This is a genomic window from Sphingobacterium paludis, from assembly GCF_004364125.1.
Classification (GTDB): domain Bacteria; phylum Bacteroidota; class Bacteroidia; order Sphingobacteriales; family Sphingobacteriaceae; genus Sphingobacterium; species Sphingobacterium paludis.
Window position 1 is genome coordinate 115,344 of the sequence record NZ_SNZV01000003.1, and the last position, 115,343, is coordinate 230,686.

General features: G+C 45.0%; 95 protein-coding genes and 3 tRNA genes. 52 read left to right on the plus strand and 46 right to left on the minus strand.

Features of this window, described 5'->3' with window-relative positions; translation table 11 throughout:
* Positions 1–147: 147 nt before the first annotated feature.
* Positions 148–1,689, plus strand: a complete 1,542-nt coding sequence (locus tag B0I21_RS06540) for an NAD(P)/FAD-dependent oxidoreductase (RefSeq protein WP_133639675.1) — start codon at positions 148–150, stop codon at positions 1,687–1,689.
* Positions 1,690–1,816: 127 nt separating this feature from the next.
* A tRNA-Gly gene (locus tag B0I21_RS06545) sits at positions 1,817–1,889 on the plus strand.
* Positions 1,890–2,051: 162 nt separating this feature from the next.
* Here the strand turns inward: B0I21_RS06545 and sufD are convergent.
* The 3 genes from sufD to sufB all read right to left on the minus strand — a co-directional run bounded on the left by sufD (position 2,052) and on the right by sufB (position 5,689).
* Positions 2,052–3,368 carry a Fe-S cluster assembly protein SufD gene (sufD, locus tag B0I21_RS06550; protein WP_243835967.1) on the minus strand — a complete coding sequence of 439 codons (1,317 nt, stop codon included), beginning with the start codon at positions 3,366–3,368 and terminating at the stop codon, positions 2,052–2,054.
* 48 nt (positions 3,369–3,416) lie between these two features.
* Positions 3,417–4,175, minus strand: a complete 759-nt coding sequence (sufC, locus tag B0I21_RS06555; protein WP_133639677.1) for a Fe-S cluster assembly ATPase SufC — start codon at positions 4,173–4,175, stop codon at positions 3,417–3,419.
* A 62-nt stretch (positions 4,176–4,237) separates the two neighbouring features.
* Positions 4,238–5,689 carry a Fe-S cluster assembly protein SufB gene (gene sufB / locus B0I21_RS06560; RefSeq protein ID WP_133639678.1) on the minus strand — a complete coding sequence of 484 codons (1,452 nt, stop codon included), beginning with the start codon at positions 5,687–5,689 and terminating at the stop codon, positions 4,238–4,240.
* Positions 5,690–6,021: 332 nt separating this feature from the next.
* Here sufB and B0I21_RS06565 point away from each other — a divergent pair, with 332 nt between their 5' ends.
* Positions 6,022–6,492, plus strand: a complete 471-nt coding sequence (locus B0I21_RS06565) for an Lrp/AsnC family transcriptional regulator (protein ID WP_037497143.1) — start codon at positions 6,022–6,024, stop codon at positions 6,490–6,492.
* Positions 6,493–6,503: 11 nt separating this feature from the next.
* Positions 6,504–7,583: a DUF6695 family protein gene (locus tag B0I21_RS06570; RefSeq protein ID WP_133639679.1), complete on the plus strand. Its 1,080-nt coding sequence runs from the start codon at positions 6,504–6,506 to the stop codon at positions 7,581–7,583.
* On the opposite strand, the gene ung is transcribed toward B0I21_RS06570, so the two are convergent.
* Positions 7,580–8,251, minus strand: coding sequence for a uracil-DNA glycosylase (gene ung / locus B0I21_RS06575; protein WP_133639680.1), 672 nt, complete (start codon positions 8,249–8,251; stop codon positions 7,580–7,582). The two genes, B0I21_RS06570 and ung, sit on opposite strands and share 4 nt — an antisense overlap.
* Before the next feature lie 103 nt (positions 8,252–8,354).
* Between ung and B0I21_RS06580 the strand changes: the two genes are divergently transcribed.
* Positions 8,355–8,894, plus strand: coding sequence for a tetratricopeptide repeat protein (locus B0I21_RS06580; protein ID WP_133639681.1), 540 nt, complete (start codon positions 8,355–8,357; stop codon positions 8,892–8,894).
* A gap of 55 nt (positions 8,895–8,949) precedes the next feature.
* On the opposite strand, the gene B0I21_RS06585 is transcribed toward B0I21_RS06580, so the two are convergent.
* Both B0I21_RS06585 and B0I21_RS06590 read right to left on the minus strand, forming a co-directional pair.
* On the minus strand, positions 8,950–9,402 hold the full coding sequence (locus B0I21_RS06585; RefSeq protein ID WP_133639682.1) for a hypothetical protein: 453 nt from the start codon (positions 9,400–9,402) through the stop codon (positions 8,950–8,952).
* 4 nt (positions 9,403–9,406) lie between these two features.
* Positions 9,407–9,880 carry a DUF4293 domain-containing protein gene (locus B0I21_RS06590; protein ID WP_133639683.1) on the minus strand — a complete coding sequence of 158 codons (474 nt, stop codon included), beginning with the start codon at positions 9,878–9,880 and terminating at the stop codon, positions 9,407–9,409.
* Between the two features lie 191 nt (positions 9,881–10,071).
* Between B0I21_RS06590 and truA the strand changes: the two genes are divergently transcribed.
* Together truA and B0I21_RS06600 are read left to right on the plus strand one after the other, a co-directional pair.
* Positions 10,072–10,818, plus strand: a complete 747-nt coding sequence (gene truA, locus B0I21_RS06595; RefSeq protein WP_208292278.1) for a tRNA pseudouridine(38-40) synthase TruA — start codon at positions 10,072–10,074, stop codon at positions 10,816–10,818.
* Between the two features lie 58 nt (positions 10,819–10,876).
* The gene (locus B0I21_RS06600; protein ID WP_208292279.1) at positions 10,877–12,586 is read left to right on the plus strand and encodes an ABC transporter ATP-binding protein; all 1,710 of its coding nucleotides are present in this window, start codon (positions 10,877–10,879) and stop codon (positions 12,584–12,586) included.
* A gap of 119 nt (positions 12,587–12,705) precedes the next feature.
* Here B0I21_RS06600 and B0I21_RS06605 read toward each other — a convergent pair whose 3' ends face one another.
* Both B0I21_RS06605 and B0I21_RS06610 read right to left on the minus strand, forming a co-directional pair.
* A complete protein-coding gene (locus tag B0I21_RS06605; protein ID WP_133639686.1) occupies positions 12,706–13,029 on the minus strand; it encodes a hypothetical protein in 324 nt (107 codons plus the stop codon).
* Between the two features lie 287 nt (positions 13,030–13,316).
* Positions 13,317–15,434 carry a M3 family metallopeptidase gene (locus B0I21_RS06610; RefSeq protein WP_133639687.1) on the minus strand — a complete coding sequence of 706 codons (2,118 nt, stop codon included), beginning with the start codon at positions 15,432–15,434 and terminating at the stop codon, positions 13,317–13,319.
* Between the two features lie 182 nt (positions 15,435–15,616).
* Between B0I21_RS06610 and B0I21_RS06615 the strand changes: the two genes are divergently transcribed.
* The gene (locus B0I21_RS06615; protein ID WP_133639688.1) at positions 15,617–16,369 is read left to right on the plus strand and encodes an aspartate/glutamate racemase family protein; all 753 of its coding nucleotides are present in this window, start codon (positions 15,617–15,619) and stop codon (positions 16,367–16,369) included.
* 34 nt (positions 16,370–16,403) lie between these two features.
* Here B0I21_RS06615 and B0I21_RS06620 read toward each other — a convergent pair whose 3' ends face one another.
* From B0I21_RS06620 to B0I21_RS06640, 5 genes are all read right to left on the minus strand, one after another.
* Entirely contained in the window at positions 16,404–16,736 is a 333-nt protein-coding gene (locus B0I21_RS06620) for a Rieske (2Fe-2S) protein (protein WP_133639689.1), read from the minus strand.
* A gap of 118 nt (positions 16,737–16,854) precedes the next feature.
* A complete protein-coding gene (gene typA, locus B0I21_RS06625) occupies positions 16,855–18,660 on the minus strand; it encodes a translational GTPase TypA (protein WP_133639690.1) in 1,806 nt (601 codons plus the stop codon).
* 77 nt (positions 18,661–18,737) lie between these two features.
* Positions 18,738–19,928: a glycine C-acetyltransferase gene (gene kbl / locus B0I21_RS06630; protein WP_133639691.1), complete on the minus strand. Its 1,191-nt coding sequence runs from the start codon at positions 19,926–19,928 to the stop codon at positions 18,738–18,740.
* Positions 19,929–20,232: 304 nt separating this feature from the next.
* Positions 20,233–21,480, minus strand: coding sequence for an ABC transporter permease (locus tag B0I21_RS06635; protein WP_133639692.1), 1,248 nt, complete (start codon positions 21,478–21,480; stop codon positions 20,233–20,235).
* Between the two features lie 97 nt (positions 21,481–21,577).
* Entirely contained in the window at positions 21,578–21,991 is a 414-nt protein-coding gene (locus B0I21_RS06640) for a DUF2147 domain-containing protein (protein WP_133639693.1), read from the minus strand.
* Positions 21,992–22,342: 351 nt separating this feature from the next.
* Here B0I21_RS06640 and B0I21_RS06645 point away from each other — a divergent pair, with 351 nt between their 5' ends.
* Entirely contained in the window at positions 22,343–22,690 is a 348-nt protein-coding gene (locus tag B0I21_RS06645) for a phage holin family protein (protein ID WP_133639694.1), read from the plus strand.
* A 241-nt stretch (positions 22,691–22,931) separates the two neighbouring features.
* Here B0I21_RS06645 and B0I21_RS06650 read toward each other — a convergent pair whose 3' ends face one another.
* Together B0I21_RS06650 and B0I21_RS06655 are read right to left on the minus strand one after the other, a co-directional pair.
* The gene (locus B0I21_RS06650; RefSeq protein WP_133639695.1) at positions 22,932–24,344 is read right to left on the minus strand and encodes a hypothetical protein; all 1,413 of its coding nucleotides are present in this window, start codon (positions 24,342–24,344) and stop codon (positions 22,932–22,934) included.
* 1 nt (position 24,345) lies between these two features.
* On the minus strand, positions 24,346–26,802 hold the full coding sequence (locus B0I21_RS06655; RefSeq protein ID WP_133639696.1) for a TonB-dependent receptor: 2,457 nt from the start codon (positions 26,800–26,802) through the stop codon (positions 24,346–24,348).
* Positions 26,803–26,889: 87 nt separating this feature from the next.
* On the opposite strand from B0I21_RS06655, the gene B0I21_RS06660 reads away from it, so the two are divergent.
* Positions 26,890–27,822, plus strand: a complete 933-nt coding sequence (locus tag B0I21_RS06660; protein ID WP_133639697.1) for a helix-turn-helix transcriptional regulator — start codon at positions 26,890–26,892, stop codon at positions 27,820–27,822.
* Positions 27,823–27,942: 120 nt separating this feature from the next.
* Here the strand turns inward: B0I21_RS06660 and nagB are convergent, their stop codons facing one another.
* Complete coding sequence (gene nagB / locus B0I21_RS06665; protein ID WP_133639698.1) at positions 27,943–29,865, minus strand: glucosamine-6-phosphate deaminase; 1,923 nt, start codon at positions 29,863–29,865, stop codon at positions 27,943–27,945.
* A 121-nt stretch (positions 29,866–29,986) separates the two neighbouring features.
* A complete protein-coding gene (locus B0I21_RS06670) occupies positions 29,987–31,153 on the minus strand; it encodes a methionine aminotransferase (RefSeq protein ID WP_133639699.1) in 1,167 nt (388 codons plus the stop codon).
* 77 nt (positions 31,154–31,230) lie between these two features.
* On the opposite strand from B0I21_RS06670, the gene B0I21_RS06675 reads away from it, so the two are divergent.
* On the plus strand, positions 31,231–31,899 hold the full coding sequence (locus B0I21_RS06675) for a peroxiredoxin family protein (protein ID WP_133639700.1): 669 nt from the start codon (positions 31,231–31,233) through the stop codon (positions 31,897–31,899).
* A gap of 52 nt (positions 31,900–31,951) precedes the next feature.
* On the opposite strand, the gene B0I21_RS06680 is transcribed toward B0I21_RS06675, so the two are convergent.
* Complete coding sequence (locus B0I21_RS06680) at positions 31,952–32,566, minus strand: hypothetical protein (RefSeq protein WP_133639701.1); 615 nt, start codon at positions 32,564–32,566, stop codon at positions 31,952–31,954.
* The gene (locus tag B0I21_RS06685) at positions 32,566–33,072 is read right to left on the minus strand and encodes an RNA polymerase sigma factor (protein WP_133639702.1); all 507 of its coding nucleotides are present in this window, start codon (positions 33,070–33,072) and stop codon (positions 32,566–32,568) included. Before B0I21_RS06685 ends, B0I21_RS06680 begins: the two co-directional genes overlap by 1 nt.
* Before the next feature lie 93 nt (positions 33,073–33,165).
* Between B0I21_RS06685 and radA the strand changes: the two genes are divergently transcribed.
* Complete coding sequence (gene radA, locus B0I21_RS06690; RefSeq protein WP_133639703.1) at positions 33,166–34,551, plus strand: DNA repair protein RadA; 1,386 nt, start codon at positions 33,166–33,168, stop codon at positions 34,549–34,551.
* A gap of 12 nt (positions 34,552–34,563) precedes the next feature.
* On the opposite strand, the gene B0I21_RS06695 is transcribed toward radA, so the two are convergent.
* Both B0I21_RS06695 and B0I21_RS06700 read right to left on the minus strand, forming a co-directional pair.
* The gene (locus B0I21_RS06695; RefSeq protein ID WP_133639704.1) at positions 34,564–35,721 is read right to left on the minus strand and encodes a dipeptidase; all 1,158 of its coding nucleotides are present in this window, start codon (positions 35,719–35,721) and stop codon (positions 34,564–34,566) included.
* Between the two features lie 82 nt (positions 35,722–35,803).
* Positions 35,804–37,540, minus strand: a complete 1,737-nt coding sequence (locus tag B0I21_RS06700; RefSeq protein ID WP_133639705.1) for a serine hydrolase domain-containing protein — start codon at positions 37,538–37,540, stop codon at positions 35,804–35,806.
* Between the two features lie 194 nt (positions 37,541–37,734).
* Here B0I21_RS06700 and xseA point away from each other — a divergent pair, with 194 nt between their 5' ends.
* The 5 genes from xseA to B0I21_RS06725 all read left to right on the plus strand — a co-directional run bounded on the left by xseA (position 37,735) and on the right by B0I21_RS06725 (position 44,369).
* The gene (gene xseA, locus B0I21_RS06705) at positions 37,735–38,985 is read left to right on the plus strand and encodes an exodeoxyribonuclease VII large subunit (RefSeq protein ID WP_133639706.1); all 1,251 of its coding nucleotides are present in this window, start codon (positions 37,735–37,737) and stop codon (positions 38,983–38,985) included.
* Positions 38,986–39,000: 15 nt separating this feature from the next.
* Complete coding sequence (xseB, locus tag B0I21_RS06710) at positions 39,001–39,237, plus strand: exodeoxyribonuclease VII small subunit (protein WP_133639707.1); 237 nt, start codon at positions 39,001–39,003, stop codon at positions 39,235–39,237.
* A 155-nt stretch (positions 39,238–39,392) separates the two neighbouring features.
* Complete coding sequence (gene uvrA / locus B0I21_RS06715; RefSeq protein WP_133639708.1) at positions 39,393–42,191, plus strand: excinuclease ABC subunit UvrA; 2,799 nt, start codon at positions 39,393–39,395, stop codon at positions 42,189–42,191.
* Positions 42,192–42,214: 23 nt separating this feature from the next.
* Positions 42,215–43,855: an alkaline phosphatase PafA gene (gene pafA / locus B0I21_RS06720; RefSeq protein ID WP_243835968.1), complete on the plus strand. Its 1,641-nt coding sequence runs from the start codon at positions 42,215–42,217 to the stop codon at positions 43,853–43,855.
* Between the two features lie 64 nt (positions 43,856–43,919).
* The gene (locus B0I21_RS06725) at positions 43,920–44,369 is read left to right on the plus strand and encodes an RrF2 family transcriptional regulator (RefSeq protein WP_133639710.1); all 450 of its coding nucleotides are present in this window, start codon (positions 43,920–43,922) and stop codon (positions 44,367–44,369) included.
* Between the two features lie 172 nt (positions 44,370–44,541).
* Here B0I21_RS06725 and B0I21_RS06730 read toward each other — a convergent pair whose 3' ends face one another.
* From B0I21_RS06730 to B0I21_RS06755, 6 genes are all read right to left on the minus strand, one after another.
* Positions 44,542–45,843, minus strand: coding sequence for a UDP-N-acetylmuramoyl-tripeptide--D-alanyl-D-alanine ligase (locus B0I21_RS06730; RefSeq protein ID WP_133639711.1), 1,302 nt, complete (start codon positions 45,841–45,843; stop codon positions 44,542–44,544).
* A 168-nt stretch (positions 45,844–46,011) separates the two neighbouring features.
* Positions 46,012–46,830: an NHL repeat-containing protein gene (locus B0I21_RS06735; protein WP_133639712.1), complete on the minus strand. Its 819-nt coding sequence runs from the start codon at positions 46,828–46,830 to the stop codon at positions 46,012–46,014.
* Positions 46,831–47,044: 214 nt separating this feature from the next.
* Positions 47,045–47,632 (minus strand): LOG family protein, encoded by a 588-nt coding sequence (locus B0I21_RS06740; protein ID WP_133639713.1) that lies wholly within the window; start codon positions 47,630–47,632, stop codon positions 47,045–47,047.
* Between the two features lie 603 nt (positions 47,633–48,235).
* On the minus strand, positions 48,236–50,665 hold the full coding sequence (locus B0I21_RS06745; protein WP_133639714.1) for an outer membrane beta-barrel family protein: 2,430 nt from the start codon (positions 50,663–50,665) through the stop codon (positions 48,236–48,238).
* Positions 50,666–50,760: 95 nt separating this feature from the next.
* On the minus strand, positions 50,761–52,497 hold the full coding sequence (locus B0I21_RS06750; protein WP_133639715.1) for a PspC domain-containing protein: 1,737 nt from the start codon (positions 52,495–52,497) through the stop codon (positions 50,761–50,763).
* A gap of 33 nt (positions 52,498–52,530) precedes the next feature.
* A complete protein-coding gene (locus B0I21_RS06755; RefSeq protein WP_133639716.1) occupies positions 52,531–52,863 on the minus strand; it encodes a PadR family transcriptional regulator in 333 nt (110 codons plus the stop codon).
* A 168-nt stretch (positions 52,864–53,031) separates the two neighbouring features.
* Between B0I21_RS06755 and B0I21_RS06760 the strand changes: the two genes are divergently transcribed.
* Positions 53,032–53,436: a VanZ family protein gene (locus tag B0I21_RS06760; RefSeq protein WP_243835969.1), complete on the plus strand. Its 405-nt coding sequence runs from the start codon at positions 53,032–53,034 to the stop codon at positions 53,434–53,436.
* Positions 53,437–53,537: 101 nt separating this feature from the next.
* Here B0I21_RS06760 and B0I21_RS06765 read toward each other — a convergent pair whose 3' ends face one another.
* The 8 genes from B0I21_RS06765 to B0I21_RS06800 form a co-directional block, all read right to left on the minus strand.
* Complete coding sequence (locus B0I21_RS06765) at positions 53,538–54,227, minus strand: ComF family protein (RefSeq protein WP_133639717.1); 690 nt, start codon at positions 54,225–54,227, stop codon at positions 53,538–53,540.
* 35 nt (positions 54,228–54,262) lie between these two features.
* Positions 54,263–55,333 (minus strand): 23S rRNA (adenine(2503)-C(2))-methyltransferase RlmN, encoded by a 1,071-nt coding sequence (rlmN, locus tag B0I21_RS06770; protein WP_133639718.1) that lies wholly within the window; start codon positions 55,331–55,333, stop codon positions 54,263–54,265.
* Positions 55,334–55,437: 104 nt separating this feature from the next.
* Complete coding sequence (locus B0I21_RS06775; RefSeq protein WP_133639719.1) at positions 55,438–56,307, minus strand: DUF4349 domain-containing protein; 870 nt, start codon at positions 56,305–56,307, stop codon at positions 55,438–55,440.
* A 63-nt stretch (positions 56,308–56,370) separates the two neighbouring features.
* Positions 56,371–57,414 carry an LLM class flavin-dependent oxidoreductase gene (locus B0I21_RS06780; protein ID WP_317130176.1) on the minus strand — a complete coding sequence of 348 codons (1,044 nt, stop codon included), beginning with the start codon at positions 57,412–57,414 and terminating at the stop codon, positions 56,371–56,373.
* Between the two features lie 71 nt (positions 57,415–57,485).
* The gene (gene miaE / locus B0I21_RS06785; protein WP_133639720.1) at positions 57,486–58,067 is read right to left on the minus strand and encodes a tRNA-(ms[2]io[6]A)-hydroxylase; all 582 of its coding nucleotides are present in this window, start codon (positions 58,065–58,067) and stop codon (positions 57,486–57,488) included.
* An 80-nt stretch (positions 58,068–58,147) separates the two neighbouring features.
* A complete protein-coding gene (locus B0I21_RS06790; protein ID WP_133639721.1) occupies positions 58,148–58,783 on the minus strand; it encodes a gluconate 2-dehydrogenase subunit 3 family protein in 636 nt (211 codons plus the stop codon).
* 10 nt (positions 58,784–58,793) lie between these two features.
* Positions 58,794–60,530, minus strand: coding sequence for a GMC family oxidoreductase (locus B0I21_RS06795; protein ID WP_133639722.1), 1,737 nt, complete (start codon positions 60,528–60,530; stop codon positions 58,794–58,796).
* Positions 60,531–60,748: 218 nt separating this feature from the next.
* A complete protein-coding gene (locus tag B0I21_RS06800) occupies positions 60,749–61,972 on the minus strand; it encodes a glycosyltransferase (protein ID WP_133639723.1) in 1,224 nt (407 codons plus the stop codon).
* Positions 61,973–62,099: 127 nt separating this feature from the next.
* Here B0I21_RS06800 and B0I21_RS06805 point away from each other — a divergent pair, with 127 nt between their 5' ends.
* Positions 62,100–62,705, plus strand: coding sequence for a hypothetical protein (locus tag B0I21_RS06805; protein WP_133639724.1), 606 nt, complete (start codon positions 62,100–62,102; stop codon positions 62,703–62,705).
* Positions 62,706–62,854: 149 nt separating this feature from the next.
* Here B0I21_RS06805 and B0I21_RS06810 read toward each other — a convergent pair whose 3' ends face one another.
* Positions 62,855–63,277: a hypothetical protein gene (locus B0I21_RS06810; RefSeq protein ID WP_133639725.1), complete on the minus strand. Its 423-nt coding sequence runs from the start codon at positions 63,275–63,277 to the stop codon at positions 62,855–62,857.
* A 163-nt stretch (positions 63,278–63,440) separates the two neighbouring features.
* On the opposite strand from B0I21_RS06810, the gene B0I21_RS06815 reads away from it, so the two are divergent.
* Positions 63,441–64,364: a GLPGLI family protein gene (locus B0I21_RS06815; RefSeq protein WP_133639726.1), complete on the plus strand. Its 924-nt coding sequence runs from the start codon at positions 63,441–63,443 to the stop codon at positions 64,362–64,364.
* A 2-nt stretch (positions 64,365–64,366) separates the two neighbouring features.
* A complete protein-coding gene (locus B0I21_RS06820; protein ID WP_133639727.1) occupies positions 64,367–67,030 on the plus strand; it encodes a carboxypeptidase-like regulatory domain-containing protein in 2,664 nt (887 codons plus the stop codon).
* A gap of 135 nt (positions 67,031–67,165) precedes the next feature.
* Here B0I21_RS06820 and B0I21_RS06825 read toward each other — a convergent pair whose 3' ends face one another.
* Positions 67,166–67,732 (minus strand): DUF4256 domain-containing protein, encoded by a 567-nt coding sequence (locus B0I21_RS06825; RefSeq protein ID WP_133639728.1) that lies wholly within the window; start codon positions 67,730–67,732, stop codon positions 67,166–67,168.
* Positions 67,733–68,008: 276 nt separating this feature from the next.
* On the opposite strand from B0I21_RS06825, the gene B0I21_RS06830 reads away from it, so the two are divergent.
* Positions 68,009–68,833, plus strand: a complete 825-nt coding sequence (locus B0I21_RS06830) for a hypothetical protein (protein ID WP_133639729.1) — start codon at positions 68,009–68,011, stop codon at positions 68,831–68,833.
* A gap of 80 nt (positions 68,834–68,913) precedes the next feature.
* Here B0I21_RS06830 and B0I21_RS06835 read toward each other — a convergent pair whose 3' ends face one another.
* Entirely contained in the window at positions 68,914–70,248 is a 1,335-nt protein-coding gene (locus tag B0I21_RS06835; protein ID WP_133639730.1) for a GH1 family beta-glucosidase, read from the minus strand.
* 649 nt (positions 70,249–70,897) lie between these two features.
* Here B0I21_RS06835 and B0I21_RS06840 point away from each other — a divergent pair.
* The 5 genes from B0I21_RS06840 to B0I21_RS06860 all read left to right on the plus strand — a co-directional run bounded on the left by B0I21_RS06840 (position 70,898) and on the right by B0I21_RS06860 (position 80,773).
* On the plus strand, positions 70,898–71,479 hold the full coding sequence (locus tag B0I21_RS06840; RefSeq protein WP_133639731.1) for an RNA polymerase sigma factor: 582 nt from the start codon (positions 70,898–70,900) through the stop codon (positions 71,477–71,479).
* Between the two features lie 797 nt (positions 71,480–72,276).
* Positions 72,277–73,386, plus strand: coding sequence for a FecR family protein (locus B0I21_RS06845; protein ID WP_133639732.1), 1,110 nt, complete (start codon positions 72,277–72,279; stop codon positions 73,384–73,386).
* A gap of 115 nt (positions 73,387–73,501) precedes the next feature.
* Entirely contained in the window at positions 73,502–76,927 is a 3,426-nt protein-coding gene (locus tag B0I21_RS06850) for a TonB-dependent receptor (RefSeq protein WP_243835970.1), read from the plus strand.
* An 11-nt stretch (positions 76,928–76,938) separates the two neighbouring features.
* Positions 76,939–78,372 (plus strand): RagB/SusD family nutrient uptake outer membrane protein, encoded by a 1,434-nt coding sequence (locus B0I21_RS06855; RefSeq protein ID WP_133639733.1) that lies wholly within the window; start codon positions 76,939–76,941, stop codon positions 78,370–78,372.
* Position 78,373: 1 nt separating this feature from the next.
* On the plus strand, positions 78,374–80,773 hold the full coding sequence (locus B0I21_RS06860; protein WP_133639734.1) for a PDZ domain-containing protein: 2,400 nt from the start codon (positions 78,374–78,376) through the stop codon (positions 80,771–80,773).
* Between the two features lie 93 nt (positions 80,774–80,866).
* On the opposite strand, the gene B0I21_RS06865 is transcribed toward B0I21_RS06860, so the two are convergent.
* From B0I21_RS06865 to B0I21_RS20260, 7 genes are all read right to left on the minus strand, one after another.
* Entirely contained in the window at positions 80,867–81,082 is a 216-nt protein-coding gene (locus B0I21_RS06865) for a DoxX-like family protein (RefSeq protein WP_133639735.1), read from the minus strand.
* 151 nt (positions 81,083–81,233) lie between these two features.
* Entirely contained in the window at positions 81,234–83,054 is a 1,821-nt protein-coding gene (locus B0I21_RS06870; protein ID WP_133639736.1) for a glycoside hydrolase family 2 protein, read from the minus strand.
* A 528-nt stretch (positions 83,055–83,582) separates the two neighbouring features.
* Positions 83,583–84,314, minus strand: coding sequence for a hypothetical protein (locus tag B0I21_RS06875; RefSeq protein WP_133639737.1), 732 nt, complete (start codon positions 84,312–84,314; stop codon positions 83,583–83,585).
* A gap of 180 nt (positions 84,315–84,494) precedes the next feature.
* On the minus strand, positions 84,495–86,303 hold the full coding sequence (locus B0I21_RS06880; protein WP_133639738.1) for a S41 family peptidase: 1,809 nt from the start codon (positions 86,301–86,303) through the stop codon (positions 84,495–84,497).
* A gap of 28 nt (positions 86,304–86,331) precedes the next feature.
* A complete protein-coding gene (locus B0I21_RS06885) occupies positions 86,332–87,078 on the minus strand; it encodes a helix-turn-helix domain-containing protein (protein WP_166637788.1) in 747 nt (248 codons plus the stop codon).
* A 104-nt stretch (positions 87,079–87,182) separates the two neighbouring features.
* Positions 87,183–88,253 (minus strand): S41 family peptidase, encoded by a 1,071-nt coding sequence (locus B0I21_RS06890; protein WP_133639740.1) that lies wholly within the window; start codon positions 88,251–88,253, stop codon positions 87,183–87,185.
* A 121-nt stretch (positions 88,254–88,374) separates the two neighbouring features.
* Entirely contained in the window at positions 88,375–89,535 is a 1,161-nt protein-coding gene (locus B0I21_RS20260; protein WP_208292280.1) for a S41 family peptidase, read from the minus strand.
* A 520-nt stretch (positions 89,536–90,055) separates the two neighbouring features.
* Here B0I21_RS20260 and B0I21_RS06900 point away from each other — a divergent pair.
* From B0I21_RS06900 to B0I21_RS06940, 8 genes are all read left to right on the plus strand, one after another.
* Complete coding sequence (locus tag B0I21_RS06900) at positions 90,056–90,490, plus strand: nuclear transport factor 2 family protein (protein WP_133639741.1); 435 nt, start codon at positions 90,056–90,058, stop codon at positions 90,488–90,490.
* A gap of 263 nt (positions 90,491–90,753) precedes the next feature.
* Entirely contained in the window at positions 90,754–91,164 is a 411-nt protein-coding gene (locus B0I21_RS06905; RefSeq protein ID WP_133639742.1) for a hypothetical protein, read from the plus strand.
* Positions 91,165–91,360: 196 nt separating this feature from the next.
* The gene (locus B0I21_RS06910; protein ID WP_133639743.1) at positions 91,361–91,681 is read left to right on the plus strand and encodes a hypothetical protein; all 321 of its coding nucleotides are present in this window, start codon (positions 91,361–91,363) and stop codon (positions 91,679–91,681) included.
* Positions 91,682–91,807: 126 nt separating this feature from the next.
* Positions 91,808–95,509, plus strand: coding sequence for an ATP-binding protein (locus B0I21_RS06915; RefSeq protein WP_133639744.1), 3,702 nt, complete (start codon positions 91,808–91,810; stop codon positions 95,507–95,509).
* A 100-nt stretch (positions 95,510–95,609) separates the two neighbouring features.
* Entirely contained in the window at positions 95,610–96,095 is a 486-nt protein-coding gene (locus tag B0I21_RS06920; protein WP_133639745.1) for a DUF4385 domain-containing protein, read from the plus strand.
* Positions 96,082–96,225, plus strand: coding sequence for a DUF2256 domain-containing protein (locus B0I21_RS06925; RefSeq protein ID WP_133639746.1), 144 nt, complete (start codon positions 96,082–96,084; stop codon positions 96,223–96,225). Before B0I21_RS06920 ends, B0I21_RS06925 begins: the two co-directional genes overlap by 14 nt.
* Entirely contained in the window at positions 96,201–96,944 is a 744-nt protein-coding gene (locus tag B0I21_RS20360) for a DUF3253 domain-containing protein (RefSeq protein ID WP_243835971.1), read from the plus strand. Before B0I21_RS06925 ends, B0I21_RS20360 begins: the two co-directional genes overlap by 25 nt.
* Before the next feature lie 534 nt (positions 96,945–97,478).
* Positions 97,479–97,904, plus strand: coding sequence for a nuclear transport factor 2 family protein (locus tag B0I21_RS06940; protein WP_133639747.1), 426 nt, complete (start codon positions 97,479–97,481; stop codon positions 97,902–97,904).
* Between the two features lie 391 nt (positions 97,905–98,295).
* On the opposite strand, the gene B0I21_RS06945 is transcribed toward B0I21_RS06940, so the two are convergent.
* Positions 98,296–99,258 (minus strand): TolB-like translocation protein, encoded by a 963-nt coding sequence (locus B0I21_RS06945; protein ID WP_166637789.1) that lies wholly within the window; start codon positions 99,256–99,258, stop codon positions 98,296–98,298.
* Positions 99,259–99,568: 310 nt separating this feature from the next.
* On the opposite strand from B0I21_RS06945, the gene B0I21_RS06950 reads away from it, so the two are divergent.
* The 17 genes from B0I21_RS06950 (at position 99,569) to B0I21_RS20045 (ending at position 115,226) form a co-directional block, all read left to right on the plus strand.
* Positions 99,569–102,745 carry a SusC/RagA family TonB-linked outer membrane protein gene (locus B0I21_RS06950; protein ID WP_208292281.1) on the plus strand — a complete coding sequence of 1,059 codons (3,177 nt, stop codon included), beginning with the start codon at positions 99,569–99,571 and terminating at the stop codon, positions 102,743–102,745.
* A 27-nt stretch (positions 102,746–102,772) separates the two neighbouring features.
* Positions 102,773–104,314 carry a RagB/SusD family nutrient uptake outer membrane protein gene (locus B0I21_RS06955; protein WP_133639749.1) on the plus strand — a complete coding sequence of 514 codons (1,542 nt, stop codon included), beginning with the start codon at positions 102,773–102,775 and terminating at the stop codon, positions 104,312–104,314.
* Positions 104,315–104,336: 22 nt separating this feature from the next.
* Positions 104,337–105,098 (plus strand): hypothetical protein, encoded by a 762-nt coding sequence (locus B0I21_RS06960; protein ID WP_166637790.1) that lies wholly within the window; start codon positions 104,337–104,339, stop codon positions 105,096–105,098.
* A 10-nt stretch (positions 105,099–105,108) separates the two neighbouring features.
* A complete protein-coding gene (locus B0I21_RS06965) occupies positions 105,109–106,173 on the plus strand; it encodes a glycoside hydrolase family 43 protein (RefSeq protein WP_133639751.1) in 1,065 nt (354 codons plus the stop codon).
* A gap of 423 nt (positions 106,174–106,596) precedes the next feature.
* Entirely contained in the window at positions 106,597–107,022 is a 426-nt protein-coding gene (locus B0I21_RS06970) for a nuclear transport factor 2 family protein (RefSeq protein WP_133639752.1), read from the plus strand.
* Positions 107,023–107,248: 226 nt separating this feature from the next.
* The gene (locus tag B0I21_RS06975) at positions 107,249–107,479 is read left to right on the plus strand and encodes a hypothetical protein (RefSeq protein ID WP_133639753.1); all 231 of its coding nucleotides are present in this window, start codon (positions 107,249–107,251) and stop codon (positions 107,477–107,479) included.
* Positions 107,480–107,548: 69 nt separating this feature from the next.
* Complete coding sequence (locus tag B0I21_RS06980) at positions 107,549–108,649, plus strand: hypothetical protein (RefSeq protein ID WP_133639754.1); 1,101 nt, start codon at positions 107,549–107,551, stop codon at positions 108,647–108,649.
* 98 nt (positions 108,650–108,747) lie between these two features.
* On the plus strand, positions 108,748–109,080 hold the full coding sequence (locus B0I21_RS06985) for an ASCH domain-containing protein (protein ID WP_133639755.1): 333 nt from the start codon (positions 108,748–108,750) through the stop codon (positions 109,078–109,080).
* Between the two features lie 165 nt (positions 109,081–109,245).
* Positions 109,246–109,932: a phosphoadenosine phosphosulfate reductase domain-containing protein gene (locus tag B0I21_RS06990; protein WP_133639756.1), complete on the plus strand. Its 687-nt coding sequence runs from the start codon at positions 109,246–109,248 to the stop codon at positions 109,930–109,932.
* Positions 109,913–110,587: a ParB N-terminal domain-containing protein gene (locus B0I21_RS06995; protein WP_208292282.1), complete on the plus strand. Its 675-nt coding sequence runs from the start codon at positions 109,913–109,915 to the stop codon at positions 110,585–110,587. Before B0I21_RS06990 ends, B0I21_RS06995 begins: the two co-directional genes overlap by 20 nt.
* A 51-nt stretch (positions 110,588–110,638) precedes the next feature.
* Positions 110,639–110,845 carry a hypothetical protein gene (locus B0I21_RS07000; RefSeq protein ID WP_133639757.1) on the plus strand — a complete coding sequence of 69 codons (207 nt, stop codon included), beginning with the start codon at positions 110,639–110,641 and terminating at the stop codon, positions 110,843–110,845.
* A 38-nt stretch (positions 110,846–110,883) separates the two neighbouring features.
* Entirely contained in the window at positions 110,884–111,060 is a 177-nt protein-coding gene (locus B0I21_RS20035) for a hypothetical protein (RefSeq protein ID WP_166637792.1), read from the plus strand.
* Between the two features lies 1 nt (position 111,061).
* Positions 111,062–111,616, plus strand: a complete 555-nt coding sequence (locus B0I21_RS07005) for a hypothetical protein (RefSeq protein ID WP_133639758.1) — start codon at positions 111,062–111,064, stop codon at positions 111,614–111,616.
* A complete protein-coding gene (locus B0I21_RS07010; RefSeq protein WP_243835972.1) occupies positions 111,546–112,961 on the plus strand; it encodes a PBSX family phage terminase large subunit in 1,416 nt (471 codons plus the stop codon). Before B0I21_RS07005 ends, B0I21_RS07010 begins: the two co-directional genes overlap by 71 nt.
* Positions 112,958–114,451 (plus strand): phage portal protein, encoded by a 1,494-nt coding sequence (locus tag B0I21_RS07015; protein WP_133639759.1) that lies wholly within the window; start codon positions 112,958–112,960, stop codon positions 114,449–114,451. Before B0I21_RS07010 ends, B0I21_RS07015 begins: the two co-directional genes overlap by 4 nt.
* 332 nt (positions 114,452–114,783) lie before the next feature.
* Positions 114,784–114,855: transfer RNA gene (locus tag B0I21_RS20040), tRNA-Glu, on the plus strand.
* Positions 114,856–115,114: 259 nt separating this feature from the next.
* Positions 115,115–115,226: transfer RNA gene (locus B0I21_RS20045), tRNA-OTHER, on the plus strand.
* The last annotated feature ends 117 nt before the right edge of the window (positions 115,227–115,343 follow it).

Consider the following 115,343-nt stretch of genomic DNA (forward strand, 5'->3'; position numbering starts at 1 on the left):
AATTTTAATCTATTTTTTATAAAAATAATAAAAATGTTTAACAGTAGAAAGTATTAACAAAGCATATACCAAGCTGAGAAAACGAGGCATTTTGGCAGACAATGCTTAACTTTGCAAGGTTTTGGGATAAAAACCCAGCACGAGTATATGCAAAAAGAGATCGAAATCGCCTTAGCGCCCGAATACATACACGATACCGATTATTTACGGGATATCGGCAGCCAGAAATTAAACATCAACAAAGACCGCATTAAGGGGCAGCACATCGTGAAGCGCTCTATTGACGCTCGTGGGCGCCAAGTACGCTATCGATTACGCGTGTTGTTTTTTATTGATGAAACGCCTGCTCCGCATGTTTTTTCTCCGACAATGAGAAACGTGCACGATGCTCCTTCGGTTATCATCGTCGGCGCGGGGCCGGCGGGCATATTTGCTGCCTATCGCTGTTTGGAGAGAGGACTCAAACCCATTGTTCTGGAACGTGGAAAGTCTGTGAAAGATCGCCGTCGCGATCTCGCACTTATTAATCGAGAGGGGGTAGTAAACCCAGAATCTAACTATTGCTTCGGTGAGGGCGGTGCCGGAACCTATTCGGACGGGAAACTCTATACACGATCCAATAAACGCGGCGACGTGCAGAAAGTGTTACAGATCTTTGTAAATCACGGCGCTACGGAAGATATCCTAGTTGACGCGCGACCACATATTGGAACAAATAAACTCCCCCATATCATTGAGGATATGCGTCATAAGATCTTGGAGTATGGCGGAGAGATCCGATTTGACTGTCGCGTTGATGATATTTTAGAAGCATTTGGAAAAGTAAAAGGTGTACGAACCAATCAAGGGGAAACGATAGCCGCTGATCATGTAATCGTTGCAACCGGTCACTCCGCTCGGGATATGTTCTATCTATTCCAACGCAAGGGTTGGATGGTCGAAGCGAAGCCTTTTGCCTTAGGTGTACGTATAGAACATCCGCAAGATATTATTGATCGTGCGCAGTACCATTGCTCTACACGACATGAAAACCTGCCCCCAGCTTATTACAGCTTGGTGGAGCAGGTCAACAACCGTGGCGTATTTTCCTTTTGTATGTGCCCTGGCGGCATCATAGCGCCTTGCGCCACAGCACATGAAGAGATCGTCGTTAACGGGTGGTCACCTTCTAAGCGCAACAATCCACATGCTAATTCAGGCACTGTTATTCAAGTAAACTTGGAAGATGTCCCCGACGCCAGTAGCCATGCATTTGCTCTGCTGGATTTTCAACGCGATATAGAACGACTGGCGTTTCAAGCTGGCGGCGGAAAATTGGTAGCTCCGGCGCAGCGTATGGTTGATTTTGTACAAAATCGGCTGTCGAACGATCTGCCCGATAACTCGTACAAGCCCGGAACTCGAAGTGCCGATCTCAACGCGGTTTTACCCCCATTTGTGCATGAGGCTTTGCGCGGCGCCCTACCTCTATTTGGCAAGAAAATGAAAGGTTATTATACGAACGAAGCAATTCTTGTCGGTGTTGAATCCAGAACATCATCGCCGGTGCGCATACCGCGTGACAAGGACAGCTTTCAACATCCGGAAGTCGCTGGCTTGTATCCATGTGGTGAAGGCGCTGGATACGCGGGCGGCATCGTATCTGCTGCTATTGATGGCATTAATTGCGTGGATGCCATACGCGTGTAGTACGGCTCTCTGCCTAACGAAATACACCAGGGTGTGACTTGCCCTGCAGGCATCGCGAAGCTTCAAATTAATTTTCAAAAACATGTTGACAGCTATTTGTTAAATTGGTACCTTTGTACCACAATCAGCGAAAGTAGCTCAGTTGGTAGAGCACAACCTTGCCAAGGTTGGGGTCGCGAGTTCGAATCTCGTCTTTCGCTCTAAAGCTCTCTTAAACGGAGAGCTTTTTTTGTGCAATAAAAGCTGGTGTTAACGGCCGACACATCTCAGCATAAGTAAAGCATGTATACGAAAAAAGCGTTCGGTGGAACCAAACGCTTTCATTATCTTATAAAAAGCCTGTTGACAGGTAAATCACATTTTTAACTTGCCTTCCCTTCAAGACCTACAGCAACTAGATCTTCTACATAGTTTCTAACGACCTGGTTTGAAAAACGAGAGGTAACATCAAAAGCAAAAGCATGGACCAATAAAATACGTGCAGACTCCTCTCCAATCCCTCTGGCGCGCAAGTAGAATAGGGCTTCATCATCAAATTGGCCCATCGTACAACCATGCGAGCACTTTACGTCATCGGCAAAAATTTCCAACTGTGGCTTGGTATAAACCGTAGACTTATCGCCGATTAGCATATTATTATTTTGTTGGAAAGCATTTGTTTTTTGTGCATCTTCCCGTACAAAGATTTTACCATTGAACACTGCCGTAGACTCTTCCTGCGGAATATTCTTGTACCACTCATAAGATTCGCAGTGCGGCTTCATATGGTCTACAATGGTATGATTATCGACCAATTGCTTGCCCGAGGTCAAGTTGATACCGTACAGATGAGACTCTACGTTTTCTGCATCCAATCTCACATTGATATTATGTCGAACAAACGATGCTCCAGGTAAATTACAATTGTAATTATTGTACAAGCTATGCTGCTCTTGGCAGACTTCGGTGTGATGAATATAATTGCTGCTATCTTGCGATACTTGCAAATAATAATGCTGCATTTTGGCGTTTTTGTCCAAAACAATCTCGGTAACCTTTGTGTTTAGGTTTTTTGCGGCAGCAGCATGGGTTATGAACGATTCTACTACTTCGATTTCGGCATTTTCCTCCAACACAATAAGATTACGCGTTTGTGAGAAAAACTCGGTGTCTCCTGCGGCGACATGTATAATATGTACGGGCTTGGAGACAATTTTGTTTTTTGATACGGCAATATATAGTCCGGCATGTTGTAATGCTGTGTTTAGCTGTACGAAAACATTATCAGCTTTATCGGCATGCTGTGCATAGTGTTTCTGAAAATTTGCCTCCCCATGCGCGTCTGCTATGGTTTTAACAACAAGTCCCATTTCTTCATCCAGAGCGGATAATGCAGCGACATATCGCCCGTTCACCAACACGATGCGGTATGCGTCAAGCTCTGGAATAACAGCTTTGTCAAGGTCAATGTTATTAGGTAACGTAAGCTCGGTATCCAATACGTAAGGTGTACTGATCAGGCTATGTAGGTTTGTGTATTTCCACTCTTCGTTTTTAACAGTCGGGAAGCCTTCCTTTTGAAAGCGCTCAAAGGCTGCCTGTCGCAAAGAAAGCAGCTCTGCAGGCTCTTGGGCATTTCCAATTTCATGGAACGAAGAAACCAACTGTTGATATAATGAATCTGCAACTAATGTACTCATGTTATTTTTTATCAATCCGCTATTGAAATTATCCATCGATAAGTTTTGTTATGCGGTTTGCGTATCGTATTCTTTTAACCAATCGTATCCTTTTTCTTCCAATTCCAGCGCAAGTTCTTTAGGGCCAGTTTTTACAATGCGGCCATTGTAAAGTACATGCACAAAATCCGGAACAATGTAATCCAAAAGTCTTTGGTAGTGCGTAATCACGACAAAAGCATTGCCGGCTGATCGCAATTGATTCACCCCGTTTGCAACGATACGTAAGGCATCGATATCTAATCCCGAATCAGTCTCATCCAAGATAGACAGTTTAGGATTTAACATCGCCAACTGAAATATTTCATTACGCTTTTTCTCGCCGCCGGAAAAACCTTCGTTCAGTGAACGATTAGCTAGATTGGCCGAAAATTCAACGAGCTTCTGTTTATCCTTAACGGTTTGTAAAAACTCCTTTGCTTCCATAGGAGGCAAACCTTTATATTCACGTATATCGTTTACAGCCGTTTTTAAGAAGTTAATATTGGATACCCCCGGAATTTCTACCGGATATTGAAAGGCTAAAAATAGACCTTCCCGTGCACGATCTTCGGGCGATAAATCTAGAAGATCGACGCCATCCAACAATGCCGTACCATCCGTTACTTCGTAAGAATCTCGGCCGGCCAGTACATTTCCCAAGGTGCTTTTTCCCGCACCATTTGGACCCATGATAGCATGGACTTCGCCTGCTTTAACTTCTAAGTTTAATCCCTTTAATATTTGTTTGTCTTCTATAGACGCGTGCAAATTATTGATTGATAACATGTTATTCTGTATTGCTTACGAACAGCGTCGACAATCGACGTCCCATCGTTAATTTTTAAAATTTAACCTACTGAACCTTCTAGCGATATTGCTAGGAGCTTTTGCGCTTCTACGGCAAACTCCATGGGCAATTGGTTTAACACTTCTTTCGCGTAACCATTCACGATCAGCCCTACGGCCTTCTCGGAATCAATTCCCCGTTGGTTCAAGTAGAAAACCTGATCCTCCCCAATTTTTGACGTGGTGGCCTCGTGCTCGAGTTTTGCCGTGCGGTTTTTGTTTTCAATGTAAGGGAAGGTGTGTGCTCCACAGCGATCACCAATCAGCAACGAATCGCATTGGGTGAAGTTTCGTGCTCTATCGGCATTCGGCCCAATTTTTACCAAGCCGCGGTAGCTGTTGTGGCTTAAACCTGCGGAGATCCCTTTAGACACGATCTTGGAGCGTGTGTTTTTCCCTAAGTGTATCATTTTCGTTCCGGTATCTGCCACCTGTTTGTTTCGTGTCATCGCCACCGAATAAAACTCACCTACGGAATTATCCCCTTTCAAAATAACACCAGGATATTTCCATGTGATGGCTGAACCTGTTTCCACCTGTGTCCAGGATATTTTTGCGTTATCACCTTTGCATATACCACGCTTGGTGACAAAATTATAGATACCGCCTTTTCCGTCTTTATCGCCAGGATACCAGTTTTGCACAGTCGAGTACTTGATTTCCGCATCGCGCTCCGCGATTAATTCCACCACAGCAGCATGCAATTGATTTTCATCACGCATAGGCGCTGTACACCCTTCTAAATAGGATACGTAAGACCCTTCGTCGGCAACAATCAACGTGCGCTCAAATTGCCCTGTGTTTTGTGCGTTGATGCGGAAGTATGTCGAAAGCTCCATAGGACAACGCACGCCCTTTGGGATGTAGACAAACGAGCCATCAGAAAAAACAGCAGAATTCAATGCCGCGTAAATATTATCCGTTTGCGGAACAACAGTGCCTAAGTATTTTTTGATCAATTCCGGATACTCTTGAACAGCTTCACCAAAAGAACAGAAGATGACACCTTGCTCTTTCAGTTTTTCCCGAAATGTAGTTTTTACCGAGACGGAATCAAATACAGCATCCACAGCGACAACGCCGGCTAAGATCTTTTGCTCATCTAAAGGAATGCCTAGTTTTTCAAATGTCGCTATCAATTCGGGATCCACTTCGTCCATACTCTCCAATTGCTTCTTAGCTTTCGGAGCTGCGTAGTAAGAAAGTTCCTGAAAATCCACTTCTGGGTTTTTAAAGTTTTGCCAAGTAGGCATTTTCATCGTTAAAAAATGACGAAATGCTTTTAAGCGCCATTCCAACAGCCAAGAAGGCTCATTTTTCTTTTCGGAAATTAAACGTATTGTATCCTCATTAAGCCCCTTCGGAGCAATTTCCATCTCTATATCGGTTGTAAAACCGTATTTATATTCTTCGAGTTCTAACTCTTTTAGTAATTCGTCGTCTTTGGTACTCATTTCTCTTCCCCTTATTTTAATCGGCGATTCCTACCTTAATTTGGACTACAAAGATACGATTTAATATACAATTAACGGTATTACCGCTGGCCATAAATAAGCCATATCAGCAAAAAAAATGATATAAATCTCTTTCTGCTGCTTCGTGAACGATCTGAGAATCTGCTTTTTTACATTCACATGATTTCGAATAATCTAATATGATAACAATAGCCTGTTAACATAAATTTTATCTATGACCAACCTAAGCACGAAAAGACTTTTGATCAAAATAAAATTTCGTATATTTACTGATTGTAAAATTAAATATTCGATTTACGTATATACAAAAAATGCCTTACCAACCTGATAAAACAGATTTAAAGATCTTGAAGTTGTTGCAAGAGAACGGCCGAATAACGAATCTGCAGCTGGCGTCCAACATTGGTCTATCCCCTGCACCTACATTAGAAAGGGTTCGCAAGCTGGAAAATTCCGGTTTTATCAAAAGCTACCACGCCTTTGTTGATGAAGAAAAACTAGGCTTGGGCATTAAGTCGTTTATTCAAATATCGCTTGACTTCCATACCCAAAATGCTATACCTGAATTTGTTGAAGCGGTGAAATTGATCCCCGAAGTCACGGAATGCCATCACGTTACGGGCAACTGCGACTTCATTCTTAAGGTGTACGTGAAAGATATCAAGGCCTATGAGACCGTCATCATGGAAAAAATCTCAAAGATTCCTTTCGTAAAAACGTTTCAAACGATGATGATTATGTCGACGAGTAAAAAAGAACCTATTGTGCCGCTTGCCTATTAAATGGAGATTTGATGCAGTTTAACCAAATGGAATACAACGATTTGGCTTTGATTCTTACCTGGCCAGATGCGACGATACGGGGTGACGAAAAATGGATGATGTTTTTTAAAAAAATAGGCATTGTCAAAAACTTGAATTTCAAAGTCGGCCACACCGGTATTGTGATCCTGAAAAGAGATACAGGAGAGATGCTTTTTTACGATTTCGGACGCTACATAACGCCGCGTGGCTACGGTCGTGCCCGCTCAAAATTTTCGGACCCACGCTTGGAAATCAAGTTTAAAGCAACCTTCAAAGGTGAAGAAATAGACAATCTTGAACAGATCATTTTACAATTGGAGCAGCTAAAAAATGCGATGTATGGCGAAGGAATTTTGTATTTCTCTATTGCTAACGGCATTAATTTCGAATTGGCGAAAGCGTATGGTGATGATTGTGTACATCAGGGTACTTACCCCTATGGAGCTGTCGCGAAAAATAACAACAACTGTTCGCGTTTTATAACACGGATGTTAATGAAGGCCTCCCAGAAATACCGGTGGAACCATAGCATCAATTTCCCGGAAACCATCAAGGCCAGTCCTATCAGTAATGTTGTCAATGCGGTTTCTAACCGAATGATCTATTCTTTCACGATCGAGCAGGGTCTAAGACATTTCAAGATGAATCGCTGGCAATCTTTTGCCTTTTTATGGAAGAAGCTAGGGGATAACGTTAACCGGAAGAAGGCGTCGTGTCTACCCAATGACCTCATCATCGGTTATATGCATTTCCCGTCAAAACCCATCAGCGTTCCAAAGGATGCGCAGTATTTGGGCGGCGTAGGTGACGGCGCTTGGTTTTGCGTACAGGCAACGAGCGAAGACAGCGTGATTATTAAGCGGTTTACATCAAAGGGAGATCTGGAATACGTGGTGTTAGGAGAGCCTATGGAGCCGATCAACCTGAAAGAGCCCTTCGAAATCACCTATGACAGCCACCTATTGTTCACGCATATTAAGCAACAAGGCCGCAAAATTCGTATAACCCACATACAAAAGCTTGATATCGCTGACCATCAGTATAAAGGTCTAAAAGAGCGATATGCCTAGACCTGCCAATTTATCGGGGATTTAGCCGCCGCGGCAAGGTAATCATTGGCTTTCGAAAAATGCTTGCAGCCGAAGAATCCGCGGTATACGGAAAGTGGAGAGGGGTGTACCGATCTGAGAATCAAATGTCGTTTGTCGTCTATCAGCGCTGCTTTCTTTTGTGCATAACTTCCCCAAAGGATAAACACCACGTGATCTAACTTTTGGGATACCGTGTGAATGATTTGGTCGGTAAATTCTTCCCAACCCTTTTTTTGGTGCGATGCCGCCTGGTGGGCGCGCACCGTCAGTGTTGCATTTAAAAGCAACACGCCTTGCTTTGCCCAAGCAGTCAAATCTCCAGACTGGGGCATCACGAAGCCCGGAATATCGGTAGTCAGCTCGGCATAAATATTTCGCAATGATGGCGGCAGCATGATACCTGCTGGAACAGAAAATGAAAGTCCGTGGGCTTGCCCATCGTTATGGTAGGGATCCTGCCCCAGGATAACGACCTTAACATCTTCAAAAGCGGTCAGTTTAAAGGCGTTGAATACCAAGTTTTCAGGAGGAAACACGAGCGACGTTTTTCGTTCCTGCTGAACAAACATGGATAATTTTCGCATGAAATCTTGCTTCAGCAATGGCTTCAGTATAGGCTCCCAGCTTGGATGATAACGTTCTGACATACAACAAATGTACAATTTTACAATTTTATAAGCTAAACGAGTTGTATAAGCTCCAAAATAACCGGATATTTGTGGCTAAATTCATCTTTAAAGAAACATCAATATGTCGAATATAGTTCGAATAATCCTGAGTAGTCTGCTGCTTATCGGAACAGTAGTACTCTTTTGGTTTGGACATTGGGGCTTAGGTATCTTAGGTATTTTACTCACGATCCTGGCTTGGGTTACTGTATTTTTTAATGAAAACATGTTGCTCGCCCAGTGGTTCCTGCGTAAGGAAAATATGCCAAAGGCTGAAGCGTGGTTGAAGAGAATCACCAATTACGAGAAACAACTTATCTCTGCACAATATGGTTATTATCATATGCTGTTGGGCATTATCGAATCACAGCGTGCGCCCTTGCAATCGGAGAAGTTTTTCAAAAAAGCGCTGACGCTTGGTTTGCATATGGATCATAACGTGGCGTTGGCGAAACTTAGCCTTGCGGGTGTGGCAATGGCAAAGAGAAATAAGCGAGAAGCGGAAAAATTACTTGCCGAAGCGAAGAAAGCAGATAAAAACAAGTTGCTGGCCGATCAGATAAAAATGATGAAAGATCAAATGTCGATGATGGACAAACAGCAATTCCGCTATTCGCGGTAAACAAGCAAACATAGCGACTGCTCCGCAATAGCCCTATAAAACACAAGAGGTGGATCTACAGATCCACCTCTTGTGTTATAAATTTTCCGATTTCGGCACTATCTTCGAAGACCAGGAGTAGCTTTTTAGGTTTTTTTCCCGCCCAAGCGGCGTATTGAATAGTCAACGGAACCGGTACATTTTCTTCAAATAGATAATGCAGGTAGTTTTGCCGATCGGCGATATTAATCGTTACACGGCCCATCTTCATCGACGCATACAGATGCTGCTGCCCCTTCGTATCCACCACCTGGGTGGCGTAGGTATTCAACTTAAATTCGCGTTGATCCAGTTGGTAAGAGATCAGGAATAAGTCGATCGTTAACGTGTCCTTCTTCCCATTCATAGACACGCTTTTTATATCGATCTGCATGTTGTCGAGCATGTTCTTTCCCTCATTTTCTTGCGCACGCACGCTCAGTCCGAGCAGTAATACAAGGGGAACGATATACCACTTTAATCCATTCATAGCCTTATCGTAAACGATCTGCAGATTTGATCAACTTTTCATCGCGGCGGATACCTCCTATGGCCATCGACAGGAAGATGATGGCAATGGGCAATAAAAAGAAAGCAACACCTATGTTTCCGGCCTGAAGCCGTTGCGAAATTGTATCTAAAACGCTGCTTGCCGAAAAGAACATCCAAATACCTAATAGTACGATCAAGGCAATAGCGATTCCTACAAACAACAGCTGCTTCTTCCTATTTCGGAACAAAAAGATAGTAAGCAATGGGAATGCCGCGACTATGCCGGCGAAGATGGCTTGTAAGATGGAACTATTTTCGCGACTCATCTCATTATTCAATGAGGAATATGTTCCGGTAACAAATATTTGTTTTCCAAGGCCCACCAAGTCAATAAAGCTGACATACGGAAAGACAAACAATCCTAATAAAGTGATTGATGCGGCTAACAACCATAAGGTCTGTATACGTTGAATCATAATGTTATTTTAAACAGCACAACAAATATACTATAAACATCAAAAAATCCAATTTGATTGATGCGCTGTGCGTTTTTATTTATTTATGCAAGCTTGCTAGGCGCTAATTTCCGGTAATGGAATTGTTAGATTCTAATTTATGCGCAGCAGCGTAACCTACTTTTAGCTACCTTTGCACGGTGGAAAATAGCATGCAACGTTTTTTTCTAGAGCTATGTTATGATGGCACCCGTTATCACGGATGGCAGGTGCAGGATAATGCCGTATCTGTGCAGCAGCGGCTTAACGAAGCGTTACAAACGATATTACGTACGACGGTGGAAACTATAGGTGCTGGTCGCACCGATACAGGCGTACATGCCAAACAGCTTTTTGTACATTTTGATGTGGAAGAAAATCAGATTCGGGATCAGACACGTTTCTTACATGCACTAAATTCGCTATTGCCTGCGGACATCGCTGCGCAGCGTTTACTTGCTCTACATCCGGATGCACATGCGCGCTTTGACGCCACAGCGCGGTCTTATGAATACCGTATTCATTTCGGCAAAGATCCGTTTCTTTTAAACAAGTCGTGGCAGCTCCGCGAACAGCCTGATGTAACAAAAATGAATGATGCAGCCCGCTACTTGTTGGGAAAGCAGGATTTTGGATGCTTTTCAAAAAGCAACACTCAGGTGTTTACCAATATCTGCACCGTTACCCGAGCAGAGTGGATCGTCGAACAGGGGCAGTTGGTCTTTCACATTAGCGCTGACCGTTTTCTTCGCAACATGGTACGTGCCATTGTAGGCACGTTGCTTGATATTGGGCTGAAAAACAAACCTGCCGCATCCATTGTTGATGTTATCAACAGCCAAGATCGGTCAAAAGCAGGCACCTCTGTGCCCGCCCATGGCCTCTATTTAACAAGAGTTATTTATCCTTATATTGACTAACAGGTTGAGCGAACAAAAAATATCTGGCAAAACATACGACAGCAAGCTGTTAAAAAGAATGGCTTATTATATGCGTCCATATCAGGGCATCTTTTGGGCATCTGTTATTCTCACGGTGCTGTTAGCTGCCGTGGCTCCAGCGCTACCGCTGCTCATTGAGTATACGCTAGATCACTATATCTTAACATCAGATGCCTCTGGATTGACGACGATGTTAATCGCAATGATGGCCTTACTCATTGGACAAACAGTAATTCGCTACTACCATACACTGGCTACCAACGTTTTGGGCCAAAATGTGATCCGTGATATTCGGATCCAAGTGTTTAACCACATCACCAATCTACGGCTCAAATACTTTGATAACACGCCGCTGGGTAAGCTTATCACGCGTACGATCTCCGATCTAGAGACGATATCCAACATCTTTTCGCAGGGACTTATCCAGATCATTGGCGACTTGCTGCAGCTCGTCGTGATCTTAGGCGTCATGCTCTACACCGATTGGAGTCTTACATTAATTGTGCTCATTCCGATGCCACTTATGGTATGGGCAACCTATATCTTCAAAGAATCCATGAAGTCTGCTTTTGTAGACGTTCGAACTTGGGTTTCGAACCTAAACACATTTTTGCAGGAACATATAAGCGGCATGGCTATCATCCAATATTTTGCACGTGAAAAACAAGAAATGCGGAAGTTTAACGCCATCAACCAGAAACACCGTGATGCCCACATTCGTGCCAACTGGTATTTCTCGATCTTTTTTCCGGTGCTGGAGATCATCTTGGCCGTTGCCACGGGTCTTTTGGTGTGGTATGGCTCGAAGCAGATCTTGGCTAATGCGATATCGCCGGGCGTTGTGGTGGCATTTCTGATGTATATCAACATGATTTTCAGACCTATACGAGAGCTTATTGATAAGTTTAACACCTTACAAATGGGTATGGTATCTGCCGAGCGAATTTTTGAGGTATTAGACACGAATGCCTTCACCCCCAACACGGGTACGCACACGGCCGAACATGTTGCGGGAAGAATAGACTTCGAGCACGTATGGTTTGCATACAACGATGAAAAATGGGTTTTAAAGGATGTTAATTTCACGGTCAATCCGGGCGAAACACTTGCTTTAGTTGGTGCCACCGGTGCTGGAAAATCTTCGACAATTAATATCCTGAGCCGTTTTTACGAGATCCAAAAGGGCACCATCCGACTTGACGGGACAGATATCCGCGACTATGAGCTGAGTCATTTACGGAACCATATTGCCACCGTGCTCCAGGACGTTTTTCTTTTTGCGGATAGTATCTTCAACAACATCACCCTGCATAATCCGAACATCACACGGGAGGAAGTGGTCCAAGCGGCTAAGAAGGTGGGTGCTTATTCTTTTATTATGCGATTGCCTGGAGGCTTTGATTATCAAGTACAGGAACGCGGTGCCACATTGTCTTCCGGACAGGCCCAATTGATATCGTTTATTCGGGCGTTGGTACATAATCCGACCATACTTATTTTAGATGAGGCCACCTCTTCCATTGATACAGAAACGGAGCTTCTGATCCAGACCGCTATTGATAACATGATGCAGGGACGCACAGCTATTGTTATTGCACACCGACTTTCCACCATCCAAAAGGCAGATAAGATTATCGTATTTGATAAAGGAGAGATCAAAGAAATTGGGACGCATGGTGAACTTTTGGCCATCGATGGCTACTATAAAAAACTGTATGACCTGCAGTTTAATTCGCTAAGTATATAGCGAACAGCTCCATTATCTTTTTTGGCTGTTCAGCATAAAAGGGTAATGGAGCTGTTGCAAATTGTGCCTAGCTAACCTATTTTTTGAGAAACGACGACAGGCTACTAGGACTTAGTATCTTAATTGGGATGAATCATTTCATGGATTTGTCGCATGTAAAAACCTTCATTCATTGATTTTGTAAAGTCTATCCACTCCTCATGCGTGAAGGTGAATACAATTTCTCGCACGGGTGTATTTAAAACAATGCGTGCGATACCATCCGGAAATCGGAAAAATTCCTCAACACCCATCTTTTCTTTTATGACATTCCAAAAGCAGCCATACTGCTCTGTATCAAAGGTCAGTAGAAACGTTTGGTGCCAGATGTAACAATTGCCGCAGTGTTGACAGTAACTAACTGATGTTGTTCCGTTCGTACTTAATATGATGGATTGACACATATCTTATTTTTATTTAGAACAAATATAAATAATAATATCACAACTGCAAATGCTTTCGTTTTATTTTCACAGGTTAATTATCAGCCGGCTTCTTGCTGGCTAAATTCATGCGAGGAAGAACACACAGTGCATCGCTGAGCGAATCGACACATCACATACATAAGGAGGGGTTAAGTCTCGAATCAGCAGGCGGAGGAAAGTTACTCTATCCTATATATGTCAAAAGGTCGGAATTTCTCCCGACCTTTCGCTGTGAATGCTGCCCCTCGTGGGGTTTTTGTTGGTTATTAGTTTAATCCGCGCTTTTTCATTAGAAACTCCGGATTAGGATCCGTGCCTCTGAAGGTACGATACATCTCGGCCGGATTACCCGTTCCTCCACGTTCTAAAATGTTTCTTCTGAACGAGGCGGCTGTTCCTGCATCGTAAAGCGACTTTTCTTTAAATGCGGCGAATGCGTCGGAATCTAATACCTCAGACCATATATAGGCATAGTATCCGGATGAATAGCCTCCCGCAAATATATGTTGAAAATAGGTGCTTCTGTAGCGTGGAATAATGGCATCAATTAAGCCGATCTTTTTCATGGCTGCTGCTTCAAAAGCATTGACATCAGCCGGGATAGGTTTCGTTGCAGCATGGTAGTCCAAATCCAACAATGATGCCGCTAAGTATTCAACCGTCGCGAAGCCTTGGTCAAACGTACCTGCTTTTTCCATTTTTGCTATTAACGAATCTGGAATTGCCTCTTTTGTTTTATAATGTTTTGCGTAGGACTTTAATACTTCAGGGTCTGCTGCCCAGTTTTCCATAATCTGTGAAGGAAGCTCCACAAAATCACGTGGCACGGACGTGCCTGCTAAGCTTCTGTATTTCACATTCGATAATAGTCCGTGCAGGGCATGGCCAAATTCATGGAATAGTGTTGTTGCTTCATCAAAAGTAAGCAAGGCAGGGTCATCACCTACAGGTTTCGTAAAGTTACACACGATGGAGATAACAGGCGCCACACGCTTGCCATCTTTCCTGCCTTGCGGACGGTAGGATGTCATCCAAGCGCCGCCTCGTTTAGATGCTCTAGGAAAAAAGTCGGCATAGAGCAAGCCAAGATGTGAACCATCGTTATCTTTTACTTCAAAAACTTCCACATCACTGTGGTATGTTGGCACATTGTTCAACGCAATGAAAGTCAATCCATATAACTTGTTTGCTGTCGCAAAAGCTCCCTCCAGCACCGATGGTAAACTGAAATAGGGTTTTATCTGTGCTTCGTCTAATGCAAAGCGAGACATGCGAATTTTTTCTTGGTAATACCGCCAATCATATGGCGCTACCGTAAACGTATCTTTGGCGGCTGCAATTTCTTGCTGTATGTCGAATGCTTCAGCCTTAGACTTTTCCAATGCAGGTGCCCATATCTTGTTTAACAAGGCATACACATTGCTTGGATTTTCAGCCATTGACTCTTCCAATACATATGCTGCATGGGACGCATAGCCAAGCAATTTCGCCTTTTGCAGTCGTAAGTTAGCAATCTCGACCAACACCTTTTTATTATCATTCTTGTTGTCGTTATTACCTCTCTTCTGGTAAGCTTCCCAGATCTTTTTGCGCAGTTCGCGGTTGTCTGCATATTGCAAAAATGGCATCACGGATGGATTTTGCAGGGTAAATACCCATTTTCCTGCTTTGTCTTTCGCTTTAGCTTCATCGGCTGCGGCAGAAATCAAGCCTGCAGGAAGACCTGCCAGATCGGCCTCTTTATCAATCACTAACTCAAAAGCATTACTTTCCGTCAACAGGTTCTGTCCAAATTCAGTGGTTAAAACGGAGAGTTGCGCGTTGATCTTTTTAAGCTTCTCTTTGTTTTCTGTGGATAGGTTTGCGCCTGAGCGGATGAACCCTTTATAGGTCTCTTCAAGCAATTTCCCATCTTCAGCATCGAGATTAAGTGCTTCCCGATTGTCATACACCGTCTTCACCTTCGCAAAGAGCTTCTCATTGAGCGATATTTCATCCGAATGAGCAGATAGTACAGGCGCCAGATCTTTGTCTATAGCCTGTATAGAATCGTTGGTATTTGCACTGTTTAAGTTACCAAATACTGTGCGCACGTTGGCCAATAAGCTCCCTGCATTTTCCAGTGCTACGATCGTATTATTGAAGGTTGGCTCTTCCGAGCTGTTTACAATCGAGTCGATTTCTAAGTTGTGTTGCGCAATAGCTGCTTTGAATGCCGGACGAAAATGTTCATCCTTGATTTTATCAAATGGCGGAACCTGAAATGGCGTATCGTAGTTGAGTAGTAATGGATTATCAGTCTGTTGTGATGTGTTTTGATCTTGACAGCCTACTACAACTGCTGCCACGACCAAACAAAGGGGGAAAAATTTATTTTTACTCATTACTTCTATTTAAATTTCGGGACAAAGATAAGAATTCAAGGTCGGTAAATACAAAAATAGGCCACAATCTCTCCAGCCCCTTGCTTGGCTGCTTTCCACACAGCAACTTGGCTTCATTTTTGAATATTACAGAAACAGGATTGTTACCGAACAAGCCTATGTAACGTTAAAGAACGAAAGACATGATTGGAATAGTAGGAGGTGTCGGCCCACTTGCTGCGCTAGACATCGCAACAAAGGTTATTGAAGAAACACGCGTGGAGAAGGAGCAAGATCACCTTCCCATTTTACTCTATTCGCAGCCACAGCTGATTAGCGATAGGGCAGCATATTTGTTGGGAAAAGGGGATGAAAACCCTGCTTACGCTATTGCGAGCAACATTTTAGAGTTGGAAAAAGAAGGTGCTACTGTAGTGGCGATGCCTTGCCATGCGGCCCACGCCCCACGTATTTTTGAGGTGGTGCAAGAGGAACTCGATAAAGCGGGCAGCCGCATACGCCTGCTTCACCTTGTCGAGGAAACTGCACATTTTATTAAGCAAGAAGGTGACCTCATACAGGTGGGCGTGCTGGCAAGTACCGTTACAAAAAATACGGGATTGTACCGCAATAGCTTAGCGAAGCATGATCTGCAAGCCGTGGAAGCCGACGAACAACTTCAAGAGAAAATAGAGGCGGCGATCGCTGACCCGACTTACGGCATCAAAGCGGTTTCAGCACCGGTGAGCAACCGTGCGCGGCAGGAAATCATCAATGCCGTAACCGAATTAAAAAAAGCAGGAGCACAGTCCATCATCCTAGGAGGAACGGAATTTAACCTCGCTTTACACGAGAAAGAAAGTGATGGGTTACCGCTCTTTGATCCGAACAGGATACTGGCTCGGGCACTGATCCGTGAAGTTGCAGCACACAAGCTGCGCGATCTGACAAGGTAACGGGATATCTTCGTCACTATGCTGTGCTGCCGTTCTAGAACAACTTCCGCCACCAGCTTGTGGTAAAGCCGACGTACCAAACCCCCTCCACTGCTTTAAGGGGGTAGACCGGGACAAAATTGTTTTGCCCGGCATCGCCTTTTCCCGTGCTTAGATCAAAACGGTGCCGATGATATGGGCAGACCAGCTTACGTCCTTCGCACCAACCTGTAGATAGGTCGGCACCCGCATGTGGGCAACGCGCTGCTGTAGCGTAGACCTGTCCATCGGAGCGCAGTATGCAAATCGCTTTGCCTGCTATCCTTACTTTAATGATCTCTCCTTCTTTTTCCGGAGGAATTACCACATGCCATTCCAGCCTATCCATAATTAAAGATAGGAAACTAACGGCAAAAACAAGAGGAGCTCCAGTCAACTGAAGCTCCTCTTGCTTGTTTATTTATCGTAAAGCCTGTCTTCCTTGTTATTTAAACAGGCTCTTAGATTTACTGGAATTTTTTTGCGTTGATCTTACGATCGCCTTCAGAAAGATAAATCTTGCGCAAGCGCATCGATTGAGGCGTAACCTCAATGTACTCGTCTGCCTGAATATATTCCATACATTCTTCCAGTGAGAACTTGATTGCTGGCGCTATACGTGTATTATCATCTGAACCTGATGCACGCATATTCGTCAATTGCTTACCTTTTGTGATATTAATTGTTAAATCGTTATCACGGATATGTTCCCCTAAGATCTGGCCTTCATAAATATCCACACCTGGATCCACAAAGAAACGTCCACGATCCTGCAATTTATCTATTGAATACGCGGTAGTAGACCCTGTATCCAAGGAGATCAATACGCCCGCCAAACGACCTGGGATCGTACCCTTCCAAGGCTCGTAGCCTTTCAAACGATGCGCCATAACCGCTTCACCCGCCGTGGCTGTTAAGACGTTATTTCTTAATCCAATGATACCACGTGATGGGATAGAGAACTCTAAATGTTGCATTTCGCCTTTAGACTCCATAATTAATAACTCGCCTTTACGCTGTGTTACCAGTTCAATTACCTTACCGGAAACATCGCCCGGTACATCAACGACCAACTCTTCGATTGGCTCGCATTTGACGCCGTCAATTTCTTTAACGATTACTTGTGGTTGTCCTACTTGTAATTCGTAACCTTCTCTGCGCATGGTTTCGATCAATACCGACAAGTGAAGAATACCACGGCCATATACCAACCATGCATCTGGCGATTCTGTAGGAACCACGCGTAATGCTAGGTTTTTTTCCAATTCTTTTTGCAGACGGTCATAGATATGGCGGGAGGTAACGAATTTACCTTCTTTACCGAAGAACGGTGAGTTATTGATGGTAAACAACATATTCATCGTCGGCTCATCAATATGCATTACTTCCAATTGTTCTGGATTTTCAAAATCTGCGATCGTGTCACCGATCTCGAAACCTTCGATACCAACTACGGCACAGATATCACCTGCATGAACTTCTGAAACTTTAATACGGCCTAAACCTTCGAAAACTTGCAATTCTTTAACTCGAGATTTTACTACTTTTCCATCGCGTTTCACTAACGAAACGGGTTGGTTTTCCTTAATCACCCCGCGCGCAATACGACCTATGGCGATACGACCTACAAATGTTGAATAGTCTAATGAGGTAACCTGCATTTGTAAAGTACCTTCAGAAATCTTAGGCGCTGGGATATGCTCCAGAATAGCGTCTAATAAGTCCGTAAAGTCTGTCGTAGGTTTTTTCCAATCTGTTGACATCCACCCTTGTTTCGAGGAACCATACAATACCGGAAAATCCAATTGCTCTTCTGTGGCTCCCAAGTTGAAGAATAAGTCGAAAACATTCTCATAAACTTCCTCTGGACGACAGTTTTCTTTATCGACCTTGTTGACAACAACGATAGGCTTGATGCCTAAACCAAGAGCTTTACCAGTCACGAAACGAGTTTGTGGCATTGGACCTTCGAACGCATCCACTAAAAGCACAACACCGTCAGCCATTTTCAATACGCGCTCTACCTCACCGCCGAAATCGGCGTGACCAGGCGTGTCAATAATATTGATTTTGACATCCTTGTATTTTACCGATACGTTTTTGGAAACGATAGTGATTCCACGCTCACGCTCCAAATCGTTATTATCTAAAATAAGTTCACCAGCATTCTCGTTTTCACGGAATTGATTAGTGAAATATAAAATCTTATCAACGAGGGTTGTTTTACCGTGGTCAACGTGTGCGATGATCGCAATATTTCTGATGTTTTGCATTGAGCGATACTGTATTATAAAAAATTCGAGGTGCAAAGATAATTATTTTGCACCTCAAATTTTTATTTTTTATATTATTATTTTATTACGTTTAATTGTTTGCCCACTTTTGAAAAGGCAGCGATGGCTTTATCAAGATGCTCGATTTCATGTCCGGCAGAGATCTGTACCCGTATGCGGGCTTTTCCCTGAGGGACAACGGGATAATAAAATCCGATAACATAAATCCCTTCTTCCAACATCTTTGCGGCAAATTCTTGCGCGAGTTTGGCGTCGTATAGCATAACGGGCACAATCGGATGGAAACCTGGCTTAATATCAAACCCGGCTGCTGTCATCTTTTCTCTGAAATATTGCGTGTTGCGCTCCAGTTTGTCGCGCAAGGCAGTCGTTTCGCTCAACATATCCAACACTTCGATGGAAGCTCCAGCGATGGATGGTGCTAGGGTATTGGAAAACAAATATGGACGGGAGCGCTGGCGCAGCATATCGATAATCTCTTTACGACCGGATGTGAATCCGCCGGACGCACCGCCTAAAGCCTTACCGAGTGTTCCGGTAATGATGTCTACACGATCGATAACATTAAACAATTCATGGGTACCGCGGCCTGTTTTTCCGATAAATCCGGAGCAATGTGACTCATCGATCATCACGAGGGCCTCATATTGATCGGCCAAGTCGCATATCTTATCCAAAGGGGCGACCGAGCCATCCATGGAGAACGCGCCATCAGTCACGATAATCCGATGCCGCGCACCGGAAGCGGCCTTCAATTGTTGCTCTAAATCGTCCATATCACAGTTCTTGTACCGGAAGCGTTGTGCTTTACAGAGCCGCACGCCATCGATAATTGAAGCGTGATTTAGCTCGTCTGATATAATGGCATCTTCAGGCCCTAGTAAGGGCTCGAACACTCCGCCATTTGCGTCGAACGCGGCAGCATAAAGAATTGTATCCTCTGTGCCTAAAAACGCAGAAATTTTTTCCTCCAATGCTTTGTGCAGATCTTGTGTACCGCAGATAAAACGTACGGAAGACATACCATAGCCATGGCTATCAATCGCTCTTTTTGCCGCGTCAATAACTTTTGGATGTGATGAAAGGCCCAAGTAGTTATTGGCGCAAAAATTAATGACCTCTTCCCCTGTTGAAACCTTAATGTCGGCGCCCTGTGGGGTCGTGATGATGCGCTCCTCTTTGTATAATCCAGCCTCTTTAATAGCGGCAAGTTCTTTTTCTAATGCGGGTTTTAACGTTTTAAACATATGTTGCAAATTAAAAAGTCAAAATTAAAAAGTAAAAATCCAGAAGTTAAAAGTCAAAATTAAAAAGTCAAAATTCAGAAGTTAAAAAGTTAAAAGTCAAAATTAAAAAGTCAAAATTCAGTAGTAACAAGCTAAAATTTAAAAATCCGGAAGCAATGCGTCAAAATTAAAACTAAAAAAGTAAATGTAAGAATTCAAAAATAAGAGCCAATGATCTAGATACTATGATCTAAGTACGTGTATCTAATTGACTGCGAAGATAAAGCTATATTTCAAAAATACGGCATGAAATGAATCACTTAATTTATTCATAACGTAATGCTTCGACGGGATCTAGCTTGGAAGCTTTCGACGCGGGGTAATAGCCCGATAGTATGCCTACGATAATACAGACAGATATTCCCAGGCCCATCCATTGCCAGGGTATAATAAAATCAGCGCCCAGCGCTAAGGCCAATAAGTTGCCTATAGAAATTCCCAGTATAATACCCGCGATCCCGCCTAACACACAGATGACGATGGCTTCCATCAAGAACTGCTTACGGATAACATTGGGCGTTGCGCCTATTGCTTTTCGAACACCGATCTCTCGCGTGCGTTCGGTTACGGACACTAACATGATATTCATTAAGCCTATCGATGCGCCAACGAGCGTGATAAACGCGATAATGATAGCACCCATCGTAACGTAACTTAGGTTTTGCATCAGGATCTGTGCTACGGCATCTGATTTAATGATTTCAAAATCATTGGACTGCTTGGCGTTTAAGCCTCTGATTTTACGAAAAGTCGCTACGGCTTCGCCTTCTGCCGCATCCATTTTGAAAGGATCACTCGACATGACCGTAATAACAAATGACGGGTTTCCACGCGCCATCATGGCACGTCCTCGAGAGAGCGGAACGAAACAAGCTTTATCGGAACCGAAGCCTGCGCTGGATCCTTTGCTTTCCAGAACACCGATCACCGTAAACCTATCGCCGCCTAGGGCGATATACTCACCCAATGGATTTTTATTGTGTTTGAATAGCTTATCTTTCACTTCCTTTCCAATGATAACCACACCTGAAGCATTTTCGACATCTTGCGTGGTAAAATTGCGTCCGTCGGCGAGTTTATAACCGGAGGTCTGGAGGTAGTTTTCGTCGGCACCGAGAACACCAATATTGGGGTTGGTTTTCTCATTTCTATACTTCGCTGTTGCGCCCCAGGTGACGTTTGCATTGAGGGAAACTATCGCTCCGAAGTCAAAATTACGTTTAAAGTCCAGCGCGTCTTGATAGGTAATGGCGGGAAAAACTTTCGCTTGACTCCCCGAATCCCCAATACGCACGTTGACACCCCTATTCCGAATATTGAAGGAATTGGAACCCATGGATGAAAAGGAGTTGGTGAGGGAGCTTTGGATAGCATCAATGGAGGTAAGAACTCCGATTAAGGCCATAATACCGATGGCGATGATCAGTGCCGTAAGGAAGGTACGTAGCTTGTTGCTTACAATGGATTGCAAGGCTAACTTTACATTCTCCCGATAAGACATGTTAACTGACATGGCGCGTTATTTCTACCAAAATACGGGAAAAAGTTAAAAACAGAAAGCGAATCGAAAAAAGTTGAGACCGCAACAAGCGTGCTGCGGTCTTTTGCTGTTAGTCAATTCTTTTCCAAGTCTCTGTGCGGCCGAGTAAGGATACCCCCATGTACCCACGAATATCGAGCTTGTCTTTCCCCTTTAGCGTCATCTTGCAGCTATACGTCTTTCCCGATTTAGGATCATAGATCTGTCCACCGGAATAGGTATCGCCCTCTTTCGTGAAATTTGTCAAGATCTCTAGCCCTTGTATTTTTCTGGATCTTAATTTTTCATCGGGATTTTTCTCATCTTTTTTGTTGGCATCCTTAATCCAGTAAAGCTTACCGTAATATTTATCGCTCTTTTTATAAATTTCGATTTTGCCTTCGCCACTTGGATTTTGCCATTTCCCTACGATAGGATCATTCCCTTGTGCAAAGAGAAATACTGCAATAAATACAGTGAAAATTGTTAATACGATCTTTTTCATATGTATAAAATTTGATTTTGAATGGTTGCCCACTTATGAATCAGTTTCTATCCTAGGACGCCTGTACCTTTCAACTGCGGGCATGTCATCTGTTTCCTGTGTACTGTGCGAACGGGATGAGCATTATCTTTTCAGCCTGACCCTATTTTCTGTTTATAATCTCAGGTTAAATATACATATTTTTCATATGCATGCATAGCATTTGCTGTGTAAAAAAAATTTTTTTATCGGTCTCCGTGAAGCTACATCGTTGATCGTTATTTTTGATTTCCGCGTTTCCGACAAAAACTTGCCTTTTGGCATTTTTTTTGACCTTCACCACATATTATTTTATTGTAAAACACGAAAGTTATGAGATTTATTATCAGTCTATTGCTAACGGGCTTAGTGATTGCCATTGCATCTTTTATTGTACCGGGGGCGCACGTCGATGGTTTTGGATGGGCCATTATCACGGGCTTAGTGATTGGTTTAGTGAATGCTGTCGTTGGTGGCGTTTTACGCTTATTTACTTTTCCACTAAACTGGTTGACTTTCGGCTTGGTATCATTTATCATCACCGTGTTAATGATTATGCTCAGTGACAGCTTGATGGGTAGCAAGTTTGATGTCGACGGCTTTTGGACAGCAGCACTTTTTGCGATCGTCGTAGCTATTATAGAGATGATTCTAGGAAGGATCGGGGGAACTAAAGAGTAGTATCAATAGTTTTTTAAAGCCGCTAGTGAATATTAAGAACTGCATGATCCCGAAACGGTAGATTGCCTTTCTGCGAATTAACAGGTTTATGATATGGGGTTGAAATCTTACACAGGATCTATAGGTTAGACATGATGATCGATAAAATCATCCTTGCATGTTGACGAACAGTCTTATAAGAAGACAAAAGAGGCAAGGAGCGCGCTCCTTACCTCTTTTGTTTCTGTTGCAACGCATTTTGTTAGTATGCGCCTAAATAAAAACTACCTGACTGATTTTTCAATTTAGCACCTTTTGTAATTTGTTTGGTCTTCCAATTGATGAGGTAGAGGTTACCATCTACACCATTTGGTGTCATGGGTACATAGGCATAGTCGCCTGCGACACCAATGTTTTGATATTGACTTAACGTGCCTGTGATAGCTGATATACCCTGCGACGTGTTACCTGATCGCCCTGAAAAGCCGATATCCGTTTGATTTTCCGTTTGCAACTTCGTAGCTGTTCTTGCAGTAAGATCTACCAAAGCGATAAAACCACCATCGACAGTTGCCTCTGTGTACAGCACGACTGCAATACCATCTCTAATATATCGCCAAGCTCTTATGGAAAGGTTATTTGAAGCACCTAATGCTGTTTTCAAGTCGAAATTGTAGCTATTGTCATATTCGTTTGTGGAACCGCTGATGCGCAAGATTTGTGATCCGGATGTTGCTGTAGCTTGGTATACGTGACCATCGGTACCAAGGTACTGTGTCATGGTGCGGTAAGAGTGGTTGTTTGTCTTGCTTATCGCAGGATCAGCATAGATAAGTTTTGGGTTGGCCAAAGAAGGATAGTCAACAACTAAGGTCGCTGTACCTAACTCTCTTACACCGCTACTCCATGTTTGGTTCCCGCTGGTATTAACAGTCGATTTTTTGGTTACATCTGTGCGTGTTAAATTACAGCCAATAAAGACTTTGGTTTTTGCAGCATTTATAACGGGCACATCAATACGGCCAATTTGGTAGCCTGCTTTCGTCTGTTCGGCGGTGAATGGAATAACGAATTCTGTTTGACGCGTGATTTGTGGATTATCTAAATCTAGGATAGCAATTTTCGCAGTGCTTTTAACATCAATAAAGTCTGCATTTGCTCCCGCGGCCGAAGCTGTTATATCCGCTGAAGCGTAAACACCTATACCAACGCCTTCAGCAGCAACCACCCAACGGGGTGCTGTGCCCAAAATAGGTTCTGTATTGACCTCTTCTCCAGTATCGGCAAAATCTTTCCCGCCATTGACTCGGTATTTATTGAATATCCCGCCATCGTTGCCTGTATACTGGATATTGTAGAGGAAGTTTCCGTTGACGGAGCCTTGTACGCGTGCCGTTCGCTGCGAGCGCAATCCGTAACCACTACTGAAAACATTGAGTTCAAAATTAGGATCTTTAGCTTGGTCCAATGAAATGGAATAAGCCATCGTGCCACCATTACCGGCGGTATTTTCCGCATCCGGGAATGCTGCAGTAAGGGTTATTAGGCTTCTTTCCCAAGAGTCTGGGCCAGAAGGTTGGCCTCCAGCAGGCGCATTGTCTTTTTTACATCCCGCTAAGGTAGCAAGCGCTACAGCAGAGCCAAAAGTTAGTGTTTTAAACAAACTAGTTCTCATATTATGATTTATTAAAATTATTAATGGTGTAATTCAACTTTATATAAAAGGCGCGTCCCGGTTTTTGAACACCGAAATTGTCGTAAACCTCCGCATTGAACAGGTTCTTACCATCCAGACTGATAATGAGCTTGCGGTTAGGAAAACCATAACTCACACCGAAGTCGTGGGAAAATTGTGCCGGTGTTGTAAACCATTCCGATTCGATCCAAATCGTGCTAAAGGGTGCTACGTATCCGGTATTGTAATACATGTTTAAAATTGATTTCCGTTGCAAGACATTATCAAACCTGTATTGCAGGTTACCATTAACTGTAAAAAAGGGCTCGTTCGGAACCTGCAAATCATACAGACTATGGGGGTTACCACGCTCATCTGTTTCGACCTTAAACAGGGAATTGAATTTAGAGAAGTTGACTACGGCATTTAACCGATTATCAAATACATAATTAACTTCCGCTTCAAATCCGATAGACTGTGTACGGGGTAAATTCACGAATTGCGTAACCTGTATATCCTCTACCTGATTTTCTCGGCCTTCGATGACGGGGTCTGTCCGTGTTTGTTGAATGATTTTATCGTAACCGTTTCTCCAAAAGGCGTTCGCATATAGCGATACTCTATGGCGTTCATTGTTTGCTATTTGATATCGCGCTCCCAGGTTGTAATTGACCGAGACTTCCGTCTGGATATCTGGATTTGGCAATAAGTTGGCCTCTGGTTCGCCAAAGATCTGCCGATCCGTGGGCACAACAAAGGCTTTTTCAGCAGACAGCAATAAGAACCCATCGCGGATAAACTGATAGGAAAGTGCTCCGCCGAAACCTTGGTTGTCTCTCGTATTGGTGGTTCTAAGGTAGTTGATTACACCAGCAACTTCATTTTGCGGAGCCAACTGTATAGATTTTACCGATGAATACTTGCCAAATATATTGGACCTCAACTTTGCATCGAACCATTCTGACTCATAGTTAAGCGCAAAAATATTGGTGATGATTTGGTTATTCGTGATCCAGCGGCTTCGGTCAGGGTTTAGCAGATCTTGGTCATCACGTTTGGAATTTTCGAACACGTGGTTTAATGATACGCGATGGCGTTTCGTTATGTCGTAAGATAAGTTTGACCGGATGTTGGATATTGTTCGATCAATGTCGGTGATTACGGCATCGCCCTGCTGTCCGCGCCCCGGAACATGTGGAAACGGCTTGGAAATACCATCTTGATTTGGCGGTGCCATAATCACTGTACCATCCCAATTATAGGGCTGACTCACGGTATCTTGCAAATACGTGGAACGCATACTGTGTACCGCATTTACATTCAGCCCCACACCGGGTAGTAAAAAATCTTTTTTGATATAGTTCAAACTCAGTACATGTGCTTGATACTCATTAAATCGCCCGACGTAGGGTTTTGTCATTGTGATACCGTGTGGCACCTCTTTATACGTATCGGAGATATTATAACCGATAAAAAACTGATCGGCCCATTTCACATCGGTGAAACCAAATTCAAAGCGTCCGCCTATGGTTTCAAATTTATCGTTAGCTCGCTTTGTTCTGTAATAGCGTTGCACGCGTTGGGTCGGTAAGGTATATTTCGAGAACTTGCCCCACATTTCATAATCGTTGTCGGAATGACTAAAAAACCCAGATGCGCGGACTGTAAATCCATTGTTTTGATTTCGGTACAAGCCGCCTACATCCGCCCGGTATGTATTGAAAGATCCGTACGACACCGATGCCGTTATATTATTTGCCGAGGCATCTTTCTTCATAATAACGTTGATTGCACCACCGATGTAGTTACCGCTTAAATGTGCAGGAAGCACCCCTTTGTAAACCTCTATCCGTTCAATCATGGCGGGAGGTATGTTGTTTAAATTAAAAGAGGAACCGTATGTTGAGATTGCTATGCCGTCCAAAAAAATGCCGATCGTGCTTCCAGACATCCCATTGAGGTTATAGTCAATCGGCGACCCTTCACCGCCGTTTTGCCTTACACGAACACCTACCGTGCGATCCAATAACTCATTTGTTGTTAAATTTCGGAGAGAAGCTTCCTTCGTTTCAATAACGGCTACGGCAAAGCCACCGATCTCCATATCGCGCTTTTCGGTATTGCGGCTAACGGTAACTTCTTCTATTCCGACGACTCCCTTATCCTGCACAGCCATGTCAAAACGTTGATTTGCTTGGTTGACGGTGGTGGTAAATTGCTCTTTGTTCACTTCGACAGAAGTAACCTCAAACTTTTGCTTACCAAATGGCACTCCACGAAACTCATACTTACCCTCGGCATTGCTCATCGTCGCCATGCTACTCCCGATCAGCTTTATAGAAGCTTCGCTAACTGGCTTGCCTTCTTTTGTTGTGATATATCCGTATAGCAGCGAAACTTGAGAAAATGCGTCAAAAAATATTATTGTTAAAAGAAATGATAAAAATATTTTTTTCATTATTCGAGATTAATACAGTATATTGGCCGATCTTTAGAACAAGTCTAAATTAACCGTTGCAAAAATAGAATTAATCTAAATAGCAAAATGATAAGATTGGAAAATAAACATGTAGATTCCGAAAAATATGTCAATACACTTCCGCATCCCAGGTTTAGCAAGTTACAAACCCTGCTGCATTATGTTGTACTCGCTGAATGCGCGGAGTTAAGCATCGTTTTCCCTACCGCTGGTTTTCTTAATATCCTGTGTGGCGAACAGCATTCTTCCTTCTTTTACCACATTGATGCGGAACGCTTTCCACTGGGAAACGAGCAGAACGTGATTCAGCGCATTCAGGAAGCTCAACGTCTTATTATACAAAACCAATCGGGCGTGCAGCATATTGTTGTGGTCTTTATCCCGGAGCATTCGCTTCCTGATTGGGCTGCTCAAGCAGATGTGATGTCTTACATAGCAGATAATAGCCGGTTAAATCTACTTAAGGCTCGGGTTTTAGAGCTACACTTTAGCAACAACATTGCTAAAGACATACGAATCCAGAGTCTCTTGCTTGACGCGCTAGCGCTGCAATTGGAAAGTGTACAGCACAGCTGCACGTCTACCATACAAACGAGTCTTCTGGAAAAGATCATACAAGCGCAACAGCTTATCGACAAAGACCTAGCGAAAAGTTTTACGATTAGTGAATTGGCCAAAGCAGTGGGCACCAATGAGCAGTACTTGAAGAAGTATTTTAAACAGCATTTAGGTAAAACCATTATGCATTATACGTTGGAAACCAAAATGCTGTACGCTAAGAAATTGATTATGAGTGGTGACTATCGGATTTCGGATATCGCACGGATGACTGGCTACAAACATGCTACCCATTTCAGCATGAGTTTTAAGAAATTTTTCGGCATGCTTCCCACCGCCTTACGCTATGCCTTATTGGTGTGGCCAAGCAGTCTTATTGAATTTGTAGAGATAGAACTGCTTGTCTTTCTAGAATCAAGCAGCACACTCACCTTCTGCTAACTCCGTTTTCGATGCCAAATAGGGTATTGCCTATTTCTATTTGCGGGGGGCGACAAAAACGCCAGCACCTGGAAGCAAAAAAGCCCGCCGAGGCGAGCTTTTTCATTATCCGTATAGCTATTAATCAAATTTCCAACGCACGAAGGCTTCGATAGCTTCGTAGTCGGCTAAGCCTAATTTATGGTAAAGTTCGGCTGTTTCACTCGTCCGATCTTCCGCCCGCACCCAAAATTCACGTGGATCATCGCCCGGGAAAACCGGAACATCTTTCTGCGATTGGTGTTTAAAGATAGCTAAACGCTTACGCTTAACTTCCTGCGGCGAAAGTGGTACGGCCATCTCGATCTCGTGGATAGGATATTCGTGCCAAGCACCCCGATATAACCACAACCAACAATCTTTTGTCCATTCATCTGTCTTCGACAAACGCCTAAGCGCTTCAAATAAAATATCGAAACAAACTTTATGTGTACCATGTGGATCGGCAAAATCGCCGGCCGCAAATACCTGATGCGGCTTTACTTGGCGCAAAAGCTCCATCGTTTGTGCAATATCGTCTTCATTGGACACTTCTTTGGAAAATTTCCCACGATCGTAAAACGGCAAGTCTTGGAAATGAATATTTTCATCTGGCAGGCCTACAAAGCGAGCTCCGGCAATGGCTTCACCTTTTCGGATCAAGGCTTTGATTGTCCGGATGATTTCCGGATCAACTTGGTTCGGTTGCTTTGTCTTGAAAAACTCACGTGCTTCCTTATAAATTTTGGTGGTTACACCGTTGTCATCATCTACTGCAACGGCGAAATCCTGAACAAACTCCAGGTATCGTAGCACGTCATCATCCCACACGGCGGTGTTACCCGATGTTTGGTACGCCACATGTACATTGTGACCTTGGTCTGCTAAACGGATGAATGTACCCCCCATGGATATTACATCATCGTCGGGGTGTGGCGAAAACAGAATAACGTTTTTACGGGCTGGTTCAGCGCGTTCCGGTCTACTGGAATCGTCTACGCCGGGCTTTCCACCAGGCCAGCCGGTAATCGTGCGTTGCAGCTCGTTAAAAATCTTGATATTTATATTATAGGCCGGGCCTTGCTCTGTTACCAGCTGAGCCATACCGTTGTTATTGTAGTCTTCATCGGTAAGCTTCAAGATCGCTTTGTTCAACTTCAATGATAACCAAACTACGGCTTTTTTTATCACGGTATCAGTCCACACCACTTCGTGCGCCAACCAAGGCAGATAGAAGCGCGTCAATTGTGAAGCGGCATCTTTATCCAACACGAACTCTACTTTGTCTGACAATTGCAGGAAGGTAGCAGGAATGTCGGCGGAGATCTCACCTTCTACCGCTTTCTTCACGATATCGGCTTTCTTCTCGTTCCAGGCCATCAGGATAATCTCCTTTGCTTTGAAGATGGTTCCCACACCCATTGTTATCGCCTTTGTAGGCACATTCTCCTTACCCCCAAAGTCACGCGATGCATCTCGACGCGTCAGGTCATCCAGAATCACTAAGCGGGTTCCCGAGTTGGGCGCTGATCCGGGCTCGTTAAACCCGATGTGTCCTGTCCTGCCGATCCCCAAAATTTGGATATCTAAGCCGCCTAAATCTGATATTTTATGCTCATAAGCTTCGCAAAAAGCCTGAATTTCTTCCTGCGGCAAGGTACCATCCGGGATATTGATATTCTCCTTCGGAATATCGATGTGGTCAAACAGGTTTTTGTTCATGAAGGTCACATAACTTTGGTCAGCGTCCGGTTTCATGGGATAATATTCATCCAGATTGAACGTGACCACATTGCTAAAGCTAAGCCCCTCTTCTTTGTGTAAACGAACGAGCTCTTTGTATACCTGAACAGGAGTAGCTCCCGTCGCTAATCCCAATACTGCCTTCTCACCTTTCTTTTGTTTTTCCGTGATAATTGCGGCTATGCGATTCGCCACATCCACAGAGGCTTCGCTTTGCCCGGGGTATACTTTTACCGGTACGCGTTCAAAGCGTGTTTCCTCTAATAAATTTAATCTTGCCATTAATAAGGAGAATTATATTGTTAACAACCTGAATAACAAATTTAAAAAATAAAATCATTCAAAAACTAAAAATCACGCGAAATCCTGCAAAAAAATGCAGGAACCGCATCGCAATCGATTGTCACACTATCTTATGGAGCAAATCAATAGCTTTAGCAAGGGTTGTTTGGTCTTTGGCAAAGCAGATCCGAACCAGATTTTGCTCGCAGGAGGCACTGTAAAATGCGGACACGGGAATGGTCGCCACGGCATAATGTTCTGTCAAGTATTTTGCAAAATCGAATTCGGAAAGCTGGCTTACCGCACTGTAATCCACCAAAAGGAAGTACGTGGACTCGCTATTGATCACGCGCAACGGAGAGCCTTGCAAACCCTGTGTCAAAAAATCGCGCTTTTCTTGAAAAAAGCTAGGGAGAGAAAGATAGTTATCGCTGTTTTTCAGATAGTCCGCAATAGCTAACTGCATAGGTGTATTGGCGCTGAACACATTAAATTGATGCACTTTTCTGAATTCATTGGTCAGTACAGATGGCGCAATGACATAGCCGAGCTTCCAGCCCGTCGTATGCAAAAGCTTACCAAAGGAAGCCACCACATAGCTCCGCTCCCGAAGCGACGGATAAGCCAGTATGGTTTCGTGTGCACGGTTGTCAAATACGATGTGTTCATACACCTCATCACTGAGTAGAAATGCTTCGCTTTGCTTTAATAGAGACTCCAGCTGCATGAGATCATCCCTACGCAGCATTTTTGTGGATGGGTTGTTCGGGTTATTGATGATCAGCAATCGCGTTTTGTCGGTTACCGCAGCCCGCACAGATTCCCAGTCGATTTTAAAATCTGGCGCCAGCAGGCGGATCGGGACAACCTTCCCTCCAAACAGCTCTACGCTGGGACGATACGAATCATAAGCCGGCTCAAAAATGATCACCTCATCACCTGGTCGGATGAGCGTGGCGATGGCTGTAAAAATAGCCTGCGTAGCGCCCGCGGTAATGGTTATTTCGGTTTCGGGGTGAACATCCAGCCCATACATGACATCTATCTTTTGAGCAATGCGCTCCCGCAAAGCCATCATGCCGGCCATCGGCGCATACTGATTATAGCCTTTTTGCATATAGGTGTTTACCAAGGCTATCAATTCTGGCGACGCTGGATAATTGGGGAAGCCTTGCGAAAGATTTATGGCTTGATGCTTTTCTGCTAGGGCAGACATCTGCGTAAATATGCTGAGCATTGTATCGGGCAGTTTCGACTTTATAGCTGGGTATTGAAAGGATTTTGTCATTTTACCAAAGAGTTACTCCACTAAAGTAGTGGATTATTTATATTTGATCGTACAAACGAATAAAATAACGTCATTTCATGAAAAAAATAATTCTTATCGCTCTTTTTGCGCTGCCCTTCTTCTTATTCGCACAAACGAAAGAGGAACTGATCGCGCAGGTGAAAGCCAATCCTAAAAATATTGAGACCTTAAAAACGATACAGCGTGTAGGTGGATACTACCCGGAATATAAAGAACTTCGAGCCTTGTATAATGGTCTTGACAAGTCGGTAAAAAAATCGAAGGAGGGCAAGGCTTTCGACTATTACCTTAAGCGGTTGGAAAGCACATCTGTTGGTAAAAAAGCGCCCGGCATCACACAGCTGACACCGGAAGGCGAGCCTTTTTCGTTAACAGACTTGCGCGGTAAATATGTACTGATCGATTTTTGGGCCGCGTGGTGTCCTGATTGTAGAAAGGAAAACCCGAATCTGGTGAAGACCTACGCTGAATTTAAAGATAAAAACTTCGAAATCTTGGGCGTGTCTTTTGATCGCAAGTTGGAAGACTGGGTAAAAGCCATCAAGAATGATAACCTTACCTGGAAACATATTTCGGATTTACAGTCTTGGCAAAATGCGGCTGGCACGTTGTACGGCGTTCGATCAATTCCTCAAAATATCCTTGTTGATCCAGAAGGTATTATCGTGGCGCGTAATCTTCATGGTGAAGACCTCAACGTGAAACTTCGGGAGTTATTAAAGTAGCGAGCGCAATTGCTGCGAGCATTTCCTACACGGGCATGCTCGCAGCAACGTCTTACGATCCCTCTTCTATCCGAACCAATTCCTCGTAGTTTTTATCTAATTTACGCACCAGTCTTCTATACAGTATCTTGTAGTACACTTTGACAAGAAGAATAAACAGCCAGCAAAACAACGATATAAACACGACCATAAATATAATTTGAAAAATTATATTTCCGGCAGTTTTATCAATCAGATCCATAGCCATCATCTCGATAGTGACAAAGGCAAACGTAAAGATAATGGAGTATATATTAAACTGAATGTAGTGGTTGACATGCTTTCTCGTGTTTAGAATGGTTTCCAGCAAAATTTTGGTGTTCGTCGTGTTCTTTATATTGCGGTAGCTTGCAAAGAAATTATAGATAAAATAGCCGATAACCACATAGAAAACTACAGAAAACACAATGTAGACCACATTGTAAATGGAGGAATGCATTCGCTCGTCTGTTGGCAAGATAAATGCCCAGACAATGCCTAGTGCTAGTTCGATGACACTAATGATAAAAATCCACTTCACAATAGAGGAAGAACTTTTGTAAAGCATGCTTTTGATTTGCTCTTTATCTACTTTAGGAAAATTATTATCCTTATTCCAATGCTGTTTCAGTAAATCCAATCCATCCATTATATACCTCCTTGCTGATTTAACATACTTTTTAATTTCGTTTTTATCCGGTTCATTTTCACGCGTGCATTTACTTCGCTTATCCCGAGGGTCTCGGCTATTTCAGCGTAGTCTTTGTCCTCCAAATACATATAAACCAAGGCTTTTTCAATGTCATTTAGTTGCCTTACCGCAGCGTACAAAAACCGTAACTGCTCTTCTTGTTCATCATTATACTCCTCATAACGAATATTTTGCAGCGTATGGTCGAGCTCTACGGTGGCGATACGCCGCTTTTTCGTTCTGTATAAAGAGATTGCTGTGTTTAGAGAGACTCGATATGCCCAGGTCGAAAATTTAGATTCCCCTTTAAATTTTGGGTAAGAATGCCACAACTGGATGACCATTTCCTGAAACAAATCTTTGTGTGCCTCCAAATCTTCCGCATATAGCTTACAGATTTTATGGAGGATATTTTGGTATTCCTCCAGCAAGTCTACAAATTCCGTTTCCAGATTATTAATCATATAAGGCTATATGTCGAAGGTAAGAACAAGTTGTTACAATTAGCTATGATTATTTGGAAAAATAATCTGCGTTGATTTTCCTAATTTCGTGGAATGGCTAAAGCAAAATCGACATATTTCTGTCAGCAGTGCGGTTACGAATCGGCAAAATGGTTGGGTCAGTGTCCATCCTGTAAACAATGGAACTCTTTTGTGGAGGAAGTTGTGGAGAAAACGAGTTCGAAGGTTCCGGAATGGCGCAGCACAACAGCTCCGGCATCGACGCGTCGTACCAACAAAGCTGCTGTGATTAACGAAATTGTTTATCAGGACGAGCAGCGCCTGGCCACACCCGATCGGGAGTTTAACCGCGTGCTAGGCGGAGGCATTGTTCCAGGGTCGCTGGTTCTTATTGGAGGCGAGCCCGGCATTGGCAAGTCCACGCTGATGTTGCAATTGGCGTTGAGCATCCCGCAGGTAAAAACGCTCTATATATCTGGGGAGGAGAGCGAGCAGCAAATCAAGATGCGTGCTGAGCGTCTTGTGCAAAGCTCCACGGCAAATTGCTATATATTAACGGAAACCTCAACCCAGAATATCTTCAAACAGATAGAAGTTGTACAGCCAGATATTGTGGTGATAGACTCTATACAGACGTTACATTCTACGCAAATGGAGTCAGCGCCGGGTTCGGTCTCTCAGGTCCGCGAATGTACGGCTGAATTGTTGCGCTTTGCCAAGGAAACGAGCACGCCTGTGTTTATCGTGGGGCATATTACTAAGGACGGCTCCATTGCTGGCCCGAAGGTATTGGAACATATGGTAGATACGGTTTTGCAATTTGAAGGAGATCGCCATCATGTTTACCGGATTTTGCGATCGGTCAAAAATCGCTTTGGTTCTTCATCTGAGCTCGGTATCTATGAGATGCAGGGTTCGGGCTTGCGCGAGGTTTCCAATCCTTCTGAAATTATGCTGTCGCAGCGGGAAGAGCCTGTTGGTGGCGTGGCTATTGCCGCAATGTTGGAAGGCGTGCGCCCCATCATGATCGAGGTTCAAGCCTTGGTCAGCAACTCGGCCTTCGGTACGCCACAGCGTACGTCCACCGGCTTTGACACGAAGCGACTCAGTATGTTGCTTGCTGTTTTGGAAAAGCGATTCGGTTTTCGGTTAAGTGCACAAGACGTATTCTTGAATATCGCGGGCGGTCTTCGTGTTGAAGATCCCGCCATCGATCTGGCCGTTATTGCCGCTTTAATTTCTTCCCAGCAAGATATCCCTTTATCTTCCCAATTGACGTTCGCCGGTGAAGTTGGCTTATCCGGGGAAATCCGTGCCGTGAACCGAATCGAGCAACGGATTGCCGAGGCAGAAAAATTGGGCTTCGAAGGTATCTTTATCTCCAAATACAACACCAAAGGACTGGATGCGAAAAAGTACAATATCGCTATTCGGCCGATGGCGACATTGGAGAATCTTTTTAGCGCATTGTTTGGGTAAGGGAATCCATCGTTATTCGTTTTCTTTCAGAATCCGCAGGAAATTGAGGCCCATAATTTTGGCGACCTCCTCTTGTTTGTATCCGCGCTTTAGCAATGCTTCGGTAAGCACCGGAAACTTGGAGACATCATCCAGCCCTTGTGGCGCTGATTCGATGCCATCAAAATCGGAGCCTACGGCGACATGGTCTATACCCACTTTTTGCACAAGGTAATCGATATGATCCAATAGTAGGCTAAGTGGAGCATCTGCTTTGCGTTGTAACGTGCGCGGCAGTTTTTCATATTGGCGCGTTGCAGATAGGTTGTAGTTTCCCTTGTCTCCAACATGCTGCCTATATAACTTTTTGGCGCGTGCTGAAAAACCAGGATCCAAGAAACCTGAATAGAAATTTACGCCTACGACGCCACCGTTCTTCTTCAGCGCCTGCAGCTGCGCATCTTTAAGATTGCGGTAATGGGGCATCAGCGCATACGCATTGCTGTGGGATACCAGCACCGGCTTGGTACTGATCGCCAGCACGTCGTAAAACGTTTTCTCGCCCGCATGAGACAGATCGACCATCATGCCGAGTTCATTCATTCGTTTAACGATAGCTTTCCCTGCGTCAGATAAACCTTTTCCCTTATCACCTGTCGTCTTCGACTCTACTGCAGCAGCAGTCGCCCAGGGAAGGTTGTAATTCCAGGTCAATGTCAGATAGCGCGCCCCCCTGTTGTAGAGCGCTTCAAGGTTCTCTATACTTCCTTCTATCATATTGCCCCCTTCAATGCCAATCAAGGCGGCAATTTTTCCTGTTTTCAATATAGCCTTAATATCCGCGCTACTTTTCGCTATTGCAATCGCTGAGGGATTTGCCTTTACCGTTTTTTCTAAGGCATCTATCTGTGCATTGGCATGTTTAAAAGCCTGCCCTTTTCCAAATTTCTTATCATCCGACCATACCGCGAAAACCTGCACATCAACACCACCTTGCTGCAATCGGGGGATGTCCGTATGTCCTACGTTAAGTCGTTTGCCAATATCACGCCCTTTCAACAAGGATTCGTAAATCACATCGTTGTGCCCATCAACAACGATCAAGCTTTTGTGGAAAGCGGCATGATCTTGTGCGACCGCCGACAAGACAGTTGACACGATGATGGCCATGGTAGCAATCGTTTTCTGCATGTTACTAGATTTTTGTTATGAAAGATGATATGTCTGTCTGATTTTACGGTTTCCATCGGATACAGCGCAAATCTTTAGCTTCTTATTTGGCCTCGTTTATTGTTTCATAAATCGCATCTTGAATGCGGCTCCTGATGTTTAAGTTGAGCAGCTTATCGCTTACTTGTGGATGCACACGGTTGGACAAAAAGATGTACACCAATTGATTCTGGGGGTCTATCCAAATGCATGTCCCTGTGTATCCGGTATGGCCGAACACCGAAGAGTTCGCAAGTTTTGATGGATATCCTTTTTTCACATCGGGGTCATAGCGGTCAAATCCCAGACCACGACGACTGGTTAGCGACTGTTTAGACGTGAACAAATCAACGGTTTCTGGTTTAAAGAAGCGCACGCCACCATATTGTCCGCGATTAAGTAGCAATTGGCCATAAATGGCCAAATCATTGGCCGACGCAAACAGCCCGGCATGCCCCGCAACGCCTCCAGCCATCGCGGCACCTTGATCGTGTACATAACCCTGCAGGAGAACTTTGCGGAAAGCAGTATCGTGCTCTGTAGGAACAATACTGCTCTTCGAAAAACGCTGCCTTGGATTGTAGCCTGCTGTCTTCATGCCGATGGGTTTGTAAAGCAACTGCTGTACATACGCATCCATAGGCATGGCCGTTATGTGTTCGGCGACTTCTTTCATCACATACATGCTAATATCGCTGTATACATAACTTCCTATCGGTTTTACGGCAGATTGTAACATCTGGGGCCACATGATATCGCTGTAGTAGTTGTTTAGCAGATAGGCGCTATCAGCTACTTTGACCTGGTGTCGGGAATCTTCAGTGCGTTGTAAATCACCCTTCTTCAAATTTTTATAAAACGGAATAAATGGTGTAAAGCCAGCCTCGTGCAGCAACACAGATCGTAATGGGATATCTTTTTTATTGCTCGCTTTGGCCTGCCAAAGATAATAGCCCATCGTACTGTCCAAATTAATCAATCCGCGTTCTTGCAGATGCATGATTACGGGAGTGGTTCCTGCAATTTTACTGACGGAAGCCAAATCAAAAATATCGGTAACCTTCGTTTCTTGCTTCTTGTCGTAGGTATGGGTGCCATATGCCTTTTCGAAAATCACCTGTCCATTTTTAACGACCATCACGACCAAGCCCGGCGTGGCTCGTTGCTGTATCGCTTCCTTGGCTATCCCCTCAATCTTGCTTGCCATTCGCTTCACATTTAAGCCAGCGCCTTCGCCCTGCGTATATTGCAGCCGGGTTTGTTCCGTTTTGTTATCGCCGGCTGTAATGGCCATTCCACCGAAGATAGACATTGCGGCATATTGCTGAGCAGTCTGATTGAAAGTTGGGTAACGCAGCACTATCCCTTGGTTGGATGAACTTACTTGCGTCCACGGTGCGCGTCCAGAATCACGGCCAAAGCGCACAACAATGACCGTCTTCTTGTTCACCAGCGATTGTGTTGCCTTTAATAAGACGTCGTTACGAAGATCGTCATCCGTACCCGCGACAATGATGGTGTTGAAATACTTGGTTTGCTCGTCGTACTGATTAAAGTCAAAGCTGGCTACATCAGCATACCGGCTCAGTCCATCAATAAAGGCTTTATATTTATTTGGAAATGGCGTCACCACCGCAATTTTATGCTGATCGAGGTTTTTCAGCGGAATCAGGTTTTGTGCGTTATTGAGCAACATCGCTTCATTGCTTGTCGTCTGCTTGTACTGCGCTTGACTTGGCGCAATATGAAATAATCCGCTCGCAAAGGTAGCTAAAGCTATAGTGAAACATTTAATATTCATGTTAAAGGCTGATTTAAGTCGTTGTATTGCTACGTAAATTTAAAAATAAAACGCAGAAATAGGCATAGTTACTTGGAACATTTGTAATTATCGCCTGTTGATTCGCCCAACCCGGGCGTGCCGTGGTGTTTTCTGCTATCAAACTACAGTATCGCGATATTGTAATTGAGCCCAATTTTATCTATGTTTGGTTTATGCCGGAAATCGTAGATAGCAAGACCATATTTTCCTTATTGGAAGTATCGCGAAGTGTGCAAAAGACCATTGCCGATCGATACAAAAGCTTGTATTGGATCAAGGCAGAGATGAATAAACTAAATCATTATACACATTCCGGACACTGTTATCCAGAGTTGGTCGAGAAAAAGGAGGGAAAGATCGTTGCCGAAATGCGATCGACATTATGGAAAGCAGATTTCCAGCGAATCAACCAACTGTTTATCAAGCTGCTCGGAGAGCCTCTGCGCGAAGGTATCACCATTTTGTTTCAAGCGGCGATTGCCTATGATCCCTTATATGGCTTCAGCTTGAAAATTGTTGATATCGACCCGACTTTTGTTTTGGGCGAACTGGAGAAGGAGCGTCGCGAGAGCATTCGCCGGCTTCAGGAAGAAGAGCTTTTTGATGCCAATAAGCGATTAGCCTTTCCGCTGATCGCGAAGCGGCTAGCCATCATTTCGGTGGAAACGAGTAAAGGGCTATCCGATTTTTTCAAAATCATTAAGGGGAACCCTTGGGGTTATCGGTTCGAGTATAGTTTGTTTCCGGCTTTACTTCAGGGCGATAAGTCGATTGCTTCTATCATCCGACAACTGGCGATCATCGCCGAGCGCCTTGAGGATTTCGATGCGGTCGCGATCATCCGTGGGGGTGGCGGCGAGGTCGGCCTGTCCTCGTATAACAATTATCTACTCGCCAAAGCCATTGCGATGTTTCCCATTCCGGTGCTCACGGGTATTGGCCACTCTACGAATGAGACGGTCAGTGAGATGGTGGCGTATAAAAACGCCATAACGCCTAGTGAACTCGCCGACTTTCTGATCCAGAAATTTCATCAATTTGCGATCCCGGTTGATGAGTCGCTGCGTCGCATTATTGACGCTGTAAAAACTCGATTCATTTTGGAAGAGCAGCACTTGCATACATTTTCGCAGGCTATTTCGTGGAGCAGTAAGGCTGCTCTCAGTAAGCAGGGCAACGACCTCCGTAGTCTGCAACTACAACTGCAGCTGTTTGCAAAACAGTTGTTGAAAGATCGTGCAACGGAGATCAACAATGTCGATCGGCTATTGCGCTTAGCCGATCCGAAAGAGCTCCTAAAAAGGGGGTTTAGCATTACGCGCGTGCATGGTCGCGCTATTAGCAGTGAGGCTTCCGTTAGCGTTGGACAAGAATTGGAAACGATCCTCTATGCGGGGAAGATAATCAGTACTGTTGTAAAATAAAAAATACCAATCGTTATGGATACAGAATATACGTATGAAGACGCCTTCCAGGAATTGCAAGCTATCGTCTCGGATATCGAATCGGGACAGATCAATGTTGATGATCTTACGAGCAAGATCCAGCGCGCCGCATCGCTCATCGCCGTCTGCCGAGCGAAGCTAAGCTCGTCCGAGGCGGAGGTGGACAAGTTGTTGACGAAGCTGCATCTGGCAGAAGAAAATGAACCCAGCCTCGCAGACGAGGAGGAATAGCAGCCCACAAGAAAACACTACTAGATCGCGCGCATCAAGTTGCTGATTTCATTCGACTTACTATTATCACCTGAACGCAACAAAAAGCGCGATATGCTCGCTTGGGAAGATTGAGGAAGAACGAAAATCTTAGAAATTCGTTACCTTTGCAACGTATGTCAAATAAATCGGAACAAAACGCCAAATCATATATCCAAATTAAGGGAGCACGAGTAAATAATCTCAAAAATATCGATGTCGATATCCCGAAAAACAAGCTTATAGTTATCACCGGGATGTCCGGTTCGGGCAAGTCGTCACTGGCTTTTGACACGCTCTATGCAGAGGGTCAACGTCGGTATGTAGAAAGTTTATCATCGTATGCGCGGCAGTTTATGGGCCGGATGAACAAGCCCGAGGTGGATTACATCAAAGGAATTGCGCCTGCTATCGCTATCGAACAGCGCGTCATCACCTCCAACCCGCGTTCGACGGTCGGCACATCGACCGAAATTTACGACTATCTCAAATTGCTCTATGCTCGTATAGGTAAAACCATCTCGCCCGTGTCGGGCAAAGAAGTGACGAAAGATACTGTTTCGTCTATTATTGATGAGCTGATGGCTGTTCCTGAGGACACGACAATTACCATATTTGCCACACTTTATCCTGTCAATAAAAGGAAACTGAAGGAAGAGTTATCGCTTCTTCTTCAAAAAGGATTTGTACGCATTTTATTCGAGGATAAAATTCAGAAAATCGAGAATGTGATCGATGATGCATCGGTAAAGAATAGGGATTTTGAGCCCAATGAGTTGCAGATCGTTGTCGATCGCGTACGTTTGGATAAGCAGGACGATACCTATAGCCGTATTGCAGATTCGATACAGACGGCGTTTTTTGAGGGTAAGGGCGAGTGTTACATTGAAATCGACGGCACAAAGAAACACTATTCCGATCGTTTTGAGTTGGACGGCATTACTTTCGAGGAGCCCACGCCAAATTTTTTCAGCTTCAACAACCCGTATGGCGCCTGTAAACGGTGTGAGGGCTATGGGAAAGTGATAGGGATTGACGCGGACCTTGTTATTCCAGATAAAAGCAAATCCGTCTATGATGGAGCGATCGCGCCTTGGCGAGGGGAGAAAATGGGGGAGTGGCTGAACCGTATGGTGCGCAATGCACTGAAATTTGATTTCCCGATCCACCGATCGTACGCTGACCTCAGCAAAGCGCAGCAGGAACTGATTTGGACGGGCAACAAATATTTCTCCGGACTAAACCAGTTTTTCGAAGAACTCGAGTCACAAACGTATAAAATACAATACCGTGTAATGCTTTCTCGCTACCGGGGAAAGACAGATTGCCCGGATTGCAAGGGTTCTCGGTTACGGAAAGATGCCACCTACGTCAAGATTGCCGATAAATCTATTACAGACATTGTCCTATTGCCGTTGGACGAAGCGCTGAAATTTTTCACTGGGCTTTCCTTAACCAAGAATGAGCAGACTATTGCCAAGCGCCTTTTAGCCGAAATTATAAACCGACTTCAGTTTCTATGCGATGTTGGTTTAAGCTACCTGACTTTAAACCGGCTAAGCAACAGCCTTTCAGGAGGTGAATCGCAGCGGATCAATTTAGCGACGTCTTTGGGAAGTTCGCTTGTTGGATCTATCTACGTATTGGACGAGCCAAGCATTGGCCTTCATCCTCGCGATACACAACGGTTGATCGGTGTACTTAAATCCCTTCGTGATGTTGGGAATACGGTTATCGTGGTCGAGCACGAACAGGAAATGATGGAGGCTGCGGACTACTTGGTGGATATTGGCCCAGAGGCGGGCATCAACGGCGGAGAGCTTGTTTTTGCCGGCACCTATGCCGAGATTCTGAAAGACAAAAAAAGCTTGACGGGTCGTTATCTAAACGGCGAGCTTACGATCGTGACACCGAAGAAAAGACGGAAATGGACAGACAATATTGTTGTGAAAGGCGCGCGTGAAAACAATCTTCAGGGCATTGACGCGGCCTTCCCCCTGAATGTCTTTACCGTAGTTACGGGTGTTTCCGGATCGGGCAAAACATCGTTGGTGAAACGCATTCTTTACCCTGCTTTACAGAAAGCTATCGGCAACTACTCAGGCGAACAAACAGGTATCTTCGACGCGTTGGAGGGCGATATTGAACGCGTCGAGCAAATAGAGATGATCGACCAAAACCCTATCGGCCGTTCCTCGCGATCTAATCCTGTAACCTATGTGAAAGGCTGGGACGAGGTACGTGCGCTGTATGCTGCTTTACCAGCAGCAAAAGCAACAGGGCTTAAGCCAGCGGCCTTCTCCTTTAATGTTGAGGGCGGTCGTTGCGACGTGTGCCAAGGCGATGGTGAAGTAAAGATCGAGATGCAGTTTATGGCCGACATTGTGCTTCCTTGTGAGGCTTGTGGCGGGAAACGCTTTAAGCAACACGTACTGGATGTTTTGTACAAAGAGAAGTCGGTGTCGGATGTATTGGATTTGAGCGTAGACGAAGCTATTGAATTTTTCGGCGACCAACCCAAGATTCTAGCGAAAATCCAGCCGCTGCAAGATGTAGGGTTGGGCTATGTAAAACTTGGCCAAGCCTCCAGCACACTATCGGGCGGTGAGGCGCAGCGTATCAAGCTGGCATCGTTTCTTATCAAGGGGAACAATAGCAAAAAGACACTCTTTATTTTTGACGAACCGACCACTGGGCTTCATTTCCATGATATACAAAAATTGATTAAAGCCTTTGATGCGCTGATTGAACTGGGCAACAGCATACTTGTTATCGAGCACAATATGGAAATGATCAAAACGGCAGACTGGGTGATTGACATTGGACCGGAAGGAGGTAATAAGGGCGGTAAAGTTGTTTTTGAAGGCACACCAGAGGGCTTAGCAGCATGTAACGAATCTTATACAGGGATGTTTCTAAAAAATCACCTACTTTAGTCCTTCGTTCAAAAAACATGTGTATGTGGAAATCATTTTTTACAGGTCTATTGAGTGCGGCACTAGCCTTACCAACGTTTGCTCAACCTGCACGACCAAAATTAGTGGTCGGCCTTATGGTCGATCAAATGCGGTGGGACTATCTCTATCGTTTTGCGGATCGTTACGGCGATAAAGGCTTTAAGCGATTACTAAACGAAGGGTTTTCCTGTGAAAACACCATTATCAACTATATTCCGACCTATACCGCCATCGGGCATAGCTCTGTCTATACAGGATCGGTTCCTTCGATCCATGGTATCGCTGGCAACGACTGGATCATTCAGGCCACCGGGCAATCGATGTATTGCACGCAGGATGACAATGTACAAGGTGTGGGTACCACGGAACGAGAGGGGCAACAGTCACCTCGTAACTTGCTCGCATCCACGGTGACCGATCAACTGAAGCTGGCCACAAATTTCCAGTCGAAAGTGGTTGGCGTGGCGATTAAAGATCGCGGCGGCATTCTGCCTGCCGGTCACTTTGCCGATGCAGCTTATTGGTTTGAAAGCAAATCCGGAGATTGGATTAGCAGCACCTTTTATATGAAGCAGTTGCCTTCTTGGGTAACAACGTTCAATAAACAAAAGCTGGCAGAGAAATATCTCAAACAGGACTGGAATACGTTGTATCCTATCGAAACCTATGCTAAAAACAGCATCGCAGACAATAACCCCTATGAAGGTAAATGGGCTGGTGAAGAGACGCCTACATTTCCGCGGAAAACATCGTCGTTAATGAAAGATGCCGGCTATGAGCTGATCAAAACCACGCCGCAAGGGAATACATTCACGCTGGATTTCGCAAAAGCCGCTATCGAAAATGAACAGCTGGGCAACAACCCAACCAGCGCGACAGACTTTTTATGTGTAAGTCTTTCCGCAACAGATTACGTAGGTCATCGATATTCACTTTCGGCAGTAGAGATCGAAGACACCTACCTTCGCCTGGATCAAGATATCGCCGAATTTTTAGCCTATTTGGATAAACATGTCGGGAAAGATAATTACACGCTGTTCTTAACTGCTGATCATGCTGCCTCGTACAACCCGATGTATTTCACGGATCAAAAAGGAAATGGCGGGTATTTATTTGGTCGTCAAATACAAAGAAATCTTAACGAGAGCTTAGTGCGCGAGTTTGGTAGCGATAAATTGGTTCGCAGCTTAACAAACTATCAGGTGCATTTAAACTACCCACTTATTGATTCGCTAAAACTTGACGAAAAGCGGGTGAAGGCCAATATCATCAAAACGCTGAAAAAAGAAGAAGGTATTGCTTACGTAATTGATATGGAAGGCGGTGAAAATATGTTTGTCCCTGCGCCAATCCGGGAGAAGATTATTAACGGATACAACCGTAAAAATAGTGGCGCCATTCAAATTATTGCGGAACCGCAGTGGTATTCGGGCTCACCGAGAGGTACAGGCACTACGCATGGCGTCTGGACCGCCTATGATTCGCACATTCCTTTACTATTCATGGGCTGGGGCATCAAACCGGGCGTTAGTAATAAAGAGGTTCATATTGTGGATATCGCACCGACTATTTCGTCGTTGCTGCATATTATGGAACCAAATGGCAATATTGGAAAGCCCATTGTGGAGGTCTTAGGACAATAGTTTCAGGAGCAAACTTATTTCCGTACCTTTGTGGCTATACGGGTTATTGATTAAAGGTATACATATGCTTTCTAAGAAAACGAAATACGCCATCAAGGCGCTAATGGTTCTAGGACGAAATTATGGAAAAGAGCCGATGCAAATCATCAAAATTGCAGAGGAAGAACGTATTCCAAAAAAATTCCTGGAACAGATTTTACTGGAAATGCGTAACGCCGGTATTTTATATTCCAAGAAAGGTGCCGGAGGTGGGTATAGTTTGAACAAGGCGCCTGAGGACATCTTTTTATCGCAGGTCATGCGGTTAATTGATGGTCCTATCGCCTTACTTCCCTGTGTGAGCTTGAATTTTTACCGCTCTTGCGAAGAGTGCGTCGAGGAGCATGCCTGCGGTATTCGCGATACTTTTGTCGAAGTCCGGAACGCCATGCTCCAGATATTAAACGATACCAGCGTTGCTCAACTGATCAATAAAGAGAAACAGCTTTCATTCGATATGGATACGGAATCTTAAGGAAGATTATTAAAAAATAGTTTTCTGAAAGAAGACATAGCGTAGAATCCAGTCTCAAGGTAGGTAAAACACACTTTTCTTGAGGCTGGATTTTCTTTTATTATGCGCTTTGAGGGAATATTTGTCCCGCAAGGACAAAAATCTGCGGGAATGAATACACATCGAGGGCTTCCTAAAGCACCTCCATCAGACGTTCAAAAGCCATACCGCGGGATGCCTTAAGTAGAATCGTACTATGGGTGATTGGGCGAGCTTGCAACGCATGTTTTGCTTCCTCAGTCGTTTCATAAAATTCGGCACCGGCGTATTGATGTGCAAAGAAGGCTTGGCCGACGAAAATCTTCCTTGCGGCCGTGATAGCAACTGCCTTTTCCACTAACTTCTGGTGTTCTATGTAGCTTTCATCTCCCATTTCAAACATATCTCCCAGAAGGATTGCTTTTTGGTTCGCATCAATAAAGGCGATGTTATCTAATGCCGCCGCCATACTGCTAGCATTGGCATTGTAATAATCCGCAATAACGGTGTTGGTCGCTGTCTGTACGACCTGCGATCTATTATTTGTTGGGGTGTAGGCCTCTAGACCTTGGTTAATTTCAGACGCGGACAGTCCCAAAAAATTGCCTACTGCTGCTGCTGCTAAAATATTTTCTGCATTGTACGACCCTGTCAATTGCGTCGAGACGTTATTAACGACCTCTTCATGCTGCAGGCGCCAGTTTATCGTTAAAAAAGGATTGGCATGTACTAACTGTCCCACAATGTTGTTATCCGCCGAAAAGCCATAACGCACCACCTGATCGATCTGACGTGCTTTTTCCATTTCTTGCAAGTGCGGATTATCTCCTTGAATGAACAAGACGCCGTTGTGAAGCTTGAGGTAGTCATACAGCTCGCCTTTTGCTTTTTTGACGCCTTCAAAAGAGCCAAAGCCTTCGAGATGGGCTTTCCCTACATTGGTAATCAGCCCATGTGTGGGCGCGGCAATAGCACTAAGAAAAGCGATCTCTCGCTGATGGTTGGCTCCCATTTCGATGACCGCCACTTCGGTATGTCCATCAACGGCGAGCAAACTTAAAGGCACGCCAATATGGTTGTTTAAATTGCCTTTCGTGGCAAACGTTTTATAACGTTGCGAAAGAACGGCATGCAATAACTCCTTCGTCGTTGTTTTCCCATTGGTGCCGGTAACACCGATAATCGGGATATTCAACTGGGCCCGATGAAAACGCGCCAGATCCTGTAAAGCCAAGAGTACGTCGGAAACCAAAATACAGCGTTCGTCCTCCGCATATTGTGCTTCATCCACAACAACAAGGCGCGCCCCCCGTTCAAGCGCTTGTGCAGCAAAGGTGTTTGCATTAAATTTCTCGCCTTTCAAAGCGAAAAATATACAGCCCGGTGTGATATTGCGCGTATCGGTAGAGACCAACGGCAATTCTTTATATCGCCCATACAGCTCTTCTATAGTCATCGTTTTCATTTTATAACAAAGGTAATCAACGGCAAAATAAAAAAAAGACAAAATATTGCATTGCCTATAACCATTTGTCTATTCGTTGCTGTACCAGCGTTAAAACAAAAGCGCACCAGACCACAGAAGTTGGGGTATGGTGCGCGCCTTTATTCGTTACTTTTGTGTTTAATCTAATCGATATGCTTTTACGCTATTGTTATTGAAGGTAGGGATAAAAAGCGTATTCGTTTGCGGATGATACCCTAAATCGGCTGTATTCATCTTTCCGCGAACATCCAACAGCTTATCAAATGAGCCATCAGCCTTCACATGGTAGATCAGCCCGCCCCAGCAGGTCACGATAAACTCGTTATTGCCAATAGGCTCTAGGCCATCGCCGCCTAATTCAAACCCCTTGGCTACGATGCTATGCTTTTTGTTCGCATCAATTTTCCACAACTCTGGCCCTACAAGGGCATAAAGATGACCATTTAAATATTTAAGCCCGTTTACAGCAGGTGTATTTTCCAGATAAACCTGGGGTCTGTTGTTTTGCATTTGGTATATTTTTCCAGAGCGCGTGTCCGATACATAGACCACACCATTATCGTCGATGGTCACATCATTCAGCATGACGGCACCTGGAAATTCCACTTGGTTAACTACATTTCCGGTGACCACATCGATAATCCAAACGGATGTAATGTCTGCAACGTACAGCAAATCTTGGTAAAGTGCCAAGCCTTTTGGCGCATCCATTTCCGTAATCCAGTCTTTCTGTTTGATCGTTCCATCAAGGTTCAATATAGCCACGCCGCCCTTACCGTCTTTGCCCATGGCATCACCATCAATAAGAGAAACATATAACAAATCATTTTTCGCAGAGTAAAGAACAGATTCCGGTGTGGGCAGGTCTTTAGTTTCCCAAACTTCTGTAAGTTGATGTTGTCCAAATACCGTTGTTGATAGGCATGCTCCCAGAGCTAAAAAGAATAGTTTTTTCATGGTTATACGTTTGTTCTTTACGATGTTGAATTCACCTCATATTTCCGTTACATCCCGTAGTAAAAATCAGGAAGACATCTCACTCCGCGGCCCTGCATATGCCGGCCTATTACGGCGCTATCCGTCTACACGAGTTGTTTACTACAACCGATCTCATTCGGGTCGTAAACACAAAGTAAATCCACCTATATAAACAAGCCGCGGCGATAAATGTTTAAATTTCGTCTTTTTCAATCCACTTTGTTACAGCAGGCGGATCGTAGTTTGCCATTTTCTCTAACAAGTCTTCGATCGTTTCGCCGACCAATAGCATGGCTCTATTCTCGGATTTCAGTAGGCCTTCATCAACCATATGGTCAATAAATTTGATCAAATGTGTATAGAAACCATTTATATTTAACAGGCCCACCGGCTTTTTATGAAGCCCAAGTTGTGCCCATGTAATCATCTCAAAAAGTTCTTCCAGTGTGCCGAAGCCTCCTGGCAGGGCGATAACCCCGTCGGCATGCTCATTCATAATGCGCTTTCGATCATGCATGGTCTCCACCGTAATTAATTTTGTGATGCCTGTATGCTCTCTTTCTTTTGAGTTCAAGAAATGCGGGATAACGCCAACCACCTGCCCGCCGGCATCGAGCGCAGCATTTGCCACGGTACCCATCAGTCCCACTCTGCCGCCGCCATAAACGAGCTGAATACCCCGCTCTGCTAATAATTTACCGACGTAAGCTGCCTGCTCTTTATATACCGAGGTATTGCCAAAACTGGACGCACAAAAAATAACGATACTATTCAATTTCATAAATACAAGTATAAGGAAAAATGTAGGATGGCTGTGTAGTTTTCATCGGTTTGTCCAACGCATATCCCTTCCGCCGCATGCCGCAGCAAGGCAAATACTTTGTAGGGTAATTTAGTTTCTAAACGGATTGTCCAACGCATATCCCTTCCGCCGCATGCCGCGGCAAGGCAAATACTTTTGTAGGGAAAAGTATTCAAAACCCCGTCGCTTAGTTTTGTTGCATCCTTATTAGATAGTGCGAAGGCAAATGACTACAAACGCAACAAAACTTATGCGACATTTCGTTTAATAATGATCCCTGCAATCACTTATCTAGCAAAGCTTTCTACATACTAAGTACTACATACTATCATCTATAAAAAGGCGACATTTCGTTTAATAATGATCCCTGCAATCACTTATCTACCAAAGCTTTCTACATACTAAGTACTACATACTATCATCTATAAAAAGGCGACATTTCGTTTAATAATGGTGGGAGGCAATAGATTGACATTAAAATATTTCTATAGAAGGAGTACTATCTATCACGATCTTCATTCGCAATACGCACTACGCAATTCTGTATACTACATACTAAAATCTATATACGCAGTACTACCTCTACATCGCTCTACTCTTTTCTTCTGATTCTGCGTTGTTACGGCGAGTCTGCTGTTTTAGGTTTCCAAACTTATAGGTATACGTTAATCGAATAACCCGGTTGTCGTTATACTGCCTAAATTGCGAGTCGAAACGTCCGAAATTGGTCGATACATTGTTTTTCTGCGTACGGAATATATCGGTGCCGGCAAGTTTTAGCGAGCTTCGTTTGTCCTTGAAGGTGTAGTTAACGCCCAGATCGGTGCCCCAGCGCGCATGAATTTTATATACATTATAAAGGAAAGAACTGTTGTAATTAACAGATAGTTCAGCGGAGAAACCTTTGCCTATCGTAAAGTTGTTGGTGCTACGCCCTTGGAAGAATACTGAGCCTTGGTCGACCACGTCCCCCGCGATGGGCCCTTTGAAGTGCATATAGATTCCGGTTAGGTTGTTGTTCATAGACCAGATTTTACCGATCCGCGCGGGAGCATTGATATTGAGGTAAGATGTTACCGTCTGCGCTAGGTTCTCCTGCTTGATCCAAGATTCGCCGGTTTCCTCATCTTGCCCTAAGCTTTCTACCATGGCGTCGTTGGTAATGTCTGTGCCCAGCGTGAAATTGAACATCTTCATCCAGGTATAGTTCAGCGTAAACCCATCAGTGTATTGTGGCGTCAAGAATGGATTTCCCAACGTATAGGTAAACTTATCGATATAGTAGGGCATAGGGTTTAAGTACCTGTAGTTTGGCCTTGATATTTTACGCGCATAGCTTAACGATACAATATTGTTTTCATTGAAGGTATATGACGTGCTTACCGAGGGAAAGAAATCGAGGTAGCTCCGTTTGTTGATCGTATCGGTAGTTATGGAATGTGCATTTGACGTGGTATGCTCTGCGCGGACGCCGAGTTTCAGGCTTGCTTTTCCGAACTCTCTGCTATAATCCACATAGCCTGCCGCTATTTGTTCGGTGTATACGAAATGATTTTGTCTTCGCGGGAAGCGTTGCCATTGTTCGTCAACAAACTCTTCGAAGGTGAGGTCATTATCTGACTTCACTCGGCTATATTTAATACCCGATTCCAATTTACCTTTCGCTATATTTTTGACAAAATCTAGCTTTCCGACATAGATATCAATATCAACAGGCATTGCGGTACGCCAATATTCAGGAGCGTAAATAAGGCCGCCGTTAGGAAAAAATGTCTGGTAGTCGTAGTTGATATCCGATCGATTACGAAAGGCACTCCAATCAGCATCGAAGACGATCTTTCCACCCAGTGTATCCAGTTTAAATTCATTATTCAAATTCACAGAATAGCGATTAAATGGTGTTTTACTATTCGTAATGGTATTCAATACCGAATCGGCACTACCTTGGCGGGCTCCAATGTTGGTTACACTGCTGTTTAACGATTGTTCATCATCGTTATCGCCGGAAAATTGCACCAATAGCGTGTTTCTATCTGATGTTTTTTGTTCGATGCCAAATTTGTAGTTATGTGTTTTGTTGGTTTCGATAAGCGATGCCTCTTGATCAAAAACACGCGTTGTTTCATCGGAAGCAATGGTCCGCATCAGATCCAAATCAAACTGCCGCTTGTTCCGTGTGAAGCCATAGGTTCCAAAGACGCTCGTGTTGTTCTTTTTATAGCTCAATGTAAGCGATGAGTTGCCGCGGAAAAATTCCCCTTGTGCAGCACTTGCCAAGAGTGTACCGTTGAATCCTTCCAATCTGTTTTTCTTCAACACAATGTTGATGGTTCCTACCGACCCTTCGGCATCGTCACGCGCGCTGCGCACCGTACTCACTTCAATGCTTTTTATCTGGTCGCCATTCATTGCTTTCAGGAAGGTTGCCAACTGTTCACCCGTCATAAAAGTTTGGCGTCCGTCTATCGTTACGTTTACCCCGGCCTGCCCCATCAATTGCACATTTTCATCTTTGTCTACGCTTACTCCCGGCGCACGCTGCAACACCTCCAAGGCATTGTTTCCCGCAGCTAGTGTAGAATTCTCTACATTCAAAATTAGCTTTCCGTCCCGTTGCTGCACAAGCGGCACCCGGCCCTCCACTGTAACATTGCCAATGGATTGAGCTTGCACGAGGAGCGTGATGCTGTCCATCTGAACCGGGTTCCCATCAATTTTTATTGGTGTAGACTTAAAAACTTCGTGACCCACGGCGCTCGCTTGCAGAATAAACTCGCCATTCGGAACATTTTTTAGGTGGTAGTTTCCCTGATCATCCGTTACGCCAGTTTTGATAACGGCTTCCGATTTTGGCATTAATAGATAAATGGAGACATTGGGAAGGGGCTCGCTTGTTATGGCAGACACGGTTCCCCGCACTTCACCTTTCGGAAGTTGCTGGGCATTCAAAGCCGGGCTGATCACCAAAAGCAAAAAAAAATTTAAGGAGAGGTATAGGTATAGTTTATTCATAGATAGTTTGTAGATATTGGTGATGATACTACAACGGGCTGTTTTACCACCGCCCGTTGTAGAAAAAGTGCGTGCGCTTGATTAAAATAAAGGGCTTATTTTTTTGATTTTTTTTCCTGAATTTTTACGTTTTTATCTTTTACTTCGATCGTTACATTGGAACCGTCGATCGTGATGACAGAATCGCGCTGACTGGAGCTCTCCTCTTCTTCTTTACTCGATTTTTTAACCGTTACTTGTTCTTCCTCATCATCATCATCCTTTTCGGGTTCCGCTTGCGCGCATACTAATCCCGTCGAGGACATCGTCCATTCGGTATATTTTTGATGGTCATGATCCGCATAATTTTTCAAGCATTCCCAACACGGAACATCCCGCAGCTTACGTTCTATATTACGTTCTAAAACAACCTTCGCACCACGAGGTAGGTAAACCGTCACGCCGACATATTGATCACGATCGAGCGTATTTTTTTGCAACAAGAAGTGGCTTGGGAATAAGATTTTTTGTCCTTCTTGCACGGCTTCATAGCCAATCCCTTTTGCGCGCTCGGCCGCTAGCTGATATGTTTTGCCCTTTGCGGAATAATTGTATTGTATATAAGGCTGCGCCAAAGAATCCAAACTTTCAAACGTGATCCCGATACTGTTATGGAGGTAGTTTCGCAAATCTTGACCATCGATTTTGATGTTAAATTTCGATCGCAACGAATCCTTTTCGCTGGCATCCAGAATGCGCACATCTTTCTCACTGAAGTGGTAGACCTTTTGTGTAGTAATATTTTTCTGCACATTGATTGTACTTTTCTCACGAAAATCCTGCGAAGCATAGATGCAGTAATAGATAACAGCGACCACCGAAACAATCCAGGCGGCGAACATCGTTAACGACAAATAATTATTTACTTTATCCGTTTTGAACAGCACACGAATGAGCCACAGGAAAAGCGCTAAAAACGGAATGGTCATAGCCAAGAAACCAAAGGTAAGGGCAATGATGGCATCATCCAAGGCTAAGACTGCCAAAGGAGGGAACAATATCGGATTTTCCAGGCCGAAAAGGTTCATTAAATTGAACACATAAAAGATAAACAGCCCGAGGATATTCAACCCTGTGAAAATAAGCATCAGCCAAGCAATCATTTTTCCGATAGCTCCTAGGCATCCGCCCAGCGCGTTACCCGCTGTGCGTGCGCCTCTACCAATATGTTCGCCAGCACCGGCAAATTCGCTCGAAAAACTCCTTACTTCCTCATCGAATGATTTTTTAAAGTTTTGCAGATTGGGAACTTCACCGCGCATAGCCATCTTATCGGCGCGCGTTTCGGCAACAGGCATCACAATCCATAGGATGATATACACCAAAAAGCCTGAACCACCAATCAGCACAAAAAGCACAACCAAAACGCGGAGCCATTTCGGTTCCATACCGAAGTAATGCGCCAAACCACTACATACACCGCCTAGGATTTTATCATCTGGATCACGCATCAGCTTCCGTCCTAAATTATCTGGTTTTACCGTATTCGTGGCTTGCCCCTCATGGATGTCATCGCTCGCATCTTCACTTTGCTCAAAGTCGCTAACGCTCCCCATTCGCGCAATAACCTCTTGCACATCTTCCAGGTTGATGACTTCCTTACGCCCGCTTTGGATACGTTCGTTAAACATCTCTGCGATACGATTTTCAATGTCTTCTAGGATTTCTTTACTTTCTGCCGTATTTCCGAAATGCTTTTTGATGTCGATCATATACGACCGCAGCGTTTCGTATGCATCTTCCTCAATGTGGAAAACGATGCTGTTTATGTTTATGATGATTGTCTTATTCATGACCTTGTTTGTATAGTAGATTAGTGATTGTTTTTAATTTCTGCCTTCTAACGATGTTTGTACGGCAAACAAAAGCTCGCGCCACGTGATATCAAGCTTCGCTAACACATCCTGCCCTTCACGCGTGATTTCATAGTACTTCCGGGGAGGACCCGAGGTGGATTCCTGCCAATTGTAACTTAAAAGTCCATTGTTCTTTAATCGGGTTAGGAGCGGGTATAATGTGCCCTCCACAACTAATAGTTGTGCCTTTTTTAGCTCAGCAATAATATCTGATGCATATATCTCCCCTCGGGAAATTATAGAAAGAATACAGTATTCCAGTATTCCTTTCCTCATTTGGGTTTGTGTATTTTCAGCTATCATAACAATACAAAGATATATGTTTAATATTGTACTATGCAATACATAGTACCTTACATTTTTATAAAACGTTGATTATCAGCTTGAAATATTTTCAAGTGCGTGCAAATGTTGTTGTTTGTAGCGCAAAAAGGACTTTTTTAATCGGAAAATTTGAAAGTTGCATAAATAATGCGACTTTTATGGCTGATGTTGCGATTCTTATACAACTATTCTTTGGCCATCCTTTGGGGTATTATCATGTTACTCTTGATGGGTCTCCCTTCCAGCAATTTACCCAATACAAATTACTTCGAAGGTTTCGACAAACTTGCTCACTGCGGTTTTTTCTTTGTATTCACCACGCTGTTGTTACGCGGTGGCATTTTGCAGGGCAAAGGTCGAGGTTCGAAGATCAAGACATTTATCATAGTTTTACTGATCACTAGCGCACTGGCCTTTGGTACAGAAGCTATACAGTTATATTTTTCCTTTGGTCGAATGGCCGACTGGTGGGATATCTTTGCGGATTACATGGGGATCGGCATGGCACTGTTGAGCTACCTGCTGCTGCATCAGAAAAAGCAGGGCTATTAGGTCTTAGCGAATTCAGCGCGTTGCGCTATTTGTTTTGATTGGAGCAGCCTCGCTTAAGTAACGTGAATAGTGGTAGCTACTCTCCTCCTTTTTTCAGTAATCTAAGCGATGGCCAACGTGGCAACGGATACGCGGCACCCTGCACTGTTTAATACCTGTGCGGCAGAGCCAATGGTCGCGCCTGTAGTGAGCACATCATCCACCAGAAGCACATGCTTACCGTTAAATCGTACCGGGCTTAGGCAGCTAAAGACATTTTCTACATTATCATACCGCTCCATCCTGCTCTTGCTGGTTTGACTGGGGTTATTTATTCCCCGAACCAAATCAACCGTATTCACGGGTATTTTTAAAACCGATGCTATGCCCTCTGCCACACTATCACATTGATTGTATCCGCGGCTCTTTTTCTTTTTCGGATGTAGTGGAACAGGAACGACAACGTCTATATTTTTAAAGTGGGGCGATGTTACGAGCTGCTTGCCGAACTCATGCCCCAAATAGATGCCTATTTCAAGCTCGTTTTGATATTTCAGCTTATGCATTAGGGTTTGTACCAGTGATGATTCTGAAAATGATAGAAAAGCGGCTGCCGATTCTATCTTGGCCTTGAACTTTACACGGCGCATGGCCTCATTATCTGCAAAGAGGTAATGGTCATTAACCGGGAGATGAAACTGGCAATAGGAACAAAGAAATTCTTCCTGATTCAACAGCACATTTTCGCAGGATGCACATAAGGGGGGAAAAAGGATAGACAGGAAGCTATCCCAATGTCGTCTGATTTGCATAGGCCCAGCATTGGTATATGCAAATGTACCATTTTTTAATCAGCCACCAAATCAGCATCCTTTTCCTTGATCGCGAGTTGCCCGCAGGCTGCATCGATATCTTTGCCGCGGCTGCGTCTGACGTTGGTGATGACACCTTGACCGCGCAAATATTCAGCGAATTGGTCTATCTTATCGGCTTCGGCATTGACAAAATCAGCCAGCGCGATTGGGTTATACTCAATGATATTTACTTTGCACGGCACGTGTTTACAAAACTTCGCCAGCTCTTTGGCATCTTGAATCTCATCATTAAAATTATGGAAAACGATGTATTCAAAGGTGACCGCATTCTTGGTTTTAGCGTAGTAATATTTCAAAGCTTCTGCTAATGCTTGTAATGAGTTTTGCTCATTGATGGGCATGATCTCGTTCCGCTTTTTATCGTTGGCAGCGTGCAAGGAGAGCGCTAGGTTAAACCTGACCTCATCATCACCCAGCTTTTTGATCATTTTAGCGATACCAGCAGTAGATACCGTGATACGCTTGGCGGCCATGTTGAGGCCGTCAGGCGCTGTGATGCGCTCCACCGACTTCATCATACCACTGTAGTTCAACAGCGGCTCGCCCATGCCCATGTACACGATGTTGGTCAGTGGCTGTTGATATTTCTCTTCGGCCTGCTTAGCAATCAGCACGACTTGATCATATATTTCATCGGCCTGAAGATTGCGTTTTCGATCCATATAGCCGGTAGCGCAAAATTTGCAGGTCAAGCTGCAGCCTACCTGAGAGCTCACACAGGCAGTCATACGATCCGGCGTTGGAATCAACACCCCTTCAATCACATTCCCATCATAGAGCGTGAAGCTGCTCTTAATTGTTCTATCGGCACTGATCTGCGATTGCCTAACGTTTACGGCTCGAATTTCGAAGTTTGCTTTTAATGTTTCACGGAGTGGCTTGCTGAGGTTGCTCATTTGATCGAAGTCGGTGCATGATTTTACCCATAACCATTCATAGATTTGTTTGGCGCGAAAGCCCTGCTCACCCATCGTCGTGAGCTTTTCTTTAAGCTCCGACAAACTTAAACTTCTGATATCGATCAATTTACTCTGATTTTCCACGCAGCAAAGATACGCAAATTAAATAAGCCTCCCATCGCGGTTCGTCCTTCTTTTGTAAGAATATCTTGTCTAACCTAGCTTTCCTGCTTGATTACCGATGTGCATTATTTTCCATTTCTTGACTTTCGATACCTCCGCCAGCCAGCGAAAACAAGACCAAGCACGATAAGTATCGGCCATAAACTGATGACTGTCAAGAAAATTTCCGCGATCAAACTCCAACCATCGGCCACGGCTTGTTTCAATTGAATCCAAAAGCTTTTGCTGCCCATTGGGGAATTTGCTTGGTACTCGAAGAGCTGTATGGACAACGTACTGTAGTTGACTTGGTCTTTTAGACCGCGCACCAAACTCTCTTGGCTATCGATTTCTTCTTGTAGCTGCCGGATTTGTTCTTGAATATCGAGAAGATCTTTTACATTTTTGGCTTGTCCGACCATTTGTTGGTAACGTTCCAGATACGACCTTTTGCTTTTTAACCGTGATTCGGTATCAAAATAATGCAAGGATACGTCTTCGCTACGTAGCGACCGCTCGGTTAGTTTATCGTTGCCTTGTTCAATTGCCCTGAGGTATTGATCGAGGTGATTTGCCGGAATGCGAACAACCAACGAATAGCTGCTGTAGTTCCCGTTATTGGTAAGTGTTTCCTGTTCGTAGTAGCCCCCATGTTTATCACATAACGCATCCAGCGCGACCTTACTTTTGGTCATGTCTTTTGACTCAATTGCGAGATTTCCGCTGCGGATGATCTTCTTTGTCTGAGGGATAGAACGGAGCGGCGCTTCTGGATTCGCTTCGTTGGCCGGTGCCGCTTGACGCTGCTCCGGGCTAGCTTGTCCCACAACATCGGCTACAGCATTGCCGGTTAAACTTACCTCGGCTAGAGCTGTTTCATTGGTCACCTGTGGCGTACTATTGCAGGCCATCAACAGCGCCCCTAAAATAAATAGCGGAAAACATAGCTTCTTCATAACGTTCTATTTTAGTTATAAAGATGCAAGGCTTTCCGCTATTCCATAAAGGTGAAAAAATATTTATTCTGCTTTTTTCAACGCCTCCTTCACTTTTGGAATGATCTGCGTTCCATATAGCTCAATGGACTTCAACATATCTATATGATCTGGGCTTCCTACATCCATGTGTGCTGAAAATCGTGTTAAGCCAAACATGTCGATCGTATGCAAAATCTGTTCAACAGCTTGATTAACATCACCCACCACAAGATGGCCATGAATAGATCTTCCGAAATCGTATTGCGAGCGCTGATAAGGCGGCCAGCCGCGCGTTGCGCCGATGCGATTCATCTGTGCGGCATAAATAGGGTAGTATTGATCGGCAACAGTTTTACTGTTTTCTCCGAAAAATGCATGCATATGAACGCCCACCTGGAAATCTTTCATATCGTGCCCGTTATCGACCCAAGATTGCTGATACATCTCAAACAGCGGTTTGAAATTTTCTGGCGCACCTCCAATGATAGCGAACATAACCGGTAAGCCCAAGCGTGCGGCGCGAATTACGGAGGACGTTGTGCCGCCTACTGCTACCCAAATCGGCAAGCTGTTATTTACCGGGCGGGGGAAAATCTGTTGGTTGATAAGAGGCTTTCTAAACTTCCCCGACCAAGTGATAGTATCTTGCTTGTTTAAGCGGGTCAACAGTTCCAACTTTTCATCAAAAAGTTCAGCATAGTCTTTTAAATCGTAGCCGAATAATGGAAACGATTCGATAAAAGAACCTCGACCGGCCATCAGTTCCGCACGACCGTTTGACAAAAGATCTACTGTTGAGAAGTCTTGAAAAAGTTTGACCGGATCTGCGGAGCTCAATACCGACACCGCGCTTCCCAGTTTGATGTTCTTGGTTATTGTTGCCGCCGCGGCCAATATAATTTCAGGAGATGCTACGGCGTAATCTTCCCGGTGGTGCTCGCCTATGCCGAAGAAATCGACACCCACTTCATCCATAAGTTTTACTTCGGCAACGATTTGCTGCATGCGCTCTGCAGCTGGCTGTATTTTTCCTGTTGAGGGATCAATTTGCACATCCCCGAACATGCCTATTCCTAATTCAATCATATTTACTTTCCTTTCTTATACAAAAGTACGGGCATTACTATCCTTGAACATTGACCTACATCAAGAAGTTCTTATCCGTGGATATATTCTTTCGTGCCGTAGCTTTGAATAAGCTCGCCTTCAAAATCCAACCATTCTTGCCATCTTTTCTCGACATCCACATCGATGGTGTATTTCTTCGCAAAATTGAGAAAGGTGGTATAATGATTGGCTTCGGATACCATCAGGTCGTAGTAAAATTTTGCCAGATTCTCGTCTTTGATATTTTTGGAGAGCACGCGAAAGCGTTCACAGCTTCGAGCCTCTATCATAGCAGCAAACAACAAGCGGTCTATGAAGGCTTGGTTTCTCGAGCCATCTTTCTTGGCAAATTTGAGCAAGCGCCCAACGTAATCGTCTTTGCGCTCGCGTCCTAATGTGTAGCCGCGTTCCTTTATAATATCGATGACCATCTGGAAGTGTTGCATTTCCTCAATCGCAATGGCGGTTAATTCATGCACCAAATCTTCGTATTCGGGGTTCTGTGTGATGAGCATGATGGCGTTTGAGGCCGCCTTTTGCTCGCACCAAGCATGATCGCTTAGGATTTCATGGAGATTAGACTCGGCAATATTTGCCCACCGCGGGTCTGTCAATAGTTTTAAACCTAACATATCTTTGGATATCGTTTGTGTTCAAAGATACGAAAAAACAGTACGCGGTGGGCAAAGTGGGCGTTAAGGCCCTTTTTCCCTTAGCCAAAAAACGCTTCTGTATCGAAGCCATATGTTTTGAGCACATCTGCTGGGACACCATTCCACACGCCGGGTCTATTTCCCGCATAACCGATGTCTTTGACACCCATTTCGCTGGTAAAAAATCCAGACGCGGTGAAATTACGCATGAGCGCAAAAAAAGCAACGCCTTGCTGCATGGCTGGTTTCGCCGTTTCCGGGTAGGCTATGTCATCGATCAACGCGATCTGCTGCTCTGCTTTACATTTGATAAAAACATTGCCGTAGCGTTTCTGGCACTGCACATCCATCCATTTTAAACCACCCCGCATCGGGATTTTATTGTCCGGCAGATCTTTGACCATAAACTCGATGAAATCAGGCACGCCCGCTTCGGAGGCGCTACCCGAAGTCTCATCTTTTGGGATAATGATGTCGGCTAGCACGGTGATCGTGGCCATCTCATGATCGGTGAAAAATTTTTCTGCCTGTAGTTGCTTATTTCGTTGGTGCTCAAAGTCCTGCACACCGGGCAGTTTATCGGTATCGGCAACCGCGGCGGCATCTTTCGCTTTATCTTGCTTGCAAGCTGTAGCCAATACGCCTGAACCAGCAGCGATAAGACCTAATGCCTTTAACGAATCTCTTCTGTTCATCTTTATATTCTTAGCTATTCAATTTTTTCTTCTCTTCCAAAATATATTCCGCGGTGCGCATCGACAGTGCTAAAATAGTCCAAGTCAAGTTCTTGTCGCCTTGTTGTACGAACGGACCAGCATCCACGACATAGAGATTTTTACAGTCGTGCGCCTGTCCCCACTTGTTAAGCACCGATACTTTGGGATCATTGCCCATCCGAGTGGTGCCCCCCTCATGGATAATCTTGCCTGGCGCTTCTAAGCCATAGAGCGTATCTGCACCTGGAATTTCTGAGGTAATGACTGCCCCCATCTCATGCATAATCGATTGAAAGGTTTCTTGCATATGTTTAGCTTGCGCCACCTCGTCATTTGCCCACTTGTAGTTGAAACGGAGCACAGGAATACCAAATTTATCGACGCGCGTAGGGTCTATTTCACAATAGTTATCTTTTCTGGCCAAGGCTGTTCCGCGGCCTGCCATGCCTACATTGGCCCCATAAAACCGTCTGTAATCATCCTTCAGTCCTTTGCCATACCCGCCAGAAGCTTTTTTCTCGCCATTCTTTCCAGGCACCTTTCCGTTTACATTGGGAACCCAATTTGTAAATCCATAAGACGGCATATGTAAGCCTCCTCCGTATTCGATGTGGTAACCACGTGGAAACGTCAATTTAGCATTATCCTCCCACCAAGGCGAGTAGATGTGTACACTTCCTACGCCATCTTCATTATAGCGTTTACGGTCTAGAAGTTGCGGAAGAAACCCGGAAAGACTTGCTCCCGTAGAGTCGTGCAGGTAGCGACCTACCAAGCCACTGCTGTTGCCTACGCCGCCTGGATGTGCCGCCGATTTTGAGTTGAGCATGATACGTGCGCTTTCGCATGCGCTGGCTCCTAAAATAACGGTTTTTCCTTTTACAGCATATTCTTGCATATCCGTTGTGCTAACATAAGAAACACCAATGGCGATCCCCTCATCATTGGTCAGCACTTCGCGTACCATCGCGTTGTCTATCACTTTAAGGTTGCCTGTTTTCATGGCCGGCATCACCAAGCAAGATGATGAAGAAAAGTCGCCGTATACTTTACACGAGCGACCGCATTGTCCGCAGTAAAAGCATGTGCCGCGGCCTTTTATTTCTGGTGATGCCTCGGTCAGTACCGATCCACGACCTGGGATAACCGGTACGCCGGCTTTTTTCGCACCTTTAGCGATGAAAAGCTCATTTAGCCTAGGTTTTGGCGGTTTCATAAAGATGCCATCCGGCTCGTTGCGTATACCTTCTACGGTACCGTAGATACCTATCATACGGTCCACACGATCGTAAAATGGCTTTACCTCATCATAGGTTATCGGCCAAGCTTCGGTAACGCCGTCTGTGGGTTGAAAATCATCCGGGCCCATACGCAAGGAGATACGCCCCCAGTGGTTTGTTCTACCACCAAGCATGCGCGCACGAAACCATTCAAATTCAGTTCCAGCCACCGTTGTGTAGGGCTCGCCCTCCAATTGCCAACCGCCGAAAGCAGCGTCGAAATCACCGAAGGGGCGCGTTGTCGATGCACCTCTTCGAGGGGATTCCCATGGCCAGCGCAATTGCAATGCATCCTTTGCAGGATCAAAAAAAGGCCCTGCCTCGAGCATCAGCACTTTAAGTCCGGCATGAGCCAGTATATAGCCTGCCATACCACCGCCAGCACCAGATCCCACGACAATGGCATCATACATCTCTGCATTTTCTTTTATTTGATAATCGGTCATAATCTCTTCTCTGTGATAAACGATAAAGGTTTAAATGGCTAAGTATTTCACACTAATACCATTTAGCTAAAGATAAATATAGAAAAAAGGTTTTAATTGGCAAGCACGACAATACGTATTTTTTTTGATACGCTGACCGCAAAGCCTCCCTTAGCGCTGCGGGTCACGCCGCTTACCAATCGCTGCTAGCGACGCCGTGCTACTGGCTTCATGCGCCATTATAACTTATTTTTTGCCTCAATCCATAGCGCCATATATTTCAGGCTGTTTACTTGCTGGCTATGGAGGATCTCGCCGATAAAATGTTGCTGCCGGTGAGCCGGCAAGGCGCAGAGCAGTTGATTGATATGGTTTAGAAAAGCCGGTGTGATGTGCATTTTCCCATATGTATTGTTCAAAAGGTCGACGCCGGACCGCTGAGCCGCTTGCCAGGTCGCTTCATCCTCGTACAAATAAATGGCTTGGTTTACAAAGCTTGACAGATCATCTTCTACAAATCCGTTCCATGTGTCATCCATACGCATCGACTCAGCGCCCACCGATGTCGTGATGCTGGGTGTTCCGGTTTGCATGGCATCAATAAACTTTCCCTTCGCTCCAGCACCGTAAGCAATGGGAGCCAGTAGAACACGATAATTGCTCATCGTTTCCCGTGCATCTGCCGCCCGATCTTTAATCAGGAAACGTTCTTTTGGTTGGTGCAACTGATACACTTTTTCACTGGCATATGCTCCGAATATATGTAATTCCGCATGCGGCAGGCGCTGTCTCAGCAGCGGCCACACCTCATACTTGAGTCGCTGCACGGTATGCCAATTCGGCTCATGCAGGAAATTGCCGATAAATAAAAAGTTTGTGCGGGCGCTATACGGTTTCCAAGCGCGTACATCGGCTTCCAGAATTTCGTCTTCCAGAAAAGGCAAATAATACAACAAGGTATTGGGCACGGAAAAATGCTGCTGCAAGATCGCCATTTCCTGACGGCTAATGATGAGCGAGAGGTCACAGCGCAAGATAGAAGCAATTTCTCTTTTTGCTATCGCGTTGTGCAGGTTCAGCGGCTCGCTTTTCTTTGTGGCATCTTGTCGAGCCTGACGCAAGAAGTGCAGGTCTTCGGTGTCTAACATGCTGAGCGATTGTGGCGAAAATTGCCGAACGCGCCAGCCATATTGCTCTTCGATCATAAAACGATCGTAAATCACGACATCCGGCTGCAATGTGCTTATGAAATCGTCAAAGCGGCTGTCATTGAGTTGTATGTCCACTTCTTGCACGCCGATGCTGCTTAGTGGGTAGCTGTAAGGTGTTTTTCCTGCAGCCGATGCAAACAGCACTTTGGCCCGCTGCGCTAAAAATAGGTTTACCAGCTGGATAATACGCGTGCCAGCCGCCGAAGATTTCGGCTCGGGCCATACCAAGCCGATAAACAATACTGTTTGCATAGGCGCTAATATACATATTTGCTGCGCGGTGACAAAGCGGACGTATCTTGCTAGTAGCCCCCTTCACGCTCATACCACAACGCGAGATTAAACGTTATTCTTATATACATCCAAAAATCACATCCTTATGAATAATCATTTATTTGCATGGCAAAACGGGTTGCTCGAAAAAGTAGCCGAACAGAAGTTCGCTAGCCCCTTACCGAAAGGCCGTATATGCAAAAAACATTTACGCAAGGGCGTACTCGTAGTATGGATGTTCCTATGTCTCTTCTCGTTAACGACGGCCCAGCAACTCTCGTCCGGGTGGCGTATTTCCGAAAGGGAACAACCAAAAACATTTCTTCCAACGGACACCATTATCCTTACCGATGGCAGTTTTCAGGCAGACTCTGTTTTTGGATCGTTAGAAGGCACCTGGATTGGTCAAGGCTATCAACGTGATGCAGATAGCTTTTGGGATATGAAGCTGATCTGCAGAAACGGGCGTTACAGAATCAGCTATCCTTCGATAGGCTGTGGAGGTAAGTGGATTTTGGCCGAAAAGAAAAAGGACAAACTTCTTTTTCGCGAGCAGATAAAAACGGGCAAAGATGCTTGTTACAATAACGGCTTTATTCTTATCGAACCTGTCGTGGATGGCTTAATACGTTTCTCGATCTTCTATCCCAACTTAAATTCACTCAACGCTATTGGTTTCTTAGCCCGTGATGGCAAGCCCATTGCAATGTAGCCTAAAGTTAAGCTCAACGTAATTGATATTACGGGCGTCCCCGTGGATGACTAGTTTTGCCATGCAATACGCTTCGATAAAAGGCTAAACATAAATAGGGTGCACAGCTCACTGCACACCCTTCTCATGTATTTAAGTGTATGTATAAATTATCTTCTCCGAAAGACGATCGTTGTTGTTACGCCGGCCTCGTTATTCACCAATGTAAGCCGCGTCACCGTTTGAATAATACTTTCCTGAACTTCATAGGTTTTGCCGTCGAACACCATACGTTTGTTTGTTTCCAGTAGGTACGGATAAGAAACTGTCTGCCCTCCCGTAAAAACATAGGCGAAATTATCCGATTTAAATTCCAGTGTCTCCCCCTCTGCGACCAATACTGTGGTTTCCGGTGTTCCGCCCGACACAGTAGTCGTCTTGACTACATCAAACCATTTATTCGCACGAATGATATTCAACGCTGTGTCTCGCCCAATATTATCCACTGTATCCTCACTACATGATAACATGCTTAATGAAAATATCGCTGCTATCAACAGCGTCCACAATTTATTTTTTGATAGTACTTCCATCTCTTTCAACTTCTTTTACCCCATCAGTTTACCAAGTATAGTGCCAAAAGGCTCAACGAGCAGAACACGTCCAAAAAAGATAAGATTCAAATCAAAAATTACGAAAAAATTTTATGTTTACGATTTTTTCGTATATATTTGATTTCTTCATAATCCTAATGCCATGTATATAAAATCATTCATTCCTTATGCCTTGTTTAGCTTGCTAGCTGTTACAAGGCTTTCTGCGCAAGACTCAGAAAAGGCCTTGGCCAAAGTGCACTATACATTCACGCACGTGAACGATAGTACACAGCGAGAAAAATTTCTACGTGATGAGGTTGTTACCTATCTCGGCACAACGGGCAACTATTACACCAGTTACTCCAAAACACGCGCCCAAGAGGAAATCGATAAGCAGCTGAAAGATCCTGGTTTCGACGGAGTCTTAAACATTACGCGAAATACGACAGGAATCCCTCAATCCTACTTGTTTGACAAGCAAAAAATGAAAGAAATTGTCACTATTGGTGGAGACAATTTTGCTTTAGACGTGGACTATCCAATATTAGATTGGACGATAACTGACGAAACCAAAACCATTGGCGGCTACAGCTGTCAAAAAGCAACGGCTGCATTTAAAGGAAGGGAATACAGCGCTTGGTTTGCAAGCGAGCTTCCCTTTTCTGCTGGACCATGGAAGCTTCACGGTTTGCCCGGCTTGATCTTGGAGGCAGCTGACGCAAAAAAAGATGTGCAATGGCTGTATGCGGGGTTCGATAAGCTTGACAATAGCGCTATCGCCCTCGCCGCGCCAGAAAATGCGAAGCCATCCACCCAGAAAGAAGTACGTAAACTACAAGAAGCCTTTCAGGCTAACCCACAGGCTTACATGGAAGCGAAAGGTAGAATCCGTGTTGCTGCCGGTTCCACACCGACCGGGGGGGCAGGCCGTGCTACGATTACGGTTCGAAGCTCGGGTTCTGCTGCGGGAAGTAGTTCGAGCTCGACACTCGATGCAAGCCGAATCAAATCAGTCAACATAAAAAGTGCGGAAAACTATTCACCGTCGAAAAACACAAATAATCCCATCGAATTAATCCCTTAACCTTGCTGCGCTATTATATCATCGTATTCTGGACGTTTTGTTGTGCTTTTGCCCTGGCACAACAGAACGCCATCACAGGCCGGCTAATTGATGGCAAAAGCGGACGTGCTATTCCTTCTGCAAGCATCCGCATTCTATCATCAGACAGCAAGATTGTGGCATTTAAAAGCACCGATGCTGCAGGCCTGTTTTACATTCCTTTCGGCAAAGATCCGGCAGGCTACCGCTTGGAAGTAAACCATTTGGGTTACAAAAAATACCACATCGCTTTGCAAGAGGTGACAGAAAACTTTGTCATCTCGCTAGAGGAGCAAGCGATACTGCTGGAAGACGTGGAAGTCAAGAGCAAACCGATGATCCGTCGACTGGGCGACACACTGGCCTATGATGTTGGGCAGTTTGCCCAAGAAGAAGATCGAAGCATAGGTGATGTTATCAAGCGCATTCCCGGCATGGAAGTTAGCGAATCAGGACGTATAAAATACCAAGGGAAAGAGATTTCCAATTTTTATATCGATGGCGATGACCTGTTAGACGACCGCTATGCGCTAGGCACGCGAACGATCCCCCACAAGATGGTAAAAGACATACAGGTCTTGAACAACCATGAGCATCTTAAAGTACTTAAGAACAAACGCTTTACCGATCAGGTTGCGCTCAACTTAGTTATTAAAGAAGATGCGAAACTTAAGATGACAGCGGAAGCAAAAATCGGCGCTGGGCTTCCTCAACAATACGAAAGTGAGCTGAATAACATCTTGTTCAATAAGAAATACAAAATGCTAAACGTGTTAAACGGGAACAACACGGGGATTGACCTCAGCAATGAACTGATCGGCTACAGCCGAGAAAACACATTGGCTCGTCTTGGCACCATGCCCGTCAACAACCTGCTCTCTTTGGGCACGGTAGGCGCACCCCCACTGGCCAAGCAGCACTACTTTTTCAATAACAGCGGCGCTATCAACACCAATAACCTATTCAATTTAAAACGCAATTGGCAACTTAAATCGAATATTCAGGCCCTTTACAACCACAGCCATCAAAATTTTAGCGGCCAAACAGATTTCTTCACGCCGACAGAAACGGTATCTCTCTTCGAGACACAAAAAAGCGAATTGGAGGAGTTTCTTGCCGCCATCCGTTTGTCGGCAAATAAAAATGTAGAAAAGAAATTCATCAGCAATGCCCTATCCTTGGAATATGAAAAGGAAAGGGACTGGGCAGCGATACACAGCAACCGACAAGATATTGAAGCTAAACGACACCATCAGATACGTGGACTGTCTAACCAATTAGAGTACGTACCGGAGTTGGCAAATGGAAAGATTATACAGCTAAGCTGGTTTATCCATTACGGTTCAAAACCGCAGTCGCTGCACTTGCAACCGGGGATATTTCCCAACTTCCTAAACCAGGATCAACCATACGAAGAGACCATCCAACGATTGGATGTTCCAAACTTCTACACGCGATTTTCCTCCGGGTACCGTTTGCCCAAAGGAAAAATAAGCCAATACTACGGGTTCAACGTGAGTTTGGAAAACCAACGACTAAACTCCTCTATAGCGATCGAGCAAGGTGGTATTATCGGCGCGGCGCAGCTTGATTCGAGCAGTAACGCCATGGGATGGTTGCGCGGTCAATATATGGGACAGGCGGAGTATGGGTGGAAGAATAAGCGCCTGGAAACATCGCTCTCCCTGCCTTTTGGCTTTCAGCGCACCACCTATCACGATCCGACGTATGGTCTGGATGAGGCACAAAATCGATTTCTTTTTCTTCCTAACTTCAGCATGAAATACCGAGCTTGGAGCGAGGATGAATTGGACTTTAATTACAATTTTTCGAACAACTTCGGCAATATCCAAGATGTGTACCGCGGTGTTATCATCCGCAACTACAGGTCGCTATCGCAAAACACAGCTGAAATCAATGAAAGCAACACGCATGCATTTGTGTTCAATTATCGGTTAAACCGGACATTCGATATGTTCTATTCTAACGTTGGTTTAAAGTATAGCAGACAACGACGCGAAGCGATGTTGTCGCAGCTAATCAGCAACGATATATCGCAGACCGTCCTGCTTCCCCTTCCTAATGTCGTAAACACCTTTAACGCGCATTTGGGCGTAGACAAATATGTAATGCCGCTTTCCGGCACGGTGAAACTTGGGGCAAGCTGGTCGTACAGCAATTTTCAACAGCTGTTTAACGATGCACTGCTACCTTTTCACAATACCAGCTATACCCTTGATCCACAAATGACGATCAAAATATGGAAACGGATTGACTTTGCCTACCGAGGCAGCCTCCTGTGGTCCACCTCTCGACAACGTGATTTTCCAGGTTTAGCAAACAGCATCTTTTCGGCCGCACAGCACATCAGCATTCCATTTTATCCTGTTAAAGGCGCTGTTGTCCGCGTCACTGGAAGGCATCTTTACACACGTCAAGCTGTGCAGAGCGATTTCAACTATTTCTTTTTGGATGCTTTTGCGCGTTACCGCATAGCGAAATGGAAAACAGACCTAGAGCTCAACCTTAGCAATTTAGCCAACATCAAGACATTCCAAACCTACAGTATCTCGGCGAATCAGCAAGCGCAGAACAATTACGAGCTGCGCGGCCGTATGGCGATTTTAAAGGTTGTTTTTGCGCTTTAACGTGGTGCATAGCGAGTATCCTTCACCGCAGATAAATTCTGCAGAATGGATGCATTTAACTAGCACAACGTATACAGTATACCGCGCTCGCTAACAGACCTTTATGTTAATTGATCAAATATAACATATGTCTAATTAAATTTTCACCGCCCCTCGGAAGCCTCGAGCACCGTAGTAGGAATCAGCGCCGTTGTGGTAAGTAAACACGTGGCCATAACGCCGGTCGCAAAAGAGTGCTCCGCCGTGCTTCCTGATTTCTGCCGGTGTAGCCACCCAACTGGATGTTTTTAGATCAAACTCACCAAGCTGCTGCAGGTTTCGGTATTGCTCTTCGGTCAGGATATCGATGCCGATTTCGTTTGCCATATCCAACGCACAATTTTCCGGCTTATTCGCTTTTCGTGCATCCAATGCCTGCCGGTCATAGCAAATACTGCGGCGTCCCTTCGGGCTTTCGGGCGAGCAGTCGTAAAAGATATAGGCGCCGCTAGCTACTTCAAACCCGATCACATCAGGCTCGCCTTCCGTTCGTTCCATCGCCGCCAAAACAGCAAGCTTCTCAGGTTGTGTTTCCAAACGATTTTTAACCATCTCCCAGCTAAAATCAGCATGCCGCTGCATATTCTTATGAAAGCGGTCAGCCAAAATGTTTAAAAGTTCCGTTATCTCCTCCGCGCTAAGTTGCATGTTGCTATTTTTCATATGATACGTGTTTACTTTTGGCAGATAATCGGCAATTGGAGCATCTCCATCGATCATCAATAACAAAGATAATGAATAAACCATTATGCCTACCGTTGACTTTTTGTTAACCAACCAACGATTTTAGATCCGATAAACGAGGCCGAATCCATTCAAGTGAAGTTGGCGCAGCTTAGCAATAGAGAAGAGGAAGAAAAGGTTCGATAATTATCAAATTGTATATAAAATTGCTAATTTCATCGCTATTCATTCATTGCATCCAGGGAAATGAGTTTAATGGCATCAAACATCTTGATTATGGGGAACCAATCGCTTCTATGGATCGCGTTATTGCTATTGGCGTCATGCGGAGCGCCGGCACCTCAGGACGAAAACCTAAACGTAGATTCGATTCATGTTGAAGAACGTGGACAGGATAGCCTATTGTTCGGCGATAGCCAGCTACGCATTTTTAAAATTGACTCAGCGGCCTATTTTCAGGTTCGCAGGCTGCCACAACACGATACACTGCCGTATGTGGAAGATCTGGCAGAAACGAAAACGCTTTTGAAAGGACGGGTAATTTTCGGCGCATCGGTCTTTCAGGAGGGCAAAAGCAGCGTAGACAGTAGTGTTCACGGAGGGGCGCTTTATTCTGTGCGTTTCGCTAATGGTGATTCGCTTACATTTCGCGATAGGCCGGAGTTTATGGAAATTGGGTTCGTTCGCTACTACCCAAGTGAAGATATTCTTGTTTTCGAGGGCGGACATTCCTCAGATTATACGATCGATCTACGCAGGGGTTTGCTGGGACCAGAAGTTGTTGGTAATCCCAGTTATATAAATGAGTCGCCGGGAAGGCCGTTTCGATTGAACGGCTGGTTCCCCGGACAGGAATGTTCGAGTTATTTTTTACAGCAACGAAGCCGAAATGGCTACCAAAAGTACGCCGAACTTCCGCTTCATCTTCATACGAGCGACTTCGCCCTTTGCACGCTTGTCGATATTTTCTGGTCGTCCGACAGCACGCTCTATTTTAGGAACAGCTATTTTGATGGCTTTCAAGATCCACGATCTGGCTTTTTCAAATTAGTTATTCTTCAGCAGAGGGATCCTGATTAGCCTGGTATTGCGCAGCATCTTAGCGACAAGCTGGTCAGCAAGAGGCGATCAGTGCTGCTTACGAAGACTCATTTGGGGCTTTACGCTAGAAAATTTGCATACCATCGTCCTGACGATTTGATGGTGCGCTTTTGGGATTGGAAGTCGACGTGCACCAGTCCAAAACGCGGGAAATAACCCTCTGCCCACTCAAAATTATCCAGAAAAGTCCACACGAAATAGCCCTTCACCAGCACACCCTCTTGCTGTGCTTTATGCACCTGTTGTAGGGCGTCTTGCAGATAGCCTAATCGCTTAGGGTCATCCACTTCGCCGTCCAATACCTGATCGGGAAAGGCAGCACCATTCTCGGTAATGATCAACGGCGGAATGTTCTGGTAAGCACTGAATTTTTTCAGGACATGGTAAATAGATTCCGGATAAATTTCCCAGTTCATAGCCGTCATAGGAACTTTCCGATCTTTCGCGGAGACGATCTTGGCCTGCAAATATGGTACAAACATCGCATAGCGAATTACTTCGCGGGTGTAATTTTGAAGACCAATGAAATCCATATCGAAGCGCAGATCAGCCTCGTCATGCTGCTGCATATAGCGCTCTATCCTTTTGAGTGACTTAATCTCCATCGTGGGGTAACCTAAGCCAAGCAGGGGCTCGATAAATAACCGATTGAGCAAGACGTCAGCCTTTTTTGCAGCAACAATATCCTTATCGCGATTGCTAAAGGGTTCCACGTGTGAACACGAAAAGGTGGTCCCGACCCAGCTGTCCTGCTGCAAAGATTTTATAATTCTTCCGCCATATGCCTGGGCTAACGAAGCATGATGAGCCGCCGCCAAAAAACTGTCAAGACCTCTTTTTCCGGGTGCGTGTACGCCAAAAAAATACCCCGCCGCAGTAAACACTGTTGGCTCGTTAAGCACCATCCAATTTTTAACGCGATCGCCAAAATGTTTCACACATATACCCACGTAGTCGCCAAACCAGTCTTTCACTTCTCTGTTTATCCATCCGCCACGGAGTTCTAAAGCTTGTGGCAAATCCCAATGATACAACGTAACCCAGGGAACAATGCCTAATTCGAGGGAAAGGTCGATCAGCCGATTGTAAAAGTCGATTCCTTTTTGATTGACTTCACCTGTTCCATTCGGCAATATGCGGCTCCATGAAATCGAAAATCTGTAATTTTTAATGTGCATACGGTGCATCAAATGCAGATCTTCTATGTAGCGGTTGTAGAAGTCGCATGCGATATCGCCCTTATGGTTTTGAAAAATTTTATTCCTTTTCTGCACGAAAACATCCCAAATAGAGAGTCCCTTACCATCGTGCTGATGCGCGCCCTCTATTTGATAGGCCGCAGTGGAAACGCCCCAGGCAAAGTCATCGCCAAAGGCCTCCTTAGTTAAATGCATGCATGTATTGATTACTGTAAACCTCTATCTTAAACAAGAATCTGTTTCGAAAGTTTACCATCTGGTAGATTAGGCCGATTTAATCCTATGGGATCGAAGTGGCGAATAGAATGAAGAGAACTGATTTATGAACAAACGAAAAACAATTTTCTGTAGGAAGTATCTGAGCTTTTTCATGATCGGTATTCTTTTACTGAAAAACACAATGTACAACACGAAGTTACGAGAAACTTCATAAACACCACATAAAGAAAAGGTTAAGTTTGTGTAACATCGGATTTGTATTTACATTCGCTTCGCAACTATCGTCAGCCCGAGCATGACTGTGTGGAGGTACGCCTGTTAAAAAACACAACAACCTGAGAATTTTCCATAATAATCGAATGCTTTACAAACTAGTTACTAAAAGATCTGGATCTTATTTAGGACTTCTATCCAGCGACGACCTTTAAAATAGGAGCGGTTAGCCGCACCTCAATCTTTAAACAGTTTTAGGCCATAGATCGTAAAGCAAATTACATTATATTCGTAAAATATTAAATGTGTAACACAAGCTTTAATCCAGTCGAAAAGTCAATTACCTGATGATTGGTGTGCTATCTTGGTAAGCAGTTAAAGCCAACGAAAATTCACAGGTATACCAACGGAAATGGAAAAACATTTGTTATATGCCATAGCAAAGGGAGATGAGCGGGCTTTCGAAGCCCTTTACGACACGTATTTTCGACAAATTTATCATTTTGTTTTAGGGTACGTTAAATCGCCTAATCTTGCTGATGACATTGTTCAGGAAATTTTTGTCAAGGTCTGGGAAAAACGAGAAACACTGGCTTCTGTAGAACTGTTTAAACCCTACCTCTATGTTATGGCGAAAAACCAAACGCTTAACCAGCTCCGGTCCATAAGCCGCTCGAAGGCTTCCCAGCAGGAGCTACTCCAACATTATGTCTTCTCCGAACGCAGCACGGAAAATATGATCCAGAATAAAGAGTATCAAGCGTTTATCAATAACGCTTTTCAGCAATTATCGCCGGCAGCGCAAAAGGTATTTTCGCTGTGCAGGGAAGCCCAAATGAGTTATGAGGATGTCGCTAAAGAAATGGGATTCAGTCGGCACGCCGTCAAGAAATATATGATGCAAGCGATGAAAACTTTTCGGCAGCTACTTTCCGGCCCGATCGATGTAAACTATATTGTCGTGTTTTTTAGTCTTTTAGGGTTGTTGCAGTAGGTCTTGTTTTAGCAGAGGATGTACCTGTTTCTGGTTTTGTCCAACCCATATCCCGTCCGTCCTTAGCCAGGACAGGGCATTACTTTTGAAGGGCAAAAGTAATCAAAACCCCGTCGCTTGAAACCTTTGCAGGGAGAGCTTGTGCAATAGCAGATGTCTACATATTGCAAAGCTTTCGAGGCGACATGTCCGTTAAGTAAGGAAAGTGCAACCTATTGTTCCCTCATTTTATCGCAATACCCATTACGCACTACCCTTATCTACATACTAAGTACTAAAATCTAGATAAACACATCGCAATACGCATATCTCACTACGCACTACCACATCCCAACCAAAACCCCGTCGCTTGAAACCTTTGCAGGGAGGGCTTGTGCAATAGCAGATGTCTACATATTGCAAAGCTTTCGAGGCGACACTTTGCTTAATACTAGTTTGTGCAATTGAAATTATCTTCGATGAGCTCGCTACGCTCGGTTAAAAATAAAAAGTAAAAAAATTCCTACACAGTACCATTTCTACGTACTATCTACTAACATCTATAATATCTCACTACGCACTACTCCACACGCAAGATTGCCGCGCCCTCGTACCTCCGGCTCGCAATGACGCCGACTTTGGCACACATCATATCTCAATTCGCATTACCCACTACCCAATCTACCTACTCTGTACTATCTACTAACATCTAATATCCACAATGCTATAAAAAATAAAAAAACTGGTACCCTAAAATAGTTGGCCGGTGTGTATATATACTAAACAGCGAGAGCAATAAACCCTCTCGCGAGCTAATCATGAGTAAACAAACGCGATTATATAGGCAATTGGTTCGTCGGTACCGGAATGGGCAAGCTTCTGAGGAGGAGGTTGCGCTTTTTATGGATCTTATGCGCCAAGAGAAACACCGGGCTGCTGTCGAGCATGTCATGGATGAGGAACTTGGCGTTAGCACGGTACGCGCGCGACGTAAATCCATTCTTATATGGTTGCGATATGCTGCTGCGGTGAGTCTCCTCACGCTTGCCGGATGGGCTGCCTTCTATTTTTTGCAGACAGCGACGACGGAGCAGAAAATACAAGTCATGAAACAAGTTCCTCCGGCGAGCTCCAAGGCAACCCTGCGCTTGGCAAATGGCGATGAGCTGTCTTTGGATAGCACCAGCGGTCAGCTGCTTCTCGACAGCGAAGCGATCAGAAACGAAAAAGGCGAAATACTTCATCAGGATCAGCAAGCGACGGCCTTCTACGAAATGGTGGTTCCAATGGGCGGAACGTATCAATTATCATTGAGCGACGGCTCAAAAGTTTGGCTCAACTCGGGGAGTACGCTTCGCTTTCCACAGCAATTTGCTGCACAGCGCCGAGAGATTGAACTGAAAGGCGAAGCATTTTTCGAAATTAAAAAACAAACGGATGCTGCAGGCCACCGCATTCCGTTTATTGTGAACACTGCACGCCAACAAATTGAGGTATTAGGCACACAGTTCAACGTCAAGGCCTATACAGATGAAACATCCGAAACCGCAACACTCGTTGCAGGAAGCGTACGGGTAAGAAACAAAAGTGACAATGAAGAAAAGCTGCTCAACCCCGGCTTTCGTAGTGTTTTGCACCCAAATGGGACTATGAGCGTAAGCAAGGCTGACCTCGAAGAAGTGTCGGGATGGCGCGCTGACGCTTTTGTATTTAATGATGCTGCCATAGGCGATATCGTGAAACAGTTGGCGCGCTGGTACAATATTGACGTGGTATACACAGGAAGTAGCGATTCTTCTTTCCATGGTTATATGCCGCGCAACATCCCGCTAGGTGAAGCCTTGGAAACCTTAAAAAGCTCGGGGGAACTGGAATACAGCTACCAACATGGAAAAGTATACATCAAAACAAAGAAAAGGCCTATGTAAAAGAAAGAAAAAGGGAAGAACGGTGAAGTTCCAGCAACACCGTTCTTTAAATCAAATTAAGTTGATTAAAAGATAATTATCCGCTATCCATTAACAAACAAAATTTACTAAATGTATGAATTTCATGCTTACGTTCCTAACGCCTACTCGGCAGGAGGAAACCAACAAACCGCAAGAAAAAAATAGATTAGGTATGAGTCGCAAGAAACTATCCGTACGATTCAACCTCCTCTTTTTATTACTGAGCGTCGCGCTGTGCGACGTGTACGGCGAAGCGTACGCGCAGGACATCACATTATCGTATAAAAACGAAAAACTAGATGTCGTGCTGAAATCTATCAGTAAACAAAGCGGCTACCGATTATTCTATAACAGTAGCTTACTAAAGGAATCTCGACCCGTAACGATACAGGTCAATAAAAGCCCTCTAAAACAGGTTATGGATCAGGTGTTCGCGAACCAACCCTTGACGTATACACTGGAAGGCAAGTCTATGGTAATCCGCGCAGGTGCAGACAAGAAAAACGCGCCTAGTAAATTGGCTTCCGCACCAATACAAGAAACCATTACGGGAACGGTGTCCGACAGCCTGGGAAGCCCCCTAGCAGGCGTCAGTGTCAAACTGAAAGGAACAAATGTTGCCACATCCACTGATGCGCAGGGACGATTTGAACTTACCGGAGCCTCGGCGGGTACAGCGACCTTAGTTTTTTCGTTGATCGGCTACCGAAGCCGCGAGCTTGTATACAACGGCACTCCTGTGCAAATAAAGCTTGTAGAAGAACCGGCCGGCTTGGATGAAGTGGTGGTGGTCGGTTACGGTTCGGTCAGAAAAGCCGATCTGACGGGCGCTGTTGCCACGGTAAACGCCGAACAGATTCGCCAAGTAAATGGTATCTCCAATGTGGCACAGGCGCTACAGGGGCAAGCACCTGGCGTGCAGGTTAACCAAGCCTCGGGTCAACCCGGTGAGGGCATGAAGATCCAAATTCGCGGGCTCAACTCTATCGGAGCGAGTAATGCTCCGCTATACGTTGTTGATGGACTGCCTTTGGATAATCTATCTGCACAGCTGAACCCGGAAGATATCGAGAATATTTCCGTTTTAAAAGATGCCTCTTCTACGGCCATATACGGCTCAAGGGGCGCTAATGGAGTGATTATGATTACAACGAAGAAAGGCATAAGCGGAAAAACACGAGTTGGTTACAACGGCTATATCGGCACACAATGGTTACGAAAACGGATCGATCTGATTGATGCTACGCAATTTGCCAATCTACAGAACGAGGTTGCAGCCAACGACGGAAATCCGCTTCCCTGGTCTGCAGAACAAATTCAAGCACTCGGGCGAGGTACGGATTGGCAGGATTTAGTCTATCGAACCGCGATGATGCAAAACCACGATGTAAACATCAGTGGCGGTAATGAACGGACGAAGTATTTCACCTCATTTGGCTATTTTAATCAGGATGGTATTATTCGCAATTCAGGATTCGAGCGCCTCTCTTTTCGAACCAATATCGAACACCAGCTTTTAGACAAGCTAACCCTTGCCACAAACGTTTCCTTGCAAAACGCAAAATACAACCGCGCGCAATATGAAAGTGCCGATGGCGGCGGAGGCATTCCCTGGGCGACCATCGTGATGCCACCAACACTGGGCGTCTATGATGAGCAAGGTAATTACACGCGTTTTACCGGCGTGTCTTGGGGCGAGACCAATCCAGTAGGAATATCCGACAATTGGAACAGTGTCTCTAATAATTTGCGCGTTATCGGCAATACCAATCTCGCCTATGAGATTGTATCAGGACTGAAAATTCGGCTGAGTGCCGGAGTAGATCATGGCTATACAAAATCAGATCAATATTTCCCTGGTAATATTAGCTTGGGGCAACGCACCGACCCGGATGGTAATTCGATTTTTGGTGTGGCAAGCAAAAACTACGGAAGTTCTACCACATTCGTAAACGAGAACACGATAGAATACCAGAAAGCGTTTGATGCACATAAACTCGACCTTGTTGCCGGCTTTACCTACCAGACGAGCAAGGGGGATGGTTTAAATAGCGGTAATGGCGTGGGGTTCTTAAGTGACATTTACGAGACCAACAACATCGGTTCGGCAATCGTTAGAGCTTTGCCTTCTAGTACTTTTTCAGACAACAAACTCATATCCTACCTGGCTCGAGCAAACTATAACTATGACGATCGCTATCTCCTGACATTAACCGGCCGATACGACGGATCCTCGCGTTTCGGCGCGAATAATAAATTTGCGTTTTTTCCTTCTGCGGCGATTGCCTGGAATATCAACCAGGAAGAATTCCTAAGTGATAATGAAACTATATCGCTACTAAAAGTCCGCGGCTCTTTCGGGCGCTCTGGAAACCAAGCAATTACGAACTACAGGACATTAGCCAATGTCGCGAACACCGATGTGATTTTTGACAACCAGATTAATACCGGTTTTTTTCTCAGCGCATTGGAGAACCCCAACCTAAAGTGGGAGACGACCCAACAGCTCGATCTGGGGCTGGCATTGGGCCTTTTTGAGAACCGCATACAGTTTGAGGCCGACTATTACTACAAGCGCACAACGGATCTTTTGCTCAACGTGACTTTACCCGGATCTGGTGGCTTTCCATCCGTTTTGCAAAATGTCGGAGCCGTGCAAAACCGCGGGTTTGAGTTTCAGCTTGCGGTGCAGCCCAACCTCGGCGAAAAATTGCAGTGGACCAGCACATTGAATGTTTCTGCGAACAGAACAAAGGTGTTGGATCTTGGCAACGACGCCTATGGCAATCCCATAACCTTTCAAGAGATCAACACGGGGGGCAACTGGTTCCCAACCATTGTCGGGCAATCGATGATGCAGCTGTATGGATTTACTGTGGAAGGTATCTACCAAACCGATCAAGAGGCGATAGACAACGGCGAACCTTCGAAGCGAGCAGGTGACTACCGCTTCAAAAACTGGGATGGCGAGGGGATTGTCAATGACACGGAAGACCGTACCGTGCTCACCCGCTTGGAGCCCAAGTTCACTTTTGGTTTTAACAATAAATTTCAGTACAAAAATTTTGATCTCTCTATGTTAATTGTGGGCAGCTACGGCAACGATATTGTCAACGAATTTCGAAAGTACAATGTATCGCTAAATGGCCGCTGGACGCCTACGCGGGAGGCCTACGAAAACCGATGGACGGGCCCCGGAAGCCAGGGGAATTTTGATCGTCCCAGCGAAAATAGCGGCAGCCCGATTCGCGATTATGCGAACTCCCTTTGGGTGGAGAATGGCTCCTACCTCCGTCTTCGCGATATCACGGTTGGCTATACCTTACCAGAAGCATGGAGCAGCCAGCTAAAGATTTCCAGGCTACGGGTGTATTGCAGTGCGCAAAACCTCCTTACCTTGACGAGCTATAGTGGTTACGATCCTGAAGTATCTTGGGGAGCTGCCTCGGTGAACGGATGGGATCGCGGGAACTATCCTGCAGCCAAATCAGTAACAGCCGGTTTAAGAGTTGACTTTTAAGATTGATCCGTATGAACACAACCTATAAATTACTTACGATGATGCTCCTTGCCATTGGCATGCAGAGCTGCGAAAAAATGCTGCAGGAAGAGCCCAAAACCGTTTTGAGCCCGGAGCAATTCCTCCAAAACCCCGGAAGCTATGAAACATCCGTAAAGGGTATATACAGTGGCCTGCCCTTATACGTTTCTTTTACGCATGAGATGATAACGGACCTTTACGCGCCTCCCTCCGCTGCCGCAGAACAAGCGCTCCCGATCTACAATAACCAGCCAACGCCCTTCTATTTTAACGCTAGAAATGCCTGGAATGGCCCCTACTCGATGATCAAGAACGCTAATTTTATCTTGCACTATTTGCCCGCCGCGCCGCTGGATGAGACATTTAAAAACCAGCTTACTGCCGAAGCGCGTTTTTTACGAGGCTATGCCTTTTTCAATTTGGTGCAGCTATTTGGCGACGTGCCGATGCCTTTGCTTCTTGCGGAAAATTACGATAACCTACGGCTCCCTCGGACGCCGCAAACAGAAGTTTATGAGCAAATCGTACAAGATCTGCTTTTCGCGGAAGACAACCTGCCCGATCAAGCCCGACAGGTGGGCCGGGTGTATAAGTTAGCCGCGACAGCGCTCTTGGCCCGCGTGTATTTAACGATGGCGGGCAACCCGCTCAACCAAACAGAACGCTTCAGCGATGCGCTGGAAAAAGCGCGTTTGGTGATCAATTCGCAGCGATTTTCCTTAACAGAAGACTATGCCGCTGCTTTCCATAACATGGCCTACACGTCTGAATCCATTTGGGACAAACAATATGTTCCAGGACGTGGTGGTAACGGCTTGCATAGTGCCTCGGCCACAGCGGAAGGTTATGTTCCTACACTCATTCCCTCTAGCAATTTTATACAAAGCTTTCCAACGGGCGATCGGCGATTGGCATGGGGCATTATGCAAAACTATCCCGCGCCAAATGGGCCTTTACAGCGTCCGTTCTTCCATAAATTTGTCGATGCAGCCCTCATCGATCGTGGTGTGCTTCCTAGTGGAGCTCAAGTTTCCTTTAGCATCCCTTTGCTACGTTACGCCGAAATGTTTCTGATTGCCGCCGAGGCGGAAAATGCGCTGAACGGACCTGCACAGGCTTACGCCTACGTTAACGAAATCCGACGCCGGGCACGGGTGGATAAAGGTAATCCCACACATGTGCCAGATTTGAGCGATCTGACCCAAGAGCAACTTCAGCAAGCGATATGGAAGGAATGGGATTGGGAGATGCACCAAGAGGGATTGAGTTGGATGACGATGAAGCGGACAAATACCTTCAACCGTATTCAACAGCAACGCGGTGCTACGCTTGTTGTTCCGGTAGGACTGTACAACCAAACTTGGCCTATCCCGATTGAAGAAATTACCAATAACAATATTCCTCAAAATCCATTATACCAATAACATGATAACATTTATTTCCATTATTATCCGACAAGCCTACCCCTTACTCGTAAGCAGCTGTGTTGCCCTGTGCTTCACGCAGGCCGTGGCACAGTCTACCTCGGTACAGAAGATCTATGTTGCGCAAACCGGAAAGGACAGCAATACAGGAACCTCTTCCCGGCCCTTCGCTAGCCCCCATGCCGCGATGAAGCGTATTGTCGCATTGAAAAAAAGTGGTTCTTTAGCCCCTATCGAAATGGTTATCCGCCAGGGCACCTATCGTTTGGATAAACCACTCGTCGTTACGGCCGCCGAATCCGGCTCTGAAAACGCACCGTTAACAATCAAAGCGGAGGAAGGACAACAGGTAACACTGAGCGCTGCAGTTGCGCTACATCTAACCTGGGAAAAATACCAGGAAGGCATCTGGAAGGCGCAAGTTCCTAAAGCGCTCAGCTTTCAGCAGCTCTACGCCAATGGCCGACTGCTAAACAGGGCGCGGTATCCCAATTATGATCCAACCGTCCTTCCCTTTCAGGGATACGCAGCAGACGCGTTAAGTCCCGAGCGCGTGCAACGCTGGAAGGATCCGACCACGGCCTACGTACATGCTTTGCATATTGGCCGATGGGGTGGTTTCCATTACCGCGTGAGCGGTAAAGATCAGGAGGGCAAGCTCACCTTTACCGGTGGCGAACAGAACAACCGCCCAAGCCCTATGCACGAGACCTATCGCTACGTGGACAATGTATTCGAAGAGTTGGATGCGCCCCAGGAATGGTTTCTGAATGAAAAAACAAATACGCTTTATTACTATCCCGAGACCGGCATCGATCCGAATACGGAGAAATTTGAGGCTCCGCTATTGGAAAACATCCTGACGATACAAGGTAGCTTAGCGCATCCGGTGCGCGACGTCCGCGTGGAAGGCATTCGTTTTACACATACGGCACCCACCTTCATGAAGACTTCAGAACCTCTTTTACGAAGTGACTGGACGATCTACCGGCAAGGTGCCGTAAAAATAGAAGGTGCGGAACGTTGCCAAGTAACCGGTTCTGATTTTGTTGACCTGGGCGGAAACGCCGTCTTCGTAAGCAATTACAACCGGGATATCTTGATCGCCAATAATCTCATTGAACGCATAGGTGCCGGCGCCATCAACTTTGTGGGCAGTACGAACGCCGTGCGCTCACCTGCTTTCCGTTACGAGGAATTTGTACCGCTAGCGCAAATAGACAGCCTAGCAGGGCCAAAATCCGATGATTTTCCGAAGGACTGTGAAGCCAGCAACAACTTGATTCGCCACATCGGTCTTATTGAAAAGCAAGTCGCCGGCGTTCAGATTTCCATGGCCTCGGCTATCCGCGTTTTACATAACAGCATCTACATCGTGCCTCGCGCAGGCATCAACATTGGCGATGGAAACTGGGGCGGCCATGACATTGCCTACAACGACGTTTTTGAAACCGTATTGGAAACCAGCGACCACGGCGCCTTCAATTCTTGGGGGCGCGATCGGTTTTGGCATCCCGATCGGGAGGAAATGGATAAGCTAACGGCTATACACCCTGAATGGGTGCTTTTGGATGCGATGCAACCTACACAGATCCGGAACAATCGGTTTCAGTGCGACCACGGCTGGGACATTGATTTAGACGACGGATCCTCCAACTACCGCATCTACAATAACCTTTGCCTCAGCGGTGGACTAAAGCTTAGAGAAGGCTTTTATCGCACCGTGTATAACAATATCTTGATCAATAATGGCTTTCATCCGCATGTCTGGTTCAAGGATAGCCATGATGTTTTTCGAAACAATGTTGTTATGCAGAGCCATGCTGATATCCAGGTAAAATTTTGGGGTGATACGGTGAACTACAATTATTATTCATCGGCAGCAGATCTTAAAAAAGACCAAAGTAAAGGCGTTGAAGCCAGTGGTGAAGTCATTGATCTTCATTTTAAAAATGCCGCTCAAGGCGATTTTCAATTGTTGGGCAATGTTCCTCCAGGATTTCAAAATTTTGCTATGAATTCCTTTGGCGTGCAGGCGCCGCGGCTAAAAAAAATCGTCGATATGCCGGCGGTTCCGAAGCTAAGCTCACAACAAACGATGGCTAGCGCCACGGTTCTATCTTGGAAAGGTGCGCAGTTTAAATCGATCGAAACGCTTGGCGAGCAATCTGCTGCAGGGCTTCCTGCTATAGAGGGTGCACTGCTCGTCAAGTTGGAGGCGAACAGTCCGCTCCGTAATAGTGGTCTGCGTGAAAATGATGTTGTTGTAACTTGCCAACATGAACCGATCAAAACCAGCGCAGATCTGGAACGCATCGTCAAGCGCGATAGCTATATGAGTCAAATAACCGTAGTTATCTATAGAAATCAAAGCAAGCAAACCGTGTTGTTAACCTTGTAGTCGTCTACGTGTTGAACACGGCAATGAATTTCTATATCTTCAACCCAGATAAGCGTACGTGTATCCTTATCTGGGTTTAATCAAGCTTTATTGCTATACATAGAAACACGATGGAAACCAAACGGCCAATGCAACCTCGGAAAAGCCGATGGCAACTATAATCAACTTGGCATGTGGCGAACCCAAAATTTCAGCTACAATATGTTCATGACGGGGGACGGCTCCCAGTATTTTGCAATATAATCCGTTAACCACCCAAACGGATGCAATAACGATCGTAAGAATGCTGTTTACCGCTTTTTTTGTCATGTACGTTAGGTGCGCAAAAAATATTATTCCTTAAATATAGAAAAAACTATGTGTTGCGCTAAAACCATATTGCCTGGAGGCGTTATCAATGACATTGCAACAAACTTATTTTGACTCAGCATTGCTTCCCAAAAAAACACAACAGCGGCAATTACTTCGTCGCTGTTGCGCTTTTAGCCCCTGCTTTTATTACAGCTTGGTTCACGGCCCGTATACGATCCAATTGCATTTTTTCCACCTGCCGATCGTAGGTCAATAAGCCATTGACCTCGTGTTCCACATCGGTAGTTTGTGTGTAAATCGCAACGCTTAGGCCTTTATAGCGGACGAGCTGCTCCACAAAGTCCATTAAGAATACGTAACGATCCGTTAATGCTGCCGTCGTTGGTTCATACGCATAGGCATTATTTTCCACCGGCCACATATGCCCACGGACAAACAGCCCCACACCACCAAACTCCCCCAGCGAAGCTGCACGTTTGTCGTCCGGCTCTGATGCGCCTTTCGGCCCGACATAAATATGTGTATCTACAAAATCACCATTACCCGGATCACCGTAGGCCTTCTGGTAAGATGGATTATTGTTGAAGCCTGAGTTGCCATTCACCAGCCGCGAAGGATCATATTGTTTAGTCCACGAGGTAATATTTTTCACGTCAAAGGCACCCCAATTTTCATTGAAAGGCACCCATGCAATGATAGATGGCGAATTGTAGTGTTGGTCGATAAGCGCTTGGTATTCCTCCCGGAACGCTTTTCGATAAATTGTGGTATCTTCATCCGGATACCACAGGCAAGGCATATCCTGCCAAACCAACAACCCCATTTTATCTGCCCAGTAGTAGAAACGTTGGTGTTCTGTTTTCATATGCTTCCGAATGAGGTTGTAGCCGGCTTTCTTGGTATATTCCATATCAAATTTAAGCGCTTCTTCTGTTGGGGCGGTCAATATGCCGTCCGGCCAATAGCCTTGATCGAGAAGCCCCACCTGCATCACAAACTCGCCATTTAACAGCGGCCGTACAACGCCATTCACTTTTCCAAGATGAACATCACGCATACCAAAGTAGCTCTTCACTTCATCTACTAGGATTCCATCGTTGTTGTGAAGCGTCAACTTTAAATCGTAGAGAAAAGGATCGTCTGGCGACCATGCGTGCGGGTTTTCAATCGGGATGTAGAAGGTTTCATCGGCCTGTGCTTTTACAGCGGGCAAGGCTTTATTTCCATGGTAAGCTATGGCAGAAATGGTTGCTTTACTCGATGTTTTGACTGCAACTTGAAGCCGCTTGCCAGCCAAATCAGGCAATACTTTGATGGCTTCAATATGTGTTTTGCTAACGGGTTCCAGCCACACGGATTGCCAAATGCCGGAAGAAAAGGTATAGTCGCCGCGCGGGCCATTCTTACCGGATGGATATTTACCGTCGTTTCTGTCGTGCGCTGCCAACACAATAGTATTTGCACCGCTTTTGAGTAAAGATGTAATGTTTAGCTGAAAAGCATCATAGCCGCCAGCATGGCTCCCCGCTTTTTGTCCATTAATAAATACCGTGGCATCATGGTCTACCGCCTCAAAATGCAAGATCACGTCTTTCCCGTTCCAAGCAGCTGGCAAATCGAATTGCCGCTTATACCACATATTGATTTCTTGTTTACGCTCGATTCCTGATAGGTAGGATTCCGGGCAATAAGGCACCAGAATAGTTTCTGCGTCCGCTTGAAAGACAACTTCTTTGTCTGGATGCAGGGCATTTGGTGCATCTTTTCCTCCTATGTATGCCCATTTGCCATTTAGGCACTGCCAATCATTGCGCACCATTTGGGGTCTAGGGTATTCGGGCAAAGGTACTTCAGCACGCTTTGCGGCAGTCGTCCATCGGGTGGGAAGTTTGGCCTCCTGCGCGACCATCCGCTGGCTTAATGCAGACAGCAGGCACGCGACAAAGAAAAAGATGTTTATTCGCTTCATGGTTTAGTTGATTGCTATTGAACGAGTGAATATAAACAACTAAATTGTTTTACGATCATGGCAGGCGTTATTTAACACATCAATAATCTAGCTGTAAACAGATATTTAGTATTAGTCTGCTACGTTGCAAACCCTTAAGATGTAAAGACGTTTGGAAGCTAAACTATATGTAAACGGGTAGCTACTGGGCTCGAGCTCCGCCAATGGGGTAGAAAAGTGTTCGGCGCAGATAGCGGTGCAACACGTACGATGCTCAGGAGCAATGCATACCGATATCTGATATGTTAATTCTTTGTTAAATCGTTATAGCAGTAAGGGAGAATACGAAATTTAGTCTTACATTTGAGCATTCATAATTAGGTTTATAATTGGTTAGTTAGTTTGGAAACCCTAAAGCTCCCCGCTTTAGGGTTTTCTATGTATATGAAGTTTCGTTCTCTATCCGTTGTCAATCCACTATAAATGATTTCGTGTTTAATAATATGGAGAATGCTGCCACTTGCGATCGTATGGAACCGCCTTTACAAATTACATATCATCTGCTACCGCCTGAGCACGTTTTTCTCCAGCCACTTTTAGTCGGTGTTTTTTGTACTCATCTTCTGTTAGCACGTTTTTTAAGAATGTACTATCTATACCCCCACTATTTAGCGACGCGTAAACCTTATCTGTGTTGAGGTACAAAATCACCGGAAAATCATCGGGTTTCACATGGTTTTTAATATTGGTTATAATTTCCTTGTGCGCGTGCTTCACCTGCTTGTGAAGCAGTCTGGACCAAAAGAATACCACCACATCCTTCCCCTCTGGTATATCCAGCTCATTGATGCCAAGCTTCTCCGTTAGATCGTCAACGTTCCATTGTTCGTAGTCTACTGGCGCTGCTGTTTTGGGTATATAATTAGCAAATCGATCATCGATATTCCATTTTAATTTCCCTACGCCACCCGGCGCCAAGCAGTTTACATGAAAAGAGCGTAGCTTTTTGTCGGCATCAAAATAGAGCATTTGTATCGGCTGTAGAGCAAACTTACTCTCTAACGAATCAAACAGTGTGGAATAACGTATTAGACCGGTGTCTGCTATCAGAATATCTTGTTTAGGACCGGGGTATTTAGCCAGTAGCGCGGAGGCGTTTTGCCTGTAACGACTTTCATCAAAATGCGCCACATGCTGTACCCCCATAAACCGCATCAGAATTGATGTGCAGGAACTTAGGCTTATGCTTACTAAAGCAAGAAAGAAGCGTATGGTTTTCATGATTTTCGATTTAATCTTTTAATAGCCAGGGTTTGCGCAACACGAATATACAGAATAAATTACAAAAAATAATGCTAAGAGAAATTTGCATTTAAAATACTATTCGATAAAATTTTTCAAAAAAACTTCACAAACTATTAATTAATTCGAATAACCAAGCGAAAAAAAAACAAAGACAATCTATTGTCGCCTATCAGCCCTGTTAATAAGCCTTTGCACCTGTTCCAGAACCGGGTCCTTGCCCTGTAGATAATCTCCAATTGTTGGAATAATCTCGTAGTCTGGAATCAGGCCCCGGCCAAAGGGTACGCTTTTGTCCGGAGTATCCACAATAAACTTGATCAGAGGAATGCGACCGGATAGACCGGAGTTGGGCAAGGTGAAATTTAAAAAGTAACCGCTGCTATTGCCATAGTATCCACCTCCGGTTTCTTCGCCGAGGAACACGGCCGATGTGTGGTTTTTCGCAAGCGCCGCAAATTCTGAGCCTCCAGAAAACGTCAATCCTCCCGTCAATATAAATATCCGACCAGAAAAATGCCAAGGGCTCGGACTTAGGCCCTCATAAGTACCAGGGATATTTACAAATCGACCATCCACATCACGAAAAAATTCACGACCCATCTTTGCGCGGAGCACGCTGTCTTTGCCGCTATAATCTGTCATCGAGGTAAACGAAAAGCTATCCGCAGGAACTTCAACGTACCGATACTTCGTATACTTTTTATCAATGAGGTACGACATTAATATATCTTCCATCCCTTGAGCGCCACCCTCATTCTTTCGAAGATCGATCACGAGGTTGTTGATCCGCAGATCATGAATTTTTTGAAAAGCACTATCCATTTTACTTTTAAAGCCTGCCTTGCCTCCTGGATACCAGTTGGTGCCAAAATCATTGATCGTCAGTCGTGCGTAAGCGGACAGGCTATCCATTTCGATCTGCAACGGTTCTTTGAAATACAGCAGTGGATTTACGTTTTTAAACGATTTACGCATCTTACTATACGTTTTTGAAGACACAGCAGGAATTTGTATGGATACCGTTTTCGAGGTTGCTGGCTTTATGACGTGTAGCGCATACGTATCGCATAGGCCGTACAAACGAAGAAGGTAGCTGGAAAAGATGTCTTCTACCCATCGCATTTTACTGGTGATATTATAGCCGTCGGCCGGTTCAATAGCAAACATGCGTTGAAGAACATCTTCCGTCTTCAGGCCATTGATGGCCGTAATTTCAGCACCCTTTAGCGTAGCATCGCTACTCTCCAATACATACACCTTACCATCGATTATTTTCACCAATAGCGGAAGGTAGGTGCCATATTGCCTAAAATAATTATTTGTTTCGTCTGATAAGCGAATGGAGGCATGCCCCTCTCGGGTTTGCATAGTAAACGGTGCTACCAGGTTGTAAAAGTTCAACGCGGTCATTCCATCCACAATCAATGCACGCTGCTCCCTGTAAAGACTATCAAACTCCGCGAAAGTATGATACCAAAGGCCTAATCTAGTTTCCAAATAGGCGTTTCGTAACATCATGAAATCCGCCTCCAATGCGTGTTTTGTAAAACGTGTCAAGGTATCGGTTATGCTGGTGGTGCGCAAACGAAATGAGCCCTCTGCCGTATTTTCTTTGTAATCGAGCGGATGAATGGACAACGTGTAGTAGGCCGAAGAATCTGGCGAATACACCAGCTTTTCCAGGCCGAAGCGGCCATTTGGCGAATCTTTTTCGGCGAGTAATTTTCCTTTACTGTCCATCAGTGTGAGCGAAAGGTCTATACCATGCTGCTCAACCGCTATTTGGTATACACGATCTTTAAGGAGGTAATATCGTGCCCTATAGGGTTCATGCATCCGGATGGCTTGCTCTACTTCGTTATGATTTACGGCTAAAGTTTCTTTTTCCTGCGCTAACGAGAACGTCCAAAATAACAACGCACATCCCAACAGCAAAATACGAAACAACATGTCTTTTAGTTTCATCGTGCCAAAACTAACGCATTATCGGGATTTAAAATTGTACGATATTGAACGCGCTGTTGCGATAAACCCCGGGGGATACCCCCACTATCTTTTTAAATTCGCGCGTGAGATGGGGAACATCGTAAAATCCGGTTGACACGGCAACTTCCAACAAATCATCAGCATGCAAGAGCAGATCTTTCGCGGCCTCGATTCTTTTTTGGATAACATAGCGATTGGGCGTAAGTCCTGTTTCCTGCTTAAATAACCGCAGAAACTTAAATGAATCCATTCCGAATTTTTTTGCGGTATCCGCTAAAGAAAAACTTTGCTGCCGGTGCTCATCTAAAAATTCGTGAAACAAACGCAGGTCGCTGCTTTTAAACGTAGAAGGAACGGCATACTTCTGCACCAACACTGCTAGGCAGTTCAGCATCCGCCTTTCATATTGCGCAGCGGTGTCTGAAGGCTTGCGACTAAGTGAAAGAAATTCCAAAAACAACGCTTCGTCATAGATCACCTTTTCCTCAAAGAAAACATCTGCTTCGCCATTCATGCTTTTAAGCACATCCGGTGCGACGTAAAACGTAGTGAAAGTATTTCCCATAATTTGCTCGCAAGGCGTGGCGTGCACCTCCTGTGGATTCGTAATGCACAAGTTGCCTATTGGCGCGCGAAGTACTTTACCCGGCAGTTTCACGGAAAACGTTTGATTCAGGATCAGCGCAATATTAAACGTATCATGCGTATGGTCGGGAAAATCCAGCCGATGATGCTGAGCATATAAAATTTCCATGCCATCCAACATGTGCAATCTTTTAAAATCATTGCGACTCCTCATAGGCTAAACAGAATATGGTCTATCGTTCCGAAAACAAAAAACATGAACTGTGCTCCGCATTATTTCCCTGTCGAACCTTCTCGAAGAAAACCGAGCGCGGCATCAATATATTTCGCTTTCACGGCAGCATCCGTCTTTTTTAGTTTTTGCAAGTCGGCGTCCAGTACAACGAGCCTATCGGGCGCAATCCCTTCGCCAATGGCATAGCGCTTCCCGCTGCGATCTTTCAACACATCTGTTGTTAGATTGAGTAAATAACTTTTAGCAAGCGGATAGGCTGTATTTCCAGAGGTCAATCCATTCGTTTGTTGACCAATCACTGTAACATTTTTTTGCCCTTTAAAGGCGGCAACGAAAAATTCACCTGAGCTAGCCGTCTTTTGGCTAGTTAATAAAATGATAGGAATATCCGTATGGCTGAGCTTGACCGGGTGTAATGATACATCGTTTAATTTAAATAATTCAAACAACCTTTCTTCAAACTTCTCTCCGTTTGTTTGCCACATTATTCTGGTCTGTTTCTCTTCTTGGCCTCGGCTGTTCAGAAAGGAATGTATAGTATCTTGATCGATTAGCGCATACATTTGCCATAACATAGGTATAATAGATCCGCCATCATTTTCTGTCACATCAAAAATCCATGCTTCCGGATTCCTAGCATCCAGCTCCTGCAATTGGCTTCCTATCGTTTCAATGTATTTTCTATATTCTAACGCTACACCGGGAATATTGACATATGCAAATCGTCCTTCCAATAAGTCGCTTTTAAAATGAAGGGGCGGATAGCCCGCTTCTTCGTACGTTATGTGCGCAAACTTTTCCAAGAAATCCAGCTCATCTTCATCCTCTTCGTCAGCTTCTATATACGAAATAGAGGAGTGGTGATCCTTTAATTTCTTCAGGAAGCTCTTGAAATGAGGTTTCAGCGCACTGATTTCTGAGATATTCTTTGTTTCCTCTAACAGCGCCGTGCGTCCGGAATCTAAATCGATTGTATGCCGCATATAGGCATGATCTTGAATCAATTCGATAAATTCGGATACCAAAGCACGCGTATTGGGGGCTTGTCCATAAGCTGCTTGCCAAAGCAAAGTAATGCTTGAAAACGTAAGGATTACAAGGATCTTCATTATGTATATATCGGTTTTTGTAGTCGTTGCTGCAATAATACTTTTTTTAATCTATAATGTCGGAATATTTTGCATCTACTTTAGAAAACGCTCCAACACGCTTGAAAAATAGTTTTTTGGATCACTTACCGTCAAGTACCGATAAAACCTCCTCTATCCAATCGCTATCATATGGTAAATAGACGTCGGGTTCCACGCCAATGCCTTCATACGGTAAATAGTGCTTCCAGCCTTCTTTCATGTCTGTAAAAGCTATCTTAAAAAAGCCCGAGGGTGTCTTTAACTCTCTGCCGGTATTACGTCCATAGGTAAGCACCCCACCGGTGCGGTCACCAAAGACCTTCACATTTGGCAAAGCCTTCAAACGTATTACAAACTGCTCTGCATTACTCCACGTTCTACGATCTACAAGCACATGCAAACAACCACTGTATGTTGAAAGGATCTGATACAATTTGTTGGAATTCTTATTTCCGCCACCACTATTTCCGCGGACGTCTACGATCAAATGCTTAGCGAGATCGATATTGCGGAGTTTTTCATAAAACAAGATTGCCTCATTAAGCTTCGGTTCGGATGCGCTAAAAGATGGTATACAAACATAGTCCACATCCTGCGTCAATTTTCTAAAGCCATAGTCGACGCGTTGTGTCTCCATGGGAAATTTACCAAGCGAACGATTTTTTTTAGACCAGCCGGACGACAAGAGCAAACCTTCTTTAAAGTATTCCGGCACAGACAGCATCTGTTTATCTACATATGCCCCCATAAACATGCGAAACCCTTTATCGCCTCGAGGGATCAGCGAAAAAATCACTTCGCCCCGAGACCAAGCAGGAAGTTTCGACCGTAATACAATACCTTTGTAATGAGCCGCCTGTTTGTATAAAGCAATTTCTACTATATTTTTATAGTGATAGATGCCCGTTAGCTCCTTCGTATCTGTTTCGGAAAGGACTGTTTCCAAACTGTCTAAATTCATTTGAATGTTCGGAAAGATGTGCTTGTTGTCGGCATGCATCTTTGCCAGTGTAGACGAGTCTTTCAAATCTTCTAAGCTATACTTCGGAGAGTTTCCAATAATGCTATTATGAAAATCCAGTACCTCATCCATCAATTCATGATAGTCCATGTAGGCGTTAAATTTTGATACGCTATCATCGCTTGTCTTGAGCAGTCTCTGATAGCACTCGTCGACCTGCTTATGCCGATCAGCCTGCGTCTTATAAGAAGCAGACTGCTTCAGATGCGTGTAAATAAATGCTATGTCTTTTGCATACATCTGTTTAGACAACTGCTGGCCAAATGTTTGATTTGCACAAACAACAAAAATAAGGACACTACAGCACTTCATGGTTAGGTTATTCATCCTGTCTAAATTACGATAATATGGACAACGATAGTACATATCCGCCGTAAAAAGCAAACGATTCTTTTTCGGTATCGGATGATGGAAACGATCTGGAATTCCACCTATCTTGTACTTTTTGTTCAGTTGCGGACATCCCACTGTTCGCTGGCGTACACGCACTGTTCGCTCGATAAAATACAAGTCGCTAAAAAGCAGCTTCTTATCATTTCTGGCAGCGGCGTTGCATACATCCTAACATGAAACAGGTACGAAAGGCGTTCGCTTAGCGAACAAGACAGATCCATTCGCCGAAAATATGGATGGATTTACCGAGAAACCCGGGCCATTAATCTAATGGCTATTCGACCGGGCCACATAGCGCACTACCTTTGAGTCATCAAATAAGAAATAAAAAAATTAACAAGATAACAATCCGTAAAACAGCAACAGCATGAAAAAGATAGCAACAACCCTAGCAGCAGCAATTTTGATGATCACTTCTTTCAGCGCATTCGCGGCAGAAGAAAACAATCCATTAAAGGATGTCAAATCAGAGAAAATTATTTCTACGTATTTGGAAGCAACGACATTGGGAAGCATAGACCTGAACACGTTTCTTTTTGCCGAAGATTTTGAATACCGGAACAACAGCAATAAGGATGTTTTCTCAAAAACAGAGTACCTACAGTTCTTGAAAACGCAGAAAGGCCTAGTGTATGATTGCAAAACAAGCTATGAACTATTAGACCAAAGCGGGCAGACCTGTCTGGCAAAAGCGACCATGACATTTGAGAACTTTACCCGTGTAGACTATATCACGCTTAACCAAGGAAAAGACGGCTGGAAAGTAAGCGAAGTAATAACTACATACGCAAATCCTGAATAGATTTTTGTTTCAATATACGACATGTCGGGAGACATTTCATTGTTTAGTTTAGTTAAAAAAGTCTGCAGCTTGCAGGCTTTTTTTATTACAAGACAAGACTATAAAAAGTGTGTGAGGAAGACCCACTTCTCAGCAAAGAGGTAAATCAGTTCAACTTTTTACCGATGTGCTTGCTCGTTTGATGCGACAGCCCGCTGTGCAATAACGCATGTAGCAATCATCCTCCTGCCTTCGTTTATAACTGATGACCAACATAATCGAAGATGAAAACATTCAATATACTGTCTGTAATCGTTCTCATTTTAATGGCTTTTGGCTGTAACAAAACTGATGTTCCTGTCAATAGCAACGAGCTGACGGGCAAGTGGAAGTTGGTTGGCCAAGATTGGGGACTGCCTGATGGCTATGTAGAAGTGAAAAACGGTTACGAGTTAGTTTTTCATGTTGACGGAACGTTTCAAAAACAAAAGTACAATGATTGCCGAAATGGGAACTATCGATTGACAGACAGCTCTATTATTTTCGACTACGACTGTGCTACTAAAAGCACAATGCTGAGCGAGGGCGTTCAGGAAGAATATTACTCCCTCTCAAATGGTTTGCTACAGCTTACGCCCAGCTACCTTAATTGTGCCGAAGGCTGTAGCGACAGCTATAAAAAGATAGCAGATTAGAAAAGATGTGATTTTTGTGTCGAACCTCTTACGAGTACGCGCTGTTGTTCATCCCGCATAGCGATATACGCTAATCTATATTGATGGGTCTCTACAACATTTAACTTAGGTCGCACGGCTTATTTCAATGATTTTTGCATTACTCAACAGCGGTATGTATCTTCGTTATTCCAAATCATTAACCCTAAACAAGCAAATGAACAAGCTATTATTGACCTTCTTACTGACCACGATCTCTTTCCTGAGTTACGCTCAAAACCAATATGCGACGACCAGCAACGGACGCACCGTGCTACTGAAACCAAATGGCACGTGGGAATATGTACAGTCAGATGGCGGAACCACACAGCGCACGACAGCAAACGGGCGGGCGGGAGCCAGCAAATACAGCGTCTCTTCGCAGGCTACATCCAGTCGCGCGAAGCAACGGCAGTACATCCGTGGTCCGCGCGGAGGATGTTACTACATCAATGCCAACGGAAACAAAACGTATGTGGATCGTAGCCTGTGCAATTAGGCTGAATAAACGTTTGCCGTGTACAGGTTGGCACACCCACTAATCATATAACCGGAAAATGCGTGTCGAAACGAAATCTGCTGTTGTAATCAAAAAACAGTATTTTTACGGAAGTTGGAACACACTATGTCAAAACAAATCACCGAAAGTACGGAACAATTTTTATCCGGCGGCGGGGAAATGGGGAAACTCATCCGCACCATGGACTGGTCAAAAACCGCATTAGGACCCATTGAAGAGTGGCCGCAAAGTTTACGCACTTCGGTAAGTTTATGTCTTTCCTCGACCTTTCCCATCCTGATCGCTTGGGGGCCGGAAACCATCCAGATATACAACGATAGCTACCGCCCTATCTGCGGCGCAAAGCATCCGCAATCAATGGGAGAAAACTTCCGCATCTGCTGGGAAACGGCACTGCCTGTTGTGGGCGATAAGTTTACGCGCGGGCAGCATGGCGAAGGAACCTATATCACAGATCAACGTATGTTCTTGGACAGGTATGGCTACCTGGAAGAAACCTGGATGACGTTTTCTTTCGCTCCCATACGCGACGAATCGGGAGGTGTCGGCGGTATCTTTCACCCGATTACTGAAACGACTGAAAAAATGCTCAGTGCGCGGCGCACACAGGTGCTTAAAGACGTGGGGGCCGCCATCGGCAAAGCGAAAACGGTGCAAGAGATTGCAGCGCAAACCGATGCCTTGTATGAGGCTTTTCAGTTGGATCTTCCTTTCTTATTATTTTATGAATTGAAGGACAACGGCGCAAACCTATTGAGTGCAGCAGGCTTAGCCCCGGGGCATACCCTGGCGCCCTTGCAATTTGATGTGGACGATACCATCTGGCCCTTACAGCAACTTGTGGATAGCGGTGAGCTACTTGAAGTAAACGGACTGGAAGAGCTCCTTCTTGCCAGTCCTTGTGGGCCATATGATATCAACCCACACAGCGCGATTGTCCTGCCTATACGCATTACCGGGCAGGCTAGTCTTTTCGGCTTTATCATTGCCGGCGTCAGTGCCTGCCGAGCGCTAGATAATCCCTACCTGCATTTTTACGACCAACTGGCTAGCACATTTAACACAGCTGTCTCCAATGTATATGCCTATGCTATGGAACAGAAGCGCGCAGAAGCCTTAGCCGAAATTGACCGCTCGAAAACAGCGTTTTTCAGTAACGTAAGTCATGAATTTCGCACGCCCTTGACGTTAATGCTCGGCCCGTTGGAGGAGCTTTTGCAGCAGCAGGATCTCCAAGGGCAGCACCGTACACAGATAGAAGCGACGCACCGTAATGCGCTGCGTTTGCTGAAGCTGGTCAACAACCTTTTGGATTACAGCAGGGTAGAAGCGGGGCGTGCGCAAGCAATCTACCAAAAGCTTAACCTACAAGAGAGCACCATAGATTTGGCCAGTAGCTTTCGCTCGATTATAGAAAAAGCCGGTATGGCTTTGGTCGTCGACTGCCTGCCGCTTGAAAGCGACTTTTATATCGATAAGCAGATGTGGGAAAAGATAGTATTAAATCTTCTTTCCAATGCCTTCAAGTATACATTAGAAGGCACCATAACCGTAAGCCTTAGGCAGGTTGGTGATACAGCTACACTAGCGGTAACAGACACTGGTGTGGGCATTCCCGAAAAGGAGTTGCCCCATATGTTCGAACGGTTTCATCGCATAGAAAACACAGCCGGGCGCACGCATGAGGGCACCGGTATCGGCTTGTCGTTAGTCCATGAACTTGTGCAGCTGCACAGCGGAGAAATTGCTGTGACGAGTGTGGAGGGAAGTGGCAGTACGTTCACCGTAAAAATTCCGGCCGGACAAGAGCATTTGCCTCAAAATCAGGTTGTTTCTAACAGCGAAACTATCCTAACGAGCGAGGTCAGTGGCGCATTTATACGCGAAGCGTACAGTCTGCTCCCCGATGCGGTGCGCTTAGATGGGGATGCAGAAACCGAACTGCCAGATAACGCTTCGCTTGTCCAGGATAACACCGTGGACCGTCAAACCCGAATACTCATTGTTGACGATAATAATGATATGCGTGCCTACCTAAAGCGCCTACTTGATCCCTTTTACACGGTCGAAACGGCATCCAATGGACAGGAAGCGCTGAACCGTATCCAACAACAAGCACCTTCCTTAATCTTGAGTGATGTGATGATGCCCGTCATGGATGGCAAGGCGATGCTTCAACAACTGCGTAATGACGAGGAGCTCTTTCGCCTGCCGGTTATTTTCTTATCGGCGCGAGCAGGGGAAGAGGCGCGAATCGATGGTCTGGAGGCTGGCGCGGATGACTACCTTGTGAAGCCCTTTTCGGCGGCGGAACTCCTTACAAAAGTCCGTGCGCAGATCAATATCAATAAGGCCCGGGGGCATGCTACGGAACAACTGCGAACCTTACTTACCGAAGCACCCGTAGCCATGGCTATTTATCGCGGTCCTAAGCACGTGATCGAACTGGCGAACCAACGCATGCTGAACCTATGGGGAAAAACCAAAAGTGAAATCGATAAAAGGCCGTTGATGGAGATTCTTCCAGCGCTTCGCGAGCAGGGTTTCGGCGAGGTTATGGATCGCGTTTACCAAACCGGCAAGCACTTTGTGTCGACGGATGCAACAATTACGCTATCACGAAATGGGGGAACGCCAGACATCATCTACCTCAACATTACCATCGAAGCATTACGTGATGAAAACGGATCAATCAACGGACTGATAGCCGTAGCTGCCGACGTAACCGAGCAGGTATTGGCCCGTTATGAGCTCGAAAAGATGGCCGATACGCTATTGCTTGCGATGGACTCCTCCAATATGGGATTCTATAGAATTACCGTGGCTACAGATTTTATTGAAGTTTCACCGCGCGCTCGCGAGATCCACGCCATCGCTGCAGACACCCCATTAACCTATCATCAAGCATTGCAATTCATTATACCCGAAGATCGTGAACGATTTAGTGCCGCTATTGCCGAGGCTATTGATACAAAAGGGGGTTTTAGTTTGGATTACCAAATACAACCGTTGAATGAGGGCAAAAGAAAATGGATCAATTCTACGGGCAAGGCTGAGTTAGACAAGAACGGCCGCGTTATCTCTGTAGTGGGCACCATCTTTGACATTACGGAGTCTAAAGAAGATGATCTTCGCAAAAATGATTTTATTGGTATGGTTAGCCACGAGCTGAAGACGCCGCTTTCCTCGCTAAAAGGCTATGCCCAGATGGGGTTACGAAAAGCTCACAAGGCAAGCGATGGCTTTAGTGTATCGGTCTATGAAAAAATAGAACAGCAAGTGCAAAAGATGGCCGTACTCATCAACGGCTTTTTAAATGTCTCGCGATTGGATTCCGGTAAAATTCAGATTAACGTAACAGAGTTTTGCCTGCAAGAGACGATTCTTACTGCTGTAGCAGAAGTTAAGCTCTTGGCTCCCGACCAACCTTTTGAACTGCATGTTGAACGCATCAACGTGATTGCCGATCGGGAAAAGATTGCCACAGTTATCACGAACTTTCTAAGCAACGCTGTGAAATATGCGAAGAATAAAAAAGTAACAATTAGCTGCCGTCTTGATCGTGGCAACGTCATCGTAAGTGTCAAAGATGAAGGCCTCGGAATCAAATCGACTGAGTTGGAAAAATTATTTGACCGCTATTACCGCGTTGAGGGTAATAACCCGAACATCTCTGGCTTTGGTATTGGCCTGTATTTGAGTGCCGAGATTATCCATCGACACCAAGGAAAAATATGGGCGGAAAGTGATTATGGTGCAGGGGCGACATTCTCGTTTAGCATCCCGACCAAGCAGCTGCTGACGTAAGCAAACGGTTCATTAATGCGATTTTTGGCACGTTTCATGAATACGTATACGACCATTGTGCAAGCGATTTTTGGGCGATGTGACCAACTTCTTCATCGGTATGAAAAAACAGCAGCCTAGTTACCTTAACTTCGACAAGTCTCGATACGCGTGGAAGCCGGACATTGATTATCGTGCAGAGCCGGAGCGGTACTTCGTTGGTAAGGGCGAACAGGGGGTGTTGATCTGTGAACCCTACAAATCAGAAATCGGGCAGTATTGGCGCTTCAAAACGGAGGCTATCGCCGTAGAAAGCAGCAATGCGATATTTGCTTTATTTGCCGCATACTTGAAAGCAGATGACTTTGTCGGGGCCGACATGGCGCGGAAATATCTGCAAATGGGCTACACGCGTGCCCGGCGCTATGCCAATTACAAAGGAGGCAAGAAATACGATGAGCAAAACGATTACGCATTGCTGCAACGCGGCACCGGCGATATGGAGAAGGCGGCTGCGGCAAACGTATTTTATACCCGGTGGAAAGAAGCAGAAGCCAATGAAAAATATGCATCGATGAAAAAACAATGGAAGCATGAACGGGGTTAAGAAAGCAGATCTTCCCCAAAAAGTATGCGCTATATGCGGCAGACCGTTTACTTGGCGAAAAAAGTGGGAGAAGGTTTGGGAAGAGGTTAAATTTTGCTCAGAACGATGCAAACGACAGAAGATAAGATAATATTCATATTGACGCTGCGCCTCGACACGAAAAGTCAGGCTTTTTTTGATCGCCTACGTGCGAAATACTTCCCGCCCGAACGCAACTACCTGCGGGCACACCTGACGCTATTTCACAAACTTCCAGACCACCCCCGCACATTGGAGCTGCTACGCGGATTTCGATTTGAACCGTTTACGATGGCGGTTAGTGGCTTGATGCATCTGGGTGCCGGTGTTGCTTACCATATTGATTCCCCGGAACTACAGCGCCTTCATCAGCGCTTACGCACCGCTTTTGCGGCAGATATAGTCCCCCAGGATCAACAACGTTTTAAACCACATATTACCGTACAAAACAAGGTGACGCCAGAGGCCTCGAAAAAGCTGCTTGCGCAGCTCAGCGATAACTTTGCGCCCTTTAAGGTCCGCGCTAGCGGATTAGACCTTTGGGTTTATCGTGGTGGGCCTTGGGAGCACCATGAAGGGTTTGACTTTGTAGCGGATACCGCTATCTCCGAATCAATTTTGTCTACCACAGCTGCTCGTGGGCCGCAAAAGAGTGTGTGTCCGTCTGAAATTGCTCGGATGCTCTATCCGGAAGATTGGCGTGAGCACATGCAAGATATCGTTGATGTCGCCATCAGCCTGCATAAACTGGGCAAGGTTCAAATCACGCAGAAAGGATCTGCTATTGATGTAGATCATATAAAGGGTCCCATTCGCATCACATGTCGTTGATGCATGCATTGTCTACCGCTTTTCGAAGCTTTGCCAGATCACCCCAAAAGAGCAAAACCAAGTGTCTTAAATACAAATCCCAAAGACGAATTTTTCCACATAAATAGATATATACATCCGTTTTTTCATTAAAGAGAAGCCGCCCATTTGTATCCCGTCAACTCAGCGAAATGGTTGTTTCCGCATGTCTGCTGTTAGCGAGCAGCATACGCAATTGTCCATTGCCGGACAGCCGCCTGTTCAATACCGAACATGCGGCACCGAAAAAAAACAACACAACAATCTAGTAAACAATAGATTGAAACAATTGGCAAGACCATTGTCATACCTTTACCATATGCAAAATCAGTATAACAACAACATGGCAAGGTCAAACAGATATACATTTATTCACCGACAGAAGACCGGTTTTTACCGACAAACATCGGCTACCCATCTAATTGTCATTCGACAAAAGAGACCCAACAACTAACTTTGATTCATCAATAGAAAAAGAAAAAATTGAAAATATTTAAAACAGCAACCTTTATAAACATGAAAAAGATAGTAACAACCCTCGCCGCAGCATTCATCATGATCAGTTCATTTAGTTCGTTTGCCGCAGAAAAAACAAATCCTTTAAAAGATTTTACCTCCGCAAAGATTATCACCAGCTACCTCGAAGCAACTACGCTCGGCAGCATTGCGTTCAACAAGTTTCTCTTCGCGGACGACTTCCAATACCGGAACAGCGTTAACAAGGTCATCTATAACAAACGGGAATATTTGAACTTCCTCAAAACTCATAAAGGCATCACCTTCAATTGCAAGACCAGCTATGAAATGTTAGATCAGACGGGAAAAGCTTGCGTCGCTAAAGCAACCATGGAATTTAAGCACTTTACCCGCGTAGACTACATTACGCTTAACCAAGATCAAGATGGTTGGAAAGTAACCAAAGTCGTGACCACCTACCCATAAGTATAAAAATCAATGTTTCAATACCAGACATGTCGTGAGATATTTCGTTGTTTAGTTTAGTTAAAAGCGGTCTGCATGGGCAGACCACTTTTGTTTTGCTGACCCCAGATCATACCACACACCAGGGTGTTAATCTTTGTTAAAACGATGGGTAAATTTTTACAGTTCGGTCGGTAAGTGGTATATTTGATCATTCATAATTTAGGTTAATAATTGGTTAGTTAGTAAAAATCCTGAGGCTCCCCGCTTCAGGATTTTTTTGTTTGGATACATGCCTTTTATAGCCTTCCCTTATTCAGATTAGCCTGGAAAATCACATGCTGCATATCCTTTCTTTTAACGATGGATGTCAAGACAGCGTGCTGCAAATCGAGAATTATTTCACACCAATCTACCGCACCCACACCATTTGTCCTTTGGTTGGTTCGGCACTTTTTTCACCGGCGACCAAAACGGGCAATACCTCGGCATCGCTGTTTGGATCGTAGCTTCTGCCGTCAAGCGGTATCACTTTCATGTAGCGCTGACTGGAGGGCACACTGCCGGGAACTGGTATGGTTTGAAAATTTGTACCTACGAGCAGTTGGCTGCCATCTGGGGAGAATGCTGCGTTACTTTCGATCTTGTCTCCTTTGGTTGCTAAATAAAATTCTGATCCGTCTACATGCATCACAGCAATATGATTTTGGTAGTTAAATGCCAGCTTGTTCCCATCATGACTACTACTGAACGAGCCAAAATCTTCGGTATCAAACTCCCGAACAACGCTAATTACATCGAAAGGAAGCTTCCCTCTTACAATAAAATTCTTCCATTTAAACACGAGCGAATTGTCTGGCAACCACACGAAACTTTCATAACGAGAAACGCGCTCGCCATTTATAGCCGTTATTTCCCCTAAGAAGTCGCCTGTTTTTGCATCTAACAATACATAGCCTTCATCAAAAGAAGGGAATATACAGATCATACTTTTATCGGGGGAAAGATCCGCCGCTTGATAATTTGACCCACCATTCCTCGGGCGGTAAAAAAACTCATTACGAACGACGCCATCCGCCATAGATTTTATGCTAAACTTTATGTGATCGGGTCTTCCTCCAGCCCGGCCGTCTGTCATTTCCATCAGTGTGCTTCCGTCTGCTGTCAAATACCAATTGTAATGTGTGCCGGATGGCCTTATCACTGTTTTTTCGCCCGTGGGAAGATCAAGCATGGAGAAACCATCAAAATGCGCATAATAGATTTTTCCTGTCAGCGAGGAACCTCCGGGTGGCGTCGCATCCCCATTCTTCGAACAGCAACTCAATACCAGTATTGCAAATGATAGACATACGTGGATGATGTAATTTTTCATGACATTCCTATATTTAGGATCGCTCGACGCTATCAGAAAAATGCTGACAGTCATCTGGATTTCGTTTAACATAAAAGTAAAGGAAACCGCTGCGGCATTCCATACCTGAAAACCAGTATTTTAATCCGCGAATAGCAAAGCCTACGAAGCGAGATGCAAAAACGACAACCTTAGGTGTCGCTTCGTTGCCTTAATCCTATCTCAAATTAAGACAAGTTGATACAATATGTAGATATTTTGAATGGAAAAGGCAATCGGCACGAAAACCTTCCTGCTTATATTTGCTAGGTAAACCTAATTTGAAGTCAACATGATACATTTCGCAGTCCTTTTGGGCCTTTTGTCGTCTGTACCCCTCAGCCGGTCTGACGCAGCGCCAAAGGCTTCTTTGGTCAATACATCACGTTACAGCATGCTCCAGGAAATAAGCTCTTCGGACGTACAGCAAACGAAGATATTGACAGGAACGGTAACGGACCTAAACGGAAACCCTATCCAAGGCGTCTCTGTGACGGAAAAAGGAACCAACAGCGCGGCGATCACCGCTGCAAATGGGCGTTATTCCATCAGCGTGCAGCGCGATCCCGCCACCCTTATTTTCTCGTATGTGGGCTACAGGAACCTGGAGGTCCCAGCAGCGGGCAAGCAAACGCTAGATGTGGTTTTACAAGCCGATGCGGCAGACCTCGACGAGGTTGTGGTCATTGGTTACCAATCGATAAGAAAGAAAGATCTTACAGGTGCGGCATCGGTGGTATCGGTCAGAAACACCGAGGCGAAAGTCGCGCGTTCGTTGCCGGAAGCCCTACAAGGTCAATCTTCCGGCTTGGTTGTCAGAAATTCGGGCGGCCCCGGGCAGGGCGCGGTGGTCAACATCCGGGGGCTCAGCACGCTCTATGGCAATGCTAATCCGTTGTATGTGATTGACGGTATGCTCTCTGATCCGAACGTCACCATCAATACCAATGACATCGAGAGTATCCAGGTGTTGAAAGACGCGTCTGCTGCCGCCATCTATGGCGCGCGATCGGCTAATGGCGTTATCATAATCACCACAAAAAAGGGGAAAACGGGGCCGATGCAGGTTAATGCCTCTGCGCGATACAGCGTTACCAACCTGCCAAAGATGTATGACATGATGAACGGCCCGGAGTATGTCGCGATGAACAGGCAGGCCTATGAAAATGCTGGTTACACCCCTCAAGCATCGGTAGCTAACTACGACGGCACCGACGTGAACTGGGCAGATGAGCTTTTCCGCACCGGCGGTATTCAGGACTACAATGTATCCATAGCAGGCGGCGGGGAAACCTCGAAATACTACATGTCGGGTTCTTATTTTAAAGATGTGGGCACGATGATCGAGCGGAAATTTGATCGCGCTGCGTTCCGCATCAATACCGAAGGATCCCGTGGACGGGTGCGCGTAGGCGAAAACATATTGATCTCCTCGTCTTATGGTCAGTCTCCCTTTTCAGGTGGTGCATTTGGTGGAAACCCATTCTATGATGCTTTTAATATGTTGCCCATCATTCCTATCAAAGGTCAGGAATTTATCAGCGAAGCAAATCCCGGCGGCTGGGGCATCGGCTCCAACAACGCCAGGACGTATTCCCGCAATCAAGTGGCGCAGGCCTACATCACCAACTCATCCTATAACTATGTAAAGATCATGGGCAATCTATATGGTGAAGTCGATGTATTGGACTGGCTTACTTACCGCTTGAACGCAGGCTTAGAGACAAGTTTCGATAAAAACACTGCCTTACGCGGTAAAGGTATTTGGTATTGGAATCAGATCGACCCGCCAACACGGATCGATGAGGAACGGTCACAATTTTTAAGTTACCTGTTCGAGCACACCTTAAACTTCAATAAAACCATAGACAAGCACCAGCTCAACGGCGTTGTCGGCTACACCCAACAAACCATAGGAAGAACAGGCATTGGCGCAGGAAAAACCAATCTGCTGGCCTCTGCCGACGAATATTTTACGACGATCAATTCGGCAACGGGCGAAAGCATCGCTTCCGGTAGCCGGGGCAGAAATTTCATAGACTCTTGGTTGGGACGGTTAAACTATACCTATGACGATCGCTATTTAGCGACGTTTACCTTTCGATCGGATAAGGACTCTCGCTTCGGCAAAACATACCGCAACGGCTTCTTTCCATCTGGCGCGCTAGCTTGGCGATTAAGTAACGAAGACTTTTATAACGTAAGCTGGATGCCTGACTTCAAGCTACGAGGATCTTACGGCGTCTTAGGGGCGGTGAACCTATCCAACTACCAGTATGTAGGCTTTATCAACCAAGCGCCACGAGCCGTATTTGGTTCCGGTGCACAGGAAACGCAAGTAGGCGGTGCACAGGTAACCCTTGTCGATCCAAACCTGCGGTGGGAGGAAAAAGCCACCTTGAACCTGGGTTTTGATGCCGCACTTTTCAACTCACAATTTACGCTTTCCGTTGATGCATTTCGCGCCGTCACCTCCGATGTCTTGCTGTTTCTTCCTATTCCGGGATACTTAGGAAGTGTAGGCAGTCCCGGGCTGATGACGAATATCGGCTCTATTGAAAATAAAGGTTTGGAGTTTGAGCTCAGCTATCGCCCCACATCCACCCGCGAAGATGGATTTCGTTGGGATATCTCCGGTAACTTAAGTTTTATCCGCAATAAAGTGCTGTCACTGGGTAATTTGGGAATTGATCCTATTACTGGTTTGCCAAGAAATTATATTCAATCAGGCAATACCAGGACCCAAGTAGGCCGCTCCATCGGTGAATACTATGTGATATTAACGGATGGCCTGTTTCAAAATCAGGCTGAAATTGATGCACACCGCGCACAGGCTGGCATTGCGAAACCCGGTGATGTACGATATGTAAACCTGCTCGACAGAGGTACCGATAACGACATAACGCCAGACGATAGAACCTATGCCGGCTCACCATGGCCTGTTTTTACCTCTGGCATTATCTGGAATGCGTATTATAAAAACTTTACCTTCAACATGCAGCTGTATGGGGTTGTAGGCACCAAATTGTACAACGATTTGCGTCGCGATTTCGACGGCATGGGCTACTCGAACTACCGGCGAGGCATCGTTCCCTGGACGGCCGAAAACCCGACGGACTTTCCTCGTTTGGGCGTATCTTACACCAGTAATACACCTGGCGATCCGAGCGTCGACCAAGGAATTATCTCTAACGTTCGTGGCGATACCGATCGTTGGCTAGAGAATGGATCCTATCTTCGGTTAAGCAATGTGCAGCTGGGATACAACATGCCACAAAGCATTTTGAAACGCCTGCATATCCCCTCCCTGCAGGTGTATGTAAGTGGCCAAAACCTCTTCACCATTACCAACTACACGGGCTTGGATCCAGACGTGGTTGGCGCCAATGCAAATCTGGAGCCCGGTGTCGATGTGGGTGCTTGGCCGCCTAACCGAATATTTTCTTTTGGAATATCATTAGGCCTTTAATCAATCGAACAGAAAAAGAACGTTACCATGAAAAGATCAATCATATCCATATTTACAGCATTAGCCCTTTTTGGCGCCGGTTGTCAACGGAATTTTGACGAGCCCAATCCCGATATGCTGACGACGGAATCCTTTTGGCGAGACGAAAGTGATGCCGTTAAGGGAATAAATTCCGTATACAGCGCGCTCAACAGGGGGAGTTCCTATTACAACCGCGGAATGCACTTCCTGTACCTGCTGCGTTCAGATGAAGGCTTTGGCTCTGGTGGCGATATTGGCCTCAACAACAATATGTCCTTTGCGTTTACCAGCAATAATACCAGCAGCGACGCGTGGAATGCCATGTTCCATGCAAACTTCCGAGCAAATCAGGTCATCCTGAATGTGCCGCAGATCACTATGAACGAAACGGTTAAAAAACGAGTTATCGCCGAAGCGAAATTCCTTCGCGCCCTGAACTACTTTAACCTCGTCGTGTTTTGGGGGCGGCCACCGCTGGTGCTAACGCCTTTGACGGCGGCCGACTATCCGGCCAACGCAACACCCGACCAAGTCTACGCACAGATTGCACAAGACCTCACGGAGGCGGCGGTAGATTTACCGGTCTCCTACACGGGCGCAGATATAGGCCGTGCTACCAAGGGCGCAGCCCATGGCTTATTAGCCAAAGTATACCTACAACAAGGTAAGTTTAGCGAAGCGAAAACAGCGATGGACTGGCTGGTTACAGGCGAGGGCGCCGGCAGCTACGGCTTGATGGACGACTATGCCGACAATTTCAAACAGACGACGGAGAATAACCGAGAGTCTGTATACGAAATACAATACAAGGAAAACACGGCAGAAAATGGCGATGACGACACCAACCCGGGCATCAGCTTGAATACGGGCGCTTCGGTTCCTAAATTCTTAGCCCCGCCGAATCCCGGTCCGGGATACGCAGATGGTGGCGCCAGACGATGGATTGTCGATAGCTTCGAGGAAGAGCGGACGATCGATAACCGTAGAGACCCACGCGCCGCCGTAAGTTTCCTATACGACAATGCAGACGAGCGTGGCCCTGCTTTTACAATGGTATACGGCCAGGTGTGGCAAGCCATTTATGGCGGAAACGATAAGCGTGTATGGTTTCGCAAGCTCCTGAATGATGACTCTAAAAATGGCGAGAGCTTTAGCTCGCCCAACAATTACCGCATGATCCGGTATGCAGACATCTTATTGATGTATGCCGAATGCCTCAATGAGTTGGGACAAACAGCTACCGCTTACCCCTATGTTGATCGCGTTCGATCGCGCGTGAATATGCGAACGCTTACTGTGGCGAAACCCGGTTTGGATCAGTCGGCATTCCGCCAGCAAATCAAGAAGGAGCGGCAGTTGGAGCTCGCAGGCGAAGGCTGGCGTTATTTCGATATGGTGCGCTGGGGTGAGTTGGCAAACAATTTAAACACCTTGCGCCAACGCGATCCGGATTTCAACAACTTTGTGCAGGGCAAGCATGAGTGGTATCCAATCCCACAATCCGATATTGACAACAGTACGAACCTCACGCAAAACCCCGGCTATTAACCCATTGATTAAAAAGGAAATTATGAAAAATCTATTTTATATCATCGCGATCAGCTTCCTGTTTATCCTGAGCGGCTGTGAGCGCGAGGAAGAAATACCATCAAGCGCGCTTCCGCCAAGCATTACCTTATCGGCAGACAGCGTTGCGGTAGCCACAGGCAAGTTTGTGTTACGCGCAGAAGGACTAAGCGCTTACGGCGGAGCACAGCTCCAGCAAGTCGACTTCTATAAGGATGGCGAAAAGATTGGCGAGAAAACCGTCGCTCCGTACACCTTTGAGTACGATGTTCAAGAAAATGTCCCTGATCAACAGCTCGCTTTTCATGCGGTATTGATTGATCGCGCGGGCAATGCAATAAAAAGCAATGAAGTGCGCGCACGAATCAGGGTGCTCCCCATCCGTATCGAAGCGGAAAATGCAACACTGCGCGGATTAGCGCGTGTGGCAAACGACCAAGAGACTCGGCAAACATCCTCTAACCAAGCTAAGGTGGGCGCCATAGACAACGCCTCCAGCGGCATCGACGCCACCATACAAATTCTTACGGCCGGCGATTACCTGATCCGCATTGCGGCAGGCACCGGTTTTAACGGTACCTCCCACAAAGTCTATATCGATGATAAGGAGGCCACAGCGCAAGTATATGCTATTCCAAACAGAGGCTGGAATGTATGGCAAACCTTTGACTTGATATTTCCACTCGAAGCAGGCCCGCACAAAGTCAGTATTCGCCATCAATCGATGTATGGCGAGCTGGACTATTTCGAATATTCCAAACGTTAACACCATGACCATGAAACAGATTCTCTATATCGGCTTTATCCTATTTGCTCTTGCTTGCGATAAGCGTGGTGCCGGCCCCTATTTGCCGACACCAAAAGCTCCGGAAGCGACAGGCCCCGCAAAGTTCCAAAATCCCTTGCTCAATACCGCACCCGATCCATGGGTGGCGCAGCGCGGCGACTTCTATTACTACCTGCAAACCCTTGGTAACCGCATCGAGATACGCAAAACAGCAAAAATGAGCGAGCTTTCGTCCGCCGCCAGCAAAGTGGTGTTTACGGCACCAAGCGCCGGCCCAAACAGCCGAGATGTGTGGGCTCCGGAATTATTCTTTTTGCAAGGGAAATGGTATATCTATTACACCGCTAGCAATGGACAGGATGTTAATCATCGTATGTTTGTGCTGGAAAATGCGAATGAGGATCCAACCACAGGCAACTGGGTAGATAAAGGTCAGCTCATCACGCAGCCAACCGATCAGTGGGCCATAGATGGAAGCATCTTCGAACACGGAAACGAGTTGTATTTCATCTGGTCAGGGCGTCCCGGCGCACGCACGGGAGATCTAACCCAAAATATCTATATCTCGAAGATGTCGAACCCCTTTACGTTAAGCGGCGAGACCGTCATGATAGCGCAGCCCGAGCATGCCTGGGAGCGGCAAGGTTTCCGCGTGAATGAAGGCCCCGAGATCTTGAAAAACAACGCGGGCGACACGTTCTTGATCTACAGCGCCAGCTATTGCGGAACCGACGACTACGCGCTCGGCATGATGAAGCTGACGAATGGTGCAAACCCACTGTTGATGGCCTCCTGGACCAAGCACCCCACACCCGTATTTTCGCAAGCCCCCACAGCTTATGGCGCTGGGCACAATGGCTTTTTTAAATCGAAAGATGGCAGCGAAGACTGGATCATCTACCATGCCAATATGGAATCACACCCGAACAATGATGGCTGTGGCAATGTAAGAAGCACGCGCATGCAGAAGTTTAGCTGGAATGCTGACGGCACGCCAAATTTTGGGACTCCCGCTGCCGTAGGGGCCTTTCTAGAGGTGCCCGCGGGTGAGTGATAGTCGTAAAATAAAATGGCGGCTATCCAGTGGATGGGTACACGCCTGCTACGGCGAACATCGTATCCGGACACGGATGAAGAAAAGGATCATCGAAATCCTTATCATATATCATGATAACCGCTCATCATCCGCATACACGACAAGAGAGCCCACATCCGCACAATGACGTATAGACGAGCCAGCAGATAACTTCTGTTGGCTCGTTTTGCATATGGAATCTTTCGCTAATCAGCTTTGTCCGCATCAATCGCTTCTTTCTAGAGGTCGGCGAATTTCCTCAAAACATTTACCGAATAAAGCATCGCATTTACCGAGAAACATCCGCGCTCCGTCTAATTGCTATTCGGCTGGACGGCCTAACATCCTACCTTTGAGGTATCAAATAGGAAATAAGAAATTAAAATATTAAACAATACAACCATGAAAAAGATAATAACAACCATCGCCACAGCATTTATCATGATTAGTTCGTTTGCTTCCTTCGCAGCCGAAAAAGCAAATCCCTTGAAGAACGTCGAATCGACTGCCGTCATCAAAAGCTATTTGGAAGCCACCACACTTGGTAGCGTGGCGCTTAACAGATACCTTTTCGCCGAGGACTTTGAATACAGCAGCGGCGCCAATAAGGACAGCTTCGATAAAAAAGCCTACACGGATTTTTTGAAAGCGCATGAAGGTGTAACCTACAATTGCGAGACGAGTTACGAGATTTTAGATCAGAGTGGGAAAGTATGCATGGCTAAAGCCACGATGACTTTCGAAAACTTCACACGTGTAGATTATATTACCTTGAGTCAAGAGCAGGACGGCTGGAAAGTTAGCAAAGTGAGAACGACGTATCCATAATCGATTGGATCTGATATGTAGTAAGGATTGGAGAGGAATTGGAGAAAGGAGGAAGTGCTAGGGATAGCACTTTTTTGTTTTGTAGCCCCGAGCAGGCTATTAAACAGGGTTGATTGGATCTGTCGACCAGCAACTTATCAAAGTCAACTGAATTATACACACTGATCCGCACACACTTTTTTAAAGTTGTTGATTAATATAGTATCATTTGCATATATTTGTATCTATGGAGCTAAAAGAATTTTTAGAAGCTAATCCCATCTTAGTGCGGAAAGAGCTAGCCGTTAAAATGTACCCGAATCTATCGGCGGATGTTGCTCGGAACAAACTCACGAATAAAATAAAACAATATGTAATTGGAAGCGGCACCCAGCGTATTCTTCCCCATGATGTCGAAGCTGCAAAAAAGGTATTAACAGAACTACGTGATAATATAAATGAGTTCCTCGATGAATAAATCAATATAGTTTTATTTGGATATATAGTATAATAAAACTATATTTGTGTTATTAAAAGTAACACACACATGAATACATCATTTAAAAACTGCGATGATTTCGCAGACTACATCATCGACTCTGTATTGAATCACGGCGATATCGTGACACACGAGTTTAACAGGATGACCAACCTGGACATCCCCGTGGGCAGATCTTTAAATCAGTACGTCAAAGAAAAGGTAGCAGGTGGCAAGAATTTTAGTGAGTTCGGCACGGTAAAAGCGTTTCTTTATGATATCTACGAGCTGACGCTATCACCAATTTTTTCACTTTACGATAAAGCAAGACTGGCTCACACTTGGACTTCGATGAATCCAGATCGAGCTGCGCGAATGAACATCAACGAGCATATTGCTGAATTAAACGCTGATTTGAATCTATTACCCAAAGAAGACCACAATTGGTATACAGACAAATATATTAGGCTATATTCAGATTGGCTAAGCGCGAAAGGTCGTACAGCATCGTCTATGGTAACAGGGCCAGCTAATTTTCCAGTAGAACGAAACAGAAAAGCGCTAAACTCAGAACATAATAAATACCAGGCGTTTCAAGAATGGCGCGATAAAACACAAAATTCAATCCAAAAACGTATTGAGCGAAGCAAGCCCGAATCCCAAAAAAGGGATGAGAAGTTCGAGTTGTTGAAGAAGGATATTATACATTCTGCCGCCGTCATTGTGGATATAGATAACGGTACTGAGCCCTATAACCGTGCGCTATTTGTTTCTTCCATTACAGGTAAAATTGAACGTCTTGCAAAAAACGGTGAAAAAGAGTTGGTTGAAAAATGTCTATTACTTCTTGAAGAGCTAAATTCCTCTCAGAAAAAGCCTATCATCACTAGCCGTAACTCTGTGTGGAATCTTCGAGAAGTTGCTGTTGACATTGCAAAAGAAGCGGAACGCCCAAACGAAGAATATCAAATTGATGGCGGCATCGTCATTGTAAATTATACTGACGATAGGATCCAAGTAAAGCACGATGAGAAACCATCTAGACAAGTAATCGACAGTCTAAAGCGTAATTCTTTTAACTGGTCAAGATTCAATGGCGCTTGGCAGCGAAAAATCACGAATAATACAAAAAACGTTGTTAATAACATGTTCGCTTTAGCTATAAGATAAGCGTCGAAAATATTATGTAGCTTTATTATCAGGCGTTAAAATCTGTATATATATGGCTTTGGGGTAAATTTGTTACTTCAAAGCCTTACTAGCTTTTTATGAGTAAAACACAAAAAACACCTGTTCTGATCATTAAGGAAGTATTTTTTAATCAGATCCTGTCGGGGGAAAAGATCGAAGAATATCGAAGTTTAAGCGATCATTATTTCAAGATGTTCTTTGATAAGAACAAAGACGGCGAATACGAGTTCCGGAAACCTATCGACAAGATCATCTTAGCCGTAGGATATCACAAGAGCCGTAAGACCGCAGTAGTTGAATTGAAAGATATTTATATCGTCGAATTTCAGAACGTAATTCCAGAAGGATTCGAAAAAGGTGATGAATGTTTTGTCCTAGAGCTTGGTAAGGTATTGGAAAGGAATTTCTAGTACTTTATAACTTATGGCAGAAACAGCAGAGCAACGAAGAAGAAGTGCAAGGCCTAGATACAGGATCAGCACATCAAACAGTGGCGTAAGAACCGTTACCCCAGTTAACACGGCAGCACGTCGTGACATGCGTCAACCAACCGGAATTCGTAGAGTTACCCGATAATGACGCCGTTAGAAATATTGAATCAGATTAGGCACCAGACTAATCAAATTGTACTGTTCAGCTCACTGAACGGCAAAGATTCTATATTGCTAACAGATATGTGTTCCAAGGTCTTTGATCGAGTGGTAAGTGTTTACCTCTATACGGTCAAAGACCTTTCTCATATCAAAGCTTTCAAGAAGGTGCACCAGGCACGGTACCAGAACATCGAGTTCATCGAAAGGCCGCATTTCGCTCTGTATGGCTATCAAAAGAACAGCTATCTTGGATATCGCGGCCATGAGAAGTTAAAGCGCCGCACACTGGCACAGATCGCGCAGGATGTAAAAACCGAAATGGGGATCGAATGGGCTTGCTTCGGATTTAAGAGAACCGACGGACTACAGCGCCGCCTTATGATGATGGGATTGGATAAGGTGGGAACGCCGGGCTATAATGCGAAAACAAAAAACGTCTACCCGATTGAGGGATGGACGAACAAACATGTGCTTGCATACATCGATAAGATGCGACTGCCGCGTCCTACAGTGTATGACCCGAAGCATCAATCACAGGGCGTATCGCCTGCTGATATAAATTTCTTGCTTTGGTGCCGGAAGTATTCACCAGGCGATTACGTTAAAGTCCTAAAAGAGTTTCCCCAAGCTGAATCAATAATGTTTGAACATGATTACCAACAAGCATAAATCATCAGAATCAATAACGCTCAAGCGTTCGCAGATCGCGCTGGCTGACTATAATCCACGCAAGCTATCTGCTGATGCAAGAAAGAAGCTCAAAGCAAACATCAAACGTGTGGGCATTATGGGCGGCATCGTATGGAATGAGTTATCGGGAAACCTCGTAAGTGGGCACCAGCGCGTGTCAATCTTGGACGAGATCAACCACTACCCGAAAAGCGACTATGACATCACCGTGGAAAAAGTCACCTTAAACGACAAAGAGGAAAAAGAGCAAAACATCTTCCTTAACTCGAAATCGGTACAGGGTGAATTCGACGCGGATCTAATGGCCGACATCATCGGTGATATTGATCCAATCTTAGCCGGACTGGATGACATCGATCTAACGATGTTGCAGCTCGAGTCACCATCAGTGGACTTTACGGACATTATGGAAAAAGCATCGAAGCTGACCCCACCAGCTAGCAAAGAAGAAATCAAAGCGAAGAAAGAAAAGTACAGCAATGAAGTTGACGACCGTTGGGAAGGTGAGCCGGTCCTTCTCCTATCTTTCGACTCGTTCCAGAACAAAGCTGAATTTATGGAGGCCATGGGAAAGGATCTGTATGAGAAGATCGTTAAAGGCGAAGAGGTCGCAGAGAGGCTATTTAATTCTTAGTTGTCGGCACGGATATAACGGACGGTTATAACAATTATATGCAAAAGAAGGATGCATCAACATTTTACAGAGTACACTTTTGGCGATATCGTGTATTTAAAAACCGATTCCAATCAAGAGCAATGGATCATCACAGACATCACGTTAAAGCCTAATTTGGCCTTGTATCACATCGCCTGCGGATCATTACAGCACGATGCGTACGATTTTGAGATGTCAAGACAGCCGGATGCGAATAAAAAAATGGGTTTACAATAGTTTGAACCCGTAAAAGAGATAATTAAATACAAATAGATATGATAATAACCCTTTCATGGCATTTAGTCTTGATGATCGTATTGACGATTTTATTTATCATTTGGATAGTTCGACAGTTTGACGAATACGAAGATTGGGGAATACTTACGGCATTGCCTACATTGTTGTTGTTATTTGTGTTTTGGGCTGTCTACGGTGGTATAGTTTGGTGGTAATATGGCAGACAACAAATACGAATATGAAAGCGAAAGCTTTTCCGCAGCATGTGAGAACTACGCAAAGAAGGGCATGACCGACCGCGAAATAGCTATTGAATTGGATTTGAATGTTACCTATTTCTGTGAACTTAAATCTAAGTACGATAACATTTCCGAAGCCTTAGCGCGCGGGCGAGCCAAAATCAATTCAGCTGTTCGGCAAAAATATCTTGCGGTCGCCTTGGGAGGCTTAAAGCGCAAGACGACTACCCGAAAGATTCCTAGCCGTTTCGATGATGAATCGGATATCCATGCTGACGGAATGGTCGTATTGGAAACAACGGAAGAGCTTGCTCCAAATGCACAAGCTCTAAGCACCTGGCTATTCAATAATGACGAGGAATGGCGCAAAAAAGTTATTGATGGTAAAAAGCTCGATGTCACAACAAACGGCAAAGATCTCAACGGCAGCATAAACATTGCCACATGGTTGCAAGCCAACAATGAAGATGACGACACAGACGAAGACGATAGCGAAGAAGGTCTCGACGGCGAGCAAGAGGAAGATAACTAGGACGCGTCCTAAAATAAAGGTCGCTAAGCCTTACGTTCCCATTTATGAGAACACGGATAAGTTTATTATCCTGATCACTGGCGGCCGTGGCTCCGGAAAGTCGTTCAACGGCTCTTTGTTCCTTGAAAGATTGAGTTTTGAGAAAGGGCACAGCATTCTTTTCTCCCGTTACACGATGTCCTCAGCGGCCGATTCTGTTATTCCAGAATTTCAGGAGAAGATCGATTTGGAAGGTACCAGTGACTTTTTCGAGATCAAAAAGAATAACATCATCAATAAGTTCTCGAAAGTGCCGATCATGTTCCGCGGTATTAAGACAGGATCCGGGAATCAAACAGCTAAGCTAAAGTCAATCCAAGGTCTTACAACGTTTGTTGGCGATGAGATGGAGGAATGGACCGACTTTGATAGTTACGAAAAGTTGATGCTTTCCATTCGTCAAAAGGGAATACAGAACAGGATCATCCTGATAATGAACCCTACGGACGACTCCCACTTCGTTTACGAGCAGTACATCAAGGATACGCACAAGATTGTAACGATCGATGGCGTTGATGTTCAGATATCGACACACCCAAATGTGCTGCACATCCATACGAGCTATCTCGACAACGTAGAAAATCTGTCGGATAACTTCTTGGAGCGCATTGAGCAGATTAAGCAAGAGTCGATCGCGCAGGCAACGGATGCCAAGGGCGTTTTTGACCGCTCCAAGTTCCAAATGACGAAGTACGCAAACGTTGTCATCGGTCGGTGGGCAGACATCAAAGAAGGTGTTATTCTTCCCAAAACGATGGAAGGAGATTTTAACGAGTATCTCCCCTACTGTTACGGACAGGATTACGGATTCTCTGTCGATCCGGATACGCTCATACGTGTGGCTGTGGATCGTAAGAAGATGCTTATTCATGTCGACGAGGAGTATTACGATACGAAGCATCTAGGAACGAACGACATCATTGAACTGAACAAATCCCGTATCAAGCTGCCGAACGATTTGGTTGTGGGTGATAGCGCGGAGGATCGATTGATAGCGGACATCAAGAAGGGAAAAGTAAATATTGTGGAATGCTGGAAAGCTCCCGGCTCCGTAAATGCGTCGCTACTTAAGATGGCCGACTACACCATAGTTTACACGCCGCGAAGCCGAAACGTTCGCACGGAGCTCAAAAACTACATCTGGAATGATAAAAAAGCAGGTATTCCAATTGATAAGTGGAATCACTCAATTGACGCAATACGTTATGCGTTCGATTTCTTAACGAAAAACGATCCTCACGCCAAACAGAAAACTAAACGAGCGGCACAGGCCGTACGATCACCTAAAAGAAGGGTAAGACGATGACACTAGAACAATTACAACAATTATTAGGGGGTGAATACAAAGCCCTGTATGAAGTTATTAGCAAAGGCCAGCGAATTATAAAGCTTGGTTCCAAAACAATGACCGTGGAACAGGCCATGCGGCAGTATGATCCGTTTTTGCACGACGTTAACGATCCGGCCATCCGCGAGAACCGAAAACTTGAATTTGAGGGGGAAGAGTATGACGATGCTATTTCGAATGAACGTAGAAACTCCTCAGAATACGAAGAGGTCGAGGTAAACCGCCTGCAGCTCGCGCGGCAGCAGCAGATCGTTCAGTCGGCTGTATTCTTTGAGTGCGGCTCGGACATTTCCATTGACTTCAATGGAGAGGAAAACGAAGAGAACTTCTTTGCGCTCATTCAGAAGGTGTGGACAGACAATAAGCTTTCCTACAAGACAGAAGATATTGTCGAGCGTCGGATGATCGAGACACATTGCGCGGAGCTTTGGTATGACTTCATTGACAAGGATTACTGGAAGGGCACGCCGCTGGAAGGAAGCGAACGCCGTCCCGGTATGATGCTCCTTTGCAAAGAAAACGGTGATGACATCTTTCCTGTGTGGGATGAGCACGATGGCCTTATCGCTTTTGGGCGAGGTTATCAGACCGTTAATCCCATTACCGACACTAAAACTATGCATTTCGACTTCTACACTTCTGAAAAGATCCTATTAGGTAGTCAGGCCGATGGTGCAGATTGGGAAATCGAAGAAAAAGAGGGTTATGGGTTTCTCCCAATCGTTTACCATTCGCAAAAGCGTCCAGAGTGGGCGAACATCCAGCCATTAGCCGACCGCGAAGAAAACAATGTGTCAAACCTTGCCGATACGAACGACTACTACGGTGATCCTACAATGGTTGTAGAGGGTGAAGCGGAAAGCCTACCATCCAAAGGTGAAGTGGCCAAGGTCATGCAGGTCAAAGGCGAAAACGGTGGTCGCGGTAGCGTTTCATTCGCCCAGCCGGATGCAATGGTCGATTCTAAGAAGATGGAATTCGATAAACTGAAGCAGGAGCAATTCGATATTACCAATACACCTGACATCAGCTTTAATACAATGTCGCAGCTCATGAGCAACGGCACCAGCGGCATCGCTTTGCGGCTCCTTTTTATGGGGCCACAGCTGAAGGGAAACAAGAATCAAAAGCGATTAAAGGAAATGCTCGTGCGTCGGTTGAATGTTATTAAAAAGATGTTGATCAGTTTCTCTCCTGCCGAGTTTCAAGATATGGAAGGGATTATGCCATCAATCAAGTTCAAAGATGCGCTGCCAGTTAACAAGACTGAATTGATCGGTGACGTATCGAAAATGGTATCATCAAAGCTATTGAGCCGGAAGACTGCCATGACTATATTAGGCGAGGTTTCGGATGTCGAGGCAGAGCTTGAGCAGATCCTTGAGGAAACAAAGCAGGATCTGCAGATGGTCAGGGAAGCACAGCCAGTTTCTGAACCTAAAATATAACGCATAATTATAATATTTATATAGTTTTTATTGCATATATAAATATTGTTTTTTACCTTTGAAGTATCGAAAGACATCAAGATAGTCCAAGTTCGAGAAGATTAACGACACGTAGTCGATTGGACGAATCGCATCAGCGGCCGTTCCCGAAAGGGTGAGTGAATCAAAACGCAATAAGGGCGCATAAAGCTTGTGCAAGGGTGGACACATCCTATTACCTGCGACGGTCGCTTCTTTGCAATTCTAAAGTGCTGGCATACCACAACGTGAAGAACGTTCCGATGTAAGACCTTTATGGTATTCGGCTTGAAATCTGTAATAGTATGCCAATTGCAATGTTCGTCTAGGGGTTAGGACGTTAGGTTTTCAGCCTAAAAACACCAGTTCGATTCTGGTACATTGTACAAAACCCTGATATGGACTGAGACAAAGTAGCAACGGCGAAACGTGATGGACAGAGAGGTAGAAAGGCTAATAATGGTAAACATAGCATTGTTCTAGACATGGTGATTATGTTTGTGGGTGTGACCCCTGCCTTTTTTAAGTTATTTGAAATTTTAAATGAGTACTGGGTGTAAAGCCTTCGTCTGCTGTTCGGTTACGTAGAAATGGGCAGAGTAAGCGCGAAATGATGGCGGATAGCGCTACACCCAGTGTTCAGTTGGAAAGATGGCGGAATTGGTAGACGCAATGAGGGTTATAAGTTGAAACGCCCGTGACGTGTGAATAGTATCCTAATAGCACGCAACTTCAGGTTCGAATCCTGCTCTTTCCACGCGGTTAAACTAAAAAGGTCTGGTTGGCTTTTTCTGTGTCCCTTGTTTTGACGGTTCGATTCCGTCTTTTAGTATAGTTCATAATTTAGGTTAATAATTGGTTTGGTACCCGCGGG

Coding starts and splice junctions, on each gene's coding strand:
- B0I21_RS07005 (WP_133639758.1), top strand. CDS start 111,062: ATGGCAGACAACAAATACGAATATGAAAGCGAAAGCTTTTCCGCAGCA.
- B0I21_RS06945 (WP_166637789.1), bottom strand. CDS start 99,258: ATGAAAAATTACATCATCCACGTATGTCTATCATTTGCAATACTGGTA.
- B0I21_RS06910 (WP_133639743.1), top strand. CDS start 91,361: ATGAACAAGCTATTATTGACCTTCTTACTGACCACGATCTCTTTCCTG.
- B0I21_RS06600 (WP_208292279.1), top strand. CDS start 10,877: ATGGCTTATTATATGCGTCCATATCAGGGCATCTTTTGGGCATCTGTT.
- B0I21_RS06970 (WP_133639752.1), top strand. CDS start 106,597: ATGAAAAAGATAATAACAACCATCGCCACAGCATTTATCATGATTAGT.
- B0I21_RS06855 (WP_133639733.1), top strand. CDS start 76,939: ATGAACACAACCTATAAATTACTTACGATGATGCTCCTTGCCATTGGC.
- B0I21_RS06875 (WP_133639737.1), bottom strand. CDS start 84,314: ATGAAAACCATACGCTTCTTTCTTGCTTTAGTAAGCATAAGCCTAAGT.
- B0I21_RS06880 (WP_133639738.1), bottom strand. CDS start 86,303: ATGAAACTAAAAGACATGTTGTTTCGTATTTTGCTGTTGGGATGTGCG.
- B0I21_RS06830 (WP_133639729.1), top strand. CDS start 68,009: ATGGCATCAAACATCTTGATTATGGGGAACCAATCGCTTCTATGGATC.
- B0I21_RS06740 (WP_133639713.1), bottom strand. CDS start 47,632: ATGAAATTGAATAGTATCGTTATTTTTTGTGCGTCCAGTTTTGGCAAT.
- B0I21_RS06660 (WP_133639697.1), top strand. CDS start 26,890: ATGATAAGATTGGAAAATAAACATGTAGATTCCGAAAAATATGTCAAT.
- B0I21_RS06885 (WP_166637788.1), bottom strand. CDS start 87,078: ATGGAAATTTTATATGCTCAGCATCATCGGCTGGATTTTCCCGACCAT.
- B0I21_RS06655 (WP_133639696.1), bottom strand. CDS start 26,802: ATGAAAAAAATATTTTTATCATTTCTTTTAACAATAATATTTTTTGAC.
- sufD (WP_243835967.1), bottom strand. CDS start 3,368: ATGAGTACATTAGTTGCAGATTCATTATATCAACAGTTGGTTTCTTCG.
- B0I21_RS06850 (WP_243835970.1), top strand. CDS start 73,502: ATGAATTTCATGCTTACGTTCCTAACGCCTACTCGGCAGGAGGAAACC.
- B0I21_RS06965 (WP_133639751.1), top strand. CDS start 105,109: ATGAAACAGATTCTCTATATCGGCTTTATCCTATTTGCTCTTGCTTGC.
- B0I21_RS06915 (WP_133639744.1), top strand. CDS start 91,808: ATGTCAAAACAAATCACCGAAAGTACGGAACAATTTTTATCCGGCGGC.
- B0I21_RS06840 (WP_133639731.1), top strand. CDS start 70,898: ATGGAAAAACATTTGTTATATGCCATAGCAAAGGGAGATGAGCGGGCT.
- typA (WP_133639690.1), bottom strand. CDS start 18,660: ATGCAAAACATCAGAAATATTGCGATCATCGCACACGTTGACCACGGT.
- B0I21_RS07010 (WP_243835972.1), top strand. CDS start 111,546: ATGAAGATGACGACACAGACGAAGACGATAGCGAAGAAGGTCTCGACG.
- B0I21_RS06540 (WP_133639675.1), top strand. CDS start 148: ATGCAAAAAGAGATCGAAATCGCCTTAGCGCCCGAATACATACACGAT.
- B0I21_RS06650 (WP_133639695.1), bottom strand. CDS start 24,344: ATGAGAACTAGTTTGTTTAAAACACTAACTTTTGGCTCTGCTGTAGCG.
- B0I21_RS06775 (WP_133639719.1), bottom strand. CDS start 56,307: ATGAAGAAGCTATGTTTTCCGCTATTTATTTTAGGGGCGCTGTTGATG.
- B0I21_RS07015 (WP_133639759.1), top strand. CDS start 112,958: ATGACACTAGAACAATTACAACAATTATTAGGGGGTGAATACAAAGCC.
- miaE (WP_133639720.1), bottom strand. CDS start 58,067: ATGTTAGGTTTAAAACTATTGACAGACCCGCGGTGGGCAAATATTGCC.
- B0I21_RS06645 (WP_133639694.1), top strand. CDS start 22,343: ATGAGATTTATTATCAGTCTATTGCTAACGGGCTTAGTGATTGCCATT.
- B0I21_RS06695 (WP_133639704.1), bottom strand. CDS start 35,721: ATGCAGAAAACGATTGCTACCATGGCCATCATCGTGTCAACTGTCTTG.
- B0I21_RS06755 (WP_133639716.1), bottom strand. CDS start 52,863: ATGATAGCTGAAAATACACAAACCCAAATGAGGAAAGGAATACTGGAA.
- B0I21_RS20035 (WP_166637792.1), top strand. CDS start 110,884: ATGATAATAACCCTTTCATGGCATTTAGTCTTGATGATCGTATTGACG.
- B0I21_RS06725 (WP_133639710.1), top strand. CDS start 43,920: ATGCTTTCTAAGAAAACGAAATACGCCATCAAGGCGCTAATGGTTCTA.
- B0I21_RS06825 (WP_133639728.1), bottom strand. CDS start 67,732: ATGAAAAATAGCAACATGCAACTTAGCGCGGAGGAGATAACGGAACTT.
- B0I21_RS06795 (WP_133639722.1), bottom strand. CDS start 60,530: ATGACCGATTATCAAATAAAAGAAAATGCAGAGATGTATGATGCCATT.
- B0I21_RS06900 (WP_133639741.1), top strand. CDS start 90,056: ATGAAAAAGATAGCAACAACCCTAGCAGCAGCAATTTTGATGATCACT.
- B0I21_RS06980 (WP_133639754.1), top strand. CDS start 107,549: ATGAATACATCATTTAAAAACTGCGATGATTTCGCAGACTACATCATC.
- pafA (WP_243835968.1), top strand. CDS start 42,215: ATGTGGAAATCATTTTTTACAGGTCTATTGAGTGCGGCACTAGCCTTA.
- B0I21_RS06750 (WP_133639715.1), bottom strand. CDS start 52,497: ATGAATAAGACAATCATCATAAACATAAACAGCATCGTTTTCCACATT.
- B0I21_RS06985 (WP_133639755.1), top strand. CDS start 108,748: ATGAGTAAAACACAAAAAACACCTGTTCTGATCATTAAGGAAGTATTT.
- B0I21_RS06975 (WP_133639753.1), top strand. CDS start 107,249: ATGGAGCTAAAAGAATTTTTAGAAGCTAATCCCATCTTAGTGCGGAAA.
- kbl (WP_133639691.1), bottom strand. CDS start 19,928: ATGTTTAAAACGTTAAAACCCGCATTAGAAAAAGAACTTGCCGCTATT.
- xseB (WP_133639707.1), top strand. CDS start 39,001: ATGGATACAGAATATACGTATGAAGACGCCTTCCAGGAATTGCAAGCT.
- B0I21_RS06960 (WP_166637790.1), top strand. CDS start 104,337: ATGAAAAATCTATTTTATATCATCGCGATCAGCTTCCTGTTTATCCTG.
- truA (WP_208292278.1), top strand. CDS start 10,072: ATGCAACGTTTTTTTCTAGAGCTATGTTATGATGGCACCCGTTATCAC.
- B0I21_RS06700 (WP_133639705.1), bottom strand. CDS start 37,540: ATGAATATTAAATGTTTCACTATAGCTTTAGCTACCTTTGCGAGCGGA.
- B0I21_RS06905 (WP_133639742.1), top strand. CDS start 90,754: ATGAAAACATTCAATATACTGTCTGTAATCGTTCTCATTTTAATGGCT.
- B0I21_RS06730 (WP_133639711.1), bottom strand. CDS start 45,843: ATGACTATAGAAGAGCTGTATGGGCGATATAAAGAATTGCCGTTGGTC.
- xseA (WP_133639706.1), top strand. CDS start 37,735: ATGCCGGAAATCGTAGATAGCAAGACCATATTTTCCTTATTGGAAGTA.
- B0I21_RS06640 (WP_133639693.1), bottom strand. CDS start 21,991: ATGAAAAAGATCGTATTAACAATTTTCACTGTATTTATTGCAGTATTT.
- B0I21_RS06590 (WP_133639683.1), bottom strand. CDS start 9,880: ATGATTCAACGTATACAGACCTTATGGTTGTTAGCCGCATCAATCACT.
- sufB (WP_133639678.1), bottom strand. CDS start 5,689: ATGAGTACCAAAGACGACGAATTACTAAAAGAGTTAGAACTCGAAGAA.
- B0I21_RS06570 (WP_133639679.1), top strand. CDS start 6,504: ATGCAGTTTAACCAAATGGAATACAACGATTTGGCTTTGATTCTTACC.
- uvrA (WP_133639708.1), top strand. CDS start 39,393: ATGTCAAATAAATCGGAACAAAACGCCAAATCATATATCCAAATTAAG.
- B0I21_RS06585 (WP_133639682.1), bottom strand. CDS start 9,402: ATGAATGGATTAAAGTGGTATATCGTTCCCCTTGTATTACTGCTCGGA.
- B0I21_RS06815 (WP_133639726.1), top strand. CDS start 63,441: ATGTATATAAAATCATTCATTCCTTATGCCTTGTTTAGCTTGCTAGCT.
- B0I21_RS20260 (WP_208292280.1), bottom strand. CDS start 89,535: ATGTATGCAAAAGACATAGCATTTATTTACACGCATCTGAAGCAGTCT.
- B0I21_RS06995 (WP_208292282.1), top strand. CDS start 109,913: ATGATTACCAACAAGCATAAATCATCAGAATCAATAACGCTCAAGCGT.
- B0I21_RS06870 (WP_133639736.1), bottom strand. CDS start 83,054: ATGAAGCGAATAAACATCTTTTTCTTTGTCGCGTGCCTGCTGTCTGCA.
- B0I21_RS06580 (WP_133639681.1), top strand. CDS start 8,355: ATGTCGAATATAGTTCGAATAATCCTGAGTAGTCTGCTGCTTATCGGA.
- B0I21_RS06790 (WP_133639721.1), bottom strand. CDS start 58,783: ATGAACAGAAGAGATTCGTTAAAGGCATTAGGTCTTATCGCTGCTGGT.
- radA (WP_133639703.1), top strand. CDS start 33,166: ATGGCTAAAGCAAAATCGACATATTTCTGTCAGCAGTGCGGTTACGAA.
- B0I21_RS06780 (WP_317130176.1), bottom strand. CDS start 57,414: ATGATTGAATTAGGAATAGGCATGTTCGGGGATGTGCAAATTGATCCC.
- ung (WP_133639680.1), bottom strand. CDS start 8,251: ATGTCAGAACGTTATCATCCAAGCTGGGAGCCTATACTGAAGCCATTG.
- B0I21_RS06685 (WP_133639702.1), bottom strand. CDS start 33,072: ATGATTAATAATCTGGAAACGGAATTTGTAGACTTGCTGGAGGAATAC.
- B0I21_RS06835 (WP_133639730.1), bottom strand. CDS start 70,248: ATGCATTTAACTAAGGAGGCCTTTGGCGATGACTTTGCCTGGGGCGTT.
- B0I21_RS06615 (WP_133639688.1), top strand. CDS start 15,617: ATGATTGGAATAGTAGGAGGTGTCGGCCCACTTGCTGCGCTAGACATC.
- B0I21_RS06765 (WP_133639717.1), bottom strand. CDS start 54,227: ATGCAAATCAGACGACATTGGGATAGCTTCCTGTCTATCCTTTTTCCC.
- B0I21_RS06675 (WP_133639700.1), top strand. CDS start 31,231: ATGAAAAAAATAATTCTTATCGCTCTTTTTGCGCTGCCCTTCTTCTTA.
- B0I21_RS06940 (WP_133639747.1), top strand. CDS start 97,479: ATGAAAAAGATAGTAACAACCCTCGCCGCAGCATTCATCATGATCAGT.
- B0I21_RS06800 (WP_133639723.1), bottom strand. CDS start 61,972: ATGCAAACAGTATTGTTTATCGGCTTGGTATGGCCCGAGCCGAAATCT.
- B0I21_RS06620 (WP_133639689.1), bottom strand. CDS start 16,736: ATGGATAGGCTGGAATGGCATGTGGTAATTCCTCCGGAAAAAGAAGGA.
- B0I21_RS20360 (WP_243835971.1), top strand. CDS start 96,201: ATGCAAACGACAGAAGATAAGATAATATTCATATTGACGCTGCGCCTC.
- B0I21_RS06805 (WP_133639724.1), top strand. CDS start 62,100: ATGAATAATCATTTATTTGCATGGCAAAACGGGTTGCTCGAAAAAGTA.
- B0I21_RS06860 (WP_133639734.1), top strand. CDS start 78,374: ATGATAACATTTATTTCCATTATTATCCGACAAGCCTACCCCTTACTC.
- B0I21_RS06635 (WP_133639692.1), bottom strand. CDS start 21,480: ATGTCAGTTAACATGTCTTATCGGGAGAATGTAAAGTTAGCCTTGCAA.
- B0I21_RS06745 (WP_133639714.1), bottom strand. CDS start 50,665: ATGAATAAACTATACCTATACCTCTCCTTAAATTTTTTTTTGCTTTTG.
- B0I21_RS06565 (WP_037497143.1), top strand. CDS start 6,022: ATGCCTTACCAACCTGATAAAACAGATTTAAAGATCTTGAAGTTGTTG.
- B0I21_RS06955 (WP_133639749.1), top strand. CDS start 102,773: ATGAAAAGATCAATCATATCCATATTTACAGCATTAGCCCTTTTTGGC.
- B0I21_RS06605 (WP_133639686.1), bottom strand. CDS start 13,029: ATGTGTCAATCCATCATATTAAGTACGAACGGAACAACATCAGTTAGT.
- B0I21_RS06610 (WP_133639687.1), bottom strand. CDS start 15,434: ATGAGTAAAAATAAATTTTTCCCCCTTTGTTTGGTCGTGGCAGCAGTT.
- B0I21_RS06810 (WP_133639725.1), bottom strand. CDS start 63,277: ATGGAAGTACTATCAAAAAATAAATTGTGGACGCTGTTGATAGCAGCG.
- B0I21_RS06760 (WP_243835969.1), top strand. CDS start 53,032: ATGCGACTTTTATGGCTGATGTTGCGATTCTTATACAACTATTCTTTG.
- B0I21_RS06865 (WP_133639735.1), bottom strand. CDS start 81,082: ATGACAAAAAAAGCGGTAAACAGCATTCTTACGATCGTTATTGCATCC.
- B0I21_RS06925 (WP_133639746.1), top strand. CDS start 96,082: ATGAACGGGGTTAAGAAAGCAGATCTTCCCCAAAAAGTATGCGCTATA.
- sufC (WP_133639677.1), bottom strand. CDS start 4,175: ATGTTATCAATCAATAATTTGCACGCGTCTATAGAAGACAAACAAATA.
- B0I21_RS06735 (WP_133639712.1), bottom strand. CDS start 46,830: ATGAAAAAACTATTCTTTTTAGCTCTGGGAGCATGCCTATCAACAACG.
- B0I21_RS06680 (WP_133639701.1), bottom strand. CDS start 32,566: ATGGATGGATTGGATTTACTGAAACAGCATTGGAATAAGGATAATAAT.
- B0I21_RS06845 (WP_133639732.1), top strand. CDS start 72,277: ATGAGTAAACAAACGCGATTATATAGGCAATTGGTTCGTCGGTACCGG.
- nagB (WP_133639698.1), bottom strand. CDS start 29,865: ATGGCAAGATTAAATTTATTAGAGGAAACACGCTTTGAACGCGTACCG.
- B0I21_RS06990 (WP_133639756.1), top strand. CDS start 109,246: ATGACGCCGTTAGAAATATTGAATCAGATTAGGCACCAGACTAATCAA.
- B0I21_RS06920 (WP_133639745.1), top strand. CDS start 95,610: ATGAAAAAACAGCAGCCTAGTTACCTTAACTTCGACAAGTCTCGATAC.
- B0I21_RS06950 (WP_208292281.1), top strand. CDS start 99,569: ATGATACATTTCGCAGTCCTTTTGGGCCTTTTGTCGTCTGTACCCCTC.
- B0I21_RS06670 (WP_133639699.1), bottom strand. CDS start 31,153: ATGACAAAATCCTTTCAATACCCAGCTATAAAGTCGAAACTGCCCGAT.
- B0I21_RS06890 (WP_133639740.1), bottom strand. CDS start 88,253: ATGAAGATCCTTGTAATCCTTACGTTTTCAAGCATTACTTTGCTTTGG.
- B0I21_RS07000 (WP_133639757.1), top strand. CDS start 110,639: ATGCATCAACATTTTACAGAGTACACTTTTGGCGATATCGTGTATTTA.